Source organism: Streptomyces sp. NPDC050617, from assembly GCF_040654795.1.
In the GTDB taxonomy this organism is placed as follows: domain Bacteria; phylum Actinomycetota; class Actinomycetes; order Streptomycetales; family Streptomycetaceae; genus Streptomyces.
Genome location: NZ_JBFAIS010000016.1, coordinates 55,443 through 170,785 on the forward strand (window position 1 = coordinate 55,443; position 115,343 = coordinate 170,785).

The 115,343-nt window shown below is 72.6% G+C and carries 86 protein-coding genes, 1 other RNA gene and 2 pseudogenes (2 of these 89 cut by a window edge); 33 read left to right on the plus strand and 56 right to left on the minus strand.

Features of this window, described 5'->3' with window-relative positions; genetic code table 11:
- The 10 genes from AB0I49_RS21785 to eccD all read right to left on the minus strand — a co-directional run.
- Nucleotides 1–18,841 carry the 5' portion of a hypothetical protein gene (locus AB0I49_RS21785; protein WP_363228675.1) on the minus strand. It extends 2,747 nt beyond the left edge of the window, so the window shows 18,841 of its 21,588 coding nt (coding positions 1–18,841); the start codon lies at nt 18,839–18,841; its stop codon lies off the left edge, out of view.
- A gap of 47 nt (nt 18,842–18,888) precedes the next feature.
- Nucleotides 18,889–19,224 (minus strand): hypothetical protein, encoded by a 336-nt coding sequence (locus AB0I49_RS21790; RefSeq protein WP_363228676.1) that lies wholly within the window; start codon nt 19,222–19,224, stop codon nt 18,889–18,891.
- Nucleotides 19,217–19,672, minus strand: a complete 456-nt coding sequence (locus AB0I49_RS21795) for a YbaB/EbfC family nucleoid-associated protein (protein ID WP_363228677.1) — start codon at nt 19,670–19,672, stop codon at nt 19,217–19,219. Before AB0I49_RS21795 ends, AB0I49_RS21790 begins: the two co-directional genes overlap by 8 nt.
- On the minus strand, nt 19,672–20,493 hold the full coding sequence (locus AB0I49_RS21800) for a type VII secretion system-associated protein (RefSeq protein WP_363228678.1): 822 nt from the start codon (nt 20,491–20,493) through the stop codon (nt 19,672–19,674). Before AB0I49_RS21800 ends, AB0I49_RS21795 begins: the two co-directional genes overlap by 1 nt.
- Nucleotides 20,490–22,922 (minus strand): hypothetical protein, encoded by a 2,433-nt coding sequence (locus AB0I49_RS21805; protein WP_363228679.1) that lies wholly within the window; start codon nt 22,920–22,922, stop codon nt 20,490–20,492. Before AB0I49_RS21805 ends, AB0I49_RS21800 begins: the two co-directional genes overlap by 4 nt.
- A gap of 113 nt (nt 22,923–23,035) precedes the next feature.
- Nucleotides 23,036–23,503 (minus strand): hypothetical protein, encoded by a 468-nt coding sequence (locus AB0I49_RS21810; protein WP_363228680.1) that lies wholly within the window; start codon nt 23,501–23,503, stop codon nt 23,036–23,038.
- A 31-nt stretch (nt 23,504–23,534) separates the two neighbouring features.
- Nucleotides 23,535–23,834, minus strand: coding sequence for a hypothetical protein (locus tag AB0I49_RS21815; protein ID WP_363228681.1), 300 nt, complete (start codon nt 23,832–23,834; stop codon nt 23,535–23,537).
- A 57-nt stretch (nt 23,835–23,891) separates the two neighbouring features.
- Nucleotides 23,892–24,242, minus strand: coding sequence for a hypothetical protein (locus AB0I49_RS21820; RefSeq protein WP_363228682.1), 351 nt, complete (start codon nt 24,240–24,242; stop codon nt 23,892–23,894).
- A 209-nt stretch (nt 24,243–24,451) separates the two neighbouring features.
- Nucleotides 24,452–25,936, minus strand: a complete 1,485-nt coding sequence (gene eccB, locus AB0I49_RS21825; protein WP_363228683.1) for a type VII secretion protein EccB — start codon at nt 25,934–25,936, stop codon at nt 24,452–24,454.
- Between the two features lie 125 nt (nt 25,937–26,061).
- Complete coding sequence (gene eccD / locus AB0I49_RS21830) at nt 26,062–27,444, minus strand: type VII secretion integral membrane protein EccD (RefSeq protein WP_363228684.1); 1,383 nt, start codon at nt 27,442–27,444, stop codon at nt 26,062–26,064.
- A 249-nt stretch (nt 27,445–27,693) separates the two neighbouring features.
- On the opposite strand from eccD, the gene eccCa reads away from it, so the two are divergent.
- Nucleotides 27,694–31,614 carry a type VII secretion protein EccCa gene (eccCa, locus tag AB0I49_RS21835; RefSeq protein WP_363228773.1) on the plus strand — a complete coding sequence of 1,307 codons (3,921 nt, stop codon included), beginning with the start codon at nt 27,694–27,696 and terminating at the stop codon, nt 31,612–31,614.
- Between the two features lie 145 nt (nt 31,615–31,759).
- Here the strand turns inward: eccCa and AB0I49_RS21840 are convergent, their stop codons facing one another.
- Together AB0I49_RS21840 and AB0I49_RS21845 are read right to left on the minus strand one after the other, a co-directional pair.
- Nucleotides 31,760–33,019 carry a S8 family serine peptidase gene (locus AB0I49_RS21840; RefSeq protein WP_363228685.1) on the minus strand — a complete coding sequence of 420 codons (1,260 nt, stop codon included), beginning with the start codon at nt 33,017–33,019 and terminating at the stop codon, nt 31,760–31,762.
- Between the two features lie 85 nt (nt 33,020–33,104).
- A complete protein-coding gene (locus AB0I49_RS21845; protein WP_363228686.1) occupies nt 33,105–36,476 on the minus strand; it encodes a right-handed parallel beta-helix repeat-containing protein in 3,372 nt (1,123 codons plus the stop codon).
- Between the two features lie 299 nt (nt 36,477–36,775).
- Here AB0I49_RS21845 and AB0I49_RS21850 point away from each other — a divergent pair, with 299 nt between their 5' ends.
- Nucleotides 36,776–38,482: a serine/threonine-protein kinase gene (locus tag AB0I49_RS21850; protein WP_363228774.1), complete on the plus strand. Its 1,707-nt coding sequence runs from the start codon at nt 36,776–36,778 to the stop codon at nt 38,480–38,482.
- Nucleotides 38,483–38,500: 18 nt separating this feature from the next.
- On the opposite strand, the gene AB0I49_RS21855 is transcribed toward AB0I49_RS21850, so the two are convergent.
- Both AB0I49_RS21855 and AB0I49_RS21860 read right to left on the minus strand, forming a co-directional pair.
- On the minus strand, nt 38,501–39,142 hold the full coding sequence (locus AB0I49_RS21855; protein WP_363228687.1) for a hypothetical protein: 642 nt from the start codon (nt 39,140–39,142) through the stop codon (nt 38,501–38,503).
- Nucleotides 39,139–39,849: a hypothetical protein gene (locus AB0I49_RS21860; protein WP_363228688.1), complete on the minus strand. Its 711-nt coding sequence runs from the start codon at nt 39,847–39,849 to the stop codon at nt 39,139–39,141. Before AB0I49_RS21860 ends, AB0I49_RS21855 begins: the two co-directional genes overlap by 4 nt.
- A 187-nt stretch (nt 39,850–40,036) precedes the next feature.
- Here AB0I49_RS21860 and AB0I49_RS21865 point away from each other — a divergent pair.
- A pseudogene (locus tag AB0I49_RS21865) lies at nt 40,037–40,180 on the plus strand (CopG family transcriptional regulator); the annotation flags it as partial.
- A gap of 97 nt (nt 40,181–40,277) precedes the next feature.
- On the plus strand, nt 40,278–40,622 hold the full coding sequence (locus tag AB0I49_RS21870; RefSeq protein ID WP_363228689.1) for a VOC family protein: 345 nt from the start codon (nt 40,278–40,280) through the stop codon (nt 40,620–40,622).
- 101 nt (nt 40,623–40,723) lie between these two features.
- On the opposite strand, the gene AB0I49_RS21875 is transcribed toward AB0I49_RS21870, so the two are convergent.
- Nucleotides 40,724–42,184 carry a hypothetical protein gene (locus AB0I49_RS21875; RefSeq protein WP_363228690.1) on the minus strand — a complete coding sequence of 487 codons (1,461 nt, stop codon included), beginning with the start codon at nt 42,182–42,184 and terminating at the stop codon, nt 40,724–40,726.
- 278 nt (nt 42,185–42,462) lie between these two features.
- On the opposite strand from AB0I49_RS21875, the gene AB0I49_RS21880 reads away from it, so the two are divergent.
- Nucleotides 42,463–43,578 carry an FAD-dependent monooxygenase gene (locus AB0I49_RS21880; protein ID WP_363228691.1) on the plus strand — a complete coding sequence of 372 codons (1,116 nt, stop codon included), beginning with the start codon at nt 42,463–42,465 and terminating at the stop codon, nt 43,576–43,578.
- A 40-nt stretch (nt 43,579–43,618) separates the two neighbouring features.
- Here the strand turns inward: AB0I49_RS21880 and AB0I49_RS21885 are convergent, their stop codons facing one another.
- From AB0I49_RS21885 to lanA, 3 genes are all read right to left on the minus strand, one after another.
- Nucleotides 43,619–44,989 (minus strand): lanthionine synthetase C family protein, encoded by a 1,371-nt coding sequence (locus AB0I49_RS21885; RefSeq protein WP_363228692.1) that lies wholly within the window; start codon nt 44,987–44,989, stop codon nt 43,619–43,621.
- 1 nt (nt 44,990) lies between these two features.
- Nucleotides 44,991–48,167 (minus strand): lantibiotic dehydratase, encoded by a 3,177-nt coding sequence (locus AB0I49_RS21890; RefSeq protein WP_363228693.1) that lies wholly within the window; start codon nt 48,165–48,167, stop codon nt 44,991–44,993.
- 253 nt (nt 48,168–48,420) lie between these two features.
- On the minus strand, nt 48,421–48,588 hold the full coding sequence (gene lanA / locus AB0I49_RS21895) for an SCO0268 family class II lanthipeptide (protein WP_363228694.1): 168 nt from the start codon (nt 48,586–48,588) through the stop codon (nt 48,421–48,423).
- Nucleotides 48,589–49,472: 884 nt separating this feature from the next.
- Between lanA and AB0I49_RS21900 the strand changes: the two genes are divergently transcribed.
- From AB0I49_RS21900 to AB0I49_RS21915, 4 genes are all read left to right on the plus strand, one after another.
- Nucleotides 49,473–50,297 (plus strand): helix-turn-helix transcriptional regulator, encoded by an 825-nt coding sequence (locus AB0I49_RS21900; RefSeq protein ID WP_363228695.1) that lies wholly within the window; start codon nt 49,473–49,475, stop codon nt 50,295–50,297.
- A complete protein-coding gene (locus AB0I49_RS21905) occupies nt 50,294–50,503 on the plus strand; it encodes a DUF397 domain-containing protein (RefSeq protein ID WP_363228696.1) in 210 nt (69 codons plus the stop codon). The genes AB0I49_RS21900 and AB0I49_RS21905 overlap by 4 nt, the downstream gene beginning before the upstream one ends.
- Before the next feature lie 88 nt (nt 50,504–50,591).
- Entirely contained in the window at nt 50,592–50,804 is a 213-nt protein-coding gene (locus AB0I49_RS21910; protein WP_363228697.1) for a DUF397 domain-containing protein, read from the plus strand.
- A 33-nt stretch (nt 50,805–50,837) separates the two neighbouring features.
- Complete coding sequence (locus AB0I49_RS21915) at nt 50,838–51,053, plus strand: DUF397 domain-containing protein (RefSeq protein ID WP_363228698.1); 216 nt, start codon at nt 50,838–50,840, stop codon at nt 51,051–51,053.
- Here AB0I49_RS21915 and AB0I49_RS21920 read toward each other — a convergent pair whose 3' ends face one another.
- Both AB0I49_RS21920 and AB0I49_RS21925 read right to left on the minus strand, forming a co-directional pair.
- Entirely contained in the window at nt 51,054–51,452 is a 399-nt protein-coding gene (locus AB0I49_RS21920) for a zinc-binding dehydrogenase (RefSeq protein ID WP_363228699.1), read from the minus strand. It abuts the gene before it with no gap.
- A 215-nt stretch (nt 51,453–51,667) separates the two neighbouring features.
- Nucleotides 51,668–52,234, minus strand: a complete 567-nt coding sequence (locus AB0I49_RS21925) for a TetR family transcriptional regulator (RefSeq protein WP_363228775.1) — start codon at nt 52,232–52,234, stop codon at nt 51,668–51,670.
- Nucleotides 52,235–52,399: 165 nt separating this feature from the next.
- Between AB0I49_RS21925 and AB0I49_RS21930 the strand changes: the two genes are divergently transcribed.
- The gene (locus tag AB0I49_RS21930) at nt 52,400–53,485 is read left to right on the plus strand and encodes a zinc-binding dehydrogenase (protein WP_363228700.1); all 1,086 of its coding nucleotides are present in this window, start codon (nt 52,400–52,402) and stop codon (nt 53,483–53,485) included.
- Here the strand turns inward: AB0I49_RS21930 and AB0I49_RS21935 are convergent.
- The 3 genes and pseudogenes from AB0I49_RS21935 to AB0I49_RS21945 form a co-directional block, all read right to left on the minus strand.
- Nucleotides 53,474–53,656: pseudogene (locus AB0I49_RS21935) on the minus strand (haloacid dehalogenase type II); the annotation flags it as partial. The gene AB0I49_RS21930 and the pseudogene AB0I49_RS21935 overlap by 12 nt on opposite strands.
- 21 nt (nt 53,657–53,677) lie before the next feature.
- Nucleotides 53,678–54,205 (minus strand): GNAT family protein, encoded by a 528-nt coding sequence (locus tag AB0I49_RS21940; protein WP_363228701.1) that lies wholly within the window; start codon nt 54,203–54,205, stop codon nt 53,678–53,680.
- 84 nt (nt 54,206–54,289) lie between these two features.
- Entirely contained in the window at nt 54,290–55,195 is a 906-nt protein-coding gene (locus tag AB0I49_RS21945) for an AraC family transcriptional regulator (protein WP_363228702.1), read from the minus strand.
- Between the two features lie 227 nt (nt 55,196–55,422).
- Here AB0I49_RS21945 and AB0I49_RS21950 point away from each other — a divergent pair, with 227 nt between their 5' ends.
- Nucleotides 55,423–56,499: an aldo/keto reductase gene (locus AB0I49_RS21950; protein WP_363228703.1), complete on the plus strand. Its 1,077-nt coding sequence runs from the start codon at nt 55,423–55,425 to the stop codon at nt 56,497–56,499.
- Here AB0I49_RS21950 and AB0I49_RS21955 read toward each other — a convergent pair.
- From AB0I49_RS21955 to AB0I49_RS21975, 5 genes are all read right to left on the minus strand, one after another.
- Complete coding sequence (locus tag AB0I49_RS21955) at nt 56,462–57,547, minus strand: proline iminopeptidase-family hydrolase (RefSeq protein WP_363228704.1); 1,086 nt, start codon at nt 57,545–57,547, stop codon at nt 56,462–56,464. The genes AB0I49_RS21950 and AB0I49_RS21955 overlap by 38 nt on opposite strands.
- Entirely contained in the window at nt 57,544–57,906 is a 363-nt protein-coding gene (locus AB0I49_RS21960) for a nuclear transport factor 2 family protein (RefSeq protein WP_363228705.1), read from the minus strand. The genes AB0I49_RS21955 and AB0I49_RS21960 overlap by 4 nt, the downstream gene beginning before the upstream one ends.
- Nucleotides 57,907–58,080: 174 nt before the next feature.
- Nucleotides 58,081–58,716, minus strand: coding sequence for a TetR/AcrR family transcriptional regulator (locus AB0I49_RS21965; protein WP_363228706.1), 636 nt, complete (start codon nt 58,714–58,716; stop codon nt 58,081–58,083).
- Nucleotides 58,716–59,564, minus strand: a complete 849-nt coding sequence (locus AB0I49_RS21970) for an oxidoreductase (protein WP_363228707.1) — start codon at nt 59,562–59,564, stop codon at nt 58,716–58,718. Before AB0I49_RS21970 ends, AB0I49_RS21965 begins: the two co-directional genes overlap by 1 nt.
- A 171-nt stretch (nt 59,565–59,735) precedes the next feature.
- On the minus strand, nt 59,736–60,437 hold the full coding sequence (locus tag AB0I49_RS21975; RefSeq protein ID WP_363228708.1) for a nitroreductase family protein: 702 nt from the start codon (nt 60,435–60,437) through the stop codon (nt 59,736–59,738).
- Nucleotides 60,438–60,552: 115 nt separating this feature from the next.
- On the opposite strand from AB0I49_RS21975, the gene AB0I49_RS21980 reads away from it, so the two are divergent.
- On the plus strand, nt 60,553–61,167 hold the full coding sequence (locus AB0I49_RS21980) for a helix-turn-helix domain-containing protein (protein ID WP_363228709.1): 615 nt from the start codon (nt 60,553–60,555) through the stop codon (nt 61,165–61,167).
- 155 nt (nt 61,168–61,322) lie between these two features.
- Nucleotides 61,323–62,219, plus strand: coding sequence for a LysR family transcriptional regulator (locus tag AB0I49_RS21985; protein ID WP_363228710.1), 897 nt, complete (start codon nt 61,323–61,325; stop codon nt 62,217–62,219).
- Between the two features lie 48 nt (nt 62,220–62,267).
- Here the strand turns inward: AB0I49_RS21985 and AB0I49_RS21990 are convergent, their stop codons facing one another.
- Entirely contained in the window at nt 62,268–63,089 is an 822-nt protein-coding gene (locus tag AB0I49_RS21990) for an SDR family oxidoreductase (protein ID WP_363228711.1), read from the minus strand.
- A 120-nt stretch (nt 63,090–63,209) separates the two neighbouring features.
- Between AB0I49_RS21990 and AB0I49_RS21995 the strand changes: the two genes are divergently transcribed.
- Entirely contained in the window at nt 63,210–63,635 is a 426-nt protein-coding gene (locus AB0I49_RS21995) for a MarR family winged helix-turn-helix transcriptional regulator (protein WP_363228712.1), read from the plus strand.
- A 1,536-nt stretch (nt 63,636–65,171) separates the two neighbouring features.
- On the opposite strand, the gene AB0I49_RS22000 is transcribed toward AB0I49_RS21995, so the two are convergent.
- The 3 genes from AB0I49_RS22000 to rnpB form a co-directional block, all read right to left on the minus strand.
- A complete protein-coding gene (locus AB0I49_RS22000; RefSeq protein ID WP_363228713.1) occupies nt 65,172–65,915 on the minus strand; it encodes an SDR family oxidoreductase in 744 nt (247 codons plus the stop codon).
- A gap of 62 nt (nt 65,916–65,977) precedes the next feature.
- Nucleotides 65,978–66,748, minus strand: coding sequence for an SDR family oxidoreductase (locus tag AB0I49_RS22005; protein ID WP_363228714.1), 771 nt, complete (start codon nt 66,746–66,748; stop codon nt 65,978–65,980).
- 256 nt (nt 66,749–67,004) lie between these two features.
- Nucleotides 67,005–67,418: RNase P RNA component class A (gene rnpB / locus AB0I49_RS22010), an RNA gene on the minus strand.
- 88 nt (nt 67,419–67,506) lie between these two features.
- Between rnpB and AB0I49_RS22015 the strand changes: the two genes are divergently transcribed.
- Complete coding sequence (locus AB0I49_RS22015; protein WP_363228715.1) at nt 67,507–68,325, plus strand: MerR family transcriptional regulator; 819 nt, start codon at nt 67,507–67,509, stop codon at nt 68,323–68,325.
- On the plus strand, nt 68,322–69,053 hold the full coding sequence (locus tag AB0I49_RS22020; protein WP_363228716.1) for a hypothetical protein: 732 nt from the start codon (nt 68,322–68,324) through the stop codon (nt 69,051–69,053). The genes AB0I49_RS22015 and AB0I49_RS22020 overlap by 4 nt, the downstream gene beginning before the upstream one ends.
- On the opposite strand, the gene AB0I49_RS22025 is transcribed toward AB0I49_RS22020, so the two are convergent.
- Nucleotides 68,935–70,386 (minus strand): RNB domain-containing ribonuclease, encoded by a 1,452-nt coding sequence (locus tag AB0I49_RS22025; protein WP_363228717.1) that lies wholly within the window; start codon nt 70,384–70,386, stop codon nt 68,935–68,937. The two genes, AB0I49_RS22020 and AB0I49_RS22025, sit on opposite strands and share 119 nt — an antisense overlap.
- Nucleotides 70,387–70,556: 170 nt before the next feature.
- On the opposite strand from AB0I49_RS22025, the gene yaaA reads away from it, so the two are divergent.
- Complete coding sequence (gene yaaA, locus AB0I49_RS22030) at nt 70,557–71,354, plus strand: peroxide stress protein YaaA (RefSeq protein WP_363228718.1); 798 nt, start codon at nt 70,557–70,559, stop codon at nt 71,352–71,354.
- A 67-nt stretch (nt 71,355–71,421) separates the two neighbouring features.
- Entirely contained in the window at nt 71,422–72,075 is a 654-nt protein-coding gene (locus AB0I49_RS22035; protein ID WP_363228719.1) for a bifunctional 4-hydroxy-2-oxoglutarate aldolase/2-dehydro-3-deoxy-phosphogluconate aldolase, read from the plus strand.
- A gap of 198 nt (nt 72,076–72,273) precedes the next feature.
- Here the strand turns inward: AB0I49_RS22035 and AB0I49_RS22040 are convergent, their stop codons facing one another.
- The 4 genes from AB0I49_RS22040 to AB0I49_RS22055 form a co-directional block, all read right to left on the minus strand.
- On the minus strand, nt 72,274–73,434 hold the full coding sequence (locus tag AB0I49_RS22040; RefSeq protein WP_363228720.1) for a bifunctional RNase H/acid phosphatase: 1,161 nt from the start codon (nt 73,432–73,434) through the stop codon (nt 72,274–72,276).
- Nucleotides 73,435–74,178, minus strand: a complete 744-nt coding sequence (locus AB0I49_RS22045) for a C4-type zinc ribbon domain-containing protein (protein ID WP_363228776.1) — start codon at nt 74,176–74,178, stop codon at nt 73,435–73,437.
- Between the two features lie 13 nt (nt 74,179–74,191).
- Nucleotides 74,192–75,031: a Nif3-like dinuclear metal center hexameric protein gene (locus AB0I49_RS22050; RefSeq protein ID WP_363228721.1), complete on the minus strand. Its 840-nt coding sequence runs from the start codon at nt 75,029–75,031 to the stop codon at nt 74,192–74,194.
- Between the two features lie 172 nt (nt 75,032–75,203).
- Nucleotides 75,204–76,241, minus strand: coding sequence for an iron-siderophore ABC transporter substrate-binding protein (locus AB0I49_RS22055; RefSeq protein WP_363228722.1), 1,038 nt, complete (start codon nt 76,239–76,241; stop codon nt 75,204–75,206).
- 201 nt (nt 76,242–76,442) lie between these two features.
- Between AB0I49_RS22055 and AB0I49_RS22060 the strand changes: the two genes are divergently transcribed.
- Nucleotides 76,443–77,771: a hypothetical protein gene (locus tag AB0I49_RS22060; RefSeq protein ID WP_363228777.1), complete on the plus strand. Its 1,329-nt coding sequence runs from the start codon at nt 76,443–76,445 to the stop codon at nt 77,769–77,771.
- 321 nt (nt 77,772–78,092) lie between these two features.
- Nucleotides 78,093–78,275 carry a hypothetical protein gene (locus AB0I49_RS22065; protein ID WP_363228723.1) on the plus strand — a complete coding sequence of 61 codons (183 nt, stop codon included), beginning with the start codon at nt 78,093–78,095 and terminating at the stop codon, nt 78,273–78,275.
- Between the two features lie 114 nt (nt 78,276–78,389).
- Here the strand turns inward: AB0I49_RS22065 and AB0I49_RS22070 are convergent, their stop codons facing one another.
- From AB0I49_RS22070 to AB0I49_RS22080, 3 genes are all read right to left on the minus strand, one after another.
- Complete coding sequence (locus tag AB0I49_RS22070; protein WP_363228724.1) at nt 78,390–79,328, minus strand: 3-oxoacyl-ACP reductase; 939 nt, start codon at nt 79,326–79,328, stop codon at nt 78,390–78,392.
- A gap of 56 nt (nt 79,329–79,384) precedes the next feature.
- Nucleotides 79,385–80,461, minus strand: a complete 1,077-nt coding sequence (locus AB0I49_RS22075; RefSeq protein WP_363228725.1) for a Zn-dependent alcohol dehydrogenase — start codon at nt 80,459–80,461, stop codon at nt 79,385–79,387.
- Between the two features lie 77 nt (nt 80,462–80,538).
- Nucleotides 80,539–81,393 (minus strand): MaoC/PaaZ C-terminal domain-containing protein, encoded by an 855-nt coding sequence (locus AB0I49_RS22080; RefSeq protein WP_363228726.1) that lies wholly within the window; start codon nt 81,391–81,393, stop codon nt 80,539–80,541.
- 367 nt (nt 81,394–81,760) lie between these two features.
- Between AB0I49_RS22080 and AB0I49_RS22085 the strand changes: the two genes are divergently transcribed.
- The 3 genes from AB0I49_RS22085 (at nt 81,761) to AB0I49_RS22095 (ending at nt 84,183) form a co-directional block, all read left to right on the plus strand.
- Nucleotides 81,761–82,954 carry a sensor histidine kinase gene (locus tag AB0I49_RS22085; protein ID WP_363228727.1) on the plus strand — a complete coding sequence of 398 codons (1,194 nt, stop codon included), beginning with the start codon at nt 81,761–81,763 and terminating at the stop codon, nt 82,952–82,954.
- Entirely contained in the window at nt 82,951–83,574 is a 624-nt protein-coding gene (locus AB0I49_RS22090) for a response regulator transcription factor (protein WP_363228728.1), read from the plus strand. Before AB0I49_RS22085 ends, AB0I49_RS22090 begins: the two co-directional genes overlap by 4 nt.
- Before the next feature lie 258 nt (nt 83,575–83,832).
- Nucleotides 83,833–84,183 carry an SH3 domain-containing protein gene (locus tag AB0I49_RS22095; protein ID WP_363228729.1) on the plus strand — a complete coding sequence of 117 codons (351 nt, stop codon included), beginning with the start codon at nt 83,833–83,835 and terminating at the stop codon, nt 84,181–84,183.
- 140 nt (nt 84,184–84,323) lie between these two features.
- On the opposite strand, the gene AB0I49_RS22100 is transcribed toward AB0I49_RS22095, so the two are convergent.
- The 3 genes from AB0I49_RS22100 to AB0I49_RS22110 all read right to left on the minus strand — a co-directional run bounded on the left by AB0I49_RS22100 (nt 84,324) and on the right by AB0I49_RS22110 (nt 89,561).
- The gene (locus AB0I49_RS22100) at nt 84,324–85,514 is read right to left on the minus strand and encodes a lipid-transfer protein (protein WP_363228730.1); all 1,191 of its coding nucleotides are present in this window, start codon (nt 85,512–85,514) and stop codon (nt 84,324–84,326) included.
- A 193-nt stretch (nt 85,515–85,707) separates the two neighbouring features.
- Nucleotides 85,708–87,891 (minus strand): acyl-CoA dehydrogenase family protein, encoded by a 2,184-nt coding sequence (locus AB0I49_RS22105; RefSeq protein ID WP_363228731.1) that lies wholly within the window; start codon nt 87,889–87,891, stop codon nt 85,708–85,710.
- Between the two features lie 134 nt (nt 87,892–88,025).
- Nucleotides 88,026–89,561, minus strand: a complete 1,536-nt coding sequence (locus AB0I49_RS22110) for a SpoIIE family protein phosphatase (RefSeq protein ID WP_363228732.1) — start codon at nt 89,559–89,561, stop codon at nt 88,026–88,028.
- Nucleotides 89,562–89,895: 334 nt separating this feature from the next.
- Between AB0I49_RS22110 and AB0I49_RS22115 the strand changes: the two genes are divergently transcribed.
- From AB0I49_RS22115 to AB0I49_RS22130, 4 genes are all read left to right on the plus strand, one after another.
- On the plus strand, nt 89,896–90,534 hold the full coding sequence (locus tag AB0I49_RS22115; RefSeq protein WP_363228733.1) for a class I SAM-dependent methyltransferase: 639 nt from the start codon (nt 89,896–89,898) through the stop codon (nt 90,532–90,534).
- A 201-nt stretch (nt 90,535–90,735) separates the two neighbouring features.
- Nucleotides 90,736–91,611, plus strand: a complete 876-nt coding sequence (locus AB0I49_RS22120; protein ID WP_363228734.1) for an N-acetylmuramoyl-L-alanine amidase — start codon at nt 90,736–90,738, stop codon at nt 91,609–91,611.
- 227 nt (nt 91,612–91,838) lie between these two features.
- Nucleotides 91,839–92,723 carry a hypothetical protein gene (locus tag AB0I49_RS22125; protein ID WP_363228736.1) on the plus strand — a complete coding sequence of 295 codons (885 nt, stop codon included), beginning with the start codon at nt 91,839–91,841 and terminating at the stop codon, nt 92,721–92,723.
- A 220-nt stretch (nt 92,724–92,943) separates the two neighbouring features.
- Entirely contained in the window at nt 92,944–93,954 is a 1,011-nt protein-coding gene (locus AB0I49_RS22130) for an LLM class F420-dependent oxidoreductase (protein ID WP_363228737.1), read from the plus strand.
- 6 nt (nt 93,955–93,960) lie between these two features.
- Here the strand turns inward: AB0I49_RS22130 and AB0I49_RS22135 are convergent, their stop codons facing one another.
- Nucleotides 93,961–95,235, minus strand: coding sequence for an MFS transporter (locus tag AB0I49_RS22135; RefSeq protein ID WP_363228738.1), 1,275 nt, complete (start codon nt 95,233–95,235; stop codon nt 93,961–93,963).
- A gap of 101 nt (nt 95,236–95,336) precedes the next feature.
- On the opposite strand from AB0I49_RS22135, the gene AB0I49_RS22140 reads away from it, so the two are divergent.
- On the plus strand, nt 95,337–95,789 hold the full coding sequence (locus AB0I49_RS22140) for a helix-turn-helix domain-containing protein (RefSeq protein ID WP_363228739.1): 453 nt from the start codon (nt 95,337–95,339) through the stop codon (nt 95,787–95,789).
- Between the two features lie 28 nt (nt 95,790–95,817).
- On the opposite strand, the gene AB0I49_RS22145 is transcribed toward AB0I49_RS22140, so the two are convergent.
- From AB0I49_RS22145 to AB0I49_RS22155, 3 genes are all read right to left on the minus strand, one after another.
- A complete protein-coding gene (locus AB0I49_RS22145) occupies nt 95,818–97,272 on the minus strand; it encodes a M1 family metallopeptidase (protein ID WP_363228740.1) in 1,455 nt (484 codons plus the stop codon).
- 75 nt (nt 97,273–97,347) lie between these two features.
- A complete protein-coding gene (locus AB0I49_RS22150) occupies nt 97,348–98,139 on the minus strand; it encodes a maleylpyruvate isomerase N-terminal domain-containing protein (RefSeq protein ID WP_363228741.1) in 792 nt (263 codons plus the stop codon).
- A 39-nt stretch (nt 98,140–98,178) separates the two neighbouring features.
- Nucleotides 98,179–98,727, minus strand: a complete 549-nt coding sequence (locus tag AB0I49_RS22155; RefSeq protein ID WP_363228742.1) for a hypothetical protein — start codon at nt 98,725–98,727, stop codon at nt 98,179–98,181.
- Between the two features lie 527 nt (nt 98,728–99,254).
- Between AB0I49_RS22155 and AB0I49_RS22160 the strand changes: the two genes are divergently transcribed.
- Together AB0I49_RS22160 and AB0I49_RS22165 are read left to right on the plus strand one after the other, a co-directional pair.
- Nucleotides 99,255–100,586, plus strand: a complete 1,332-nt coding sequence (locus tag AB0I49_RS22160; protein ID WP_363228743.1) for a DUF4157 domain-containing protein — start codon at nt 99,255–99,257, stop codon at nt 100,584–100,586.
- An 81-nt stretch (nt 100,587–100,667) separates the two neighbouring features.
- Nucleotides 100,668–100,961 carry a hypothetical protein gene (locus AB0I49_RS22165; RefSeq protein WP_363228744.1) on the plus strand — a complete coding sequence of 98 codons (294 nt, stop codon included), beginning with the start codon at nt 100,668–100,670 and terminating at the stop codon, nt 100,959–100,961.
- A gap of 16 nt (nt 100,962–100,977) precedes the next feature.
- Here AB0I49_RS22165 and AB0I49_RS22170 read toward each other — a convergent pair whose 3' ends face one another.
- The 3 genes from AB0I49_RS22170 to AB0I49_RS22180 form a co-directional block, all read right to left on the minus strand.
- Nucleotides 100,978–102,060 (minus strand): prenyltransferase, encoded by a 1,083-nt coding sequence (locus tag AB0I49_RS22170; RefSeq protein WP_363228745.1) that lies wholly within the window; start codon nt 102,058–102,060, stop codon nt 100,978–100,980.
- Nucleotides 102,057–102,800, minus strand: a complete 744-nt coding sequence (locus AB0I49_RS22175) for a class I SAM-dependent methyltransferase (protein WP_363228746.1) — start codon at nt 102,798–102,800, stop codon at nt 102,057–102,059. Before AB0I49_RS22175 ends, AB0I49_RS22170 begins: the two co-directional genes overlap by 4 nt.
- A gap of 95 nt (nt 102,801–102,895) precedes the next feature.
- A complete protein-coding gene (locus AB0I49_RS22180; RefSeq protein WP_363228747.1) occupies nt 102,896–104,242 on the minus strand; it encodes a glycosyltransferase family 4 protein in 1,347 nt (448 codons plus the stop codon).
- A 229-nt stretch (nt 104,243–104,471) separates the two neighbouring features.
- Here AB0I49_RS22180 and AB0I49_RS22185 point away from each other — a divergent pair, with 229 nt between their 5' ends.
- Together AB0I49_RS22185 and AB0I49_RS22190 are read left to right on the plus strand one after the other, a co-directional pair.
- Nucleotides 104,472–105,104 (plus strand): TetR family transcriptional regulator, encoded by a 633-nt coding sequence (locus AB0I49_RS22185; RefSeq protein WP_363228748.1) that lies wholly within the window; start codon nt 104,472–104,474, stop codon nt 105,102–105,104.
- 199 nt (nt 105,105–105,303) lie between these two features.
- Nucleotides 105,304–105,915: a response regulator transcription factor gene (locus AB0I49_RS22190; protein WP_363228749.1), complete on the plus strand. Its 612-nt coding sequence runs from the start codon at nt 105,304–105,306 to the stop codon at nt 105,913–105,915.
- Nucleotides 105,916–106,046: 131 nt separating this feature from the next.
- Here the strand turns inward: AB0I49_RS22190 and AB0I49_RS22195 are convergent, their stop codons facing one another.
- The 6 genes from AB0I49_RS22195 to AB0I49_RS22220 all read right to left on the minus strand — a co-directional run bounded on the left by AB0I49_RS22195 (nt 106,047) and on the right by AB0I49_RS22220 (nt 114,545).
- On the minus strand, nt 106,047–107,873 hold the full coding sequence (locus AB0I49_RS22195; RefSeq protein WP_363228750.1) for an ABC transporter ATP-binding protein: 1,827 nt from the start codon (nt 107,871–107,873) through the stop codon (nt 106,047–106,049).
- A complete protein-coding gene (locus tag AB0I49_RS22200) occupies nt 107,866–109,695 on the minus strand; it encodes an ABC transporter ATP-binding protein (protein WP_363228751.1) in 1,830 nt (609 codons plus the stop codon). The genes AB0I49_RS22195 and AB0I49_RS22200 overlap by 8 nt, the downstream gene beginning before the upstream one ends.
- 133 nt (nt 109,696–109,828) lie before the next feature.
- Nucleotides 109,829–109,948 (minus strand): SapB/AmfS family lanthipeptide, encoded by a 120-nt coding sequence (locus AB0I49_RS22205; protein WP_363228752.1) that lies wholly within the window; start codon nt 109,946–109,948, stop codon nt 109,829–109,831.
- Between the two features lie 11 nt (nt 109,949–109,959).
- Nucleotides 109,960–112,662, minus strand: a complete 2,703-nt coding sequence (gene lanKC, locus AB0I49_RS22210; protein ID WP_363228753.1) for a class III lanthionine synthetase LanKC — start codon at nt 112,660–112,662, stop codon at nt 109,960–109,962.
- A 189-nt stretch (nt 112,663–112,851) separates the two neighbouring features.
- Nucleotides 112,852–113,085 carry a ferredoxin gene (locus AB0I49_RS22215; RefSeq protein WP_363228754.1) on the minus strand — a complete coding sequence of 78 codons (234 nt, stop codon included), beginning with the start codon at nt 113,083–113,085 and terminating at the stop codon, nt 112,852–112,854.
- Nucleotides 113,085–114,545 carry an aldehyde dehydrogenase gene (locus AB0I49_RS22220; RefSeq protein ID WP_363228756.1) on the minus strand — a complete coding sequence of 487 codons (1,461 nt, stop codon included), beginning with the start codon at nt 114,543–114,545 and terminating at the stop codon, nt 113,085–113,087. Before AB0I49_RS22220 ends, AB0I49_RS22215 begins: the two co-directional genes overlap by 1 nt.
- 156 nt (nt 114,546–114,701) lie before the next feature.
- Here AB0I49_RS22220 and AB0I49_RS22225 point away from each other — a divergent pair, with 156 nt between their 5' ends.
- Nucleotides 114,702–115,343, plus strand: partial view of an MBL fold metallo-hydrolase gene (locus AB0I49_RS22225; RefSeq protein ID WP_363228757.1) — the 5' portion only. The gene runs 402 nt beyond the window's last position; 642 of the gene's 1,044 nt are visible here — the first part of the coding sequence; it begins with the start codon at nt 114,702–114,704; the stop codon falls past the right edge of the window.

Sequence of the window (115,343 nt, forward strand, 5' to 3'; positions counted from 1 at the left end):
CCTTCTCGTGCACCGGGAGTTGACGCAGGGCGACGGCCTTCTCGTGGAGCAGGGCGGCCAGTTGCGGGCGGCCGCTCTCCTGCGCCGGGTCGGCCGGCCAGGGGGAGAGCGCCGAGAACACCCGCACCATCTCGTCGTTGCTCATCGGGGCCATGGCGTACACACGTCCGGCCAGGTCGGACAGCTCGGCCTCGGTGTGCTCGGAGTCGCGGGCGTCCGACAGCAGCGGCCCCGAGGGGAGTTCGAGGTCGTCCAGCTCCTCCTTCAGCCGCTCGTACGTGGCGAGGTGCTCGGCGTGCTCGGCGGGGAAGAGCCGCTCCGGGCCCTTCGCCGCGCTCAGCTCCGCCTCGCTCAGGTCCAGGGAGCGGTAGCGCCCGGGGACGTCGTGGTGCGTGTCGAGGCTGGTCGTGCGGTGCTGGTGGCGCTCCGCGGTGTGGTGGTAGGTCAGCCCGTGGACGTTGCCGCGGTGGAAGTCGAACAGTGCGGCCGTGGACATCGCCTCGTGGTACGTGCTGTGCCCGGCCTGCACCAGCGCGCCGACGACGCCCCGCCGGATCAGCGCCATGTCCACGGGCGCCCCCAGGTCGGCCGCCAGCCGCAGCAGGTCGTACGCGCGCGTGGACAGGCCGACGGGCGCGTACTCCCCCCACTCGCGCAGCGCCTTGGCCGACGGGGACCGGGGGGACAGCCGGTACAGCTTCCGGTCCGGAATCCAGGTCAGCTCGCCCTCGGCCGCGTCCACGCTGTAGCCGCGTTCACGCGCGCTGAGCGGCGGCCGGATGTCGTCCGGGTGCGCGGTCGCCCGTACGGGGCGGGGGGAGGCGGCGTCCCGGGACGTGACGGCCAGCGGGTGTTCCCGGGACCAGCGCGTCCGCTCCGTGATCACGACGTCCGGCATGGCCGGGATCGGCAGCATGCCGTTGGCCACGCCCTGGTGCAGCAGCGCGACGATCTCGCGGACGTTCCCGTGCTCCACGACCTCCTGGACCGCTCGGGGGTCGGAGCCCACGCTCCCGACCTCGTACCCGCGGAGGACGCCGAAGTACGGCCGAGACGCTTCCGGGGTCGCCTGCCACACGTGCTTCATGAGGGTGCGGAACTGCTGGACGACACGCTCGTCTTCGAGCAGCACGGAGGCGAGCCGCTGCTCGAACCGCTCCTCGTAGGGCCGCAGCGGAGAGTTCTCCTCCAGTTGCGGGGCCGGCAGCGGCGGCACCCCGTGTTCCGGGTGCGAGGTCACCCAGCGGCCGAGCCGGCCCGTCATCTCATCCCGGGTCAGGGTGAAGGCGGTCTGCGCCGTGCCGTCGGCGCCCAGGCTGCCGCCGGGCGCGAACCCGGTCACCGCCGTCGGCGCGTGGGTGAGGACGCCGGTCATGGCCGACACGTGCTCGACCACTCCGCCGAATCCGCTCTCCGTGCGCATGCCCGTCTCGCAGGACACCAGCACGATCCGCTTCGGCTTGGCGCCGAACCCCTGGATGTAGTGGTTGACCCGAGTACGGGCGAACCGGCCGAAATCCGCACCGGACACCGGGAAGGCGTCCGGCTCGTGGGCGCCGTAGACCATCACGCTCCACGGGGCGCCGTGCAGCGCGATCCACAGGGACCCGACCGCCAACTCGGCCCCCCCGGCCGCGTCCAGGGACGGCTCGGCCGCCTCCTCGGACGGCTTGGGCCAGGGGACGTCGGCGGTGGGGATGGTGTAGTCGCGCCCGTAGAACACGTCCTGGTCGTGCTCGTGAGTGGGCGCGTCGAGGTCGAATTGAGCCATCAGGCGGTGGAATTCAGGCAGTTCCGACGAGGAGACGCCGGACCAGATGTGCTGGTTGTTCCTCAGGGTGGCGGAAGGCACCAGGCTCACTGTGCTCCACGGCATGAGCCTGCCGTCGCCGGGGTGCCGGAAGTAGCGGCCCGCCCGGATATCCGCGGCCTGGACGGCGTCCGGCGCGCTGCTGCTCCACTTGCCGCCGAACGGGAAACCCTGCCGCGGCTCTTCGACGCGTTCGACCGCGCCGACGGGGCCGTAGACCGTCCGCCCGTAGGTGCGCGCGACCCGCCGCGTGAAGTCGAGGGGGCTGCTGAGGTGCTTCTCCCCTTCCGCGAGCCCCACGTGCTGGGGAGCGGGATCCCCGGCACGGTCCACGACCAGGAGGAGCGGTTCCGTCCTGCCTTCGTGGCACTGCGCGAGGAACTCGCCGAGCTGATCGGCGTTCACCTTCACCGAAGAACCGTCCGCGCGGAACAGCAGCACGCCGTCGCCGTCGCGGGTGGCCTCGAAGTAGAGCGAGTCCGGGCGGCCGGGGGCCGGGGGCCGCTGGGCGTAGAAGTCGCAGATCGACACGCTCATCTCCGGCGGGCACGACATGTGGACGACCCGGCCCTCCGACTCGTACTGGTACACCGCGATTTCCGAGTACGGGACGCGTGCGCCGTCGATGAGGAAGTGCTCGGCCGGGTCCACGGGCAGATCCGGCAGCAGCTCGGGCGGCTGCGGCACCTGCTGCTCTTGCTGCTCCTGCTGCTCCTGCTGCTCCTGCTGCTCCTGCGATTCTTGAGGATTCTGCTCGGTCGCGGCCTCGGCTTCCGGCGACTGCCCGGCGTCCGGCTCTCCCTTCCCCTCCTCCTCCGTGGTGGCGGGGCCGTCCTCCGACGTCTCGGCGTCGTCCTTGGCCGTCACCACGGGGGCGGGCCCGGCCGCCGCGGCATCGGTGTCGGCGGCGTCCGCGCCGGGTTCGGCAAACGACAGGGTCTTCCTGGACGAGTTGCCGCCGACCTTGCCGCCGAGCGTGCCGACGATCAGGTCCGCGAGGGACGGCTGGGGCGCCTGAACGGGCGCGGGCTGCGCGGGGTTGGCCAGGAAGTCGGAGGCCGGCTCGTCCGCCGCCGTCTCGTCCGCGCCCGCCTCGGCCGCTGCCGACTCGTCCGCCACCGGTTCGCCCGTCGCGGCCTGGCCCTCCGCCGGTTCGTCCGTCGCAGCCTTGTCCTCCGCGGCCTTCTCCGTGCTCGCGGGTTCCTTCTGGTCCGTACCGGCCGTGGACTCCGGCGGCGTACCGGGTTTCACGAAGGCCGAGGCCCAGTGCCCGCGCTGCTTCGTGGCGGGGTCGACGAGCAGCGCGAGCACGCCCTCCCGGCCCTCGCCCTCCGCGCGGGGCGCGTTGACGTGCCCGACGACCCCGCTGGGCCCGTACCAACGGCGGCCCGGCGTGGCCTGCGCCGCCCGCTCGATGACGTTCCCGGCGGAGGACGTCCCGGATGCCCCCGCGTGGCAGGCGACGAGCACGACAGGAGCACCGGATTCCGGCGTCAACGAGCTGATGTAGGTGCCAAGTTGAGCACCGTCGAACTCCAGCGGGCTCTCCTCGCCCGCCACGTCGAGGAGTACGCCCTTGTCGGTGCCGTGCGCGTCGAAGAAGTACGGGCGTACCGGCTCGGCGTCCTGCTGCCGCCCGGTGACGTGCCAGGGCGATGTCTCGGTGGCCGACCGCACGTCTCCGTCGGAGGTCGCGCTCTCCTTGGAGCCCTTGTAGTGCCAGTAGGTCGCGCCGTCCCGGCGGAACCCGGCGTAGATCTTCTCCCGTGCGGCCCACTCCCCGCCGCTGTGCGAGGCGTGGCCGATGACACGGCCCTCGGCATCCTTGATCTCGTGCAGCCGGACCTTGTCGACGGGGACGCGGCGGCCGTCGGTGGTGGTGAGGGTCTGCTGCCCGTCGTGGGGCTGGGACTGGGCTTGGAGTTGGGGCTGGGCTTGGAGCTGGGGCTGGGGCTGGGCTTCGGTCTGGGGCTGGGGCTGGGGCTGGTGCGGCTGAGCGGGCCTGCCCGTGGTCGGCTTGCGGAGGCTCGTCGAAGACAGCCCGCTCCCCCACCGGCTGACCTTCGACCGCGCCGCGCCCAGCTTCTCCGCGAGCGACGCCATACTGGCACCGCGATGGGCCCGACCCGGACGCCGGTCCGCCGTGGAGCGCGAGCCGCCCTGCGCCGCCGCGGCCTGGCGGCGTTCGTGCGGCGCCTGCTCGTCCTTCGCGCCCGTCCCGGACGACTCCCCCTGAGGCTTCGCCTCCTCCGCGCCCCCCGGCGCCTCCGGCTTCGCCTCCTCCTCGGACTTCCCCGCCTCCGCCGGCTTCGCCGCCTCCTGCGTCTCCGCCTTCTTCTTCTCGGCGACGGCAGGCGTGTAGGACGTCCCGTCGTGGCGCAGCAGTGGGCCGCTCTCCGGTTCCTCGCCGTACGAGGTGATGCGGCCGTCCTCGCCGACGACGCGCAGGCCGCCGAAGACGCTCGCGGCGAGCTCCCTGGACAGCCGGGTCGCGGCGGGTGACGGGTGGGCGCGGGACAGCAGCCTCGCGGTGAGCTTGCGGCGCTGCTCGTCGGTGAGGGCGTCGCGTTCCTCGGCGGACAGGGCGCGCCGCTCGTCGGCGGCCGGGTTCGTGTCGGCGGTGAGCGGGTCCGTTTCGGCGGCGGCCGGGTTCGTGCGGACGCCCGCCGCCTCCAGTTCGGCCTGCGTGAACTCGTCGGCGGCGGCGGGGTACATCCGCCGCCCGAGGGCCTCGCGCTGCGTCGCGCTGGGGGAGACCGAGTCCGGGAGGCGTCCGGAGCCCTTGCGGTGCTCCGCCTCCTGACCGGGGGCGAGCAGCACTCCGGAGTGCGTCAGGTCGGCCGGGCTGAAGGGGTGCTGGAACAGCAGCTCGTCGCCGAGATCCGGGAATTTCGGCTGTTCCAGCTCGCGCGCCAGGCGCTCGACGACGGCCGCGGCCTCCTGCCGGCCGGTTCCGCGCAGGATTCCGTGCCGGTTCGTCTCCTTCGGGTCCTTCCCCTCCTCCATGTCCTTCATCGAGCGGGCGAGGGATTCGGCGAACAGCGAGCCCTGCCCGGTGACCGGCGTCAGGGTGCGGCGGTCGCCGTCCGGGAGGACGAGGGTGTCGTCGCCCTCGAAGGCAGCGGGCTTGGCGTCGTCGGTCTTGGACGTCGCGTCCTGCGCGTCGCGTGCTGGCACGGCAGGCCGGTACTTGTCGTCCTGTAGGTACAGGACGACAGGCGACGGCTGCGAGGCGCTCCCGGTCCCCTGCGCCGCCCGGTCGTGCGGCGTGAAGTCCTGGTAGCCCAGGTCCTCGCGGACCACCGTCACCGGCAGGCCCAGGGCTCGGGAGGCGAGGAGCGGTACGAGGTCTCCGGCGGCGTGGTTCCAGCCGGTGTCCTTGCGGTCGCCGATGCGGCCGTCCGCGTCGCGCAGCAGGGCTGTACGGGCCAGGGCCACCAGCTGCTCGGGCTTCGGCGTCACGGACTCCGGCAGCCGCTTCCACTGCTCGAACTCCTCGCGCTCCTGCGGCGTGAGGCGGAATCCGGCGGCGTCCAGTTCCTCGGCGGTGAACCGGTCCCAGTCGTCGACGGCGAGGAAGTCCTTCAACTCTGCGCTGTCGGCGGTGAGTTGGTCGGCGATCGCTGTCTTGAGCGCGGCGACGGCGGCTGCCGGGTCGTCGTGGTCGAGTCCCAGGGCGGCCAGCCGTTCCGGGGCCGCCTCCTTGAGGGCGTGGAGCAGCGAGCGGTGGAAGCTCGTCCCGGTGTCGTGGCCGCTCCGGCCGCCCGTACCCGTACCCGTACCCGCGCTGGCGCTCGTACCCACGCCCGCGCCCGTGCCCGTACCCGCGCTCGCGCTCGTACCGCCCGCTTCCCGCTGGGCGCTCGGCGGGTCCACGAGGTCGAGGACCGTCGTGCCGTCCGGCCCGGTCAGGCTCAGCGGCTTGTCGTCGGCGTACTTGGCGAGCACCGTGTACGGCTCCGGCGCCGGCTCGTCCTCGGGTCGGGTGTACGTCTCGGGGTCGGCGTCCGGGTGCCACGGCTTGTGGCCTTCCGTGCCGGCCGTACGGGCGGAGTCCCGCGCCTCGATGAAGCGCGCCCGCGCCCGTACGACCGCTCCGTGGCGCGCCTGGAGTTCCTCACGGGCTTTCGCGTACCGGCCGTCGGCGGTGCGCAGCTCTTCCCTGGCCTGCGGGGTCCCGCTCGCGGCGGCGGCCGGGGCCTTGCCGGCCCGCCGGTCCGCGGCGAGCCATTCCCGCCGCTTGGCGCGGGCGTCGTCCAGGGCGGCCCGATAGCGGGTGTCCTCGGCGCGCCACCGCCGGGCCCAGGCGGTGGCCTTGTCGCGCTCGCGGGCGACGGCCTCGGCGGCGCCGGCCGTGCCGAGCAGCGGGTCGCGCTGCCCGTCGGTCTCCGGCAGCCAGGGGCCGGTCTGTTCGTGGACGGTCTCGACGGTGTCGGGTTCGGCGTCGGCCAGGACCTCGTCGGGGTGCGGGTAGCCGGTCGCGCTCTGCGGGGCCGGGTTCGGCTCGTGGTCGTCCTTGAGGTCGGGGTCCCAGGGGCGCGGCGGCTCGCCCTTGCGCTCGATCTCGGGCAGGCCGTAGTAGCGCATCGTCTCGTGGGCGGCCTGCCAGGCGCGGGCGAGGCGGCGCTCGGCGGTGAGGCGCTTCCGGCCGTGGTCGGCGAGGTCCTGGAGCAGCTCGGCGTGGCGCTCCTCGCGGGATGCCAGCCTCCGCTGCGCCTCCTGGAGTTCCCCCCGGCGCTCGGTGACCAGGGCGTCGGCCTTGTCGCGGAGCGCGGCCGCCTCCCGCTGCCCGGCGCGCAGTTCGGCGGCGCGCGCGGCGGCCGTCCCGCTTTCGGCGGCCAGTTCGCGCCACCGGTCCTCGTCGAGGCGGGGGCCGTGCGCGGTGCCGTCGTCGACGGGCTCGGTGACCACTCCGGTGGCGGCGTCGGCCACGGCCCTGAGCCGCGCCTCCTCCGCCCGCCGTTCGGCGTCGGCCAGCCGCTGCGCCGCGTCCGAAGCCTGGCGTTCGGCTTCGGCGGCCCGGCGTTCGGCCTCGTCGGCCTGACCAACGGCCGTCTTGTGCTCCGTCTCCGCTTCGGTCAGCAGGGCGCGCGCCGTGGCGAAATCGTCGCGCGCCTCAGCGAGTTCGGCGGGGAAGGCACGCAGGCCGTGCGCGGTGGCGTCCCATGCCTCGGCCGCTTCCATGAACGCGTCGGTCTCCGTCTGCACGGCCTTCGAGGCGTCCTCGACCTGCGGCGGCAGCAGGCCGAACTTCTTGGCCAGGTCGTTGGCGACCCAGACGTACACGCCCTCGCCCACCGTGTGCCCCACCGCGGCCTCCGGGAGGCCGGTCTCCTTGCGGATCGCCTCCGGGATCAGGGGGGAGTCGGCCACGCGCCGGGTGACCTTGGCGACGTGCTGCCAGTACACCGGCATCCGCACCAGGACCGCGCCGCCCGCGGGCGGCTTGACCGTGGACAGGGCGGAGGTCCGGCGGTCCGAGGTGATGCCGGAGGTCGCGCTGTCCGTCCAGCCCGAGCCGGACCCGGACACGCCGCCGGGCGGCAGCGGGGCGGGGACCGTCGCCACGTTGGGCCCGCCGGTGAACGCCGGCGTGTGGGTCTCGGTCGTGTCGCCCGTGTGCGCGTGGTTCCGCATCCCGCGGCGGTTGGCGCCCAGGCCCGCGCCCGGGTCGAGCGTCACCACCTGCGCGTGGGCCAGGTCGACGCTCGCGAGCAGCGACAACTTGGCGTCGAGCCCGCCGACCGCGTTGGCGGTGTCGTGCAGCGGGGGCAGGGTGAACCGGTCCCGCACCATCCGCGGGAAGGCGGCGGTCAGCACCTCCTCGCTGACGTTGTCGTAGTGCGCCTGGGAGCTGGCGGACCCGGGCCGGGCCAGCGTGCCCTTCCCCAGGTACGGGCCGCCGTGCTCGCTGGCGGCGGCCGTGCCGGGCCGGGGCCGGAACCAGCTCGGCTTCTCCGCTACGTCCAGGGCCAGCGAGCCCGCTGCCCGCAGCTTCTCGACGTCGCCCACGCTGAGCACGACGAAGGTCTCGGGCGAGGCCGAGAACAGCTCCTTGGCCTTGGCGTACTGCGGCTGCGCCGACAGATGGGAGACATGGTGGCCGCCGCCCGGCAGCAGCTTCGGCCAGTCCGTGGAGTCCTTGTCCGGGGTCAGCGGGCGCAGCGCCGGCCGGAGCGGGCCGCTCCCGGTCTGCGGGAGGGCCAGGCTGACCGGCACATGCTCGTCGATCTCGCCCACGTCGTGCTGGAAGGACAGCGTCCGCTTCCCGTTGAGCTCAAGGTCGATGGAGAGGGTGAAGCGCGTCGTGCCGACCACCGTCGGGCCCGACCAGGCCACGGAGGTGGTGTCCATGTCGTTGACGGTGGTGCCCAGCGTCTTCGAGCGGGACGTGCCGCCGATGTCCTGGAACCCGCCGCTGGCCGACTTGATGCCGTTCTGGCCCTCGACGGTGGGCGTCTCGCTGATCTTGTAGCCGCCGTCGGTGCCGGTCGACACCTTCTCCGACAGCGTCTTGCCGCCGAGCATCACCTTCGTCGTGGTCAGCGCCGCGTCGTGGCGCAGCGTGCCGTCGCCGAACTCCTCGCGGCGCAGCTTGAAGACCAGGCGGCCCTTCTTGGAGGGGCCGATGTTGTTGCGCACCACGCGCAGCGACGTGCCGCCGTGTTCCAGGGTGGCGCGCATGCCGCGCAGTCCCTCCGGGGAGAGCAGCGTGTTCTTGTTCGCGAGGCTGCCGAGCTGGTCGTCGAGGATGCTCTCGGGGTTGATCCAGTCGGCGTGCCGGGGCAGCTTCTCGCGTACGTGCGCGGCAAACGCCTCCAGCGCCGCCGGGATGTCGAGGCGGCCGACGGGGAAGGCGCCCAGCGTCGTCAGCTCGCTCGACGAGAACTTCTCCTTCGTCGGCTGGGAGCCGATCCCGTCGTCGTAGAGCCCGGCCGCCTTGGCGTCCTCCAGCGGCATCCACATCATGACGCCGTCCGGCACGGGCACGATCCGGCCCTTGGGGGCGGGCCGGCCGCCCAGCGCGTTGACCGCCGTGGAGATCTGTCCGGCGTGCCGGAACCGGGCGGCCAGGTGCCAGTCCACGTCGGCGACCACCAGGGCCATCGGGCCCTTGTACTCGGTGGTGTTGGAGGGATTGCCGTACAGGGTGTTGGCGTCGGTCCTGGAGCGGCTGCGCGAGTACGGGGTCCAGCTCAGGCCGTAGCTGCCCGTCGAGCTGTGCGCGTCGGTGTGCTTGGCCCGGAACGCGGCGTTGAGGCCGATGCTGCGGGTCGTGGTCGAGGTGACGGAGTCACCGCCGCCGGTCAGTGCCCCGCCGATGACGGAGGTGGTGAGGTCGCCGGAGTCGACCACCGACAGCACGCGCGCGTTCTTCAGCTTCGGCCAGGCGCTGGCCGTGGCGGTGACGTCGGTGAACGTGGTCTTGCCGTACAGCTCGCCGACGTGCTTGCCCATCTGCGCGGCATCGCTGAAGTCCGCCTCGTTGCGACCGACCCCGAAGGAATCGGCCAGCGCGCGGCCGGCCGGGGTGCCGTCCAGGCCGTAGACCCACGAGCCTCCCGAGACCTCGGCCAGCAGCTCCTTGAGGTGCTGATGGATCAGCTGAGGGGCCGTCACGCTCTGGACCAGGTGCGGGCGGCCGAAGACGGCGTGCGGTATCCAGTCGCCGACGGGACGGCCGGAGGAGAGCTTCTCGGCGAGCGCCGCGTCCATGGGGGTGGGCGACTCGACCGTACGGTCGCGCCCGAGGCCGCCGAGGAGGGGGGTGGGGGCGGGGGCGGGGTGCTGCTCGGCCGTCGCCGTCTGCTGGGCGGCGGGGTGTTCGGTGTCCGGGTCGTGGGCGGCCGCCTGCTGCTGGGCGGCGGAGTGTTCGGTGTCCGTGTCGCGAACGGCCTGCTGCTGGGCGGCGGAGTGTTCGGCGATCGCGTCGTGAGCGGCCGCCTGCTGCTGGGCGGCGGGTTTGAAGGGGGACGCGTAGGCGGACAGGGCGGCGGGCACCGCGATCGTGACGTGGCCGGTGAGCTGTTCCGGGGCGGACCCGGTGAGCGGGATCTCCGGTCCGACCCGCACGAACTTCCGCAGGCTCAGCATCTGACCGGAGACCACGCGCGCGGCCTGGCGGGGCCGCGCGAACGACGTGGCGGTGGCCTCGAACTTCAGGCCGTACGTCCACAGGTGCTGGGGCCCGGAGCTGGTGATGCCGCCGTCCGGGGCGATCATGTGGCCGAAGTTCGCGCCGTACGACTTCGATGTGCCGTAGCGGGCGCTGAACCCGCCGGAGCCGCCGAGGTCCCCGCCGCCGCTGGCCGTCACGTCGATGCCGCCCGATATGCCCTGGGTGCGGGTGGTGGCGGAATCCGCGTGGCGCAGCGAGAGCACGTTGTTGGCCAGGCCCAGGTCGCGGTGGACGCCGTCGAAGCGGCGGCCGGTGGCGGCGGCCCGTACGGTGACGGTGACGTACTCCTTGAACAGAAGCTTCAGCTTGCCGTCGTAGAACTGTCCCAGGCGCCCCAGCTCGAAGGAGACGCCGGTGCTCGTCAGCGCGCCCAGGTTGCTCTCCATCTGCACCTGGGAGAGGACCTGGTAGAGCTTGTGGGTGTTGCGCAGGGCGTTGTTGTAGTCCTGCGCCCGGCCCCCGAAGCGCTTGGGCACCGACTCCCCGGTCTCCGCGTCCGTCCGGTACCGGAACCGCTGGGGCGTGTGCTCGCCCGGCGACAGGATCAGGTCCGGGTACTTCGCGTGCAGCTCGCGCTGTATCTGGTCGCGCACCTTCTCCACCAGGGATTTGGTGTGCTCCCGAGGGGCCTCCGGGCCGGCGGGGGCGGCGTTGTGGGAGGTCGCCTCGTGCGCGGGCCCGGCCGTCGCGCCGCCGCCGGGCGCGGGCTCCGCCGTCTCCTCGCCGGACACGATCCCGGTGGTGATCCCGGTCGTGGTCTCGGACGTGATCCCGGTCGTGGTCTCGGACGTGGTCCCAGTCGTGATCCCGGTCGTCTCCTCCTCGGTCGTCGTCGCCCGGGTCGCGGTCGCGGCGGGCGGCGTCATCGCGCCGCCGCCGGGGCCGGAGTCCAGCTCAACGACGGCGTGCGCGCCGAAGGTGAGCGGGTTGTCCTCGATCAGATAGGCCGGGGCCTTCGGCTCGTCGCGGCCCTCGCCCTTCGCGGGCTTGGTGCCGTCGTCCCAGCCGGCCAGCCGCCGCGCCTCACCGCGCGACAGCAGCAGCGAGGCGGTGAGCTGAGCGGGCTCCTTGCCGGGGTGGGGCGAGGTCCACTCGCCGCCCACCCGGCGTACCCGGACGTCATAGGTGACGTCGTAGAAACCGGCGTGGCCGCGGGAGTTGAGGGTACGGCCGCTCTCCGCGTTGTTGCCGCTGACGGAGGACTCGGCGCGCTGGCTGGAGACCGACAGAACCCCGCCGGCCTGCGCCTTCGGGCCGTCGACGCCCAGCGGGGCGAACGCGGGGCCGAGCGTCGCGCTGACCGATCCGCCCTGAGTGCTGCGCCGGTCCACCGTCGCGGTCGTGCGGTTGGCGTCGGCCTTCTTGACCTCGGTCTTGTCCGAGGGCAGCCGCAGCTTGGCCGCGACCGGCTCCAACTTCAGCTCGATGGCCCCGAGCGCACGGTTGCCGGCGGCGTCGACGAACAGCGGCTGGCTCAGCGCGGTGCCGGTGGTGGCCGGGGCGAGCAGTGTGCGCAGGCTCTCCGTCGAGAGGAAGTCCACGATGTGGCGGCGGGCGACGGTGTTCGGCCCGGCGTCGGGGAACTCCTTGAGGGCCCAGTCCAACAGACCGGCGTCCGTGTACACGTCGAGCGGCGTGAAGAGCCGCGGCCGGACGCCCGGCGCCATCGTGAACTCCGACGGCAGCCGGTCCGGGAGCACGGGGTGGGTGACGCTGTCCGGGGCCCGCCACAGCATGCCGCCCCGCACCGCGTACGTGGCACGGTCCGGGACTCCGGCGCGCCGCGGCGAGTCCTGCGGCAGCTCCCTGCCCTTCTTGTCCCAGCTCTTGGACTCGACGGTGACGTAGAGGTCGTCCACGTGGACGCGGCTGTCGTCCTTGCCGACCGCCGTCATGCTGGTCTGGGCCCGGTTCTCCGTGCCGTAGGAGTAGCTGGGCTCCAGGCGGCGGACGGAGAAGGCGACCGAACCGTACGGGCTGGCCAGGCCGCCGGCGGGCCCCAGGGGGAGGGTCACGCCGAAGGAACGGGTGGCTCCGAGGGTCTTGCTGTCGCCCGCGCCGGGGCGGCTGCGGACCTCGGTCTCGACCTTCGTGTCCTCGGCCTTGGGCTCGTCCTTCTCCTTGCCCTTCTCCTTGTCCTTCTTGTCGTCGTCCTTCTTGTCGTTCTCCTTGTCCCCCTTGTCGCTCTTCTTGTCGTTCTCGTCGCCCGTGTGATGGGACGCGCTGTCGGTGTCGGTCGAGTCCGTCGAGGGCGACGGCTCCGTGTACCGGCTCCAGTTTCCGAAATTGCCGACCCTCACGGTCAGTTGGCGATGCCCGCCGCCGGAGGTCCGGAATTCGAAGAGGCGGCCGTTGAGGAACGTGTGGGGGTTGTCGACCAGTTCGCGGTGCAGCTGGTCGAGCCCGCCGGCTACGGGCTTGAACGTGCCCGCCAGCTCCTCCCCCAGCAGGTCGAGGCCGCGGAAGGTGATCTTGCTGTGCCCGAACCCGCGGAGGGTACGCGGAAGTTCGGCCTCGTCGTCGAACTTGACCAGTTCGTGCGGCTCCCAGTTCGGCGCGTCCGGGTCGCGCTCCAGCGAGACCTTCCGCTCCGCGCCCGGGTCGGAACTCTCGATGACCTTCTCGGGCTCCGCCTTGAGGTGCGCGTACGCCTCGTCGAAGATCTTCTCCTCGGACGCGCCGGGGAAGCTCTGCCGGATCCGGTGCAGCAGGCGCCCGTAGTCGTCGGCCGACAGCTCGTCGAGCGCGCGGTCCCGCTCCTCCGGCGTGGGCGTCTTCGGGCCCTTCTCCCCCGACTCCTCCGGCGTGGGCGCCTTCTGGCTCTTCTCGCCCGACTCCTCCGGACGGCGGGCCGTTTCGTCGTTCCCGGAGGCCGAGTGGGACGAGGTCGAGGGGTGCGCGGGCGGCGGAGGCGCCGTGTCCTGGACCGCGCCCTCCGGCCGCGGCTTCGTCTCGGTCTCCGGGCTGTTCGCCAGGAAGGAACCGGCCTTCGGCTCCATCTCGTCCGGCTCGCTCTGGCGGAACGGGGTGGACGGCTCCTCGCCCTCCCCGGCGTCGGCCTTCTCGGTCGCCGGCCGCTCGGCCTGTAGGGAACCGGCGGACTGCTCGCCGGGCTTGGAGGCCGCCGTGTCCCGCTCCGGGCGCGCGACGTCGTCCTCGGCGCCCCCGCCCCCACTCTCGGATTTCCAACCGCTGTCTTTGGCGTCCGGGGTCTTGATGTCGGGGGTCTTGATGTCGGGGGTCTTGATGTCGGGGGTCTTGATGTCGGGGGCCTTCGGGCCCGTGGTGCCGGGCTTGGCGGAGGGCGGGGGCGGCGGCACGTCGTGCTCGTCCACGCCCCCCTTGACGTCCGCGTCGCCCACGGCCATGCGACGCGCCCGTTCCAGCAGGGTCGCGCTCTCCCGGGCAGCCGCGGCCTTCGCGGAGGACGGCAGTTCGTCAAGGGCCTGGTCGATGCGGCGGTTGAGGGGGCCGAGCGGGTCGGGAGCGCTCAGCGTACGGTCCAGGCGCGCGCGCTCGGCGTCGCGCAGCGCGCTCGACTCCACGCGGTAGTCGTCCAGCAGCTTGTCGGTGGCCTCCCGGTCCCCGGCCGCCTCGTCGAACCGGCGCACCCACTCCTCACGCACGCTCTGGGAGCGGAAGGGCCCGCTCGGGTCGCCCTCGCGGATCTCCTGCACACTCCGCTCGCGGGACAGCTCCAGGATGCGGTCGAGATGCTCACCGTCGATCCGGTCGAGTTCCTCCGCGTCCTGGGCGGCGTCCCGGCGCCGCTCCGCCCACCGGTCCCGTTCCTCCTGCGGCATGCCCAGCGTCTCCTCGCGCTCGGCGTACCACCGGTCCTGGGCGGCCTTCCACTTCTCCTGCCCGGCCTGCTCCTCGGACTGCTCCTCCGACTGCTCCCCGGACTGTTCCTCGGACCGTCGGCCTTCGTCCTCACGGCCGTCGGGTCCGGCGTCCGAGTCGTCGTCCTCGCTCTTCCCGCTCCTCTCCCCCTCCTCGCCTTTCTCCTCCCTCTCGCCCTCCTCGCCCTCCTCGCCCTTCAGGGCATCCACACGGCGCTGGAGGTCGGCCAGCCCGTCATCGTCGTCCCGCAGGTTGCGGGTCCGCCGGTCGTACTGCTCCTTGAGCTCGTCGCTGAGGCCGTCCCGCTCGAACCGCCGCTTCCAGTCGGCCAGTTCGGGCTCGGAGGCGCCGAGGTCCTTGAGTTCATCCAGCCGCTTCGCGGCGTCGAGCGCGCCCAACTCGGCCTCATAGTCGGCGGCGAGCCGGATCTCCTCCTCCGGAGTCGTGGCCGCTTCCCGACGGGCCGCCCACTCCTCGCCGCGCTCCGGCGCCATGCCGAGCGCTTCCTCGCGCTCCTTCCGCGCGTCGGCCAGGAACTTCCGCGCGCGGGCCTCGTCCGCCAGGGGCGAGGAGACCTCGCCGCGCGCCGCCAGGGCGGAGCGCAGGGATTCGAGCCGGTCCTCGAACGCCTGTAGGCGTGCGGTGGTCTCCCGCGGGGTGCCGGTGAGCGCCGAGGACTCGATGTCCATCGCGTGCTTGTACCACTCCGAGCGCCGCATGCCGAGTTCGGACGCCCGGTCGTACCCGCCGTCCACGTGGCGGCGGAAGTGCTCCATGCGCTCGTCGAGCCCGGCCTCGGCGACCGCGTCCCGGAACTTGCGCAGCCCCTCGGCCGCCTGCTTGTGACGCCCGGCCGACGTGTCCTCGACGATCTTCTCGGAGAGCTCGCGCGTCTCGTCGGCGTCCATGCCGTGCCGGCGGGCCTGGCCGCGCAGGTGCCGCAGCACACGCTCGACCCGCCGGTCCGTCTCCGTACGGGCGGACGGCGCGGTGTCGGGGACCTGGTGCATGGTCAGGTCGGGTCCGACCGAGGGCAGCTCTTCGAGGTCCGGGCCCAGATCGGAGCGGTCGGCGTACGGCAACTCGGTCAGCAGTGAGTCGAGTTCCTCCGTACCGGTGTGGTCCTCCGTACCGGTACGGTCCTCCGTCCCCGTGCGGCCCTCCGCGCCGTGTGAGGGGACGGGGGGCAGCGCGTCGAGCTTTTCGTTCAGCTCGACGAGCGCCTCGTCCTCCTCGGTACGGGCCCTGCTCCGCGCCTCGGTGTCGGGCCCGTCGTGCGCGCCGTCGGAGCCGGTACGTTCCGAGGGCCCCCCGAATCCCCATTCCTCCTCTTCGCGGAGCGCCTTGCGGTACTCGTAGCGCAGATCGCGCAGGCGCTCCTCGGACCGGGCCGCGTCCACGCCGGTGTTGTTCTTCAGGTTCTGGAGACGCTGGGCGAGCAGTTCGTCATCCGTAAGGGAGCGCTCGGCGGGGCGCTTCAGCGCATCGAGGCGCTCCTTGAGAGACGCGTCGTCCGACCGGCTGGGCTGCTGATCGTTTGTCCGGTCATGCGCCCGGCCGCCCGGCCCCGGCGCGTGGCCGGGGACGTTCGCCTCGCCGCCGCCCGCCCACTTCAGGTGCTCGTCCAGTCGGCGCTGCTCCTCGGCGAGGTGGTCGCGCACGGGCCGCATCAGGCCGCCGACGCCGGACGTCTCGCCGTTCGCTATCGCGTTCTCGATGGCGTGGGCCGTCTCCGGCGGAAAGTTCCACGGCTCGGGCTCGTTCGGGTCCACCGGTACAGAGCGGCGGGCTTCCTCCAGCTCCGCCCTGGTACCGGCCTCCAGATCCTTCAACTCTTCGAGGTGTTGGAGCGCCTGGGCGGTGTCCCCCTTCGCGAGGGAGGTCTCGATGTCGTCCAGAACCGTGCCGCGGTCCAACTCCCGCTGCGGCTGCGGCGGCTGGGACCCTGCGACGTCGTGCGTCGGGACCTTGGGCCATACGGACTCGTCGGCGAGGTCGACGGACGTGCGGCCGCGGCCCTGCCCCTGGTCCTGGTCCTGGCCCTCGTCATGAGAGATGTGCGGCTCGTCGTGGGGGCCGGTCAGCTCGTCCTTGGGCCCGCCGGACTCGGTCCGCGTACCGCCCGGCCCGCCGTCGGAGAACGCGGCGGAGGCGGTGACGGGCTTCTGCTCCGGCCCGGAGACCGGGTCCGAGCCGTGGCCGGAGAAGGTGTCGGAGGAGCCGCCCGTCGACTCCGTCGCGAAGCGCGGCGGAGCGCTCGGCACCTTCGGCAGGTCGTCGATGCCGAGACCGGCGAACGGGTCGTCGCCCTGCGGATCGAAGGTGTCGGTGCCGCCTTCGGCACGGTTCTCGTCTCCCGTACGGCTCTCGTCTCCGGTACCGCTCTCTTCGCCGCTACGGGCCGGACCCGACTCGCCCCCGGTGCGGACGGCGTCGTCGCCGGCAGCACCGCCGGTCTCCTGCCCGCCCTTGCCGGCCTGTTTCAGGGCCCCGTCGGACTCGGATACGGTCCGCACGCTCGACGGGGACGGCGCGCGGTCGGCGCCCCCGGCCCCCGGTCCGGACCCGGCTCCGGACCCGGCCTTGCCGCCCCCCTGCGTCCCGGCGTTCGAGGCAGGCGCGGAGTTCGAGGCAGGCGCGGAGTTCGAGGCAGGCGCGGCGTTGGAGGGGCCCGGCGACGTGCGTTGCGGGGTCGCGGACGGGCCCTGGCGGGCAGGGGGCGGCGCGGTCTGCGTGCCGTCCTGACCGGCCGGCGCGCGCACGGCCGTCGGCACCGCTTCGGGCCCCTTCTCCTCCGGTGCGTCGCCACCGCGCGTACCGGTGTGCTCCGGTCCCGACTGCCCGCCGGAGTGCGAGTCGCCGTCGTACGCACCACCGTGCGAGGTGGTGGCACCGACGCCGTGCGAGTCGGCGGCCGTGCCGCCCGCGCCTCCGTGTTCCGGGCCCCCGTCCGACGTGCCGACCGACGCGCCGTGCTGCGACGAGGTCGCGATCCGCTGGGGACCGGTCGACGAGCCCAAGTCTCCGCCGTGCGACGAGGAATTGGAGGCGGACGAGGTGCCGGAGGCGGACGACGCATCGGTCCCGGTCGCCCCGTGGGAACCCGACGACGACGTGCCGATGGGGGCCGGAGGCGGCGGCGTGGCGTCCGGCGGCGGCGTGGACGTACCGGCCGTCTGCGAACCGAGATCCGATGACGAGGACGGGGGCGGCGGCGTGCCGTCGCCCTCGCCCCCGCCGCCTCCGGAGGAGTGGAACGCGTCGACGCCGTGTCCGACGCCGCGTCCGATGGCTCCGCCCAGCGCACCCGCCAGCGGGGTCCACCCGGTCACCTTGAACTCGTGGTCGGGGCCGAAGATCAGGTTGTACAGCCCCTCGCTGACGGCCATGTGACCGCCGTCGACGGCGGAGCCGCCGATCAGCTCCCCTATCTTGAAGCCCAGGTCGCCCTTGAGGTTCTTGCTGATGCTCTGGGTGAGCGCGGCGGGCAGTTCGTGGGACAGCGCGTGCGCGCCGTCCGCGCCAAGGTGGCCCGCGTACGGCTTGATCGCGTCGTCCAGGGACTTGGTCAGCGCCTGCCAATCGGCCTTGCCGGCCCAGTTCTTGACGAACGCCTCGCCGTAGTCCTTGCCGAGGGCTCTCGCGGTGTCCTTCCCCAGGGCATCGCCGAGGTGCTTTTCGAAGGAGGCCGACATGTCGCGGACGACGCCCTTGCCGACCGCTTCCGCGCCCGCGCCGCGAGCGCCCTTCGCACCCATCTGTTCGAGCGATTCGGTGGTGTTGCCGAGCGTTTTGCCGAGGTCGTTCCCGAGGCCGCGGGCGGCGGACTCGCTGATGCCGTGGTCCGCGGCGTTCGCCCCGGCCTTACCGCCCGCCTCGGCAGCACCGTCACCAGCGCCCCGGCCACCGCTGCCACCGGCCCCGTCCCCTGCGCCCCTGCCGCCGGCGCCGTCCCCCGCGCCCCGTCCGCCGCCGCGAGAGGCGCCGTCACCAGCGCCCCGGCCCCCTGTCCCGGCCGCACCGTCGCCGACCCCCTTGCTCCCGGCCGTAGCTGCGCCTTCGCCCGCACCCTTGGTCCCGGCGGTGGCCGCACCCTCCCCCGCGCCCCTGCTCGCAGCCGTAGCCGCGCCTTCGCTCGCGCCTTTGCCGCCGCCGCGGGCCGCACCCTCCGCCAGGCCCTCGCTCAGCGACTTGACGCCGCCCGCCGCCGCGCCGTCCGCGCCGTGCGCTGCCGCGCCGCCCATGCTCTTCGCCAGCGCCTCGCCGGCGTCGTGCGCCAGCGCCTTGGACAGCCCCTTGCCGATCGTGTTGCCGAGCAGCTTGCCGACGCCCTCGCCGAGCAGCGAGAACGGGCCGCCGACGACTCCGGCGATCGCGCCGAACTCCGCGGCCATCTTCGTGAAGTCGGTGTTCCACTCGTGCCGGGTGCCGGCCGCCATCTGGAAGCCCTGGACGAGTGCGTCCAGCAGCAGGCCGCCGACGACGCCCATCAGGACCTGCGCGGTGATCTGGCCGATCAGGTACTTGGCCAGCAGGAAGAAGAAGACCTTGAACGCGCCCTCCGCAGCCGCCGCCCAGAGCTCGGAGAGCCCGCCGGTGAACGGCGCGAGGGCTTGGGCGAGGAGCACCTGCGCGACGAGCATGGCCAGCTGCAGGAAGATCATGATCTTCGTGTACTGGACGTCGCTGCCGGTGTTGAAGGCGTTCTTCGCCAGGCCCTCGGCTTCCTTCCGCGCCCTGCCGAGGATACTGTCGTCGCCGCCGCCGATGAGGTAGTTCGCCCACTGCTCGAACGCGTCGGCGGACTGGCCCTCGAAGCCCTCCTTGACCTTCGGGAGTACCTGCCGCAGCAACTCCTCGACCTGTCCGAACTTGTCGGCGGCGTCCTGGTATTGAGCGCTGACGTTCCACAGCCGGTGCTCGTCGGCCTGGGGGTAGTCCATGCCCGTCAGGGCCTTGAGGAATCCCCGCCAGCCGTCGGAGCCGTCAGAAATCGAATCGTCCGCCATCGTCCGCCGCCGTAACCCGTCCGCTCAGGTCTTCTCGTGCCGCCCGCTCAGCGCTGGGTCAGGTGGTTGGCCAGCTGCGTCGCGTCGTCCTCGGCCTGGTTGAGCGAGCCCGCGGCGGCCGTGCCGCCCTTGTGGAGCGCGGAGATGAACTCGGTGAGCGCCTTGACGCCTTGGGTCAGCCCCTCACAGTGCTTGTCGACGTACTCGTGGTACTTCTTCGCCCACTCGTCGTCCTTGCCGCCCGCGGTCCTGCTCTCCTCGGTGAGCTGGGCGGTGAGGTTGGTCAGATTGTCCGTGATGTGGGAGATCTGGCCGATTTCCGTGAAACGCCTGGTGAGGTCCTCGGGTACGGCGAGGGTCTGGTGGTCGGAGCTCTCAGCCATCGAATTCCTCCTCGTCGTCGCGGGTACGGTCCGACTTCGGCGGCGTGCCGAGAATCAGGTCCTCCAGGCCCTCCGGCCGCCTGGCGCGCAGCGGGGCCAGCAGCTCGTCCATGGAATGGCCGCCGAACATCCCCTCGGCGAGCTGGGTCTGCTCTCCCATCAGCGGCCGTACCTGGCTGCTGACCTGGGAGGTCATCTTCGCACGGGCCTCGTTGAGGGTGGTCGTCAGCACCGTCGCGAGCTGGGCGCGGGGCATGGAGCGGTAGTCCTCGGTGTTGAACTTCAGCTCGGCGATCTCGCCTCGCGCGGTGAGCGTGACGGTGACCATCCGGTCCCGTGAGGTGACCGACGTCCTGGTCTCGGCGAGGTTCTTCTGGAGTTCCTGGATGCGCTGGGTGTGGTTGGCGAGGTCGGCCATCGCCGCCTCCAGCTGCTCCTGTATCGACATCAGCGCGTCCCCGTTCCCTGCTCGCCGTCGGCCCGGCCGCCGCCCGTACCCGTTCCCTGCTCGCCGTCGGCCCGGCCGCCCGTACCCGTGCCCGCCGCGTCACCGAGGCCCTCGGCCCCACCCTCCGAGTCGTCGACAGCTCTGTCGGCAGCTCCGTCGGTGAGCGCCTCGACCGCACGCGCCAGGTCGGCCGCGCTCAGCCGCATCGCCACCGGCCCGGTCGGGTTGAGGTAGAGGTCGTGTCCTTCGGGGATCAGCGTGAAGACCTCCCCGGCGGGCAGCAGCCGATGTGCGAGGGCGCCGGCCCGCTCAAGGTGGCCGGGGGCGGTGAAGGCCGGGACGACGGGGCCGCCGTCCGGCGCGCACGCGGTGACGGCCCCGCCGCCCGGTGCGGTGAGCACGGCCAGTTCGGCGGTGGCCGCGGCGACGGCCACGCCCTCGGGCGGTCCGTAACCGGTCGCCGCGAGCTGTACGGCCGCGTCGACGTCGTCGGACGGTTCGGGCCAGCCCAGCATGCCCGGCGACGGCCGGTAGTCGGGGTTGTCCTGCCACTCGACGATCTCGCCGCGGGCGTCCGAGCGCCACTGTCCGATGACGACCCACTCGGGCGGCGCGTCCTCGCCCGTCCAAGCGGGGTCGATCATGCCGAACCAGTGGTCGGGGGCGGTACGGGCCGCCTCCCGGATGTCGTCGGGGGGCGGCGGCATGTCCGGGGCCGTCGCGCCGCCCGCCGCGGGCTCGGCGCCCGGGGCGTAGGCCGTGGCCGGTGCGTGGGGGTCCATGGGGGCGGTGTTCCTGTCGTCGCCGGTCTGCGTGGTCATCGCCCGATCACTCCGGGCGCGATGTCGGGGTCGGTGCCCCACACCTCTTCGTCCTCGGCGAGCCAGACGTTGCGCTGCCGGTCGCCACTCTGGCCGCCACCGCCGCCGGCCCCGCCGCCCATCGGGGGCACCATCGGCGTCGAGGAACCGCTGCCCGCGCGGCCCATGGCCCGGCTCTCCGCCGCGGCGGCCTGCGCCGCCCGCATCTCCTGGGCCTGCTGCGCGCCCTCTTCGCCCATCGCCGCGCGGGCGCGGCGGCTGATGCCGGTGCTGACGCCGGTCTCGCCCACCGTGTTGCCGTTGCTGTCGACCATGCGGCGCAGCCCGCTGCCGACGCCCTTCGGGCTGGTGAGGCCGGACTCCGCCGAGCTGCCGGTCGACAGGCGGCGGGGCGGGTTCCAGGTCTCCTCGCCGTTCGCGGGGTTGCGGGCCTTGAGGCCGCCGCTGCTCTCGGTGATCGACTTGCCGCGCGGGTCGGTGATCGTCCCATCCGAGTTGATCTTCGATCCCGGGGGCACGCTGAGCTTGCTGCCATAAGGGTTGGTCAGCGGCTTGCCGTCGGCCCCGACGAGGTTGCCGTGGGCGTCCACCTTCGCGCCCTTGGGCAGGACGAGGTTGCCGTGTTCGTCGTAGCCGACCGTGTGGTCGCCCGCGCCGAAACCGCCGCCGCCGCTGGTGTTGACCGAGGTCTGGAGCCGGCGGAGCTGCCGCTCGGCCTCTTCGGCCTGATTGGCCGCGTTCTTGGCGTTGTTGGGGCCGTTCGTGCCGCCGCCGCCCTCACCGCCGCCCAGCGGACCGGTCTTGGAGCCCTTGGGCAGCACGAGCGGCTTCTTGTCCGGGCCCATGACGGCTTTGCCGTCGCGGTCGGTGACGGCGCCGGTCTTCGGGTCGACCTTCGCGCCGGGCGGCAGGGTGATCGGGTTGCCGTCCTTGTCGCGGAGCTGCTCGCCCTTGGGGCTGAGGGCGGTGGTGCCACCGCCCGTACCGCCGCTGTTCGGGCCGAGGCCGATACCGGTGCCGGTGCCGGCGCCGGCGCCGGCGCCGCCTTTGTTCTGCTCCGCCAGCTTGTTCTGGAGGCTGTCGCCTCCCTGCCCGTTGTTGAAGTGCATCAGGGCTGCCTGGGCCCCCGCATCGCCCTGCTTGCCGTCTCCGCCTTCGCCGTCGGCCGGGTTCTTGCCGCCGTCGCCGCCGCCGAGCGGGTTCTTGCCGTCGCCGCCCTCGCCGAGGGGGTTCGTGCCGTCGAGGTCCGCGTCGCCGCCGCCCGTGCCCTTGCCGCCCGGCGGAAGGTCGCCCTGCTGGTCGGCGCCCTTGTTCCCATCGTTCCCACCTGTGAACGGATTGACGTCGTCGGGCGACATGGCACCGCCGCCGGGCGGGGGGGTGGAACCGCTGCCGGGCGGGGTGGCGCCGCCGCCCGAGTCCTTGGGCGTCAGGTACGTCTGACTGTCGTCCTTGTTCAGTTGGAGCGTGAAGGCCGTATTGATGGGGCGGAATTGGCCCGCCGTGGTGAAGTAACTGGACGACAGCTGCTGCATCGGCCCGGCGGACGGGGTGTCGAGCTTGTCCCGCACATTGTCGAGCCAGCGCTTCTTCGCCTCGTTCTCGATCTTGTCCCAGAAAGCCGGGTCCTTGGGGCTTCCATAGGTGGGCGACACCAGCTTCTCGCTGAGAAAGTCCGTCGCGTTCTGATCCCACGGAACGGCGGTGCCGGCCAACGGCGGCATCGAGTTCATCGCCTCGAAGAAGACGTCGTGCAGATGGTTGACGGGCATGGAAAGGCGGTCGTTCATAAAGGCCCAGAACGTGTTCTGCAACGAGCTCGTGGTCTGCCTCAGCTGATTGCCGGAATTGCGCAGCGCCTGGGCCACCGCGCCGTTCAGCAGGTAGTCCTGAGTGTCCTTGAGAGACCGCTGGGCGGCTTCCATGGTGGCTCTGAAGAGCCCCGCCGCCTCGCCTTGGAGGTCGCTGTCGCTGCCGCCGATCTCGGTGGCCCACTTGCCGAACTGGCCCTGCCACTGCCCGATCAGGGTCTCCATGGCCGTCAGCATGTCGGCGGCGTCATCCAGCGACTGCGGGCTGGCGACCTGGTTGCCGTTGGGGTTCACCGAATTCAGGATCTTGTCGGAGCCGCCGGTGAAGTCGACCAGCGCTCCGGAATCGTTGCCGAACTTGGACCAGTCGTAGTTGAGACCGAGGGCGAAGGCGCCTCTGGACCCCGAGGTGCTCGAACCGATGGAGACCGCGTAGTTGTAGGACCACCAGACGTCCAGCTGGGGCTTCGCGCCGAGCTCGATCAGCGCCCCCGGCTGGTAGTTGGCGATCCACTTCTCGGACCCCGGCCCCGCCACCTTGTTCCGGTCCAGGGGCTGGGCGTCCCCGTCGGCGAACACGGCCAGCCGCTGATCCCAGTTGGTCGCCTCGTCGGCCACAGCCAGTCCTCTTCTCTTCCTGCACGGCCCGGAGGGCCGCAGCACGGCGCCGGTCCCTGGGCGTCGGCGCCCGGGGACCCGCCGATTCCGCTCGCTTACGCGCCTGTATCGCCTTAACGGCCCAGCGGGTTCGCGCCGCCGCCGGCTCCGCTGCCGCCGCCGAGGACGCTCATCAGGTCCTGGGCCAGGGCACTGGCCGAGATCTCGGCGTCGGTGGTGATCTGGTCCACGTGGTCCAGCTGGGTGGAGAAGTTGCTGAACACCTGGATGGCGCTCTCCAGCCTGGCGTGCAGGTCCGTGAAGTACTTGCCGCTCAGGTTCCCCAGGTTCTTGCTCGCGAGAAAGCGGTCGGGGGCGCCGAGCTTGAGGTGCATGCTCCCGTTCGTCGAACCGTATTCGCCCAGCTTGGCGTAGTCCGGGTTCGAGTGGAGCGCCTGCGCGAACTGCGGAATCTGTCGGTCGGCCCAGTCCCTGAGCACGCCGTCGGTGATCTTGTACGTGCCGCCGCCGTGCGAGCCGCTGTCGCCGTGCGAGCCGCCGCCGTGCGAGTCGCCATCGCCGTGCGAGTCGTCCTTACCCATGCCCGCGCCTCCTGGTCCTCACCGCGTCGCCTCAGCCTTGGCTCTGGACGAGGGCATTGCGGCCGTTGCGGTCGCCCTCCAGCTGAGACTCGTACATCCGCCGGAGCGTGTCCGTCGCCTTGAGGTAGTCGTCGTGCAGCTTGGCCTTGGATTGGGTGAGCTCGTGGTGGAAGCTGTCCCACTGCATGCGGGCCTCACCGTGGAGGGTCTCGCGCAGCGGAACGAAGTTCTTCTCCAGCCACTCCACGGCGTGGACCATATCCGTCTGGGCCTTCTTCATCTGATGGATGCACTGCTCCAAGACCTTCGTCTGTATGGAGACATCGGGCATAACGGGCTCCTGTCGGGTGAAGGGGGACGAGGGAAGTCGTGAGCTATACGGCCGGATTCAGCGTCCGACGCCCATGTTGGGCGACAGGGCCAGCGCGTAGCTGTTGGCCGTGTCTTCCGCGTGGGTCATGGCCTTGTCCGTCATATCCGTGCCCTGGTGGAAGTTCTCCGTGGCCTGCGTGATGCGGCGGTGGATCGCCAGCCAGTCGTCGATGGCGGCGCAGTGCGTCGTGCTGGAGTTCGCCCGGTAGTTGTGGGACACGTCCTCCTTGATCCTCTGGACCATCGCGCCCGCCTGCTGCATGTCGTGGAGATGCTCCTTGAGCCCGGCCAGGGCTTGGTTCATCCCCTCCTGGCCCTTGCCCAGCCTGCCTGCCTGGGGACCGTCGAGCTGAGGCTCACCACTCATGAAACGTTCTCCTCTGAAGGGGGTCAGGGGGACAACCGGAATGACCGCTACCGGTCGCCCGACTGACGATCACATTAGTACTTCCACTGGCTTGATTGGCACCTACAGCGGCACGAGCACGTATGGATTCTGGAAAATCCCCGCTGACCAGGTAAAACACACGGTGAACGGGGGGTGACAAGCTCAGATCCCGCTCAATTGATGCATTATCAACTACCCCTGCTCGTAAGCCCTTTGGGGCCCGAAGGGGCCTGTACCAGACCGCGACTCTTGAGCGCCGCCACATCCAGGGCCGGCCCCGTCTCCAGCATCCCCAGGAGCGCGGCCGGCAGCTGGACGGCGTTCGCGTCGCTGTAACCGAGCTGCTGGAGAGCCTCCTGGCCCGCCACCGGGTACTTCGCGCCCACCTCGGTGACCAGGTAATACGTGCTGCCCGCCCCCGAAGAGGAGAGCGACTTGACGAGAGCGCCGCCACCGGGGCGCACCGCGACCTGGTCGGCGGTACGGGAATCGGCGGACAAACCAGGCTCATTGGACGGCGGACGGCCGCCGATCGTCGACGCCGGGGGCAGCACCACGGCGACCGTCGGCGTTTTCCCGCCAGTGCCCGTCACCGCGCACACGCCCTCGGACTTACCGACCGGCATGGCCTGCGGCGGCTCGGCCGGCACCCCGCCGCCACCGCCGCCGACCAGCGGCGGCCCGGCGGGCGCCCGGTGCCGCTCCAGGTCGTCCGGACCCACCTGACGGATGGCGACCGCGCCGCCCTCGTACGCGGTGTGCTGCGTGCGCGGGTCGCCCTTGATGAGCGCGAACTCCAGCCCGGTCACCGGCGTCAGGCCCTCCTTGCGCAGCAGGAAGCGGCGGCCGTCGGCGGCGGTGAACAGCTGCCCCACCCGGGTCGGGCTGCCCGCCAGTTCGGGCCCCTTGTCGCCGAGGTGCGGCACGTCGGGAGTGGCGATGTCGGGGCCCGCGGGCAGGGCGTTGAGGAAGCCGTCGGGCACGGGGAAGGCGGGCGCGTCGCCGTATCCGAGCGCCTGGACGGCGGAGTGCCCGGTGTTCAGGCGCATCCGGGTGCCGTGCCAGACGAGATACGTGTCGTGATCGGCGCCGCCGCGGATCAGCGTGGCGCGGTCCGCCGTGACCGGCCGGCCCTCCGAGTGCAGGCCCACGCCCAGCGTCAACTGGCTGTCGGAGGAGGCGGTGGGCGCTCCGTCCGCGCTCTTGGGCGGCCGGGTGGCGCAGGCGGACCAGGGGTCGCGGCTGAGCGCCGAGGGGCCGGGGAGGGCGTCCGGGGCGCCGACGATGCCGATGGTGCTGCCGCGCGGCGCCCTTTCGATCGACGCGGGCGACAGGCTCTCCAGCTTCAGCTGCCCGCCGGCGAGGAGCTTGGCCGAGGTCTGGTTGAGCACCGGGTGCAGCACGCCGCCGAGGGAGAGGTAGCGGGCGCCGGACTTGTCGTCCACCACCAGCGTGCCGTCCTTCTTCCAGCTGTCCGAGCCGCCGGGCACGATGACGCCGTAGAGGGTCACGATCAGCGCCGCGAGGGCGCCGAGGATCAGTCCGATGAAGACGCCCTTGGAGGTCCGCCGGTGCGGCGGCTCGGGGGCGTCGGGGTCGTCGCGGAACAGGCCCGCCGACAGTCGGCCCATCACGAACATATGGGCCTGCACCTGGTCCCGCCTGGACTGCATGGCACCGCCTTTCTGTCGGCCTTCGGTTCTGTCGGCCTTCGGTCGCGGCCGGCGGCCGGCCGCCGCGAGGTCAGCCGATTCGGCTGCTTCGGCTGATCCGACCAGCCGCTGTGGAGCCGGCCGGATCAGCCGTTGAGCGCCCGCAGGTAGTGGTAGAGCCCGGCCGCGAGCAGCGCGAGCGGTACGAGGGCGACGGCGAGCAGCGTGTGCAGCAGGTCGACCGCGCGCCCCCAGTAGGGCACCAGGCGGCGGCCGGGGAACGTCCAGCCCGCGATGGCCAGCAGGGCCGCCAGTACGACGATCCCGGCCAGCAGCAACGGCCGTTCGGACGGTGTGAGGCGCACAGCGAGCAGTACGCACAGCAGCACGGCGCCGTACGCGCCGGGCAGCACGACGGACAGCCGCTGCCACGCCCCGCCGAGGGCCCGGGAGTGGACCAGCAGCAGGGCGCTGAAGACGATGGCGAGCGTCAGCGGCGGCCATGAGCGCTGGGTGGCGAGCGCGGTGATGCAGCCCGCGGCCACCACGCCCGTGGCCGCGCAGAGCGCGGTCAGGTAGCCGTCGGCTATCTGGCCGCGGACGCTGACCTCCTCGCCGGGCACGGGGTCGATGCCCTCCTGGAGCTGCTCGGCGTTGGTCGGCAGCAGGGGCAGCCGCAGGCCGGAGAGCCGGAACGCCAGTGCGGGCAGGAACGCTCCGAGGATCACGGTGGCCAGGGCGAGCGGCGCCGCGGTCTCGTCCAGGGGGACGCCGAGGAGTATGACGCCGCCGCCGATCGCCCCGAGCACGGCGGCGACCGCGATGCCCAGGAACAGCGGGGCGCAGGCGCCCACGGCCGCGACGGCCAGCACGGCGCACCCGGCGCCCGCGGCGCATCCGGCCAGCAGCCGGGCGCCCGTCTCCGCGCCGTCGCCGGTGTGCTGGGGCACCAGGGCCCCGGCCAGTACGAGGTAGGGCACGGCGGCGGCGCCGAGCGCGCCGCCCGCCCCGGCGTCGCCCACGGCGCGCGACGCGGAGCCCGCGCCGGCCAGGAGCAGCACGGCGACGCCGGCGGCGCAGACCGACCGCAGCGGGGCCGGGCCGGGCAGGGCCAGCAGCACCAGTCCGGCGCCCAGCGCGCACAGCGTCAGGCCGATCATCAGGTAGCGGGACCACTGGGGCCGCCAGGAGTCGCGGCGCGAGCGCAGGCCGCTGGAGAGCCCCTCGATGAGGTCGTCGAAGTGGATCTGCGGAAGGGATTCGTTGCGGGCCCGCAGGTGGAGGGTCTCCCCGTCGTGGAGCCCGAGCGCGTTGGGGGTTCGCTCGTCGTCCAGCGGGGCTTCGCCCAGGCGTTGCAGTACCCAGCCGCCGGCCTCGGCCCCGCGTTCGTACAGATCTGATCCCGCGTGATCGACGATCGTGGGCAGCAGATCGGCGAGCGCGATGTCCGAGGGGACAGCGAGTTCGACGGTTCTTTCCGGTGCCTGGATAGTCAGACGACACAGAGATGCAGTGGAATTGTCACTCAAGCGTGGCTCATCCCTTCCGGGAGGGGCGGTCGACGCGATCTCGTCGATCACATTATCGTGAGGTCGGTACACGGTGGTCCACGGGCTGCCTTACGGACGTGAGCCGCTTTCACGGGCCGTGCCTTTTACCGGAATTGCCGGACCTCCCGGTCTGGACCAGACCCAACGCCATCGCGTTTCCCTGTAGGAAGGCGAATCCTTTTGAGTGTGGTTCTCTTCAAGCGGCCTCCCCGTCGGCTCGGCCCGGAGATGCCGGAAGGCGAGTTGAGCCTTCAAGAGCCGCCTTCGCTGCCCGAGACGCAGAGCGCCATGGGCAATATGGTCACCTATATGCCGATGGCGCTGAGTTCGCTCGGCATGGTGCTCATCTTCCTCAAGCCCGGGGAGGGCGGCGGCCCGCTGATGTATGTCGCCATCGGGCTGATGGCCGTCTCGGCGGTGGGCATGCTGGTCTCGCAGATCATCCGCAGCTCCGGTGATCGCAAGCGCAAACTGCGCGGCGAACGTCGCGACTACCTCCGGTACTTGTCGGTCAGCCGCCGCCGCATCCGCAAGCTGATAGATCAGCAGCGGCAGGCGCAGGAGTGGCGGCACCCCGAGCCCGCGTCCCTGTGGAGCCTGGTGCGCACCGGGCGGCTGTGGGAGCGCCGCTCCACCCACGAGGACTTCGGCGAGGTCCGCATCGCCGTCGGCGAGCAGCAGCTCGGCATGCGGCTGACGCCGCTGAGCACCAAGCCGGTGGAGGACCTGGAACCGCTGTGCGCGCACGCGCTGCGCCGGTTCATCCGCGCGTACGGCACGGTGCCCGACCAGCCCGTGGCGCTCTACCTGCGGACGTACTCCCGCGTGCTGGCGCACGGCGACGCGGAGGCCGCCCGTGCCATGGTGCGGGCCGTGCTGGGCCAGCTGAGCGTCCTGCACGCCCCGCAGGACCTGCGGATCGCGGTCATCACCGACCACGACCGGCGGGAGGACTGGGAGTGGACGAAGTGGCTGCCGCACGCCCAGCACCCCACGGAGACGGACGGCGCGGGCGCGGTGCGGCTGGTCGCCGACTCGGCGGCGGGGCTGGAGCAGCTGCTCGGCGACGAGTTCGCCGGCCGGCCGCCGTTCGACCCGGACGCCGCGCCGAGCGCCGAGGAGCCGTACTACGTCATCGTGCTGGACCACCCCGGCGTCCCCGGTGACGCGCGGCTGGCCGGCGAGGGCTACCGCAACGTCGTGACGCTGGACATCGGCGGTTCCTTCCCCTGGAAGCCCGGCCGGGGCTCCCTGCGGCTGCGGGTGTCCGCCGAGAAGCTGGAGATGGTGCGCACCGAACGGACCGGCAAGGAGAAGACGACTCTGCTGGGCCGCCCGGACGCGCTGGGCCCGCAGCGCGCCCGCGCGCTGGCCCGGCTGCTGTCCCCGTACCGGATGGGCGTCACCGTCGACACCGGCGAGGCGCTGACCAGCGATGTGCAGCTGACCTCCCTGCTGGGCGTGCCCGACCTGTACACCATGGACGTGGCGCGGGTGCACGCGAGCCGGAGCGCCGCCGCGCGGCTGCGGGTGCCGCTCGGCGTCTCCGGCGACGGCAACCCCGTCGAGCTGGACATCAAGGAGGCCGCGCAGGGCGGCATGGGCCCGCACGGCATGCTGATCGGGGCCACCGGCTCCGGCAAGTCCGAGCTGCTGCGCACCCTGGTGCTGGCGCTCGCCCTTACCCACTCCTCCGAGAAACTCAACCTGATCCTCGTCGACTTCAAGGGCGGCGCGACCTTCCTCGGCCTGGACAGCCTGCCGCACACGTCGGCGGTCATCACCAACCTGGCGGACGAGTCGGCGCTGGTCGACCGCATGAAGGACGCCCTGCACGGCGAGATGATGCGGCGTCAGGAGCTGCTGCGCAGCGCGGGCAACTACACCTCGGCCCTGGAGTACGAGACGGCCCGCGACGGCGGCGCGGACCTCGTGCCGCTGCCCACCCTCTTCGTCGTCGTCGACGAGTTCAGCGAACTGCTCTCCGCGCACCGCGACTTCATGGACCTGTTCGTGATGGTCGGCCGGCTCGGCCGCAGCCTCGGCGTGCATCTGCTGCTCGCCTCGCAGCGGCTGGACGAGGGGCGGATGCACCAGCTGGAGTCGCACCTGTCGTACCGGGTCGCGCTGCGCACGTTCTCCGCGATGGAGAGCCGCGGCGTGCTCGGCGTGCCCGACGCCTACCAGCTGCCGTCGGTCCCCGGCAGCGCCATCCTCAAGAAGGACACCGGCGCGCTGGTGCGCTTCAAGGCGGCCTACGTCTCCGGCACGTACCAGGGCGCGCGCCGGGTCGGCCAGTCCGTCGTCGCCGACCAGGTCGTCCCGTACCGCACCGGCTGGGTCGCGCCCCGTGTCATCGACGTCCCGGACGAGCCCGCGGAGAGCGAGGAGACGAGCGAGAGCCTGCTGACCGTGGCCGTGCAGCGGCTGGCCGGCTCCGGCCCGCCCGCGCACACCGTGTGGCTGCCGCCGCTGGACGTGCCGCCCTCCATGGACGAGATGCTGCCGCAGCTGCACGCCGACCCCGAGCGCGGTCTGACGCCCGCCGACACCTCGACGCACGCCACGCTGAGGGTGCCCGTCGGCATCGTGGACCGGCCCTTCGAGCAGACCCGCGAGCCCCTGATCGCCGACCTGTCCGGCGCGGGCGGCCATATCGGCATCGCGGGCGGCCCGCAGAGCGGCAAGTCCACACTGCTGCGCAGCCTCATCCTCGGGCTCGCGCTCACCCACACCCCGCGGGAAGTCCAGTTCTACTGCCTGGACTTCGGCGGCGGCGCCCTCGGCGGGCTGCGCGACCTGCCGCACGTCGGCGGGGTCACCGGCCGGCTGGATCTGGAGCGGGTGCACCGCACCCTCGCCGAGGTCAACGCGCTGGTCGCCCGGCGCGAGACGCAATTCGCCGACCTGGGCATCGACTCGATGGCCACGCTGCGGGCCCGCCGGGCCGCGGGCGAGCTGCCCGACGAGCCGTACGGGGACGTGTTCCTGGTCATCGACGGCTGGACCACGGTCCGCCAGGACTTCCTGGACATCATGCCCACGTTCGCCACCCTGGCGTCCCGCGGGCTGAACTACGGGGTGCACCTGGTCGTGGCCTCCACTCGGTGGGCGGAGATCAGCACCGCGCTCCGCGACCAGCTCGGCACCCGCTTCGAGCTGCGGCTCGGCGACACCATGGACTCCATGATCAACATGCGGGCGGCGGCGACCGTGCCGAAGAACCCCGGCCGCGGCCTCACCGACTCCCAGCACCACTTCCTGACGGCCCTGCCGCGGCTGGACGGCAGCGGCGAGTCCGCGGACCTCGGTGCGGGCGTCGCGGACGCCGTCGAGCGCGTCTCCCGCAACTGGCACGGCCCCTGCGCGCCCCAGGTACGCACCCTGCCCGCGGTCCTGGACGCCGCCGCACTGCCCGCGAGCGAGCGCGCCGAGGGGAACCTGCGGGTGCCGCTCGGGCTGGACGGCCGGGACCTGGACGTCCTCTGGCACGACTTCGGCCAGAACCCGCACCTGGTGGTGGTGGGCGACTCCGAGACCGGCAAGACCAACCTGCTGCGCTCCGTGTGCCGGGCGGTCGCCGAACGCTACGCGCCGGACGAGGCGAAGGTGATGCTGGTCGACTACCGGCGCGATCTGCTGGAGTGCGTCCCCGAGGAGCACCGGCTGGGCTACGCGGTCTCGGTGGACGTGCTCAAGCAGGTCGTGGACGGCGTCTCCCGCGCCATGCGCGAGCGGCTGCCCGGCCAGGACATCACCCCGGCCCAGCTCAAGCGCCGCGACTGGTGGGAGGGCCCGGAGCTGTTCATGGTCATCGACGACTACGACATGGTGTCCGGCGGCTCGATGTCCAACCACTTCGGCCCGATGCTCGACTATCTCGCGCAGGGTGTGGAGCTGGGCCTGCACCTGATCGTCGCGCGCAGCGCCAACGGCGCCTCGCGGGCCATGAGCGACGCGCTGCTGCGCCGCCTGCTGGAGGTCAACACCCCGGCCCTGCTGATGTCCTGCCCGCCGTCCGAGGGCTATCTCTTCGGCGACATCAAGCCGATGCAGCTGCCGGTCGGCCGGGCCCTGCACATCACCCGCCGCGGCATCGTGCAGGTGCAGACGGCCCTGGGCGAGGAGAGCCCGGCAGAGGTCTCGTAGCGTCTGCCCCGTACGACGCCCGTGGTCCGGACCGTGCGCACGGTCCGGACCACGGACGTTGTACGGGCGTCAGCCGACCCGGCGGGCATCAGCCGACCGTACGGGCGTCAGCCCACCCTACGGATTTCTGCCGACCGTACGGGCGTCAGCCGGCCGTGCCCGTCGGGCCGCCGGGGCGCCAGCCGCGGCGGCGGGCGCGGGGCAGGACCGCCGCCGCGAAGGCGACGAGGAGCACCGCGCCGGCCGCGATGGCGGCGATCACGAGGGACTGGTTCCGGGCGCCGTCCGAGGGCGCGGGCGGCATGGCGGCCGCCCGCTGGTCGGCGGGGCCGTGCCGGGGGGAGTCGCCGCCGGTCAGCGCGGCGGAGATCGCCTGCACGGGGTCGACGGCGCCCCAGCCGAGAGCCGGGTCGGGGGCGGCGGCGCCCGTGCCGTTCGCCGTCGCGTCCAGCCGGTGGGCGATCTCCTTGCCCGTCAGGTTCGGGTGGTAGGAGGCCACCAGGGCCGCCGTGCCCGCGACGAACGCGCTGGCCACGCCGTCCCCGCTGCCCGTGAACTGGCCCGGACCGCCGGGCCCCGGGCCCACCGCCGAGACGCCGGGAGCGCTCAGCTCCGGCTGGGTCGCGCTCGCGCCCGAGCCGTTCTGGGCCGCGCCGTTCTTCTGCGGAGGCACGCCGCCGGGCCCCACGGCGGCGACCGCCACGACGCCCGGCAGTTCGGCCGGGTAGGAGGGGCCGCGGCCCTGGCCCGTCGGGTCGGCGGCGGCCACCACCAGCGCGCCCTTGCCCTGCGCGTCGCGGACCGCCGACTTCAGGTCGTCCGGCGCGGAGTCGACGCCCAGCGGCACGTCGATGACGCGGGCGCCGCCGTCCGCCGCGGCCCGGATGCCCTTGGCCAGCGCGGCCGGGGTCGTCACGCCCTGCTTGTCGGTGGCGCGCACCGCCAGCACCCGGGCCTGGGGGGCGACTCCGGCCATCGCGGCGTCCTTCTGCTGCCGCCCGGCGATGATCCCGGCCAGGAACGTGCCCTGCCCGACGCAGTCGTCGGCGGCGGAGCCCGAGGACATGACGTCCGGGCCCGCCTCGACCTGCCCCGCCAGCGACGGCACGTGCGCGGTGTCCGCCCCGGTGCCCACGACGGCGACGGTCACCCCCGCCCCCCGGTTGAGCTGCCAGGCCCGGTCGAGGTTCAGGAAGCTCTGGGCCCAGGGGAGTTTGGACGAACTCTTCTTGGACGCGGGGGTGCACTGCTGTCCGTCCTCCAGGGTCGAGGGGATCTGCGGCAGCGAGCCGCTGTCCCCCTTCGAGTCCGCGTCGGCCGGAACGGCGAGCGCCGGTATCAGGAGCACGGCGGCCAGGGCGGCCCCGGCGAGCCCGCGCGGGGCGGGGCGGCGGGAAGATCGCATACGACGATCGTAGCGGCGCGTGCGCGGCCGCCGACCGGTGCGCCCCATGGCGGCGGTACCGCCGCGGGGCGCGGCCACCGGCCGGTCAGCGCAGGGTCGTCGCGCCGTCCAGGTCCTCCGTCCGCAGCAGCCGCAGGTCGTCGATCCCGGCGGTGGGCGTCCGGCTCAACCGGCCCGCCTGGCGGGTCACCATGGCCTCCAGGACGCGCCGGGCCGTGCGCGCGTTGCCGAAGTTGGGGCCGCGCTCCAAGTCGGCGAAGTAGCGGTGCAGCGCCTCCACCGTGTCCGGCGCGCACTCGTAGCCGTCCGCGACCGCCTGGGCCCGCACGATGGAGACGAGCTCCTCGTCGCTGTAGTCCTCGAAGGTCACCCGCCGCGAGAACCGGCTGCCCAGGCCCGGGTTGGACGCCAGGAACCCCTCCATCTCGCGGGTGTAGCCGGCGGCGACGACCACGACCTCGTCGCGATGGTCCTCCATCAGCTTGACCAGCGTGTCCACGGCCTCCTGCCCGAAGTCCCCGCCCTGCGCGCCCTGCGGGGTCAGCGTGTACGCCTCGTCGATGAACAGCACGCCGCCGCGGGCCTTCTCGAAGACCTCCTTGGTGAGCTGCGCGGTGTGTCCGACGTACCGGCCCACCAGGTCGGCCCGCGCCACCTCCACGAGCTGGCCGCGGGCGACCACGCCGAGCGCGGCGAGGAGTTCGCCGTACAGCCGGGCCACGGTGGTCTTGCCGGTGCCGGGCGAACCGGCGAACACCAGGTGGTTGCCGATGGGCGGCGCGGGCAGCCCCGCCTCCTGCCGCCGGCGGGCGAGGGCCAGCAGGTTGACGAGGTCTTCGACCTCCGTCTTCACGGCCGCGAGCCCCACCATCCCGTGCAGCCGCTCCAGCAGTTCCGTGACCCGGCCCTCGTCGCGTTTGCCCGCGCCCGCCCCGGCCCCGGCGGACACCTCCTCGCCGACGTCCTGCGGGGTGAGCCGGGTCAGCTCCGGCTCGGCCACCTCGGCGACCGAGGCGAGCCGGAACGCCTGGCGGTCGATCATCTCCTCGAAGACCTTGCGCGCGGCGCGGCCGTTGCCGAAGCTGTCGTCCCGCCGCATGCCCTCGAAGTGGCGCTCCAGCGCGAGCACGGCCGGCTCGGTGAGCTCGTAGCGGTGCGCCTCGCACATGGTCCGCACGATGGTGACGAGTTCGCGGACCGAGTAGTTCTCGAACTCGACGGTCCGGCTGAAGCGCGAGGAGAGGCCGGGGTTGGAGTTCAGGAAGTTGCGCATCTGCGGCGCGTACCCGGCGGCCACCACCACGACGTCCTCGCGGTGGTCCTCCATCAGCTTCACCAGCGTGTCCACGGCCTCCTGCCCGAAGTCGGGGCCGGACCCGCCGCCGTCCTGGGTGAGGGTGTACGCCTCGTCCACGAACAGCACGCCGCCGAGCGCCTTCTCGAACGTCTCGGTGGTCCGGATCGCCGTGCCGCCCACCACCTGCGCCACGAGATCGGCGCGGGACACCTCGACGAGATGCCCGGTGCGCAGCACGCCCAGCTCGGCCAGGATCGCGCCGTACAGGCGGGCGACGGTGGTCTTGCCGGTGCCGGGCGGGCCCGCGAAGACCAGGTGCCGGGCGGTGGAGGGCACCGGCAGCCCGGCGGCGCGGCGGCGGCGGGAGAGCCTGTTGAGGTTGACCAGGGTCATCACCTGCTGCTTGACCGCGTCCAGGCCGACCAGGCCCTGGAGTTCGGCCAGCGGGCCCTCGGGGTCGGCGCGCTCCGGCGCGGGCTCGCCGGCTCCGGCGGGCCGGGGCGTGCCGTCGGCGGCCGGCTCCGCGCCCGTGCCGGCGCCCGCCTCCGGCTCCGGCTCCGGCGCGCCGTCCCAGGTGTCGGCGGAGCCGTTGCCGCGGCTGGTCAGGCCCTCCACGGACAGCCGCGTGGACTTGGCCGGGCCGCGCAGCCCCGCCCCCCGGTTGTCCAGCACCGAACAGGCGGTGGCGCCCACCGCTTCGAGGCTGTCCACGCGCAGTCCGTCGCCGCCGTTGGCCGCCAGCTCGCAGCCGTTGAGCATGGCACGGCCGCCCGCCGCCACCAGCACGCCGTGCTTGGCGCTCGCCCGCACCTTGGTACGGGCCAGGGCCAGCTCGCCGCCCTCCTCGACGGCGATGCCCTCCTTCCCCGCCGCGTCGACCTCGCAGTCGCGCAGGGTGCAGCGGCCCTGCGCGCCCACCGAGACGCCCGCGGCGGCCGTCTGCCGGAAGGTGATCTGGCCCGCGTACGGGTCGCCGCCGTCGCTCACCCGCAGTCCGGCGCGCTTGGTCTCGGAGATCTCGCCGCTCTCCAGGCGCCCGCGGCCCTCCTCGGCCACCTCGACGCCGTGCCCGCCGACCTCGGCTATCTCCACCCGGCGCAGCAGCGGGTTGGCGCCGCCGCGCACCACGACGCCGCTGCCCTTGGTGTCGCGCACCGAGAGCCGGTCGAACTCGGCGACGCACTCCTCGGCCAGCTCGACGCCCGCGCCCTCGCCGCCGCGCACCGCGAGCCGGGTGAACGCCGGTCCGGCGCAGTCCCCCGCCCACACGCCCGCGGCGTGCGCGTCGGAGACCGTGCACTCCTCGAAGACGCCGCGCGCCCGGGCCGTGACATGGATGCCGTTGCCGCCGGTACGGGCGGTGGCGCAGCGCACCAGTTTCGGGTCGGTGCCGGAGTCGAGGACGAGGCCGTGCCCGGAGGCGTCCCGCACCTCGCAGTCCTCCAGCGTGGTCCGCGCGGAGGACGACACGTACACGCCCACCACGACGTCGCGGACCGTGGTGCGCAGCACGCGGGTGCTGCTCTCCCCCTCCAGGGCGATGGCGGGCTTGTCGGTGGTGGAGATGGTGCAGTCCTCGACGGTGCCGCGGGCCCGGCCGTTGGCGAGGACGCCGTTGCCGCGGGCGTCGCGGATCACGCAGCGGCGCACCACCGGGTCGCCGCTCTCGCTGATCACCACGCCGGAGCTGCCGAGGTGCTCGATGACGCAGTCCTCGATCACGCTGCGCGCAGTGGAGGTCTCGACGATCCCCGCGCCCGCCGGATTGACGACCCGACAGTCGCGCATCGCCACCGAGCCGTTGTCGCGGGTGAGCAGGGCGGTCCAGCACGCCCCGCTGACCTCGCAGTTCTCCAGGGCTATCTGACCGCGCGGCACGTCCACGGCGGGCAGGTCGTCGTCCTGGCCGCGCAGCACGAGCCCGGAGATCTTGGCGGCCTCGGCCGTCACCTGGAGGACCGTGCCGCGCCGTGGCACCACCTCGACGGTGCCGCGTCCGCCCTCGGCGGTGACGGTGACCATGCGGGAGACGACGAGGTTCTCTGCGTACCGGCCTGGTCGTACGGTGATCACCGCACCGTCGCCCGCACTTTTGAGGGCCTCGGCAATCGTCGGGTAATCGTCGCCCTGCTCCCGGCCGACCGTCAGATGGCGCCTCACGCGGACGTTCCCTCCTCGACGGGCCCATGGGCCCCTATACGCACTTCGGTAGCACTCATCATGCCTGGTGCATACACCCGTTGTCCCTGCGCCCACCCCTCGGGCCGGGCGGGGGGGGAGGGAGGCCCGTACAGCCGGGGGGAGGTCCGTACGGCCGCCGGGGGGGAGGTCCGTACGGCCGGGGGGGAGGTCCGTACGGCCGGGGGGCGGCCCGTACGGTGAGGGCGGTCACGGACGCGCGGCGGCCCGGCACGTACGCTCCATGTCATGAGCGCGAGCGGTGATGTCCGGTGAGCCGGGTGATCGACGGCCGGTTCGAGCTGGCGGACCGGCTCGGCAGCGGCGGCATGGGCATGGTGTGGCGCGCCCGCGACCTCGCCCTCCACCGTGACGTGGCGCTGAAGGAAGTACGGCCGCCCGACCCCTCCCTCGCCGAGAACGACCCCGCCGCGGCCCGCGCCCTGCGCGGCCGGGTGCTGCGCGAGGCCCGCGCCCTGGCCCGGCTCGACCACCCCAACGTGGTCACCATCCACCACATCGTGGACGAGGGCGAGGGCTCCTATCCCTGGATCGTCATGGAGCTGGTCCCCGGCTCCAGCCTCCAGGACCGACTGGCCCCCGGCCCGTTGCCGCCCGCCGAGGCCGCCCGGATCGGCCGCGGGGTGCTCGCCGCGCTGCGTGCCGCCCACGCGGCGGGCATCCACCACCGCGACGTCAAGCCCGCCAACGTCCTGCTGCGCACCGACGGCCGGCCCGTGCTCACCGACTTCGGCATCGCCGCGATCCGCGACGCCACCAGCCTGACGGCCACCGGCGCGCTCATCGGCTCCCCCGACTACATCGCCCCCGAACGCCTCCGCGGCCACGAGGGCGACCCCGCCTCCGACCTGTGGTCGCTCGGGATGCTGCTGTACGTCGCCGTGGAGGGCCGGCATCCGCTGCGCAAGGCCAGCACGCTCGCGACGCTGGCCGCCATCCTGGACGAGCCGGTCCCGGAGCCGGAGCGAGCGGGCGCGCTGACGCCCGTACTCAAGGCGCTGCTGACGCGGGACACGGCGGCGCGGCCGGACGCGGCGGCGCTGGACCGGATGCTGGCGGCGGCGGAGGCGGGGGCGGGGGACGGCAAGAGCGGGAAGCGCACGGCCCCCAAGGCTCCGAAGCCGCCGGAGACTTCGGAGGATGCCGCGCCCCCGGCCCGTACGGCGGTCATACCGCCGGACCGCACCCGGGCCATGCCGCCGCCGACGGCCGGCCCGCGGACCTTCTCCTTCACCTCGACCACCTCGACGTCCTCTCACACCTCGTACTCCTCGTCCTCCTCCTCTTCGTCGTCCCGCTCCTCCGCCTCGGTGCCCTCCGCCGCGCTCGGCGAGCGAGAAGCCCGCCGTCGGCTCCGCCGGGCCCGCGTCGTACCGCTCGTGACCTCCCTCGTCGGAACGGCCGTGACCGCCGCGCTGGTCTGGGCGCTGCTGCCGGTCCCGGAGGGAAAGGCGGCCGAGGAACTCCCCGGCGCCGCGAGCGCGGCGGGGACGGCGGCGGATGAGCGGGGCGACACCGACCTGTTGACGCCGGACGGCGTCCGGTCCGTGATCGGCAAGCTGAAGCCGGTGATGGGCGGCACCCGTGTCACCGACTTCACGATGCACAGGACGCGGGCCAGCGCCGAAGCGCCCACGAAGGGCGACAAGAACCTGTACGACCACTTCGCGTACGAGAAGGGCAGGGCCGCCAGGGAGCGTCCGGGCGGCACGCTCATGCCCGGCACCGCCATGGTGGACCTGGAGAAGTTCCGCTGGGACGCCCTCCCGGCGCTGCTGCGCACGGCGGACAGGGACCTCGGGGTGGCGAAGCCGACCAGCCGCTTCATCGACGTGGACCCGGCCTATCCGTTCCTGGACAAGCAGCCGGTGCTCAAGGTGTATGTGACGGACGCGTACGGCTCGGCGTACCTGGTGGCGGGGCTGGACGGCAAGGTGCTGGAGAAGAACCCCCGCGGCCACAGCTGAGACGAGATACGCGCTCTCTCAGCCCGCCAACGTCCCCAGCAGCCACAGGAACACCCCGGCCGCCACCGCTCCCAGCACCAGGATCTGGGACCCGGCCGGCAGGCCGCGCAACGGACCGCCGGTCGCCCGCACCGTCTCCGGGTCCAGCCGCTGGGCGCGCGCAAGCCACTCCCGCGGCGGGTCGTTGGGTACGACGACCCGCCACGGCTGCCGCGGGTCGTACTCCACCACCGCCCACTCGCGGTGCAGCAGGTCCTGGAGGTCCAGCGGGTGGCAGACCTCGACGCGGTACGCGGGCAGGCCCGGTTCCTCCGGCACCACCGTCAGATCGAAGGCGAACACGCTCTTCGGGTCGCGGGGGTCGATGACGGACTGGCCGGTCTCCTTGTGCACCGCCCGCACGGAGTTGACCAGCGCGGGAGCGTAGGCCCGCGGCCCGCCGGGGCGCAGGGCGAGGGCCCGGCCGCCCTGTCCGCTCTCGGCGACGCCGCCGAGGAAGAACAGCGCCAGCGCGGAGACGGTGAGGCCGGTCAGCAGCAGCCAGAACGGGCCCTCGGCCGCGCCCCGCACGAGCGCGGCGAAGGCCGCGCCCACCGGAACGGCCGTCAGCAGCGCGACCGGTGAGAAGAACTGGCGCACGAGGCGCGTCGCACGGGTCATGAGAAGCGGAGCAGCTTTCTGCGGGACACGGCGACCCTGGTGCACGCGGGGTCGTCGGGGCGGGCCTCGTCGTACACGGCGCGGACGGTGCGTTCCAGGGCGACGCGCTCCACGATGGCCGGCACCTCGTGCCGGTCGCCCCGCAGGTCGTGGAAGACCACGGTGACCTCGCCGTGCTTGCCGCCGACGGTTCGCCAGCCGTGGAGTTCGGCGTCGGCGGTGGTGTACCGGCGGGAGAGGCGGCGCAGCAGGGCGGTGCGGCGCACGCTGACGGCGGCGCCCCACCAGGCGGCGAGGCAGCCGGCCCCGGCGACGGCCCACAGGAAGGTGAGCCAGCCGGAGACGGGGAAGCGGCCGATGGGAACGACGATGAAGTAGTCGGTGACGGTGGAGTACGCGACCCGGCCGGCGTCCACGGCGTCGTACCAGCCGGCGATGGCGCCGAGCGCGGCGAGCGATACGGCCGCGCCCACTACGGCGCGTTGGAGGAACCGCGCGGCGAGGAAGCCGAAGAGCACCGTGGAGCCGATCCCGACGAAGGGGGCCATGGACGCGAACTGGTCGCTGGCGCAGCTGCCGGTCCCGTCGCAGGTCCACTCCACCGTCGAGGCGTCATAACTGGACACCCACCACACCAGCCACACCTGCCAGCCCATCAGGACACAGGCCACCGCGCGCAGCACCTGCCCATAGGCTCTCGCGCCCACTGTCCGCCCTCGTCTTCCGCGCCTCCGGTAGACGGGCGCTTTACCCGGACCATATACGTGCATTGCCCAACCTGTCCGTGACCCCGACCACCCGCTCACGGACCGTGACGCGGCACGGTTCGCCCGGTCCACGCAAGGTGATCTAGCTTGCTAGCATGCCAGCGGGCTAGGATGCTAGCATCGGCTCGTGGGCGATGAAGAAGTCAAACAGTTCAACGTGTATCTGCCGATCGGGCTGATCAAGCAGGTCAAGTACCGCGCCATCGAATCGGGCTCGTCGCTGTCGGCGCTCGTCGCCGACGCGCTCCGCACCTATCTCGACGACGCCTATCTCGACGACACCGGTCCCGACGACACCGGCCTCGCAGGCGCCGGTCCCGACGACGCCCGGAAGCCCGAACCGCGATCGACCGAAAAGGAGACCTGACATGGCGACCGAAGGAATCGAGGCCGTGTTCCTGACGACCCACAACTGGGGGAAGGCGGCGAAGTTCTTCCAATCCCTGGGTTACGAGCTGGAGTTCGCGACGGACCACAACTCCGGCCAGCTCCGCAACGGCGACAGCCCCTACGTGTTCATCGCCGAGGTCCCCGAGGACCAGGAGCCCCAGACGCGGTTCGTGCTGAAGGTGCCCGACGCGGACGCGTTCCGCCCCGATCCGGCCGTCGAGGTCGTCACGCCGTTCGAGGACACCCACTACGGGACCAAGGAGATGACGGTCCGCGACCCCGACGGCCGCGTATGGAGCCTCCAGGCCCCCAAGAAGGGCTGAGCACCCCCGCGACAAACCGACGACGCGAACGCGACCGCGGTCCTGGCAGCGCCACCGCCTGGGCGAACTCGGCTACGGCATCCCGACATGGCCGCACCGGCTCACGGTCGGTCCGCGCCCGCCGCCTTCACCCCGGTCACCGGCCCCTTCACGTACTGCACGGCCCCGCCGGCCGTGAGCCGCACCGTGCCCCCGCTGGGCGCGTACGTCCTGGCGTGCCCCCACTGGTCGGTGACCGTGAGCGGCCGGGACGTGGTGAGCGTGACCGTGCGGGGCGCGGAGCCGGCGGTCCAGAGGGTGCGGACGGTGTTCGCGCCCGTGCCGAAGCGGTAGGAGTGGACGTCCGCCGGGCCCGCGCCGTCGCGTCCGGCGAAGGCGCGGCCGGCGAGCTGACGGACGAGGACGCCCTCGGTCACCACGGCGGGCTTGGGCTGCCATGCCTTCACCGCGGCGGTGGGGCGCTTGAAGGCCCCGAAGTTGTGCTCCTTGTTCTTGGGGTCCGTGCCGTCGTCGGTGACGTCGTACCAGTAGTAGCGGGCGACGCCCGAGGCGAAGGAGAAGAGCTGGGCGCGCGGGAGGTAGCGGGCCTGCGCGTCGGGGGTGACGCCGCCGGGGAAGGTGGGGTAGCCGTTCTCCGTCATCCATAGGGGCTTGTGCCGCCCGCCCGCCGCGTCGAGGTCCTTTCGCAACTGCGGCAGGGCGGCGAGCGCCTGCTCCGGCGGCTTGGGGAAGCCGTACTGGTGGACGCTGACGGCGTCCAGGTACTTGAGCCCGCCGAGCGCGTACAGCCGCTTCAGCCAGTCTCCGCGCAGCCCCGCGAGCGCGCCGCCGACGACCTGGGCGTCGGGGACCGCGGCGTGCACCCTGCCGTACGCGGCCCGGAGCATGTCCAGGTAGCAGTCGGCTGTGATGCCGCAGGCGCCCTTGTTGAAGCCGATGGAGTTGAACTCGTTGTAGACCTCCACCTCCTTGGTCTGCCGCTGGTACTTCCGCACCAGCGCGGCCTGGTACTTCCCGAAGGCGGCCAGCCCGGCGGGCGACGAAGGGGTCTTGTTCCGGTCGTAGTGGGGGTTGCGGTAGCCCGCTACGGGGAGGGTGGTCAGCCCCTGCGAGGCGGCGTACGGGATGTACTTGTCGATGGGGTAGCCGCTCCAGGTGTACGCGCCCGGGGTCTTCTCGATCGCCGCCCAGTTGGCGTCGGTGCGTACGCCGCCCATCCCGATGAGCGCCATGGACCGCAGGAGCTTCGCGTCGTCGCCGCCGCTCCAGCCGAAGTGCAGATTGGCGTTGAAGCGGCGGTCCTTGTGCTCGTCGCCGGTGAGGGCGGTCAGGACGCCGAAGCCCGCGGTCCGGGTCGTGCCGCCCGCGCTCGCGGTGAGCGTGTAGTAGCCGGGGCCCAGCCCGCCCAGCCCGATGGCGGCGCCGCCGCCGGTGACCGGCGCCGTGCCGGAGGCGGCGGTACGGCCCTGCGCGTCGGCGGCCCGCCAGGCGACGGCGGACTGGTCGGAGGAGACGGTGATCTTCGTCTGGCCCTGGGCGAAGAGGAGACCGGGCGAGGTCACGGTGAGCTCCGCCGCCGTCGCGGCGTCTGCCGCCCGGACCGATCCCGCCGTCGATGCTCCGGTAAGCAAACAGCAAAGAAATGCCACGCCGAGACGGCTACGGCCCTTGGCACCTCTGCGACCTCTGCCGCGAGCGTCTCCAGCACCTCTGTTGGCTCGAACTGCCCTGGACGTAATGTGCTGTTGCATCGAGGTGTCCTCTCGATCGGGTCGGTCCCCTGTACGCCGTACGCCCTCCGTACACCGTACGCAGGAGATCGAATGACTGAGGAGATCGCATGAAGACTGTTCTCATCTCCGGCGCGAGCATCGCCGGCCCCGCCCTCGCCTACTGGCTCCGCCGCCGCGGCTTCGCACCGACCGTCGTCGAACGCAACCCCGCCCCGCGCCCCGGCGGCCAGGCCATCGACATCCGCGGCTCCGCCCTCGACGTCATCGACCGCATGGGCCTCGGCGACGAGGTGCGCGCGGCCCGCACCCGTATGCACGGCATGACCGTCTACGACCGCGACGGCAACGAGCTGGAGCGCACCACCGAGCGGACGTTCACCGGCGGCCGGTTCGACAGCACCGACGTCGAGGTGATGCGCGAGGACCTCTCACGGATCGTGGTCGACGCGACCCGTGACGACGTCGAGTACGTATACGGCGACTCCATCGCCGCCCTCGACGAGGAGGAATACGGCGTGCAGGTCACGTTCGAGCGGGGCGCGCCCCGCACCTTCGACTACGTGGTCGGGGCCGACGGCCTGCACTCCACCGTGCGGGCCCTGGCGTTCGGCCCGGAAGAGCCCTTCCTCCACCAACTCGGCCACCAGATAGCCATCTTCAGCGCCGACAACTACCTCGACCTGAACAACTGGCAGATCTGCGTCAACGACGGCGAGACGGCCTTCGCCCTCATCGCCTACCCGGTGCCCGACAACTCGGAGCTGAGGATCACCATCGGCTTCAAGGGCGACCTGCCCGGCTACGACTACCGCGACACCGAGGCCCACAAGGCGCTGACCGCCGCGCGCGTCGCCGATCTGCGCTGGGAGAGCCGCCGGATACTCAAGTCCCTCGCCGAAGCCGATGACTTCTACTTCGACACGATGGCTCAGGTCCGCATGGACCACTGGTCCAAGGGCCGCGTGACCTTGGTGGGCGACGCCGGTTACTGCCCCTCCCCCATCACCGGCCAGGGCACCAGCCTCGCGCTGGTCGGCGCGTACGTACTGGCCGACTCCCTCGCCGCCGCGGACGGGGACCACCGCACCGCGTACGCCCGCACCGAGGCCCGTATGCGCCCCTTCATCCGGCTCAACCAGGCCCTGGCGGGCCGCAACCCGGTCGATCCGAGCACGGAGGCCGCCCGCGACCATGCCAAGAGCGCAATCGCGCTGGACGGCTGAACCGGGGCACGGGCAGGCGGGGCGGGCGGGGCGGGCGGCCTCACGTCACCAGCAGGGCCATGTCCCACCCCGCCACGGCCCCGCCCTCGGCGTACGCGTCCAGCGCGAGCGCCGTGCCCGCCGCCCCTTCGAGGAAGGCCGGTACGTCCGCGCCCTGCGGCACGTGGGTGAAGGTGGCCCGGAAGCCGAACCGGTGCTCCTCCCGGAACTGCGCCACCGTGACGGCGGCCAGCTCGTCGCGGACGCGCGCGACCCGCTCGTCCCCGAGGTGCTCGTTCAGCAGGCCGAGCAGGTGGAGGAGCCCGCCCCAGCCGTGGCACAGGCCGGGGTCGTCGGTCACCCAGGCGCCCGGCGGCTCGGCGATCAGCGCCCGTACGGACCGGTCGACGAGGGCGTGCCAGTCGGGGCGGTCGAGGGCGAGCGCGGCCAGTTGGACGGCGCGGGAGACGCCGGGGGCCCCGTAGCACCAGGAGGGCCGCTGCGGGGCCGGCCCCGACCCCGACTCTGGCCCTACGTTCCACTGGTCGAAGGTGACGTAGCCGGGCCAGCTGACGCCGCCGTCGTCGCCCTCCGGCCTCGCCCACCGCGTGAGAAGGGCGATGAGCGCCTCGATCGCCTCCCGCTGCCCGTCCACGACGACCCCCTCCCGCCAGGCCAGGGACAGCAGGGCGAGCGGCCCGCTGACGCCGTGCGAGAGCCCGAGGTTGAGGTGCCCGTCCGGCAGCTCCGCCTCCTGCCCCGCCTTGGGCGCGGCGAGCGTCCACCAGCGCGGCACCTTCCGCCCCCGGTGCGTGACCTCGCCCTCGGCCATGGCGGTCAAGTACCTCAGGATCAGCTCCAGTTCGGCGTGGCAGGTCTCGCCGCGCGCGAGGAGGTAGCGGCCGATGCCGCTCACGCCCCGTACGGTCTCGTACTGCCCGTTGGTGGCGGCGGGCCCGTCGGTGACGGCGGGCAGCGCGGTACGGACGAGGCGCCGCTGGAACTCGTCGAGGCGCGCGAGCGCGGTGCGGTAGCCGCCGGTCGCCCGGTGGGCGACGAGGGTGGCGAAGGCCACCGCGCCGGGGCCGGAGTAGATGCCGTCGGTCGGGTGCCGTTCCGTGGTGAGGGCGGTCATCGCGCGCGCGAGGTAGCCGTGCGCCCGCGCGGAGTGTCCCTCCTCGCGGGGCGTCGAGCCGCTGAACGCCAGGGAGACGCCGGGGTATCCGCTCGACAGGGACAGGTCCGACCACAGCGGCTCGTCCTCGCCGACCCATGACGCCTCGGCGGGAATCCGGGTGTCGGCGGCGGTCGCGGCGGGGTCGGCCAGCCGGTCCAGCACGCGCGCGCAGATCTCGCGGGCCGCGTCGGCGTGCGGTACGGCGGCATCGGAAGTGGTGCGAGTGGTGCAAGTGGTGCGAGCGGTGCCCGTCATGTCAGCTGTCCCCTCGTTCCCGTCCTTCGCGGCTGCGGGCGTCGTGGGCCCGGCGGCCCAAGATGTCGCGGGCGACGCCGCGCAGGATCGCGTACCCCTTGTCCTCCCGCGCCCGGTCGATGCCCAGGAGCCGGTTGTGCTGCATGTGCAGCAGCGCCAGGACGGATTCGTCCTGCGCGGGACCGGCCGGGGCCCGGTCCGGCCCGTCCCCCGCCAGTACGAGATCCCCGTACGCACGCGGTTCAGGAGCCGTACGCCACAACTCGCCGACGGCGACGGCGGCGGGAGCGGCAGTGGCGGCGGCTTGAGGGGCGCCCCCGAGTGCGTCGGCGAACCGCGCCGCCGTCCCGTACGGCCGGATCAGATCGCGCGCCAGGGCGCGGTGCCGCTGGTAGGCGGCGTGCCCCGCCCCCTTGGGGAAGATGCGGCAGGCCCAGGCGCACCAGTCCCAGTCGCCCAGCGACTCCAGGAGCATCGCGTGGTTGACGGCGGACAGCACCTCGGGCGGCAGGCCGAGCGCCCCGCGCGCCCGCGCGCCGAGCTGCGCCACCGCCGACTGGCTGTCCACGCAGAACACCCGCTCGGCGTGCGGCAGCGCCTCGGGCCCGCCGTACCGTTCGGTCTCGGGCTCGTACGAGTCGAGGACCATGCCCCGGATCGCCCCGGCGTCGCGCATCGCGCGGGTGTGCCGGGCCAGCAGGGGCAGTACGCGCGTCCGCAGCGCCTCGGGGTCGCCGTGCAGCCGAAGCCGCAGATGCGGGTCGGGGTCCTGGTAGCGGAGGTAGAACCAGCGGTCGAGGTGGGGCGAGAGGTCGCGGAGCAGCGCGGGCAGGCGGCCGGAGAGCAGCTCGTCGTGCGCCTTGGGCACCGCGTACAGCTTCGCGAAGAGCCAGTCCTCGCCGGGGAGGGAGTACGGGGCGGGGAGGGAGTACGGGTACGGGGCGAGGCCGGCGGCCGGTTGCGGGGCGGACCGTACGCCTCGCGGCCGCTGATCAGGGGCCTTCACCAGGTCCTGGCGGAGCAGCGGCACGACCACCTCGGTGCTGTACCCGTCGGCCCAGCCGAGCCCCCGCCCGTCGGCGGTCGGGTCCTCGAAGAGCGCGAGTTTCCCCTTGGCGACCTCGTGGCGGAGGAGCGTACGGTGCCAGGGGTCGGTGAGGTCGATGCCGTACGTGCGGTCCCACTGGACGATCTGTACGCGGTCGGGGATTCCGTAGCGCTCGCGCCACTGCTGTACCGCGTGGTCCCACTGCTTCGGGTCCGACCCCCCGGCCTCTCCTGCGGCGTTTCCGGCGGCATCCCCGGCGGCGTCGCGCATCCGCCGGTCCGGGAGCCAGCGCCGGGGCAGGACGGTGACCTTGCCGAAGGTGACGCGCGGCAGTTCCGGCAGGGCCTCCAGGCCGTGCCAGTCCCAGCCGGTCCAGGTCCGGGCGCGGCCGTAGACGATGTCGACGAGGAGCCGTACGACGCCGGGGGCCTCGCGGTCGAGGGCGACCATGTGCGGGACGACGGGCAGCACCCGCTGCCCGGTTCCGGGCAGGGTCAGCCGCATGCCCCACTCGTCCACGCCCACCCGCAGCGTGCGCCAGTCGATACGGCCCGGATCGTCCTCTTCCGGTTCCGGGTAGAGGCCCACGGGGATCTCGTGGGGCAGCAGCCGCGGCACCTGGCTGGTGTTGAGGGCGCGGGGGTGCAGGGGCTGGAAGGCGACCTGGGCGGGGAGGGTGTCCGAGTCGCCGCAGGCTGCGAGGAGGCGGCCCAACTCTTCTTCATTCCCGACAAGTTCGGAGAACCGGCCGGCTGTCGCGCCCGCCAGCCAGGACCCGGTGTGCAGGGAGGTGCCGAGCCGGAAGTCGCCCCGGTCCAGCGCCGCGGTGCTGTCGGCCAGCAGTTGGAAGCACAGCTCCAGCGAGCGGGGCGGCGGCGGGACCGCTTCGGCTCTGCCGCCCGAAGCCCCGCCCGAGGCACCGCTTGAAGCCTCGCCCGAAGCGGCTGCCAGCCGGTCGATCAGCTCAGGCGTGAGGCGCAGTTCACGGTCGTCGCGCAGGAGGGCTTCCTGCGTCAGCTCCGCGACGAGGGCGCGCCGCTCGCGGGCGGCCTTGCCCGGAGTGCCGGGGGCCGGGCCCGGGGAGGGGCCGTCCGCCGCCCGGTCCCGGTACTCCTCCGGGAACCCGAGCCCGCGGTGCGGATCGACGAGTTCGCCCAGCGGAACCGTCACGGTCGCCCCGTACCGCTCCAGGAACCGGAGCCGGTACTCCCGCATATGGGCGTGGGTGGCCCACTCCTCGGATATCGCCCACATCGCGGAGGCGTACCGCCGCGCCTCCTCCGCGACGGAAGGCGGAATCCGCAGGTCGGCATCCATCTTCACGTCGACCTGTACGGGCGGGAATTCGTCGACGGCGTCCGGCCGGGTGAGCTCCATCAGCCGCCGCCAGGGCTCGATGCCCTCGCCTGCCGGGGCCTTCCGGTAGAGGTCGAGGGCCGTACGTACGTCCGCGAGGTGCCGTGCGGCGGCGGGTTCCGGTTCGAGGGCGTCGGCGATGCGGTCGAGGAGCCGGGCGTCGATGCGGTGCGGGGTGATGGAGGTCAGGAGGAACCCGTGCCGGATGAGCTGCGCCAGCGCGGCGTCGATCTGCGGGCCGGTGGCGCGGGGAAGGGCGTCGGCGGCCTGCCGCGCCAACCGCGCACAAGAGACGGGCCGCCCGGAGGCGTGCTCGCGAATCCACTCCACGAGGGCGTTGCGGCGGACGGTTATCTCCTGCTCGGCGCCGGGGAGGACGAGCCGCCCGTCGCGGGTGAGGCAGAGGTCGTTGAAGACGACGCGGACGCGGCGGCGCACGTCGGGCGACGCGAGCCAGTCGCGTACGCGCCCGTGCAGCCACCCGCCGTCGAGCCGTACGGCCTTGTCGCCGGGCCCGCGGATGACGGTACGGGCGTCCGTACCCGTACCCGTACCCGTACCGGTGCCCGTACCCGTACCGGTGCTGGTGTGCGCGGTGCCGACGCCGGCGAACAGCCCGAACGGAGTGGGCCTCCCTCCCAGGCGAAGTGCGTAGCGGGTGACGGAGAGGGCGGCTTTGGTACGGCGCTTGGGGCCGGGGTCCTTGCCGGCGTCGAGCGCGGCGAGGGCGTCGGCGAGACTGCCGCTGGCGACTTCGATGGCTTCACGAAGCAACGGATCACTGATGTGCGGGACATCCGGCCCACCCCCGCCGCCAAGGCCGCCACGGCGGGGCACACTGGCCACCCGCACGAACAACGGCCCGGCCGCCTCGAACAGTTCCCCGTCCCCATTCACCACACCAGCCCCCTGACGTAGTTAGTCCACCGGTCGCACGACACACAGAACAAGCCGGGGCAGACGCATGCCCGCCCCGGCTCGTCCCTTACATCTCGGTGCTCCTCAATTCACGTGCGTGACAAGAAGGTCAGCAGCAGGAGGGGCAGCGGGACATGATTCCGTACGTGCTCGGCGAGGTGGTGGTGCGCGCCGCGAAGCCGAGCCCGTCGGCGTCGATCTGGTCGTCGGAAATCTGGACGTCGAGGTCCAGGTCAGCAGAGTCGGTCGCGTTCTCCAGAAGCATGGAACTGGTCATAAGACAACCTCCACGATCGGTCGCCGCGCAGGGATATGCACGGCGAATGGCGAAGATCTGTTTGATCCCGTTCCCGGACCGTATGCCGCATGATCAGCCAAAGGAAGGGTGGTTATCGGCCGAGAGCAGGGCTGAAAAGCGTCTTGCGTGATGGGTAGGGATACCCCCGAATCACCACATTCCGGCAGCCCTGGCGCAGGCACAAGGAACACGTTTCAGCCGTCCGAAACCGACTCCGGATGAACCGCCGCGAACGCCGCACAGCACGCCACGAGCCAATGACACAGGCCGAGTACGAACTCGTACGTCAGACCTCTTCCTCCCTTCCGCTTACGCCTCCGTTTCACTCTGACCCCTCCTGGCGGTGAGGCGAACGGAGGTGTCGGGCTTGCCGCGCCCGGCACGGTGTTCGGCACAGTCGCACGGCGGAAAGGCGATGGAACCAGTCGGGGGGCGACGATCGGGCCGGACGGCGGCCGACTCATCGAACTTCAGCACCAGGAGCACGCCGTCAGCCCCCAATTCCTCCATCAGCCGCGAAAGCGCTTCCCGCGCCGCACTCCTCATACGCCCAACCGCCTCAGTCCGTTTCGCACCCGCTCGGTCAACTCCCGCGTCGGCTCCGCGTATTCACGTGGCACCCAATCCGGCACTAAGCGCCAGAACCCACCGGCCGCGATCACGCACTCCAGCTCCGCGAGGGAGTCACCTTTTACGTCCGGGCTTCCCGGGCCCCGCCAAGGCCCAGGGTGACGGCCCGGAGAAACGTTCGAGGGCATTTCGGCTCCTCTCTGTAGTGAACCCACTACCAAGGGGAATCAGCCTGCCCTACAGTCGAGGCCCGTTCAACGTGTCAGTCGAGCACGGAAGGTCTTCACGAGCCCTTGAACATCAAAGAGTTGAACCCCGACAGCAGCCCTCAAGCGGCGTTCGGGGCGCGCGTACGCAAGGAACGCGAAGACCGCGGATGGAAGCAGGAGGACCTCGCCGAACACACGGGGTATTCCAGTACGCACATTTCCGCCGTGGAAACTGGTCGCAAGGTGCCAACTCTCCGCTTTGCGCGGATGGCTGACATCGCCGACAACGCCGACACGTTCGAGCGCCAATGGCGGGAGCTCAAACACGGAAGCCTGCTGGAAGGCTTCCCGGAGTTCGTCGGGTACGAGGGCCGGGCAGTCGAGATCCGGCTGTACGAGGTGGGGGTGATCCCCGGCCTGCTTCAGACGCCGGAGTACGCGCGGGTGCTCGCGCAGAGCGCCGTAAAACGAGGCGCGATCACCGGAGAACAGGCGGACGAGCGGGTCACGCTCCTCGCGGAGCGGCAGGCCGCATTGGTCCGCTCGTCTCCGCCGCTGGTCTTCGTGACACTGGACGAAAGCTGTATCCGACGTCCTATGGGTGAACCCGCGATTATGGACGCTCAGTTGGCACGCCTGGTCGAGTTTGCAGAGCTGCCGAACACCATGCTCCAGGTCGCGCCGTTCGAGATGGGAGAGCGCCGCCCCTTCAACCTGCCCATAACCGTACTGACGATGGCCGATCGCTCGCTCACGTCGTACGCCGAGTCCGCACAGCGTGGCCATTTCGAGCGTGAAAGTACCTGCGTAGTGCCGCTGCTGACGGCCTACCATCAGCTGCAGGCAGAAGCGCCTTCCCAGGCGGCGTCTGTGGCCATGATCAACCAGGTACGGAAGGGCACCCTGTGACGACCGAATCCCCCCGTTGGTTCAAGTCCTCGTACAGCGACAACGGCGGCCAGTGCATCGAGATCGCCGCCAACCTGGCCGCCTCGCACGGCACCGTCCCGGTCCGCGACAGCAAGCACACGGACGGCCCCAGCCTTTCGTTCACCCCGACCGCGTGGACGACCTTCGTAGCGGGAGTGAAGGGCAACGCCTTCACAGCCGCCTAAGGGCTACGCCCCGTACAGCGCATGGCCCCTGATCCACCGCTCCAGCAGATCAGGGGCCATGCGCAACCAGGCACGAAAGGACACCCCCATGACCACCGAATCCCCCCGTTGGTCCAAGTCCACCTACAGCCAGAGCAACGGCGGCGAATGCGTCGAGTGGGCACCAACTGTCGTACGGGCTCACGGCACCGTGCCGATCCGCGACAGCAAGGACCCGGGCGGGCCCACCCTGACCTTTCCCAAGGGCGCGTGGACACAGTTCGTAGCAGAAGTAAAAGGCGGCGGCTTCACAACCGCCTAGCGGATGTACCGACTCAGCACGGAAGGACACCCCGTGACAGCCGAATCCCCCCAGTGGTTCACGTCCTCGCACAGTGGCGGTGGCGGCCAGTGCCTGGAGGCCGCCACCAACCTGGCCGCCGGTCGGCCAGTCGGCATCGTGCCGATCCGCGACAGCAAGAACCGTGGCGGGCCCACCCTGAACTTCCCCGCGGACGCGTGGACACAGTTCGTAACACAGCTGAAAGGCGGCGGCTTCACAACCGCCTAGTCAGTGGGTGAGGACGACCTTCCCCCTGGCATGGCCGGTTTCGCTCAAGCGGTGCGCTTCGGCGGCGTTCTCCAGGGGGAAGGCACCCGCGATCGGCACGGTGAAGCGGCCCTGTTCGGCGAGGTCGCCGATGCCGAAGACCGCGTCGCCCGGCCGGACGTCGGTGACGCCCGTACCGACCTCGTCGACCACGCCCGCGGCGTCCACGCCGAGCACGTGGGGCAGGCTCACCGGCATCATGTCGCGGAACTTCCCGGCGCGCAGGCCGCAGTCGGAGGGAGTGACGCCGGACGCGCGTACGGCCACCCGGATCTGCCCCGGCCCCGCGTGCGGTTCCGGCATGTCGGCGACCTCAAGGACGCTGGGGGGACCGTACGTGGCGAACGTCAGTGCTCTCATGGAACCGGATGCTACTGAGGGCGCCGCCCCGTTCGGCATCGCGCTCTGCGTTCCACTGCCCAGGGCAGGTCCCTTCGGCGTCGGGCCCACGAGCGGCGTACGGCTGATGGCCGGCTGACCGGCACTGACGAGCTGATGCTGTACGCCTCCGCGTACGACGCCGACGCGCGGATCCGCTGCTATGAGCTGGCGGCGAAGGCCGTCGCATGCGGCTTTCAGGCGCCCTGCCGGCAGGGCGAGTCGGCCGCTCGGACCAGGGCGCGGGCCAGGGCGATGGTCTCCGCGAGGGTGTCGAGCGGGAGGGGCTGGGTGGCGACGGCGCCCTCGTGGAGGACGAGGAGTTGGGTGGCGAGGGCGGCCGGGTTCGCGCAGCCCGCGGTGGCGGCGAGGTCCTGGAACAGGTTCAGCAGCCAGAGCTTCTGGTCGGCGGCGATGCGGTGGGCGGGGTGGGAGGGGTCCGGGAGTTCGGCGAGTGCGTTGATGAAGGCGCAGCCGCGGGTGTTGGTCGCACTCCAGGTCCGCAGCGCCTCGAAGGGGGCGGTGACGGCCTCGGCCGGGGTGCCGCAGGCGTCGACGGCGGTACGGACGAGTGACCGCCAGCGCTGGTCGCGGCCCGCGAGATAGACCGCGACGAGCTGGTCCTTGGAGCCGAACTGGTTGTACAGGGTCCGCTTGGTCACCCCTGAGTGCTCGGCAATCAGGTCCACGCCGACCGCCGTGATGCCTCGGCCGTAGAACAGCTCCTCCGCCGCCGCCACGATGCGGCGGCCGGCCGGCGTCATGGGCCGGTCTTCCTGCGCTGCGAGCACTGCGAGCTCCTTCACTGATCGATACCTTCCCCGCTCGTCACGTTCACGGATCGATATCTTCACTGATCGACACCTTCACCGATCGGTGTACGGTGGAAGATGTTCACAGATCAGTATACCCGCGAGGAGGTTCAAGCGATGAGCACGCCCCAGGTCATGCGAGCGGTGCGGATCACCCGGCACGGAGGACCCGAGGTCCTCGAACCGGCCGAGGTCGCCGTCCCCGCCCCGCAGGCGGGAGAGGTACTGGTCCGGGTCAGTGCGGCAGCCCTGAACAACACCGACCTCTGGACCCGTGAGGGGGCCTACGGCCGCCCCGGAGACCCGAAGGCGGTGTCGGGCTGGCGCGGGCCGATCGACTTCCCGCGGATTCAGGGCGCGGACGTGGCCGGACACGTCGCGGCCGTCGGGCCCGGAGTGGAGGGGAACCTCCTCGGACGCCGGGTGGTCGTCGACCCCGCGATCTACGACGCCGAAGGACCGGACGCCAACCCCGTGGGCCTGATGGGGAGCGAACGGGACGGCGGATACGCCGAGTACGTGACGGCTCCGGCCGCGCGCGTACACGACGTGACGGATTCGCCGCTCACGGACGACCAGCTCGCCGCGTTGCCGACCGCCTACGGCACGGCGCTGGGCATGATCGAGCGAGGCCGGTTGCGTACGGGGGAAACCGCCCTGGTCTCGGGCGCGTCCGGCGGCGTCGGCATCGCGCTCGTACAGATCGCCCGTGCGCGCGGCGCGAGGGTGCTCGCCATCAGCAGCGGCCCCAAGATCGACGCGGTGCGCGAAGCAGGCGCGCACGCGGTCGTCGACCGCGCGGGAGACGTCGCCGAACAGATCCGCGCCGCCGCCCCCGACGGCATCGACGTCGCACTCGACGTCGTGGCCGGCGAGTTGGTGGGCGAGGGGCTGCCGCTGCTGCGCGAAGGGGGCCGGTGGGTCATCGCCGGCGCGCTCGGCGGATACGGCGTGACCTTCGACGTACGCCGCCTCTACCTGCACAACGCGCAGGTCATCGGCTCCGCGATGCACACCCCCGCACACTTCGGCCTCCTCATGGACCTGGCCCGCAGGGCCGACGTCCGCCCCGTCATCGCCGCGGCCTTCCCCCTGGACCAGGCGGCTCGGGCGCAGGAGGAACTCTCCCGCAGGGGGCACGTGGGGAAGATCGTCCTGCACCCTCGCGCCGCGAGCGCGGTTGACGAACCGTCAGGGGCGTAGCGCACGCGCCAACTCGGAGAGCTCGCCGAGGTGCAGGTCGAATCGGTCCTCGGCGGTGGGCGGGTCGCCGCCCGGCCGTTCGAGGTAGGCGGTGCGCCGGCCGCAAGCGTGCGCGGCGACCATCAGCATCCGGTCCGCGGGCCTGCCCGCGCAGTCGACGGCCAGTCGGTACGCGACCGGGACACGGCGGAGCTAATCGCCGAGAATCCGCTCCCAGAGCAGCCCGTCCCGCCAGCGCCCGTCGAGAAGGATCGAGGAGTGCGCGACGCCGTACGGACTGAACCCGTTGCGCTGCAGTACCCGCTGCGACGGCAGATTCTCCAGGTTGGTGGACGCCTCGGCACGGTGCAGCCCGAGTTCGTCCGTCATCACCTGGAGTACGAGCCCGACGGCGTGCCCGGCGTGGCCTTGATTCTGGGCGACGCTGGCGATCCAGTATCCGACGGAGCCGCGGCGCAGGTGCGGCTGCGGCAGGATGCCTCCGACGGTGACCTGCCCGACCACCTGGTCGTCGGCGAGCACGACGCCCGGCCAGACCGTGCCGGCCCGGTATCCGGCCAGCAGCCTGTCGATCCGCCCCGCCTGGCCTTCCGGGGTGAAGAAGTCGGCCGGCTGGTCCGGTTCCCACGGCCGGAAAGCCTCGACGTCCCGCGCCCTATGTGCGGCTATCGGGGCGGCGTCACGGGGTTCGATCAGGCGGATCCTGGTGCTGCTACGCATGGGCTGATCCTCGTCGCAGTGCGTGGGATGAGGCGGCCGGGCTGAGAGCCGCGCAGTCGGCCAGTCAATCAGTGAGGCGACCAGTCAGTCGCCGCCGCCCTCGGCGCCCCATCGCCGGTATCTCAACGGCGTTGTGCCGAAGGTGCGTTTGAAGGCGGTGCTGAACGAGCTCTCCGACGCGTAGCCGATGCTCAGCCCGACCTGGCCCACCGGTACGTCCCGGTGGACCAGTGCGTGCGCGGCGAGCCGCATGCGCCAGTCGTGCAGGTAGGTCAGGGGCGGGACGCCGGACACGGAGCGGAAGCGGGCGGCGAAGCTCGTACGGGCCATGGTGGCGATCCGAGCCAGTTCGTGGAGTTGCCAGGGGCGGGCCGGGGCCTCGTGCATGGCGCGTACGGCCGGGGCGAGGCGCGGGTCGGCGACGAGGCGCAGCCAGCCCGCCGGGAGCGCCTCGGGCCGCGCCAGGTAGGAGCGCAGCACCTGTACGAGCAGGAGCTGGGCGATCTGGTCGCGCGCGAAGCCGCCGCCGGCCCGGTGGCCGCCCAGTTCGGCGTCCAGTTCCTCCAGCAGCCAGCGCACCGCCGCCGACTGCGGGCTCGTACTCGTGATGTGCAGGAACGGGGGCAGGGCCCAGGCGAGCAGCGCCTCGCCGCCGCGCTGTACGTCCAGTTCCCCGCCGACCCCGGAGAAGTCCTCGCCCGCCCCGATGCGGTGAAACGGCACCGTCATCGCGGAGGCGTCGACCGGCGCCGCCGAGGGGTCGGTGTGCAGCGTGAACGGGTCGGCGCCGCTCACCGCGATCGCCTCCCCCGCTCGCACCTCGACGTCGTCGCCCGGGAGCCGGGGCGAGGAGAACGTACAGGCCCCCCGGAGCACCGTGATGATCTTGAGGCGGCCGGGGGCGGGGAAGCGGATCGCCCAGCCGCCGCTCGCCGCCAGTCGGCCGGTCAGGGTGCACCGGGCGCCGGCGAGCGCGAGGACGTGGGACAACGGGTCGGATGGGCTTTCGTCGGACGGGGTTTCGTCGGTCGTCGCTCCCGTGCCTGCGCCGGTTGCCCCCGCGCCTTCGCCGGTTGCTCCCGCGCCTTCGTCAGTCGCCCCCGTGCCTGCGCCGGTCGTCGCTGCTGCTCGCTCGTCCGTCATTTATGTACTTCCGCGAAAGAATTCCGAACGGTACGGCATTCACCGTACGCCTCAGCCGCGCGAGGCTGGTGACCATGAGTTCCACGCACCTCGACTCCTACCGCACCCTGGGCCGCACCGGCCTCCGTATCAGCCCGCTGATGCTCGGCACCCTGACCTTCGACGACCCCGTTCTCGGTGCCGACCGGGAGACGTCGCTGCGGCTGCTGCACCGCTATACCGACGCCGGGGGCAACGCCGTCGACACCGCCAACGGCTACGCCGGCGGCCGTTCCGAGGAGACCGTCGCGCGGTTCCTGCGCGAGCGCCCCGGCGCGCGGGACGGCCTGGTGATCGCCACGAAGTTCGCCGGCAACATGCACCCCGGCGACCCCAACGGCGGCGGCACCGGGCGCAAGGCGATCCTGCGCCAGCTCGACGCCTCGCTGACCCGCCTGGGCACCGACCACATCGATCTCTACTGGCAGCACTACTTCGATCAGCACACGCCTCTCGAAGAGACTCTCAGCACCCTCCAAGACCTCGTGACAGCGGGGAAGATCCGCTATTACGGCCTGTCCGACACCCCGGCGTGGGCTGTCGCACGCGCGGCCACCATCGCCGAGCTGCGCGGCTGGGCGCCGGTCGCCGCGGTCCAGGCCGAGTACTCGCTGCTGGAACGGACCGCCGAAGGCGAGCTGTTCGGGGCCGTACGGGAACTGAGCATCGGCGTGGTGCCCTGGAGCCCGCTCGCGGGCGGCGTCCTGTCGGGCAAGTACACCCGGGCGGAGCGCAGTCCCGCGGGGTCCGGCCGCGCCGCCCTGCCGACCACCCAGGCCCTGCTCACCGACCGCACCTTCGACCTGTTGGACCTGCTGCGGCAGATCGCCCGCGAACAGCACGTCGCGGTGTCCGCCGTCGCGCTCGCCTGGCTCGGCCACCGGCCGGAGGTGACCGCGCCGGTCATCGGCGCGCGCACCCCCGAGCAGTTGGAGGCCAGCCTCGCGTCGCTGACCGTCAGCCTGTCCGAGACGCAGCTGGCGGAGCTGGACGCACTGACGGCCCCGGCACTCCCCTTCCCCATCGGGTTCCTGCGGACCAGCGGCGTCGACCTGGCCCAGGGCGGGGCGACGGTCAACGGGGTCCCGTCACGGGCGTGGCACCCGGGGTGACCTGAGTCGCCGGGACCGGCCGGCTCAGGCGCGCGCGGGCTTCGACGCGGGCCATGTAGTCCTGGATGAGGGAGACGTACGCGCCGCGAAGCGGCTCCTCCTCCAGATATCCCATATGGGCCGCGCCGGGCTGCGTCACATGCTCGGAATCCGGAATTCGCGCGGCGATATCGGCGAGATGCGCGGGAACGCATTCGTCGAACTCGCCGCCGAGAACGAGCGTCGGGACCTGGATCCGCTCCAGCTCGTCGAAAATGTCCCAGTCCTTGAGCGTGCCGGACACGTGGTAGTCCGCATGCCCGATCATCGTCCGGAACGTCGTCAGACTCATGAGTTCCGGATCGAGGCTCACGGAAGAGGTGCGCAGCACGCACGCGCGCATGTACTCCGCCTGGGCCGCCCAGTAATCGGGGTCGTCCGTCTCACCCCTCAGCTCCCGGCCGTAGGTGCGGTCGAGTACGTCACCCGGCAGTTCCGCCATGAGGCCGCGGACCTCCCACTCGAACCGTGGCACGCTCGCCAGCCCGTTGGCGCAGATCAGGCTGGTCCACTCCGGCGCCCGTTCCGCGGCGTACTGAAGACCGAGCATCGCTCCCCAGGAGTGGCCGTAGACGTGCGGGCGCTCCAGGCCGAGCGTCTCGCAGACCGCGCCCAGTTCGTCGAGGAAGCGGTCCACCGTCAGCAGCGAGACATCGTCGACCGGGTCCGAACGCCCTACGCCGAGCTGGTCGTACCAGATCACCTCGCGCTCCTCGGCGAGCGGCGCGAAGGCGTCGAACAGCAGGTCGCTCGGGTACCCCGGACCGCCGTGGACGAGCAGCAACGGCGCACCGCCGCTGCTGCCCTCACCGCCGATATCGCCGCTGCTCGCGCCGCTGCTGCCCTCACCGCCACTCTCGCCGCTGCTCCCACCGCTGCCCTCACCGCCACTCTCGCCGCTGCTCCCACCGCTGCTCGCGCCGTTGCTCTCGCCGCCGCTCTCGCCGCCGCCCGTCCTGCGGTACCAGACCTCGCCCCCCGGTACGGAAATCCTGCCTTCCTCCGTCACGCCGGCCCCATCTCGTAGGCGTACTCCTCCATGCGGTCGATGAGGTCTCCGTCGAACCGGAAGTACATCGCGGCGTGGAACTCGCTCCGCGACCCGTCCGGCATGGTCAGCCGGAGGACCTGCTGCTGAAGCACCTCGTTCGCGCCGTGGAATTGGCGCGTGATGTCGAACCGCAGCGAATCGACCGTTTCGGCGAGGGGCTTCAGCTGTTCCATTTTTTCGGCGACCGTCTGCTCTCCCTTTCCGTCGTTGTGCCACACGGTGGCCGATTCCGTGCACATGGCCAGCACTTCGTCGAATTCATAGGACTCCAGGTGCCGCAGGCACCGAGTCGCCGTCTCGGCGATGTTCTTCCTCATGTCGCATTCCTCTGAGGGGACTGGTTCGCTGACCTCGAACATAAGGAAGAAGGCCCGTATATATAAGTCTTGACTTGGTTCTACGCGTCAGGCAGTTCTCTCGGCGGAAGCTAAGAAACCGCAGGTCAGAGCGGGTATGGGGTGCCTGCCCGGCGGGGCCACCGGCCTGGAATTCTAGGAATTCCGGCCGGTGGACCCGGTCAGGCCCGCGCTGATGAGCCAGATGTGTTCGCAGGTCGACGACGCCTCCTGCAACTTTTCGCGGGATTCCTGCGAGGCGTGGTAGAAGGTCCGCTCAATCATCCAGCACAGGGCGCGCGCCATCGCGGCGGCCTGGTCCGGTTCGCCGCCGGGCCGGACGCCGGCCCGTTCCAGGACGGCGGTGATGGCCGCGATGAACAAGTCGGCCGTACGGTCCCAGAGTTCACCGATCTCCGGCACGGTCAGCGACAGGTCGATCGCGGTGCGCATGACCAGGCCGTGGTCGTTCCACAGTTCGACAGTTCGCCGCATGGCCGCCGCGACGGCCTGGCGCGGCTCCTCGGTCCGCGCGGTGACGCGGGACCGTTCCCACAGGTGCTCGACCGTCCGGGCGACGAGCGCGGCGACCACTTCCTGCTTCGAGCCGAAGTAGAAGTACAGGGCGCCGCGGGTGATGCCCCCGCCCTGGGCGATGTCGCCGACGGTCATGGCCTCGTAGCCCTTGTCCGCCAGCAGGGCCTCGCAGGTGTCCAGGATCGCCCGCTCGCGGACGTCGCCCTTGCGTTCGGTGGCGGCGCGCCGGCTCCGCGCGGGCTGGTGGCCGGGCATCAGAGCTGAGCGCCGTCGGCGAAGTCGGTCGTGCGGGAGAGCTCCTCCCATCCGCGGATGTCCTCGTCCACGGCCGTACGGGCGGCCGTGACCAGCCGCAACGCGTCGGAGCCCAGGACGAGATGGGCCGGCGGCTGCTCGACCGACGCAATGTGCACGACGGCCTCCCCCGCCTTGACCGGGTTGCCGAGCTGGTTGCCGCTGGCCTTCTGCCGCCCTTCACGGATCGGGGTGAACAGCTCGTCGTAGTCGTCGATGGAGCGTGCGGCACGGGTCATGGAGCGCCCGGCCCAGTCGGTACGGAAGGAGCCGGGCTCGATCGCCGTCACATGGATGCCGAACTGCGCGACCTCCTTGCCCAGCGCTTCGAGGATGCCCTCCAGGGCGAACTTGCTGCCGCAGTAGGCGGACATGCCGGGTACGGCCATGAGCCCGCCCATGGAGGTGACGGCCATCAGGTGTCCGCGGCGGCGCTCCCGCATGCGGGGCAGCGCGGCCCGCAGCGTGGCGACCGCCCCGAAGACGTTGACCTCGAACTGCCGCCGGACTTCGGCCAGCGGCGTCTCCTCGAAGGTGCCCTCCAGCCCGTACCCGGCGTTGGCGATGACGACGTCGAGCGGGCCGACGTTCTCCTCCACCTCCGTGATCACGCTCGTCACGGCGTCGTCGTCCGTCACGTCCAGGATGCGGCCGTGGGCGCGCCCGGACGCCTCCTCCTCGAAGGCCCGCAGGTCGTCTTCCGTACGGACCGTGCCGACGACGGTGTGCCCGGCCGCCAGGGCGGCCTGGGCGAAGGCGCGCCCGAGGCCGGTGCTGACGCCGGTGATGAGCCAGTTCTGCTGCTGCACTGCGTGCTCCTCCAGGTAGGGATTTCCTGAGTTTCCTGAGTTTTCTGGGCTTCCTGAGCGGCTCGCCGCTCCCTCACCCAGAAAGTCTACACAGTGTCGATTTTCGTCGTCACAGTGTTGGTTTTGACCTGGCGGAGCAGGGCAGGGGAGGGCAGGGCAGCTTGACCGTGACTACCGATGGAAGGTCGCGACCGCTTCGAGCGCGACCCGTTCGGCGGTGACGCGGTTGACCGGGGCAGCCTCGTCGGCGTACCCGAAGGAGATGCCGACGAGCAACTTCCCTTCTGGGACCGCCAGTTCATCGCGGACCGTGTCGGCGTAGAAGCTCAGCAGCCCCTGCGGGCAGCTCGCCACGCCGTACGCGGCCATCGCCAGGAGCAGCGTCTGCATATAGGCCCCGACGTCGGCGGCCAGCCGGGCCCCGCCGGGAGCTCCGCCGTTTCCGGCGACGAACAGGAAGGCGGCGTGCGGCGCCCCGTAGAAACGCAGACTCTCCGCGTCGTAGGCCGCCCGCGCCTCGTGATCGCCGGGGCCGATGCCCAGCGCTCCGTACAACTGGGCGCCGAACGCCGCCCGGCGCACCTGGTGCACCGGCGCGTACATGTCGTCGGAGTACGGAAAGTCGACCGAGGTGCGGCGCTCGGCGTGGGCCGTCTCCAAGGCATCCGCCAGCCGCTCGCGCGCGGCACCGCTCACCACCTCCACCCGCCACGGCTGCGCGTTGGAGTTCGACGGCGCGGCACCGGCCAGCGAGAAGATCGCGCGCATCGTCTCCTCGGGCACCGCGTCCGGACGGAACGCGCGGGTCGCGCGACGGCCGCGTATCAGCTTCTCCGCGGAGCCGCTCATCTCAGTGGGCATGTCAGTAGGCATGAACACTCCTCGTCAGGGGTTGATGTAAACGGAAACGTTTACTTAGTGCGACCCTAACAGCCGCTCGCCATCGAAGTAAACGCGGCCGTGCACTTCCTGGCCGTACACTTCCTGCATGAGTGCGACGGCGGCGGAAGCAGAAGATCAGGGCCGGCGGCGGGGGCGGGGCCGGGGCGCGCGGGAGCGCATCCTGACCGCGGCCGCCCGGCTCTTCGCGACCCAGGGGATCAACGCGACCGGCATGGAGCAGGTCGCGGAGGCGGCACCGGTGTCCAAGCGCACGCTGTACGCGCATTTCCGGACCAAGAACGACCTGGTGATCGCCCACCTCCGGGGCCTCGCCGCGTCGGGGGCCACGCTGGAAGCCGTACTGACCCGCGAGGACATCCCTCCGATGGAGCGGCTGCTGGGACTGTTCGACCAGCCCGCGCCGGAGGCGGAGCCGGTGCGCGGGTGCCCGTTCATCGACGCCGCGGCGGAGTTCCCCGACCCGGAGAGCGCGGTCCATTCGTACGCGCGTGAGCAGAAGCTGCGGATGGCGCAGCTGGTCACCGCGCTCGTGACGGAGCTGGGCTGCCGCGAACCCGCCACGCTCGCGGAACAGCTGGTCACCCTCGCGGACGGGGCGGCCAGCCGCGCCATGGTGCTCGACGAGGCGGACTACGGCCGGCACGCCCGTAAAGCGGCTCAGACCCTCCTGGCGCACGCGCTGCCGACAGGCACGGCCTGACGATGAGCACGGTCTTACGACGAGCACGGCCTGACCACGAGCACGACCTTACGACGGGCACGGCCTGACGACGAGGGCTCCAAAACCGGGCCATTTACCATGACGAGCAGGGCAGCGCGCGGAACGCGGGCAGCGCGAGGAAGGGACGGCGGCCGATGAGCCTTCGCCAGTACGAGTACGCCCTGGCGGTAGCCCAGGAGGGCTCGGTGACCGCGGCGGCGGAGCTGCTGCACGTGGCCCAGCCGTCGATGTCCCAGCAGATCCGGGGCCTGGAGCGGGAACTCGGGGTGCAGCTCTTCACCCGTACGCCGACGGGGCTCGTACCCACCGTGGTCGGCCGCGCGTTCCTGCGGGAGGCCGAGGTCGCCGTGAACGCGTCGCGGCGGGCGCGGGCGACGGCGCGGGCCGGGGCCGACGACCTGGTGGGCGAGCTGGTCGTCGCGGTGCAGATGGGCTTCGGCACGCGGCAGCTGCCGGGTGCGCTCAGCGCACTGCGCAGCCGCTTCCCACGGCTGGAAATCAGCGTCTTCGAGGAGCCGAGCTCCGCCGAGCTGGAACAGCTCTGCCGCCGGGGCGTACTGGATCTCGCCCTGATGGCGGCCTGCGAGCGCAGCCCTTCCGACACCCATCACCTGGGCGACGAGGAGTTCGCCGTGGTGCTGGGGGCCGATCACCCGCAGCTCGCCGTCGACAGGGTCGAGCTGCGCGCGCTGGAGGGCGAGCCGTGGGTGCGGTTCGACCGCGACAGCGCGCTCGACGCCGTACTCCTGAACGTCCTGCGGGACAACGGGCTGACCCCGACCACTGCCGCCCGCGTCTCCCAGACGGCGACGGCCGTGCGCTGGGCCGCCCAGGGGCTGGGGGCGACGCTCGTACCGGCCTCGGCGGTGCCGCAGGCGCACGAGCACCTCGCGCGCCCGGTGACCTCGGCCGTGTCCCACCCCGTCATCGCGGTGCTCCGGCAGAACGCGGGCCCGGCGGAGACGGCGTTGCTGGAACTCCTGCGGGAGGAGAGCTGGCACAAGGCGGAGGGGTTCGCGCAGGTGGGGTGAGGGTGGGCGGGGCCGGTGCCTGTGCGGTTGGTTGGGTGAGGCCGGTGTCTACGAGGCCGGCAGTGTCTCGATGTCGGTCGCGCGGTGGAGCCCGAGGGACCGGTTCAACCGCTTGGTCACACGCGTCGCCGTGGTACGGGGCAGCAGCCGCGGAGCCCAAGTGGTGGCGCGCATGATCGCGCGGCCCGGGTAGGCGTTGACGGCGCCCTTGGCGTAGGCGTCGAGAGTCTTGGCGGCGACGCGCTCCGGCGGGTCGGTGTAGGCGGGGTTCATCGCGGCGGTGGTGTGGTCGAAGAACCCTGTGGCGGTGGCCCCGGGGTGGGCGGCCATGACCCGCACCCCGCTGCCGCGGAGCTCTTCGGCGAGCGCTTCGGTGAACGACAGCACGAACGCCTTCGTCGCCGCGTAGGTCGCCTGGTACGGCATGGCCTGGAACGCCGCCGTGGACCCGACGTTGATGATGCCGCCGCTCCCCCTCGCGGCCATGCGGCGGCCGAGCGCGTGGGTCAGGTTCATGAGGGCGACGATGTTCAGCTCGACGGAGGCGACGTTGCGCGCGGGCGCGGAGTCGAGGAAGGGTCCGACGGCACCGGCGCCGGCGTTGTTGACGAGGAGGTCGACGGTGCGGGCCCGTCGGTCCAGCTCCGCGATCAGCCGGTCCACGCCGTCGGCGGCGAGATCGACCGCTTCGGTCTGGACCTCGACCCCGTGCTCCTTCCGGATCGCGTCGGCGACCCGCTCCAGCCCGTCGCGGGACCGGGCGACGAGCACCAAGTTCGCGCCGCGTAGGGCGAGTTCACGGGCGTATGCCTCGCCGAGCCCTTTGGAGGCCCCGGTGACGAGGGCGGTGATGCCGGAGTAGCCGTTCATGCGCACTCTCTTTCAGTGGAGCTCGATGGACCTCGGCGTACCAAATACACTTCGAGCCTCGAAGTAGATGCGAAGACCGTAACAGCTTCGAGCCTCGAAGCACAGTGCTAGCCTTCGGCCATGGAGAACCAGTCGCTGGAATCGGTCGTACGCGCCAACCACGAACTCTTCATGCGCACCTCCGACCGCCTGGCCCAGCCCCTCGACGAACTGGGCCTCACCCACGCGACAGCCCAAGCCCTCTGGGCCATCGACCCCGCCGAACCCGCCCCCTCCATGAAGGCCCTGGCCGGCCGTCTCTTCTGCAACGCCCCCAACCTCAACTTCGTCGTCAACCAACTCATCGACCGCGGCCTGGTCGAACGCGGCACCGACCCCGCCGACCGCCGCGTCCGAGTAGCCGTACTGACCCCGAAGGGCCGCGAGATCCGCGAGCGCGTCGTAGAACTGACCCTCACCCAAACCCCCTTCGCCGCCTGCCCCCCGGAAGACTTGGCCCGCCTGGCCGAGATCTTGCAGCGAACGCTCGATGACGGGGGACGGTGAGGCCATATCTGGAGGGGGCTGGGGTTAGGGAGCGCTGGCCGCTGCCGCGAAGTGGTTGGGGCGAGCTCTTCGGGTGCGGGTGCGGGTGCGGGGGTGGCTCGGGTCTGTGATTCATGGGATCGGCGGGGTGGAGGTGGGGGTTAGTTCGCTATCTGCTGCCCGGTGGGGGCTGCCGTGTGGGGCGGCATTGTGCGTGGTCGGGTGCGGGTTTCGTCTCGGACCCTGCGGGTCCAAAGCGCCAGCAGCTGCCGCGAAGTGGTTGCGATGAGGGCTTCGGGTACTGGCGTGGGAGTGGCTCGGACCTGTGATTCAAGGGATCAGCGGGGGTGGGGGGGCGCGCTGCGCTACGCCTTGGGTGGGGTTGGCGTCCGGGGGCAGTTTCCGCCTGCTGGACGGGGCTTGAGGGTGGGGAAACTCCCCTCTGACGATTGGCGTGCCCGTTATGCCCGGCCTGTGAAGTTGATTGGGCAACAGGGGTGGACTGCCGCCCACTTTCGTGTCCGGTAAGGCGCTTTTGTCGGGCGGTAACTCCACCCTACTTACGAGTAGGCCCCTGGCGACTGCCCGGCCCTGCGGAGCGGAGCGGAACTTCTTGCGACCCCCGTCGCGAACTCACCCGCAGGCAGCGAACCCGCCCCAGGTCCCCCCGCTGTTGGATCATCAGGCCGCAACCCACGCCGAGCCCGCGCTCGAAGAGCTCGCCCCAACCACTTCGCGGCAGCGGCCAGCGCTATGCGCAGCGAGCCTCTCTAACCCCAGCCTCGAACCCACCCGACAGGCAGTGAACCGGCATCAGGCCGCCCCCTCCCCTGCCGCTGCTGGCGCTTTGGACCCGAAGGGTCCGAGGCGAGAGGCGCGCTTGACCGGCGGCAATGCCGCCCCACGCGGCAGCCGCCTGCGCCCCGGCCCCCACCGGACAGCAGATAGCGAACCGACCCCGCCCCCACCCCCGCCGATCCCATGAATCACAGGCCCGAGCCACCCCCGCACCCGCGTCCGAAGAGCTCGCCCCAACCACTTCGCGGCAGCGGGCAGCGCTATGCGCAGCGAGCCTCCCTGACCTCAGCCCCAGACCACGGCGACAGCCAGCGATCCGGCACCAGCCCTCCCCCTCCCCTGCCGCTGCTGGCGCCTTGGACCCGAAGGGTCCGAGACGAAAGCCGCACCCAACCACGCACAATGCCGCCCCACGCGGCAGCCGCCTGCGCCCCGGCCCCCACCGGACAGCAGATAGCGAACCACCCCCCACCCCCACCCCGCCGATCCCATGAATCACAGGCCCGAGCCACCCCCACACCCGCGCCCGAAGAGCTCGCCCCAACCACTTCGCGGCAGCGGCCAGCGCTATGCGCAGCGAGCCTCACTGACCTCAGCCCCCGACACGGCGGCAGGCAGCGAACCGGCACCAGCCTGCCCCCCTCCCTGCCGCTGCCGGCGCTTTGGACCCGCAGGGTCCGAGACGAAACCCGCACCCGACCTCCGGCCATGCCGCCCCACGTAGCAGCCCCCGCACCTCGACGCGCACCCCCGGAAGCCCTAAAAGACAGCTCCTCCGGCGTCCACGTGCATTGTTGTGCCGGTGATGTAGCCGGCCCGGCGAGAGGCGAGGAAGCAGATGGCCTCTGCGATCTCGTCCGGCTTCGCCGTTCGCTGGAGCCCCAGGCTCTTGGCCACGCCCTCGTTGCCCTCCTCGCCCCATTCGGCCAGCACGCCCTCGGTACGGGTCGGGCCGGGAGAGACGCTGTTGACCCATACTCCGCCCTCGGCGAACTCCGCCGCCCACGTACGGGTCAGCGAGGACAACGCCGCCTTGGACGCGCTGTAGACCGAGGCGCTGGGGAAGCCCTTGAAGGCCGCGAGCGAGGTGACGTTGACGATGCTGCCCTCGCCCTTTTCGAGCATGTGCGGTACGAGCGCGGCGACCAGGAAGTAGGGACCGCGCACATTGGTGCTGAAGACCCGTTCGTAGCCCTCCGCGCCCTGCTCGACCGTGAGCGAGGTGGGGAAAGTGCCCGCATTGTTGACGAGGATGTCCACCGACCCGCTCTGGCGGACCAGTTCGGCGACCGAGTCCAAGTCCGCCACGTCGGCCTGTACGAACCGGACCTCGCCGTCCTCCCGGGCGGCGCGCACGGCCTTCTTGCCGCGTTCGGCGTCGCGGCCGCTGATGACGACTTCGGCCCCCGCACGGGCCAGCATTCGAGCGGTTGCCAGGCCGATTCCGGAAGTACCTCCGGTGACCAGCGCCACCTTGCCCTGAAATTCCATCTCGTTTGGCATTTTCTGTGTTCTTTCTTTCCGCTTACGGTTTTACGGGATCTGCGCTCCGGGCCCCCTCAACGTCAGCCCCTGGGGAATTCGCCACCGTCCACCACGACGTTGCTCCCGGTCAGCCATCCCGCCCGGTCGCTCGTGAGGAACAGCACCGCGTTGGCGATGTCGTCCGGCAGGCCGTCGCGCCCCAGCGGCGGCGCGGTCGTGTCCTGGCCCGGGCCCTCGGTCAGCCGCGCCCACTGCTCGCGCGTCGCCTCGCCGCCAGGCGTGGCGGTCCGGCCGGGCGACACGGTGTTGACCCGGATTCCGGCCGGCGCCAGCTCCGCCGCCAGGCCCCGGCTGTAGTTCTCCAGCGCGGCCTTGGCCGTGGTGTAGTGCAGGAACGGCGGCGCGACCATGGGGACCGCGGCCGAGGAGACGTGGACGATCGCCCCCGAACCTCGCTCCCGCATCCCCGGCGCCAGCAGCGCGTCCAGCCGCACCGCGGCCAGGAAGTTCAGGTCCAGCGCGTCCTGCCACGCCTCCTCGGGGATGGCCAGGGCCCCCTTGTACGGCCCCGCGCCGCCCGCGTTGTGGACGAGGACGTCCACCCCGCCTAGGCGTTCCCGCGCCGCCGTCGCCAGCGCCTCCGCTCCATCCCGGGTCTGCACATCTGCCGTCACGAAGGCGGCGCCCTCCGGCACCGTGTTCGTCGCCGACCTCGCCGTCGTGAGCACCTTGGCACCCGCGTCCAGAAGCTGGCGCACAATGGCCGCCCCGATTCCACGGGAACCCCCCGTCACCAGGGCCCGCTTCCCCGCCAATTCCAGCTTTTCCGATCCATTCTCGGTATTGGTCACGCCACCGGCCCCTCTCGGCAATTAATTCATCCGGACGGAAAGTAAATCTGCTGCGTTTCACGCTACGGCCGGGAAACCACGAGAGGCAAAGACGGAAAATCAGCAGCCGCTATAGGGGTTTCCTATGGCAGATGGCAGAGGGCAGATGGCAGGCGGAAGGCGGAAGACAGCAAAGCCCCCGACCCGCCGCCCGGACCGGGGCGGCGCATCAGGGGCTACACGGGACCGCTCAAGGGCCGCGCGAAAAGAGGGCCGGCGGACGAGTCGGCTTATACGCCGGGTTCTGTCTCCCGAGCGCCTCGCGGCCCTCGGGGAGGCGGCCATCCATCTAGGTCTGCCGTTGCCGACAGACTCGTGCGGTCTACCCGCGGACTCGGGCCGGCTGCCCTCGAACGTCCGCGCAGGGCTGCCGTCTCCGAAGAGATGACGGCCCCTCTTGACCTTGCTCCGGGTGGGGTTTACCTAGCCCTCCGAGTCGCCTCGGAGGCTGGTGGTCTCTTACACCACCGTTTCACCCTTACCGGAAGCCTCGCGGCCCCCGGCGGTCTGTTTTCTGTGGCACTGTCCCGCGGGTCACCCCGGGTGGCCGTTAGCCACCACCCTGCCTTGTGGAGCCCGGACGTTCCTCGGGAGGATCCGAAGATCCCCACGCGGCCGCCCGGCCGGCTCGTCCGCCGTGTCGCCCATGCTACCTGGCCTGCCACGGAAGGCCCGACAAGGCTTGACCTTGCCGCGACGTCAACGTTTCTACTGGACCCATGAGAATCGGAGAGCTCGCCGCGCTGGCGGCCGTCAGCCCCCGGACCGTACGCCATTACCACCACCTCGGGCTGCTCCCCGAGCCGCCGCGGCTGGCCAACGGTTACCGCGCGTACGGGCTCCGGGACGCCGTGGCGCTGACGCGCGTACGCCGCCTGACCGATCTGGGGCTGAGCCTGGACGAGGTGCGGGACGTGCTCGCCGACGACTCCGGGCGCGAGCTCCGCGAGGTGCTGGGCGAGCTGGACGCGGATCTGGCCCGCCAGGAGGCGGCGGTCCGCGAGCGGCGGGCGCGGGTGGCGGTGCTGCTACGCCAGGCCGAGGAGGGCACCCTGACCGCCGAGGGGCCGGTCTCCGCCGAACTCGCCGCGCTATACGGGGAGATGGCCCGCGTCGGCGCGGCGCGCCCCGGCCCGGAGCCCGCCGCCGCCGCCAAGGAGCGGGAGATGCTGGCCCTGCTGGAGACCGCCGCCGCGCCCGAGGACCGCGAACGGCTGGTGGCGCTGCTGCGTTCGACGGCGGCCGAGCCGGGGGCGATGGAGCGCGCGTACGAGGTGTACGCGCTCCTCGACGCGCTCGCGGACGCCGACCCCGCCGACCCCCGCGTGGCCGAGGCGGCCCGGCTGCTCGCCGACTGCCTGCCGCCCGGCGTGACGGCGGAGCTCGCCGCCGAGGCCGAAGCGGGAGCGGGAGAGAACGCGCAGGACGGCTTCGTCGACGTGCTGTTCTCCGACTTCGCCCCCGCCCAGGCCGCCGCCGTACGCGGCGCGATGCGGCTGCTGACGACCCGCGCCCAGGCTGGAGGCGACCCCCGATGAACGCCCTGCGCAAGGCCCGCCTCGTAGCGGCGCACGAAGGACGCACAGCCGTCAGCCTCGGGCTGTGGGCCGTGCGGCGGCGGGACGGCGTGGGCGGCGGCACCGAAGGGTTCGGGTACGCCCGCGCCCAAGCCTCCATGCTCTACTCCCTCGTCTTCGTCGCCGTCATCGAGACGGCCGGGCTGGCCGTACTGCTCTCCGGCTTTCCCGTCGCGCACCTCATCACGCTGGTCATCGACCTGTACGGCGTGCTGTTCGTGCTCGGCCTGCACGCCGCCGCCGTCACCCGCCCGCACACCGTCGGCCCCGCCGGGCTGCGCGTCCGCGCCGCCGCCCGGCTGGACCTGCTGATCGCGCCCGAACTCATCGCCTCCGTACGCCGCGACGTACGCTTCCCCGCCGCCAAGGCCCCCGACGACGTGCTGGAGCTCCCCATCGCCGGGCAGACCTCCGTCACCGTGGAACTGACCGAGCCGGTCGGCTACCGCACGCTCCTCGGCGCGCCGCGCCACACCCGTACGATCCGCTGCCACGCCGACGACCCGGCCGCGCTGATCGCGTCCGTACGGGCGCGCTGCTACCGGCGCCGGAACCAGCCTGAGCGGCCCCTCACACCGGCGCGAACCGCACCTTCCGCCGCCCCGGTTCCGCCTCCGTCAGCCGGACCCGCAGCCGGCGCCCGAGCGGGAGCGGCGGCGCGTCCGGGGCGCCGTCGACGCGGCCGATGACGGCCGGTTCGTAGAGGTGGACCGTGCCGGAGGACGGCCGCTTCGGCTGTACGTCCACCACATACGCGTCGAAGATCTCGCCGACCCGGCCCCGCAGCGAAGCGGCCTCCACCAGGTCCACGCTCTCCCGTTCGGCCTGGTTCGCCCGTCGCGAGCCGCCCTCCATCTCGCCCGGCAGCGCGTCGAGCGCCTCGCGCGCCCACTCGGGCGGCTCGACGCCTGCCGCCCCCGCCAGGCACAGCTCGCCCGCGTAGCGGTCGACGAGACGGCGCAGCGGGGCGGTGCAGTGGGTGTACGGGGCGGCGACGGCGGCGTGCACGGCCTCGGCGGGCTGCGGGGCCTCGCCGTCGAAGACGTGGTAGCCGGCGCCGCGCAGCAGGGCGGTGCACTCCTGGAGGAAGGCGGCGTGGTTGCTGCGGCGCGCGTCGAGGGAGCGGATGACCTGCGCGTACGGCATGCCCTCGGGCCAGTCGACGCCGAGCGCGCGGGCGACGTGGCGCAGCCGGGCGGCGGCGTTCTCGGGGGCGGCCGGGAGGGTGCGCAGGATGCCGGTGCCGGTGCGCAGCATGAGGTCGGCGGCGGCCATGCCGGTCATCAGGGAGATCTGCGCGTTCCAGCCGTCGGCGGGCAGCGGGGCGCGGTATTCGAGGGCGTAGCGCTCGCCGCGCTCGACGATCTCCTGTTCGGGTACGTGCAGGGAGATGCCGCCGCGGTCGCGTTCGAGCTCCTCGCGGAGCAGGCCGATCTCGCGGAGGAGGGAGAGCGGCTCCTCGGCGGTGCGGGAGTCGACGGCGCGCTGCACGCCCGCGTAGTCGAGCTTGGCGCGGCTGCGGACGAGGGCGCGGCGTACGTCGGTCCGTACGACCTGGCCGGACGGGTCGAGGTCGAGCTGCCACAGGAGCGCGGGCCGGTCCTGGTCGGGCAGCAGGCTGGCGGCGGCCTCGCCGAGGACGGCGGGGTGCAGGGGTACGCGCTCGTCGGGGAAGTAGAGGGTCATGACGCGGCGGTGGGCCTCGGCGTCGAGGGCGCGGCCGGGGGCGACGAAGGCGGCGACGTCGGCGATGGCGTAGTGCACGCGGTAGCCGCCGCCGTCCCGGCGGGCGAGGAACATGGCCTGGTCGAGGTCCATCGAGTCGGGCGGGTCGATGGTGAAGAGCGGCAGGTCGGTGGCGTCGTGGTCGGGCAGCCGGGGGCTCTTGGCGGCCTGTTCGGCCTCGTCGAGCACGTCCGGTCCGAACGCCTCGGGAAGCTCCATCTTCGCGCGCAGCTCGCGCAGCGCGGCCCGCAGGGGGGCGCCGTCCGTGTCGGTCACATGCATATGGCGGCGGGGCATGGCACCGAGCGTAGGACGGGGTGCGGCGCGGGGCACGGTGACTGTCGCGTACGGGCGTGGGGGCTCTCCGCGTACGGGTGCGGGCGGGCGCCTGGGGCGGGTGCGGGCGGGCAGGATTTAAGCTGCCTCGGGGTCGCCCCGTCCCGTACCACCGCCTGAAGGAGATCGTCGTGCTCGTGCTGCTGCCGCCGTCGGAGGGGAAGGCCGCCGGTGGTTCCGGGGCCCCGCTGGACCTGGCGGCGCTGTCGCTCCCGGAGCTGACGGCGGCGCGCGGGACGGTGCTCGACGAGTTGGTGGAGCTGTGCGCGGGCGACGAGGAGAAGGCCGCGCAGACGCTGGGGCTGAGCGCCGGGCTGCGCGGCGAGATCGCGAAGAACGCGGCGCTGCGGGAGGCCGGGACGCGGCCGGCCGGTGAGGTCTATACGGGCGTGCTGTACGACGCGCTGGGCCTGGCGACCCTGGACGCGGCGGCCCGGCGGCGGGCTGAGCGGTCGCTGCTGGTCTTCTCCGGGCTGTGGGGCGCGGTGCGGATCGGCGACCGCATCCCCTCCTACCGCTGCTCGATGGGGGTGAAGCTGCCGGGCACGGGGGCGCTCGGCGCGTACTGGCGCGGGCCGATGGCCGACGTGCTGCCGGCGGCGGCCGGGGACGGTCTGGTGCTGGATCTGCGCTCGGCGGCGTACGCGACGGCGTGGAAGCCGAAGGGCGAGGTGGCGGAGCGCACGGCGACGGTGCGGGTGCTTCAGTCGAAGATCGTGGACGGGGTGGAGAAGCGCTCCGTGGTCAGCCACTTCAACAAGGCGACGAAGGGGCGGCTGGTGCGCGATCTGCTGGTGAGCGGCACGGTGCCGGGCGGTCCGGAGGAGCTGGTGGGGGCGGTGCGCGAGCTGGGGTACACGGTGGAGGCGGAGGCGCCGACGCGCGCGGGCCGCCCGTGGGCGCTGGACGTCATCGTGACGGAGCTCTAGCCTCCCTCCCCGCATGGCATTGCAACATCCGCAACGCTCATTGCGAGGGATGCCGTGCGGCGGCAGGATGGCAACCGTGACCAATACCCCCGCCGCCGCCCAGCTCCCCGCCTCCGTACTCGACCTGGCCCCCGTCATCCCCGTCGTCGTCCTGGACGACGCGGCCGACGCCGTGCCGCTCGCCCGCGCCCTCGTCGCGGGCGGCCTGCCCGCGATCGAGGTGACCCTGCGCACCGAGGCCGCGCTCGACGCGATACGCGCGATGACGGCCGAGGTGCCGGAGGCGGTGGTGGGCGCGGGTACGGTCCTGAACCCCGCCCACGTGGACGCCGCCGTGGAGGCGGGCTCCCGCTTCCTGGTGAGTCCGGGGTGGACTCCGCGCCTGCTGGAGTCGATGCGGGCGTCCGGCGTCCCCTTCCTCCCGGGGGTCTCGACCACCTCGGAAGTGGTGACGCTGCTGGAGCAGGGCGTCACCGAGATGAAGTTCTTCCCGGCCGAGGCCGCGGGCGGCACCGCCTACCTCAAGTCCCTCGCCTCACCGCTCCCCCAGGCCCGCTTCTGCCCGACAGGCGGCATCGGCCGCACCACCGCCCCCGCCTACCTCGCCCTCCCCAACGTCGGCTGCGTAGGCGGCACCTGGATGCTCCCGGCCGACGCGCTCCGCGCGAAGGACTGGACCCGCGTCGAAAACCTGGCCCGCGAGGCCGCGACGCTGCGCTGAGCGAGCACCGAACGACTACGGGGCCGGAGCCGCCGAACGACTACAGGAGGGGGCGGGCCGCGACGGGGGCGTCTCCGGGCGTAAAGCGAAGCAGCCCGGAGATCCCCCGTCGCGGCCCGCCCCCGGCACCACGACGCACGCGTCACCGCAGGTGGGCGACCGCACACGTCAGGCGCGCCCCAGCACACAACACCAAGCTCACCGCAGGTGACCGGTGTCGTTCAGGAGGCGCACCGAAGCATTCCCGTCCCCGTAATACGCCACCGCCGACAGCGAAGCCGCCGACAGCTCCATGCGGAACAGCGACTCCGGGGGCGCGCCCAGCGCCAGCCGTACGAGCGTCTTGATCGGGGTCACGTGGGTGACCAGCAGGACCGTACGCCCCGCGTACCGGGCGATGAGTTTGTCGCGCGACAGGGCGACGCGACGGGCGACCGCGGCGAAGCTCTCGCCGCCCCCCGTGGGAGCGGCCTTGGCGGAGCCGAGCCACGCGTCGAGGTCGTCCGGGTGGCGCTCGCGCACCTCGGCGAAGGTCAGGCCCTCCCACGCGCCGAAATCGGTCTCGCGCAGGCCGTCGTCGATACGGACGTCGAGGCCGAGCCGCGCGGCGACCGTCTCGGCGGTCTGCCGGCAGCGGCGCAGGGGCGAGCTGACGACGGCCTCGACGGTGCCGCGCGCGGCGAGCGCGGTGGCAGCGGCGTCCGCCTGACGGCGGCCCGCGGCGGAGAGTTCGGGGTCGTCGCCGCCGCTTCCGGAGAAGCGCTTCTGCGGCGTGAGGGCCGTCTCGCCGTGCCGGAGGAGTACGAAGGTGGCGGGCGGCCCGAGGTCGGCTGGGGCGGCCCAGCCGACGGGGACGGACTTGGCCTCGGCTTCATCCGGAGAACCCGCCGTACGGGCCGCCGGAGCCTCCAGCGCCGCCGAGGAAGCCTCCGCGCTCCACTGCTTCCCGGCCTTGCCCGCGTCCATCGCCTCGTTCGCGAGCCGGTCCGCGTGCTTGTTCTTCTCGCGCGGGATCCACTCGTACGTCACCCGCGACGGCGGGAAGACCGCGCTCGCCTCGGCCGCCAGCGGCCGCATATCAGGGTGCTTGATCTTCCAGCGGCCCGACATCTGCTCGACGACGAGCTTGGAGTCCATGCGGACGGCGACCGTGGCCTCCGGGTCGAGCTCCTTGGCCGCGCGCAGCCCGGCGATCAGCCCCTTGTACTCCGCGACATTGTTCGTGGCCGTGCCGATGTACTCGGCGGCCTCCGCGAGCGCCTCGCCCGTCGCCGGGTCGAGGACGACCGCGCCATAGCCCGCGGGTCCCGGGTTGCCCCGGGACCCGCCGTCGGCCTCGACGATGAAGCGATTCGCCACTTACAGCCCCGAGTCGGCGGTGCGGACCAGGATGCGGCGGCAGTTCTCGCACCGCAGGACCTCGTCGGGGGCGGCGGCCCGCACCTCGTTCACCTCGGTGATGTTGAGCTCCAGGCGGCAGCCCTCGCAGCGGCGCTGGAAGAGCTTGGCCGCGCCCACGCCGCCCTGCTGCGCGCGCAGCTTGTCGTAGAGCTTCAGCAGGTCGGCGGGGACGGACCCGGCGACGACCTCGCGCTCCTTGGTGACCGTCGCCGCCTCGCCGTCGATCTCCTCGAAGGCGGCGTCCCGGCGGGCGGTGGCGTCGTCGACCTTGGCCTGTACGGACTCCACGCGCGCGGTCAGCTCGCCGACCCGCTCCTGCGCGGACTCGCGGCGCTCCATGACCTCCAGGACCACGTCCTCCAGGTCGCCCTGGCGCTTGGCGAGGGAGACGATCTCGCGCTGGAGGTTCTCCAGGTCCTTCGGCGAGGTGATGGCGCCGGAGTCGAGGCGCTGCTGGTCGCGGGCGGCGCGCTGGCGCACCTGGTCCACGTCCTGCTCGGCCTTGGTCTGCTCGCGGTCGGTGTCGCTCTCCTCGGTCTGCGCGGCGACGAGAAGGTCCCGGTGCTGGGCGAGGTCGGCCTCAAGGGTCTGGATCTCGGCGTGCTCGGGCAGCGACTTGCGCTTGTGCGCGAGCTGCGCGAGGCGGAGGTCGAGGGCCTGGACGTCGAGGAGGCGGATCTGGTCGGCGGGCGCGGCGTTCAGTGGAAGCTCCTGGTTATTCGTTGGGGGACGAGGACGCCGCGTGGGCGGTCCAAGGGTCGGTGACCGTGCGGGAGACATGGGTGCGCAGGTCCCAGCCGTGGCGGTCGGAGATCTCGTCGAGCTGGGCCGCGGCCTGCTCGGTCCAGGGCCATTCGGTGGCCCAGTGGGCGGCGTCGACCAGGGCCAGCGGGCTGTGCTGCTGGGCCTCGGAGGCCGGGTGGTGGCGCAGGTCCGCGGTGAGGTAGGCGTCGACGCCGGCGGCCCGTACCTCGTCGAAGAGGGAGTCGCCGGAGCCGCCGCAGACGGCGACGGTGCGGACGGGGCGCTCCGGGTCGCCCGCGACGCGGATGCCCTGGGCGGTGCCGGGGAGCCGGGCGGCGGCGCGGGCGGCGAACTCGCCCACCGTCTCGGGCCGGTCGAGCGCGCAGATCCGGCCGAGCCCGCGGCGGCCCGCCGGGTCGCTCGCGTCGGGCACGAGCGGGCCGGTGACCCGCAGGTCGAGGGCGCCGGCGAGGGCGTCGGAGACGCCGGGGTCGGCGCGGTCGGCGTTGGTGTGGGCCACGTGCAGGGCGATGTCGTGCTTGATGAGCGTGTGTACGACGCGCCCCTTGAACGTGTCCGCCGCCACCGTCGTCGTGCCGCGCAGATAGAGCGGGTGGTGGGTCACCAGCAGATCGGCGCCGAGCTTCACGGCCTCGTCGACGACGTCCTGTACGGGGTCGACGGCGAAGAGCACGCGGCTCACGGCGGCATCGGGGTCGCCGCAGACCGTGCCGACGGCGTCCCACTGCTCGGCCCGCTCCGGGGGCCACAGGGCGGCGAGGGCGGCGAGGACTTCAGACAGTGCGGGCACGGGTGGAAGGTTACCTCCCACCCGCGCCCGTATGCCCGGCCGTGCGGGGCGGTCCTGCGCGACGGGGAACGGGCGGCCGTACCCGATCGGTACGAGCGCCCGTACGCGCCGTGGGCGAGCAGCCGTGGACGAGCGGGCGTACACGCGCCGTACGCGGCGGGGCCGGGCCGTCCTACTTGACCAGGTAGCCGCGGAGGTCGTCGAGGACGGAGTCGGCCGCCGTGACGCCGAGGCCCAGGAACCAGGTCTCGTCCTTCACGTTCTTCGCGTGCCCGTCCTTGACCGCCTTGAGGTTCTTCCACAGGGGGTTGCCCTGGGCGGCGTCCTGCTTGGTGGCCTTGGGGTCGCCGTAGACGCCGGTGAAGATCCAGTCGGCGTCGGCCTTGTTGATGTTCTCCGGGCTGATCTGCACGGCGAGGTCGTCGGCCTGCTGGTTCGCGGGCCGCGGCAGGCCCGCGTCCTTGAGGATCGTGCCGATGAACGACTGCTGCGCGTACAGCCGCGTGAACTGCGGCATGTAGCGGAGCATGCTGATCGTCGGCTTCTTCCCGCCCTTCGCGGCGATGTCGTCACCGAGCTTCTTCGCCTTGGCCTCGTACGCGGCGAGGTTCTTCTTCGCGTCGGCGGTCTTGTCCAGGGCCGCGGCGTTGAGGAGGTAGTTCTCCTTCCACGTGAAGCCGGGGCGGATGGAGAAGACGGTGGGGGCGATCTTCGCGAGGTCCTTGTAGTTCTTCTCCGCGCGCAGCTTGCTGCCGAGGATCAGATCCGGGTGGAGCGCGTTGATCGCTTCGAGGTTGAGGTTGTTGATGGTGCCGATGTTCTTGGGGTGGCCGGCGTTCTTGAGGTAGCCGGGGATGCCCTGGCTGCCCTCGGTGGGCGCGTAGCCGACCGGCTTGACGCCGAGCGAGACCACGTTGTCGAGCTCGCCGACGTCGAGGACGACGACCCGCTTGGGCGCGGCCTTCAGCTCCGTGGAGCCGAGCGCGTGCTTGATGGTCCGCGGGAACTGGCCGGGCTTCGCGTCCGTGCCCAGCTTCGCCGTCTCCTCGGCGGCCTTCCCGAAGTCCTTGCCGCCCTGGGCGACGGCCTTCGAGCCGTTGCCGCCGTCCTTGCCGCCCTTGCCGTCGTCGGAGGACCCGCAGGCCGCGAGCGAGAGCGCGGCGACCGCGGAGAGGGCGACGGCGGCGGCGCCGCGACGGCGTATGGGCATGACGTGCTCCTGTACGGATCTGGATCTATGGCACCCACTTAGGCACGCCTTACCTTAAACACGGCCCCCAAGGGCAGCACAGCCACCCCCCACCTCTCAGGCAAATCGGTCGAGAGACACCCTTATGTGTGAATCGGTTCAACTCACGTCCTTCGCCAGGAAGTGCGAAAACTACCTTCGGTGACGGAGGTGACTCAATTGATGACGGCCTGTGCACCAGAGACCGCCACAACCAGCAGCACACCGGGCCGCCCGGGGCTGACGATCGCCGCGGACGGCTCGTACGCGGCCCGCCTCGCGCTCGGCGGCCCGGCGGGCACGACCGGCGGCTGGTTCCCGGAGCGGTGGACGCTCACGGGACCCGAGCCGTACGCCGTGCCGCTGCCCGGCAGCCAGCCCGAGGAGCCCGACAGCGAGGTCCTGCCGCTCACCGACGGGCGGGTGCTGATCCGCCGCCGCGTCGCCGAACGGCACACCCTCACGCTGCTCTACCCGACCGGGCCCGGCACCGGCGAGGTGCCGCTCGGCGCCGTCGAGTGCGAGCGGCTGGCCCTGCTGCCGCCCGCGCCCGACGGCTCGTCCGTGTACGCGCTCGCCCCCGGCCGGCACGGCACCGACCTGTGGCTGGTGCACGGCGGCTCCTTCGGCCCCGAGCACGTCGCCGAGGTCCCCGGCCGCTGTACGGGCGGCAGCTGGCTGGACCGTACGGGGCGGCTGCTGGCCCTCGACCGGGAGCTGGACGGCCGGACGAAGGCGGTCGTCGTCGACCTGGAGCGGGGCGGCGAGACGAGCCCGCTGCTACAGATCACGCGGGAGAGCGACGACCGGCTGCTGTTCGCCGACCCGGACAGCGGCCTGCTGCTCGTACGGTCCGACGCGCCCGGCGAGCCGCGGCTGGGCTGGGGCGTCCTGGGGTCCCTGCTCCCGGTGCGGTTCCCGGAGTGCCTGCGGGTGCCGGGCGGGACGGCGACGCCCTTCGCGGTGCAGCCCGGCCAGTCGCTGACGCCGGAGGCGTGCGCGGTGGCGTTCCGCATCGACGGCACGGGCGCGCCGGGCGGCGGGGCGGCCGGCCCGTGGGTCGGCGTCTGGCGTCCGCTGGGACGGCAGTTGCAGCAGTTCCCGGCGCCGGTGGGGTGGCTGACGGGCGCGGGCCTGTGGACGCCGGGCGGCCGGCTGCTGCTCCCGTACGCGACACCGCAGGTGCCGTGCGGGCTGGCGCGGCTGCTGCTGCCGCCGCCGGGTCCGGGGGCGGAGCCGCAGCCGCGCCGCGGGACTCCTCCGGAGGCCGGGCCGCCGGCGCGGGCGGCGGAGCAGGGGGCCGGGGCGCGGACGCTCCCCGAGGAGCGGGCCGACGGGCACGAGGCCGGGGCGCAACCGTCGTCCGAGGCGCAGGACGCGGGGCAGGCGGCCCAGCAGGCGGGCGGGGCGGGCGAGCCGCTGCCGCCGGAGGCTCCCCGGCCGGTGCCGCTGCAACAGGCGCCGCTGCACCAGACGTCGCCGCAGCAGACGCCACTGGGGCAGTCGCACTGACGCCCCGCCGACGCCGGGCGGCAAGGGCCGTTCCCGCCCGGCGTCCGCGGGGCGGCGCCTCTTCGCTGCTGTGCCACTGCAACAGTCGCGGACGGCGGCCCCGCCCAGCTCGCGCGGCGTGAGGGGCCCCGGTCCGCAGATCACTTGGCGGGGGTCAGTAGACTGGCGCGGGGGCCACGCGGCATTGCCGGGCGGGACCGTTTAAGGTTTCCGAACGGCCGTGCGTGGAAGGCGTGTTGACGTCTGATTTGCGCCGTACGCGACTGCGACGGCCCCCGACGCGCACAGCACGCAGCGAGATTCAACGGAGTGACGTCCCACATGCCCGAAGCCCGTATCGACACGACCGAGGCGCGCCCCGAGGCGTCCGCCCAGGCCGCAGCCGCCGGCTCCGGCGCCGGCAAGCACCGCGGTCCCGCGCTGCCGGAGGAGACCCCGGCCCCTGTCCATGGAAAGCACCGCCGTACGGAAGACGACGCCGTGGCCGCCGCCCAGCGGTCCTGAACCGCGACGGCGGCGGACGCGTCCGCACCGGCCAGTGGCCGCCCCGGGGTCGTTCCGGGGCGGCCACTGCCGCGTACGCGGTCAAGCGCGTCCATACGGCGACAAAGGCCCGTATCAGCCGCCGTGCTTGAGGCCCAGCACCTCCACGGCCGCGAACGTCTCGTTCGGCGGGCGCCCCTCGTAGTAAGGGGTCAGCAGCTCGTCCAGCTCGGCCGCGCTGAAGCGGTCCTTGCCGGTGTCGAACTTGGCCGCCACCTTGGGACGTTCGAGGACCGCGACCATCCCGCCGTGCACGACGAAGCACTGCCCGTTGACGTGCCCGGCCGACGGCGAGGCGAGGTAGCCGACGAGCGGCGAGACGTGCTCGGGGGCGAGCGCGTCGAGGTCGCCGTCCTCCGGCACCTCGAACCCGGCGAAGACGTCCTCCGTCATCCGGGTGCGGGCGCGCGGGCAGATCACGTTGGCGGTGACGCCGTACTTGCCGAGGGCGGCGGCGCTCGACGTGGTGAGGCCGACGATGCCGCCCTTGGCCGCCGCGTAGTTGGGCTGCCCGGCCGAGCCCGCGAGGAACGCCTCGGAGGAGGTGTTGACGATCCGCCCGTAGACCGGCCCGCCCGTCGCCTTGGACCGCTCGCGCCAGTGGACGGAGGCGAAGTGCACGGTGTTGAAGTGGCCCTTGAGGTGGACGCGGATGACGGAGTCCCACTCCTCCTCGCTCATCGAGAAGACCATCCGGTCCCGCAGGATGCCCGCGTTGTTGACGAGGATGTCGAGCTGTCCGTAGGTGTCGACAGCCAGCTGTACGAGCGCCCGCGCGTCCTCGAAGTCGGACACGTCGCCGAGGTGGGCCGTGGCCTGGCCGCCCGCGGCGCGGATCTCCTCGACGACCTCCTCGGCGGGTGCGGCCGACGCCTCGCCGGAGCCGTCGCGGCCGGGCCGCCCGAGGTCGTTGACGACGACGTTGGCGCCGAGCCGCGCCAGTTCGAGCGCTTCGGCGCGGCCGAGGCCGCGGCCGGCGCCGGTGACGATGGCCGTCCTGCCCTGGAGTGACATGTGCGTCTCCTAGCGTTCGGAGTGGGCTCGGTGAGCTACGTGTGCTCGGTGCGGGTTCACAGTTCGATGCAGGTGCGCAGCGCCTCGCCCGTACGCATCTGGTCGAGCGCGTCGTTGATCTCGGTGAGCCGCACCCGGTGGGTGATCAGCCCTTCGAGGTCGATGCGGCCCGCGCGCCACAGCGCGATGGACCGCTCGTAGGACCGCAGCACGTCGCCCCCGCCGTACAGGGAGGGCAGGATCCTCTTCTCGTCGAAGAACAGCTCGAACATGTTGACCTGGAAGGTGTCGTCCATCGCGCCCGCGCCGACGACGCACAGGGTGCCGCCGCGCCGGGTGTTCTCGTACGCGGTGCGGGCGGTGGCGGACTTGCCGACGACCTCGAAGACGTAGTCGAAGCCCTCGCCGCCGGTGATCCGGGCCTTGGCGTCGGCCAGCCCGTCCGGCGCCACCGCCTCCGTCGCCCCGAACCGCAGCGCGGCCTCGCGCCGGGAGGCGACCGGGTCGACGGCGACGATCTGCGCCGCGCCGCCGGCCCGCGCGCCCTGGACGACGGAGAGGCCGACGCCTCCGCAGCCGATCACGGCGACGGACGAGGCGGCCTCGACCTTCGCGGTGTTGAAGACGGCCCCGAGGCCGGTGGTCACGCCGCAGCCGATGAGCGCCGCTATCTCGTACGGCACGTCGTCGGGGATCGGCACGGCGCAGCCGGCCCCGACGACGACCTCCTCGGTGAAGGTGCCGGTGCCGGCGAAGCCGAAGACGTCGCCGCCGGGGCGCTTGAAGTTGGGGGTGCCGGCGTTCATGAAGCCGGTCAGGCAGAGCTGGCTCTGGCCGCGCTTGCAGGACGGGCACGTGCCGCAGGCGGGCAGCCAGCAGACCAGTACGCGGTCCCCCTGGGCGAGCCCGCTCACCCCGTCGCCGACGTCGAGGACCTCGCCCGCGCCCTCGTGGCCGGGGACGAAGGGGGCGGGCTGCGGCAGCACGCCGCTCATCGCGGAGACGTCGGAGTGGCAGAGCCCGGTGGCCTTGATGCGGATCTTGACCTTGCCGGGGCCGAACCCCACCGTCTCGACGTCGTCGAAGACCTCCAGTTTGTCCTGTCCGATCTCCTGCTGCACGGCTGCGCGCATGGTGCGGCTCCTTACACAAGGTGCGTACGGGTGCGGGCGGTTGCTGGGCGTTCTCCGTGAAGGCGGCCCGTTCGGCGTTACGCGTACTCGACGACGGTGTCCGCGAGGACCGGCGAGTCGTCCCGCTCGGCGGCGGTGACCGACACCTGGACCCGGCCGTCCTCGCGCCACATGCGCAGGCGCAGGGTCTCGCCGGGGAAGACGACGCCCGTGAAGCGCGCGGAGTACGCGCGCACGCGCGTGACGTCGCCGCCGAGTGCGGTGTCCACGACGGCCTTGAGGGCGACGCCGTAGGTGCAGAGCCCGTGCAGGATCGGCCGGTCGAACCCGGCGAGCTTGGCGAACTCGGGGTCGGCGTGCAGCGGGTTCCAGTCGCCGGAGAGGCGGTAGAGGAGGGCCTGGTCCTCGCGGACGGCGCGCTCGACGGTGTGGTCGGGGGCGCGGTCGGGGAGTTCGAGGCGGCTGGAGGGGCCGCGTTCGCCGCCGAAGCCGCCCTCTCCGCGTACGAAGATCTGGGTGTCGGAGGTCCAGAGCGGCCCGTCGGCGTCGGCGACCTCGGAGCGCAGCACGATGACGGCGGCCTTCCCCTTGTCGTAGACGGCGGGGACGGTGGAGGTCTGGGTGGCCGCGCCCTTGACGGGGATGGGGCGGTGCAGCTCGATCCGCTGGCTGCCGTGCAGGACGGCGGCGAGGTCGACGTCGATGCCGGGGGCGTTGAGGCCTCCGATGACGGCCATGCCGGCGCCCGCGACGGTCGCGAAGCTGGGGAGCACGTGGAGCTTGCTCTCCAGGGTGTAGCGGAGTTCGTCGGGGTCGGTGGCGGGGCGGCCCGCGCCGATGCCCAGGTGGTAGAGCTGGATGTCCTTGTGGTCCCAGGTGAGATCGGTACTGCGGGGCGCGGCCGAGGTGGCCTTCGCGGCATCGATGGGCATGGGGTGCTGCTCCTTCGCCACGGGGCGGCGGTTCGTGGACGGCGGTGGTGCGGGGTGGTTCGTAGGCGATGGCGGTCGGTGGTGTGGGGCAGGCGGTGCGCGGCAGGCGACTGGCAGCTCCGGCGCGGCCGTCCGCACCGTCGATCGCGCCGGAGCCGTTGCGGCCGGCCGCCCGCGCCGTTCTAGAACGCGTTCTAGCCGGTGGCCCATGTATAGCCGATCCCCCGGCGACTGTGAAGAGCACTACTGACGACCCATCAGGTAACGGGCTCGACCGACCCCTCCCCGGCCACCGGTACAAATGTCACAGTCGCCCCCGGACATCCGTATCTGCCCAGCTCACAGTCGCCTGCGTAAGGTCGTGGGCATGAGCGACACCCTGGCCAACGTCCCGAACAAGGCGCCGAACAGGTGGGCCCTCCTGCCGTGGCTCTTCATCATCAGCGGGAACGCCATCGACGTCGCCAAGGGCGAGCCGCCGCTGCCCTGGCTCGCCGCCGCGGGGCTGTTCGTCTTCGCGGTCTGCTACTCCGGCACCATCGCCCTGGGCTTCGACGAGCGCCGCCACTCCCGCCTGGCCCGAGCCCTGCTCATCACCGAGGCCGTGGTCACCTACCCTCTCGCCATCGGCTACGGATCCGAGTGGACCCACTGTTTCCTCCTGCTGGCGATCAGCGCGGGCGTCACGCTGCGCGGCACGGAGCGCGCCCTGGGCGTCACGATGATCATCTTCGCCGGCTCGGCCGGGGCCATCACCGGGATATTCGGCGACGGGGGCGACGCGGCGCTCATGGGGTACGGCACCCTGCTCTCCGGCGTGGTCGTCGCCATGATCATTTCCCTCTTCGAGGCCGTGCGCCAGCTCCGCGACACCCGCGAGGAACTGGCGCGCGGCGCCGTCGAACGGGAGCGGCTCCGCTTCTCCCGCGACCTGCACGACCTGCTCGGCCACACCTTGTCCGTGGTCGTCGTCAAGGCCGAGGCCGTACGCCGCCTCGCGCCCCGCGACCTGGACGCCGCGCTCGGCCAGGCCGCCGACATCGAGGCCGTCGGCCGGCAGGCGCTCACCGAGATCCGCGAGGCCGTCTCCGGCTACCGCGAGGGCAGCCTGACCACGGAACTCGACCGCGCCCGCTCCCTCCTGGACGCCTCCGGCATCGACACCCGGATCACCCAGTCCGGCCCGCCGCTGCCGCCGCAGACCGAGGCGCTGCTGGGCTGGGTGGTGCGCGAGGGCGTCACCAACGTCGTGCGGCACAGCGGCGCGGCCACCTGCTCGGTGGAGGTACGCGGCAAGCCCGACGGCGTCCACCTGGAGATCACCGACGACGGCCGCGGCCCGGCCGCCTCGCCCGACACCGCTCGCGGTACGGGCCTCAAGGGGCTCGCCGAACGCCTGGCCGCCGCAGGGGGCTCCCTGACCAGCGGGTCCGCCGGGCGTCGCGGTTATCGTCTGGTGGCGGAACTGCCGGTGGACGCGGAAGAAGACGCGGCCGACGACCGTTCGGCATCGACGAGGAGCAGGACCGAGAACAGGACCCAGGAGGCCCGGACCGCATGACCGAGGTGGCCAAGGTGACCAAGGTGCTGCTCGCCGAGGATCAAGGGATGATGCGGGGCGCGCTCGCGCTGCTGCTCGGCCTTGAGGACGACATCGAGGTCGTCGCCCAGGTCTCGAACGGGGACGAGATCCTGCCGACGGCGAAGGACGTACGGCCGGACATCGCGCTCCTCGACATCGAGCTGCCGGGGCGCAGCGGGCTGGACGCCGCCGCCGAGCTGCGCGAGGCGCTGCCGGAGTGCCGGGTGCTGATCCTGACCACGTTCGGCCGTCCGGGGTATCTGCGCCGGGCGATGGAGGCCGGGGCCTGCGGCTTCCTGGTGAAGGACGGGCCGGTGGAGGAGCTGGCGGCGGCGATCCGGCGGGTGCTGGCGGGCGAGCGGGTCATCGATCCGGCACTGGCCGCGGCGGCGCTGAGCGCGGGCCCCAATCCGCTGACCCAGCGCGAGCGGGACGTGCTGGCGGCGGCGGTGGACGGCGCGACCGTCGCCGATATCGCGGGCCGGGTGCACCTGTCCCCCGCGACCGTGCGCAATTACCTCTCCGCGGCGATCGGGAAGACCGGGACCCGCAACCGGATGGAGGCAGTGCGCACCGCCCGCCAGAACGGCTGGCTCTAGGTGGGCGCAAAGGGCTGCGGGGCCCTGGGGGGCCATCGGGCAGGCAACCGCACACAGTGACGAGTTGCGGACAGAGAGCCACATACTTAGCGTGAAGCGCGTGAGGCACGCAGACATCTCATCCGGGATGGACCGTACTCACAGCCGGAGAAGGGCCACCACGCCGCGGCAGCGCGGCGCGGCCCCGGCCACGCGTCCCGGAACGCCCCGGCTCCCCCGTCCCATCCCTCTGGGATGTCCCTTCGCAGGAGGAAGCAGATGTTTCCGCAGTCGAAGCTCAGCAAACTCGCCCTCGTGACCGCCACCGGCGCCCTCGCCGCCGCCACCGCGATCGGCCCCGCCGTCGCCGCGGCCCCGGCGGGCGACGGCCACGCCCCGTACAAGGGCCGCGTCATCGCCAAGACCGGCCTGCTGGTCCGTACGGGCCCGAGCACCCACTACAAGGTGATCGGCAAGCACGGGTACGGCAAGGTCGTGCACATCGTGTGCAAGGTCAACGGCCAGAACATCCGCGGCAACCCGCGCTGGTACCTGCTCAGCGACGGTACGTACGGGTGGTCCTCCGCCCGCTACATCCGCAATATCGGACGGGCGCCGGCCTGGTGCTGACCCGCGGCGCGGGCTGAGGCCGCTTGCGGCACGTACGCCGCGCGCCCCGCGATCCCCGTGCGCCCCGGCCTCCGGATTCCGAGTGGGCCGGGGCGTACGGCATGCCGGGCGGCAGGCCGGCCGTGCACGCGGCGGGGCCGCTACGGCTTGCGCAGCAGGGTGACGACGGCCGCGCCGCCCAGCCCGATGTTGTGCGCGAGCCCGGTGCGGGCGCCCTCGACCTGGCGGGGGCCTGCCTCGCCGCGCAGCTGCCAGACCAGTTCGGCGGCCTGCGCGAGGCCCGTCGCGCCGAGCGGGTGGCCCTTGGAGATCAGTCCGCCGGACGGGTTGACGACCCAACGGCCGCCGTATGTCGTCGCGCCGTCGGCGACGAGCTTGCCGGACTCGCCGTCCGCGCACATCCCCAGCGCCTCGTAGGTGATGAGTTCGTTGACGGAGAAGCAGTCGTGCAGCTCGATCACGTCGACGTCCTCGATGCCGAGCCCGGAGCGCTCGTAGACCTGCCGGGCCGCCGCCCGCGACATGGGCTTGCCGACGACGTCGACGCAGGAGCCGGAGGCGAAGCTCTCCTCGGTGTCCGTGGTCATGGCCTGGGCGGTGATCTCCACCGCCCGTCCCCTCAGGCCGTGCTGGTCGGCGAAGCGCTCGGAGACGACGACGGCGGCGGCCGAGCCGTCCGAGGTCGGTGAGCACTGGAGCTTGGTCAGGGGCCGGTGGATGGTCTTGGCGGCCAGTACCTCTTCGACCGAGTAGGCGTCCTGGAACTGGGCGTTGGGGTTTCCCGTCGAGTGCCGGTGGTTCTTCGCGCCGACGGCGGCGAGCTGTTCGGCGGTGGTCCCGTACCGCTCCATGTGCTCGCGTGCGGCGTTGCCGAAGATCTGGGCGGTGGGCGGGGTCTGCTCGAAGCCGTGCCGGGCGGCCATGACGCCGTAGTGCCGGGCGACGGGCGAGGTCTTGAAGTCGCCGCCGTCCGCGCCGCCGCCGAGCGCGCCCTTCTTCATCTTCTCGAAGCCGAGCGCGAGCACGCAGTCGTTGGCGCCGGACTCCACGAACTGGCGGGCCATCATCAGCGCCGTGGAGCCGGTCGCGCAGTTGTTGTTGACGTTGTAGACGGGGACGCCGGTCAGGCCGAGCCCGTAGGCCGCGCGCTGTCCGGCCGTCGAGCCCTGGTAGCAGTAGCCGACGGGGACCTGCTCGACGAGTTCGTACGGGATCCCGGCGTCGGCGAGCGCCTTGGAGCCCGCCTCCTCGGCCATGTCCCAGTACTGCCAGTCGCGGCTCTCGGGCTTCTCGAACTTCGTCATCCCGACGCCGACGATGTACGCCTTCATACGACAAGCTCCTCAGATCAGGGGGCGGGGCCAGTGCCGTGACCGGCGATGCCTGCCCGGAAGGAGCGTCGTCCGGTGCGTACGGGCGCGAGGCGGCCGGGAGCCCCTGTGGCGGAGCCGCCAGGGCTTGTGGCCGACGCCGCGAGCGTGCGGGCCGGACGGCGCGACGGGGCGTGGCTTGCCGGGAGGGGCACTAGATCAGGGGGCGGGGCTCCGGGTCGCGGGGCAGGCCGAGCAGCCGTTCGGCGACGACGTTGAGCTGTACTTGCGTCGTGCCGCCCGCGATGGTCAGGCAGCGGGACATCAGGAAGCCGTGCAGGGCCCGCTCCCCCGGTCCCTCGCGCACCGCGCCCTGCGGGCCGAGGAGTTCGAGGGCGAGTTCGGCGACCTTCTGCTGGTGCGGGGTCTGGACGAGTTTGCGGATGCTGGCGCCCGCGCCGGGTTCCAGGCCCATGGTCTGCTGGAGGGTCGTGCGGAGCCCGATGCAGGCGAGGGCGTGGGCCTCGGCGGCGAGCGCGCCGACCCGCTCGCGCACCGATCCGTCGGCGTCCCCGGTCCGCGCGATCAGCGTCTCCAGGCCGGTGCCGAAGGTCAGCTGGTCGGCCATGTGGACGCGTTCGTTGCCCAGGGTGTGGCGGGCGACCCGCCAGCCGTCGCCCACCTCGCCGACCACGGCGTCGGGCGGCAGCAGCGCGTCGTCGAAATAGACCTCGTTGAAGAGGGAGTCCCCGGTGATCTCCTTCAGCGGCCGGATGTCGATGCCCTCGGTCCGCTTCATGTCGACGACGAAGTAGGTCAGGCCCTTGTGCTTGGGGGCGTCGGGGTCGGTACGGGCCAGCAGGATGCCGTGGTCCGCCCACTGCGCGGCCGACGTCCACACCTTCTGGCCGCTGATCCGCCAGCCCTCGGGCGTGCGGACGGCCTTGGTGCGCAGCGAGGCGAGGTCGGAGCCGGCGCCCGGTTCGGAGAACAGCTGGCACCACAGCAGGTCGCCGCGCAGCGTCGGCGGCAGATAGCGGTCGCGCTGCTCCTCGGAGCCGTGGGCGATGAGGGAGGGCACCACCCAGGTGGCGATGCCGAGGTCGCTGACCTTGACCTGGGCCGCCGCCAGCTCCTGCTGTACGGCGAGCTGTTGTACGGGCCCGGCGCCGAGTCCGTACGGGGGCGGCAGGTGCGGGGCGGCGTAGCCGGCGGGGGCGAGGACGCGGCGGGCGGCGGCGGGGTCGAGGCCGCGGGCGGGCTCGATGGCGGCCCGTGCCCGGGCCCGGTGGGCGTCGGCCTCCGGGGGCAGTCGCAGGCGCAGTTCGCGGCGGGCCCCGTCGGCGGCGAGGCGGGCGGCGCGCAGCCGGTGGGCGGCGCCGGGGCCGAGCAGCTGGCGGGCGACGGTGGCGCGGCGCAGATAGAGGTGGGCGTCGTGTTCCCAGGTGAAGCCGATGCCGCCGAGGATCTGGATGCAGTCCTTGGCGCAGCTGTACGCGGCGTCGAGCGCGGCGGCCGCGGCGAGGGCCGCCGTCAGGGCGCGCGCGCCGGGCTCCGCGTCCACCGCGCGGGCGGCGTCCCAGGTCAGGGCGCGGGCCTGTTCGGTCCGTACGAGCATGTCGGCGCAGAGGTGTTTGACGGCCTGGAACTGGCCGATGGGGCGGCCGAACTGCTCGCGGACCTTGGCGTACTCGGCGGCGGTGGAGAGCGCCCAGTCCGCGGTGCCGCACGCCTCGGCGGCGAACAGGACGGCGGCGAGGTCGCGGACGCGCCCGCCGTCCACGGCCACGGTCCGCGCGGCGGGCACGGCGGTCCCCTCGGCCGTGATCTCGGCGGTGGGCCGGGTGGCGTCGGCGCTGTCGTGGGCCCGTACGGTCAGCGTCCGGGCGTCGACGGCGAGCCACAGCGGGCCGTCGGCGGCCTCGGCGGTCAGCAGGATCAGGTCGGCGTCCGCGCCGCCGAGCACGGGTGGCGCGGCGCCGTCGAGTACGTACCCGTCGCCGGTCGCGACGGCCGTCAGCGAACCGGCGCCGAGGGCGACGGCCGCGGCGCGCTTCCCGTCGACGAGGGTGCGGGCGAGGTCGGGGCGGTCCCCGGCGGCCAGCAGGGCGGAGGCGAGCACGGTGGGCAGATAGGGGCCGGGGAGCGCGGCCCGGCCGGTCTCCTCCAGGACCACCGCCAGGTCCAGCAGGTCGCCGCCGTCGCCCCCGCACTCGTGCGGCAGATGCGGACCGAGCAGCCCGAGCTCGGCGAGCCCCGCCCACCACGCGGGCCGCCCGGCGCCGCCGCCGGGGGCGTCGAGCAGTTTGCGCACCTCTTCGGGCGGCACGGCGCGGGCGATCCAGCCGCGGACGGCCTGTGCCAATTCGCGTTGCTCTTGCGTGATTCCGATGCCCATGCGCGCAGACTAGAACACGTTTCATTCTGACGGAAGGTCAGATACCGAGCGCGCTGGGCGCGGGCGTACGGGCCGGGGGGCGGCCTTCCGCCGTCCGGGCGGGGCGGGCGGGGCCCGCCGGCACCGCCACCGGATCAGCAGGACACCGCGCACTCCGCCGCGTCCGGAGCCGTTCGCAGGGTGAACCAGACCGCCTTGCCGGTGGCTTCGGGCCGGGTGCCCCAGGCATCGGCGAGGGCCTCGACCAGCAGCAGGCCGCGCCCGCACTCCTCCTCCGCCGCCGCGATCCGCGCCCGCGGGCGGGGCGAACCGCCGTCGGCGACCTCCACGCCCAGCTCGCGGGCGCTGCGCCACAGCCGCAGGCCGATCGGACCGCCCACGTGGCAGACCGCGTTGGTCAGCAGCTCCGAGACCAGCAGCGGAGCGACGTCCTCCAGCGCCTTGAGCCCCCACTCCCGCAGCACCCGCACCAGGAACCGGCGCCCGGCCGGCACCGAGGCCGTCTCGCCCGCCAGCTCCACCGAGGCCGTCGCGAGCGGGGCCGCGGGGAAGCCGACCAGCAGCAGGGTCACATCGTCGGCGTACGCGGTGGTGCCCGGCAGCAGCGCCTCCAGCACCCGGTCCGCGGCCTCCTCCAGGCTCACGGCCGTGGCGAAGACGTCCTGGAGCGTCGCGGTCAGCAGCGTCAGCTGGGCGTCGATGTCGCTGCGCGGGGTCTCCACCAGCCCGTCGGTGTACAGGGCCAGGGTCACGCCGGGCCCGATCGGGACGCTCACCTGCTGGTGCGGCAGCCCGCCCACCCCCAGCGGAGTGCCGATCGGCACCGGCAGCGCGCCGACCGTCGCGTCCGGCCCGACGAGCAGCACCGGCAGATGCCCGGCCGAACACGCCGTCAGCGTGCCGCGGGCGGGGTCGGCCTCCAGATAGACGCAGGTGACGAACTGCTCCGGCATCCCGCAGGTGAACGCGTCCAGCGCCTGGATCAGCTCGCACGGCGAGACCCCCGCCAGCGCCAGCGCCCTGGCCGCGGAGCGCAGCTGCCCCATGACGACGGCCGCGTCCAGGCCGCGCCCCATCACATCCCCGATGACCACCCCGACCCGCCCGGCGCCCAGGTCGATCAGGTCGAGCCAGTCCCCGCCGACGCCCTGCCCCCGCGTCGAGGGCAGATAGCGGCTGGCCGCCAACGTGCCGGGGATCACCTCGGAGACGCCCATCAGGCGCAGCGCCAGCGAGACGTGCCGCTGCTGCTGGTAGAGCGCGGCCAGTTCCCGTTCGGCGCGCTTGCGGTCGGTGATGTCCCGCGTGAGCGAGCAGGCGGCGGTGACGGCGCCGCCCCGCGTCCGTACGGGCCACAGCGTCACCTCGACGTCCAGCACCCGGCCGCCGCAGGTGACCCGCCGCGTCTCGTAGTGCTCGATCCGCTCGCCCCGGCCGATCCGCTCCAGCAGCCCGGCCTCCTCGTCCTTGAGTTCCGGCGGCACCAGCATGCCGACGTGCCGGCCGACCGCCTCGGCGGCGCTGTACCCGTACAGGCGCTGCGCGGCGGCGTTCCAGAAGGCGATCTCCCCGTCCAGGGATTTGATGAGGATCGCGTCGTCGGAGGACTCCACCACCCCTCGGAGCAGCTCGTGCCCACCCGCGCTGCATAGCAGCGTCTCCTGTGACATCACCGGTGCCCCACCTCGCATGACATGCCCGTGTCCGATCGGCGAGAGCCACGGCTCACCGCGCCCCGGAGCGCGCCCCTGTCGGGGCCCCCTTCGAGGTGCGGCTATTGGAGCACCTCCGGACCGCCCCTCCACCGACATGTCCGATTATGACCGTCACTTGCGCAACTACCGTTCCATTACGCTCACTTAGCGACTCGGCACCGCACATCGGAACACCGGGCGCGCCGCACGGTCCGCGCGCCCCGGGGCCGCGGGGCCCCGTGGCCCGCGGCCGGGCGCGATCCGGCACGATGGGGCCGCCCAGCCCCAGCCCCAGTCCCAGGAGGACACCATGGCGCCCAAGCCCGAGATTCTCGCCGCCTTCGAGGCGGCGAAGGGCTTCATGCCCCTCGACGAGGGCCTCGCCCTCCACGCCGCCGCCGAGGAGGCCGCCCGGCTCGGCCTGCCGCTGGTCGAGGTCGGTACGTACTGCGGGCGCTCGACCATCCTGCTCGCCGACGCCGCGCGGGGCGCCGGGGTGAGCGCCGTGACGGTCGATCACCACCGCGGGAGCGAGGAGCAGCAGCCGGGCTGGGAGTACCACGACCCCGACGTCGTCGACCCCGAGGTCGGCCGGATGGACACGCTCCCCGCCTTCCGCCGCACCCTGCACGCCGCCGGGCTCGAAGAGCACGTCGTCGCCGTCGTCGGCCGCTCCCCGCAGGTCGCCGCCCTGTGGGCCGCGCCCGTCGGCCTCGTCTTCATCGACGGCGGCCACACCGACGAGCACGCCGCCGGCGACTACGAGGGCTGGGCCCCGCACGTCGCGCCCGGCGGCGCGCTCGTCATCCACGACGTCTTCGCCGACCCGGCCGACGGCGGCCAGGCCCCGTACCGGATCTACCGCCGCGCCCTGGAGTCGGGCGCGTTCACCGAGGTGTCGGCGACGCGCTCGCTGCACGTACTGCGCCGTACGGGCCGGGGCATCTGAGGAGCGGTACGGGACCGGCCGCCGCGCCGCCGCGCTGCGGGGCCTGCACGCACGTACCGCGCCGCGGGGGCCGCGCTGCGCCGTACGGACCAGGGCCCGTGAGCCGTACGGGCCAGGGGGCGTGGGCCGTACGGCCGCTGATCACGTGCCGGAGGACGACGCGCGGCGGATGCCGCCGGGCGAGGCGTTAGCATCGCCCGCGTGTCGAACGGCAGACCTACCCCCGCGCCCCGCCGCCCCCGAGTCGGCCCCCTCGTCGCAGGACTGGCCGTGCTCATACCGCTCGGTTACGCCGGCTGGCTGGCGTGGGACGCGACGGGCGACGGCGGCGCTTCCGAGGACGACGCGAAGCGCCCGGCGGCGAGCGCGGCGGCCACCCACCCGGCGGCGCGCGCCGGGGCGCGCCCCCTCGCGGGGAAGGTCGTCGTCATCGACCCCGGCCACAACCCCCGCAACCGCGACCACACCGCCGAAATAGCTCGCGCCGTTCAAGCGGGCAAGGGCCGCAAGGCGTGCGACACCACCGGCACCGCCACCGACGCCGGCTACGCCGAGGCCGCCTTCACGCTCGACGTCGCGCACCGCATGCGGGCGCTCCTCGAAGAGCGCGGCGCCAAGGTCACGCTCACCCATGACGCCGACCGGCCGTTCGGGCCGTGCGTGGACGAGCGGGCGAGAATCGGGAACGCGGCGCGCGCCGACGCGGCGGTTTCCGTGCACGCAGACGGCTCCACCGCCGGAAACCGCGGATTCCACGTCATTCTGCCCGCGGCCGTCAAGCAGGACGGCGCCGACACTTCGCCCATCGTCGGTCCGTCCCGAGTACTGGGCGAGGGTATTGCCGGTGAGTTCGGCCGCGCCACGGGCAGTCGCCCGGCCAACTACATCGCCGCCGGCAGCGGCTTGAATGTCCGCGATGACCTGGGCGGTCTCAACCTCTCCACCGTGCCGAAGGTGTTCATTGAATGCGGCAATATGCGCGATCCGAAGGACGCCGCCGAACTCATCGACGCGAAGTGGCGGCAAAAAGCGGCACGCGGTATCGCGGACGGCATTACGGACTTCTTGGCGAGGTGAGAACCCGCGCAAGGCCGCGCAAAGCCGGTGCGAGGCCCCTGAGAGTCGGCGTCAGGCGCTAAGGAGCGGCAGGCCACGCCCGTGTCACAGGGGTGAAACGATGAGGACGCCCCGACCGTCCAGGCGATATGTTCACCCGTACGATGGGGGGCCACCCCCGCGCCCTCGCACCTCGCGTTCCGGCGACAGCGACAAAGAAGACCGACGAGACCGACAAAGGATTTCAGGTGAACATCCGCTCCCTCACTAGAGGCGACGGCGTGGTGATCGGAGCAGCGGTGTTGCTGTTCATCGCCTCGTTCCTCGACTACTACTCCGTCGACAACTGCGGTAGATTCTGCGGCGAGCTCGATCTCCCCAACGCGTGGTCGACGGACGAGCTTCGCCTGGTGCTTCCGTCGGTGATCCTGACCGGCCTGATCGGCGCGATCCTTATCATCGGCGCGCGTTTTCAGCCCGCCGGCCGCAAGCTCGCGGGGCTCTCCCTCGACCAGTGGGGCGCGGCCCTCACGGTGGCCTCGGCCTGGTCCGCGATCTGGTCCCTGCTGGTCATTCCCGAGAAGGCGTCGGCGGGTATCGGCTCCATCCTCACCCTGATCGCGACCCTGGCGCTGGCCGCCGCGGCCGTGCTCACGCCGCGCCTCCCGGCGCTGAAGGCGGGCCTCCTCCCGGCGGCCGGCCCTAAGCCGTCCCCGTACGGCGTGGGCCCGAACCCCGGCTACGGCTACCCCGGTCCGGGCGCCGGCCAGCCCGGCGGCCCCTCTCCGTACGGGGCGCAGCCCGGCGGCCAGCAGCCGTACGGGGCCCAGCCCGGCCCGCAGCAGCACAGCCAGGGCGGCCAGCCGATGGCCGGCCACCAGCAGCCGGGTCCGGCCGCGCAGCAGCAGCCCGCCGCCGCGCAGCAGACCGGCCCGGAGTTCGCGCCGTTCTGGTTCGCGGTGCCGGTCGCCCGTCCGCTGTACGCGGAGGACGGCGCTCCGACGCCGATCGCCGAGCTCGCGCCCGGCACGTGGTACCTCGCGGTGGACCAGCGCGGCCAGGCGCTCATCGCCCAGACGCAGGACGGCCGCCGCGGCGTCCTTCAGGACACGACGGGCATTCAGCGCGGCTGACGCGACACCGCGCGCCTCGCGCGTCGCATCGACGGCCCCTCACCGGCACTTCGCGGGTGAGGGGCCGTCGCGTTGCCCGGACGGCGGACGGGGGCGGGGGCGCCGGGCGGCGGAGGCGTTGCCGAGTCCGTACCCCGGCCCGTACAGTCACGACGCATAAAACTGACACGGCGTCAGGTGCGACCGGCGCCGGACGCGACGACCGTGGAGGGTGTGCACCATGCGGCTCGGCCTCGCACTCGGCTACTGGGGGCGCGGCCCCGACCCCCGCCACCTCGAACTCGCCCGGCTGGCGGAGGACTTGGGATACCACTCCCTCTGGACGTCCGAATCCTGGGGCTCGGACGCCTTCACCGCGCTGACCTGGCTCGCCGCGCACACCACACGGATCAGGCTCGGCACGGCGGTCGCGCAGATGGCCGCCCGGACGCCCACGGCCACCGCCATGCACGCGCTGACGCTCGACCACCTCAGCGGGGGCCGGGTCCTGCTCGGCCTCGGGCTGTCGGGCCCGCAGGTCGTGGAGGGCTGGTACGGACGTCCGTTCCCGAAGAGCCCGCTGACCGCGACGCGCGAGTACGTGGACGTGATCCGGCAGGTCCTGCGGCGCGCGGCCCCGGTGGAGCTGGCCGGCCGCTTCCACTCGCACCCCTACGGGGGCCCCGACGCCACCGGACTGGGCAAACCCCTCAAGTCGATCACCCACCCGCTCCGCGCGGACCTGCCCGTACTCCTCGGCGCGGAGGGCCCCAAGAACATCGCCCAGACGGCGCGCATCGCGGACGGCTGGCTGCCGCTGTACTGGTCCCCGGCCCGCGCCGACGTGTACGCGCCGGCCCTGGCCGAGGCGCCGCCCGGCTTCCTGGTCGCGCCCATGGCCCAGGCCAGGCTCTGCGACGACGTCGCCGAAGGGCTGCTGCCGGTCAAGGCGATGCTGGGCTTCTACATCGGCGGCATGGGCCACGCCACCCGCAACTTCCACGCCGACCTGATGGCCCGCATGGGCTACGAGGAAGCGGCCCGGCGGGTGCAGGAGCTGTTCGGCGAGGGCCGCCGCGACGAGGCGATAGCCGCCGTGCCCGACGCGTTCGCCGACGAGATCTCCCTGGTCGGGCCGCGCGCCCGGATCGCGGAGCGGCTGGAGCTGTGGCGCGCGGGCCCGGTCACGGATCTGCTCGTCACCTCCCCGGACCCGGCGACGCTGCGCGTGCTCGCGGAGCTCAACAGCTGAGCGCGCTCAGGGAGTTCGGGGTGCGGCGACGCTGTTCCGGGTGGCCGCCCACAGCGCGAACCCGGCGCAGCTGAACCCGGCGCCCAGCGCGCAGACCGCGCCCCAGCCGGCCGCCGCGTAGAGGGAGGTCGCGGCGATGGCGCCGGTGGCGCTGCCGACCGAGTAGAAGACCATGTACCCGCCGATCAGCCGGCTGCCCGCGGCCGGGTGCAGCGCGTAGATCAGGGTCTGGTTGGTGACGTGGACCGCCTGCACGGCGAGGTCGAGGAGGACCACTCCGGCGACCAGGGCCCAGAGCGAGCTGCGGGTGAAGGCCAAGGGGAGCCAGGAGGCGACGAGGAGCGCCAGGGCAATGCCGGTGGTGCGCCGGGAGAAACCACGGTCGCCCAGGCGGCCCGCGGCGGTCGCGGCCAGCGCTCCGGCGACGCCGATCAGCCCCAGAGCCCCGATCGCGCTGTGCGACAGGGAGTACGGGGGCTCGCTGAGCGGCAGCGCGACGCTGCTCCACAGGGTGCTGAAGGCGGCGAAGACCAGCAGCCCGAACAGGGCGCGGAGCCGCAGCAGCGGTTCCCTGGCGAACAGGGTGACGGTGGAGCGCAGGAGCTGCCCGTAGCGGAGGGCGGTCGTCGGCGAGGTCCCGCCGTGCCGCGGCAGTACGCGGTGCAGGATCAGGGCGAGCAGCGCGGTGAGCGACGCCGAGGCGAGGTAGACGGAGCGCCAGCCCGCGAGGTCGGCCAGGAGGCCGGAGACGGTGCGGGCGAGCAGGATTCCGCTGACCACGCCGCTGGTGACCAGGCCGACGACCCGGCCGCGCCCGGCGGGAGGGGCCAGTGAGGCCGCGAAGGCCACCAGCGTCTGCGTGACGACCGCGAGCAGCCCCGTGACGGCGATGCCCGCGAGCAGCATCGCCGCCGTGCGGGCTGCGGCCACCACCGCCAATGCCGCGACGAGGAGCAGCAGTTGGGTGACGATGAGCCGCCTGCGGTCGGTCACGTCGCCCAGCGGTACGAGGAAGAAGAGCCCCAGCCCGTATCCGACGTGCGTGAGGGTGACGACGCTGCCGACGAGCGCCGGGCTCATGGCGAGGTCGTGGCCCATGGTCACGAGGAGCGGCTGGGAGAAGTAGACGTTGGCCACGGCGGCGCCGCAGGCGACGGCGAAGAGCGCGACGAGGCCGCGGGAGAGGGCGGGCGCGGAGACTTCCCCTGCCTTGGCTCCGTCCCGCCGTGGCCCCCGCCGCGTCCCCCGCCGTGTCGCGGCCTCACCAGCGTTGCCGGGCATCGGCGCCCCTCCCTCACTTCTGGTTTCATCTTGCTACCAGAAAGGAACGTAACCGCCTTGGTAGCATGTTGCAACCACCCAGACGAGAGTGAGGGAACGCCATGGTGACCAGGACGCGCTTCGACGACAGCGACTGCCCCGTCGCCCGGTCGGTGGACGCGATCGGCGACTGGTGGTCCCTGCTGATCGTGCGGGACGCCTTCGACGGGAGCCGACGCTTCGGGGAGTTCCAGCGCGGCCTGGGCGTGGCCAAGAACATCCTCACCGCGCGGCTGCGCACCCTGGTCGCGGGCGGCGTCCTCGAAACCGTCCCCGCCTCGGACGGCAGCGCCTACCGCGAGTACGTGCTGACCCCGAAGGGCAAGGCGCTCTTCCCCGTCATCGTGGCGCTGCGGCAGTGGGGCGAACAGAACTTCTTCGCCCCCGGCGAACCGCACTCGGAACTGGTCGACCGCAGGCGGGAACGGCCCCTCCGCGCGCTGGAGGTGCTGTCAGCGGACGGGCGGCTGCTGGACCCCGACGACACCGAGGTCCGCAAGGTCTCCGCCGAATAGTTCGAGACGACGGGGGTCAGGTGAGGGTTCAGGCGTCCATCGACGGCGGCTTGCCCTCGCCCCGGAGCCAGGTGTCGAAGACGCGGCCGAGGTCCTTGCCGGACGCTTCCTCGAAGTGCCGGATGAACTGCGCGGTGTCGGCGTTGCCGTGCCGGTGGTCGTGGGCCCAGGAGCGCACGGTCGCGAAGAAGACCTTGTCGCCGACGGCCTTGCGCAGCTTGTGCAGGACCATGGCGCCGCGGCCGTAGACCGGAGAGTCGGAGACCTCCGCCCCCGAGGGCGGGTCGGCGGGCGGGAAGGCCCAGATGCCGTCGCTCTCGTCGTCGCTGTTGTCGTAGAAGTCCGCGAAGATCTGGTCCGTGGAGCGCCCGCCCGACTTCTCCTCCCACATCCACTCGGCGTACGTCGCGAAGCTCTCGTTCAGCCACATGTCGCGCCAGGTGCGCGGGGTGACGGAGTTGCCGAACCACTGGTGGGCCAGCTCGTGCACCACGAGCGCCTCGTCGGGCGCCGCCTCGAAGTACGGCTTGGTCTGGGTCTCCAGGGCGTAGTCGAGACCGGGTAGGTGGTCGACGATCGCGCCCGCGCTGCTGAAGGGGTACGGGCCGAAGAGGCCGCGCTCCCAGTCGAGGACCTCCTCGACGGTGCCGGGCACGTCGATGCTGTCGTCGGACTCGGTCTCGGCCTCCTCGGGGTCGGTCGCGACGTAGAGGGGGACGTCCCCGGACTTCGAGGTGGCGACGTCGAAGTCTCCGATGGCGACGGTGGCGAGATAGCTGGCCATGGGTTCGCCGTTGTGCCAGGAGAAGGTGGTGCGGTCGCCCTTGGTCTCCTTGCGCTTCAGCTCGCCGTTGGAGACGGCGGTGAGGTCCTTGGGAACGGTGACGGTGATGTCGTAGGCGGCCTTGTCCGAGGGGTGGTGGTTGCCCGGGAACCAGGTCATCGACCCGGTGGGCTCGCCCAGCCCGACCGCGCCGTCCGGCGTCTCGATCCACCCTTCCTTCGAGCCGTCCTCCCCCACGACCGTCTTCGGTACGCCGTCGTATTCGACGGTCGTCGTGAACTGGCGGCCCTTGCCGACGGCGGACTCGGGCGTCACCGTCAGCTCGGTGCCCTCCCGTGCCGTACGCGCCGCCTTCCCGTCGACGGTCGCGCTCCGCACCTTCAGCCCCTTGAGGTCCAGGTTGAACGCGCTGAGCGGCTGGGTGGAACGGGCCGTGATCACGGCCTTGCCCTTGAGGCGGTTGCCCTCGGGGTCGTAGTCGAGCGTCAGGCCGTAGTGGCTGACGTGGTAACCGCCGTTGCCGAGCCCCGCGAAGAGCGGGTCCCCGACCCCGGCGGCCCCGGCGGTCGCCGCCTTCTCCTGATGGCCGGCGCTCGTACAGGACGCGGTGAGCGCGAGGACGAGCGGCAGGGCGCAGGCCAGGAGGCGACGGCGGCGCGGGGCCGGGCGCCGGGCGGCGGGCGTGCTCGGTGTGGTCATTCTCGGGAGTTCCCCCCAGTCAGCGATCACCCGAGCATAGAAGACGGGCTCCGGAAGACGGCGCGCCCGCGCTCCCTACCCGAACGTGACCCGCTCCAGCCAGAAGTCCAGCAGCTCGGCGTCGCCGAGGACCTCGACGCGCCCCGCGGAGACCGGCTGCCGCCGGAAGACGACCTGGAGTACGTCGGCAATGGGACCCCGGAGGGCGACGGCCGCCTTCTCGTGGGCGCGCCGGACGACTATGGCGTCGCCGGTGAGGTCGATCAGCCACTCGGCTTCGGCGCCGGGCCCGGCATCGGTGCCGTGGAAGTGCAGGGTGCGCCCGGGGCCGAGCAGCTCCCGCAGCTCGGGCCGCGCCTCCACGAGCTGCGGCAGGGCGCCGATCTGGAGCCATTCGTCGATGGTGTCGGCCCCGACCTCCTGGTCGACGGCGAACTCCGCGCCCAGGGTCAGGTCCACGTCCGCGCGGTGCACGACGGTCTCGTGCGCCATGCGCCGGGCCCAGAAGGAAACGGACCCCGTGCCGAAGAACACCCACACCTCGACGTCGGGCCCGGTGGCGCGCAACGTCCGCACCAGCTCGGCGGCGCCTTCCCGCAGCCAGGCGACGATGGTGCCCACGTCCTGGCCCTCGGGCCCGCCGATGCCGCTGACCTGCTCGTCCGGGACGAACGCGGTCGCCCGCGTCCGCACGGTCGCCTCGACCCGGCGGTGCGCCCCGCCGAGGTGCCGCAGCAGCTGCTCCAGCGTCCACTCGGGACAGGACGGCACCATGGTCTTCAGGTCGGCGCCGGCCAGGCCGGACACCAACTGCTCCGTCTGCGCGACGATTTCGTCGCAGTAGCGGTCAAAGCTGAGAAGAGTCATGACGGCAGACTAAACGCCCCCACTGACAACGCCCCCGTACTACCCCTTCTTCACGTCCGAGAACGACGGCACCTTGTCGTCGACCTCGGCCCCCGCCCCCTTGCCCGCGTCCTTGACCCCGGAGATGACGTTCTGGAAGGAGCTGACGTCGCCGTCCACGCTCTCCCCCCGGCGCAGCTTGCTCCCGAGCCCCTTGAGCGAGGCGATCCCCGCGCCGAGCGGGGCGACGGCCTTGGCCAGCGCCGGATCCCCCTTGGCATTGGCGCTCGCCGCCTTCAGCCGGTTATAGGTGAAGGCCCCCGCCAGCCCCGCCTTCACCATCGCGGCGACCCGCCCGTCCGCCCCCTTCTTGAACTTGCCGTTCCGGTACGGCTTCACAATCCACTGATACGTAGCCCCCGCCGCCAGTCCCGCATTCGCGACGAACCGCGTCTTCGCGAACTTCTGCCGCTCCGCGGACGTACTGGCCGACGGCGTCGCCCCACTCCCACCGTCCTTGCCCTTGCTCCCACACCCCGTCCCCGCCAGGAGCAGGCCGCTGAGCAGCAGGGCAATGACGGCATGGCGCAACGTGACGCGTACGAACACCGCGGACCTCCGGAGGGCTGGGCACTATCAGGACACACTCCCTGCCAGGCTCACCCACCGGTCCCGCTCCCGCGACCCCGGGGCGTCCGTACGCGTCGCATTCGGGCCACGGGCCCTTCCCCTGAGATCCTGCGCCGCCGGCTCACGCATCTCATCGATGCGGCCCGGCTTCCGAACATCACCATCCAGATCGGGCGCTGCTCGGCTGGGCGAAAGGGCCGGCGGCGACGGCCTGGCGGTAGAGAGAGGGCGGTCGCCCGGAGGGATTGGGGCAGGGCACCTCTCGAACGCACGCGCGCCCGGTGCCCGTCCTGACGGCGGCCCGAAAACACGCGAGGGCCCGTTGAAACGTCCTCAAGTGCCGGAAGAGAGGCAGTTCTTCTGGCCTCCGAGGCCCCCTTACGTCTCCCTTACGGCCATAAGGCCCGCCCCTCTGCCCTCAGTTGTGCCCTCGTGGTCCTGCCTGATAGGGGCACGCCGGAGGACAGTGGCGTCCTGATGTGCATCCACCAGCGAGGGGAGCGCTCGTGCGCGCGCAGGACAACGGCAAAGAGAAGGACCGCGGGAGCGGGCCGGCGGGGAACCGGTCCCGGTCGGCGCGGGCGCCCGGGTGGCCGGACGGTGTCCTCTCGCTCCAGCGGCTGGCCGGGAACGCGGCCGTCTCGCGCGCGGTCGGCGAGGCCCGGCACCAGCACGGCCCCGGGTGCGGACACGGTCAGGGGATGACGCGGGGAGAAACCGCCGGCCTCGTCCAGCGGGCCGCCGCGACGCGCGCCGAACACGTCCAGCGGGCGCCGGGCAACACCTCCGCCCCGGCGCAGCCGCAAGTCGGGCTGCCACCGGACCTCAATGCCGCGCTCGGCAAGGAGATCCCGGACTACTGGCACGAACTCCAGTGGACCGACAGCGGGCGGGGCTTCCACACGGCCTCCCTGCCCCGCGGCCACCGCGTGTGGGACGCCATCGAGAACTACGCCCGGCTCTCCCAGGAACGCGCACCCGTCACCGCGCCGAAGGGCGAGGCGACCCGGATGGCTGAGTCCGAGAAGCGGCTCGCCGATCCGGCGATCACCGACGAGCAGCGCACGTCCCACACCCGTCGGCTCCAGGAGGGGAAGCCCGGCGGCCCGCCGCCGCCCAGCAGCGCCCCCATGGACATCGTGGAGATCGTCGTCTGCGCCAACCCCACGCTGTGGCAGAAATACACGACCAACCGGCAGCTCTACCACCAGTCGATGCTCTCGCACGGCAAACAGGGGCTGAAGGCATCGGGGAAGGACCGCAGCGAGCGGATCCCCTGGTCCACCGGAAGCCGGCCCGACCTCGACGGCACGGCGTCGACCTCGGTCCAGCCCGGCTACCAGCGCCCCGCCCAGTTGCCGCCCGGCGTGCCCCAGAGCGCCGGGGAGGGCTTCTTCTGGCACGGCACCGGTACCAACATCATGGACCTGATCGACGAGAACGGACCGGCGCCCCATCTCGGCCGGAACAAGGGCACCGACGACAAGCCCAAGTACGGCGTGCTCGGCCAGGGCACCTACGTCGCCGACAACGCCTCCAAGGCGCAGACGTACTTCGCCTGCCCCCAGTGCGAGGACCCCGAGTGCAAGGACACGTCGCACCCGGCCCGGCAGTTGATGCTGATGCGCGGCCTCCTGGGCTCACCCGACTTCGCGCACCTCGGGCACAACAGGCGGGCCGAGGACCACAAGACGCTGAAGGAGGGCCGTACCTCCGTGATGAGCCCCGGCCTCAAGAAGAATCTGCCCCGGCTGGGCGCCACGGGCACCAACGAATTCCTCATCAAGGACAAGGCGTTGCTCTACCCGGAGATCCGCGTCCACTACCGGCGGACCTGACGGTACCGACCGCCCCCGCCGCACCCAACTCCCCTGATCCCAGGCGAGTTTGAGACGTTCCTCACGGGTCACTCGGGCCCTATGTCCAAACGCCTTCGGCAGGGGAGCAATGGTGCGGCGACAGCCGTGATCGTCGTCGCGGACGTCACCGCGCTGATCCTCGGGCTGTGGATCCTCTTCTACGTGCTCGACGCGAACCGGGCGAACGACCTCGTCGGGTTCGTGCACGATGCCGCCCGCTGGCTCGCGGGGTGGTCGTACAACCTCTTCACCATGCGCACCGACTGGCTGCGCACACTGCTCAACTACGGGCTGCCCGCCGTGATCTACCTGCTCGTCGGGCACGCGGTCGCGGCCCGTATCCGTCGCGTCTAGGCCGCTGCCGCCGGAGTCAGCAGCAGTCCGGCGCCAGCCCCGTCGGCAGGCCCTCGCCGCCGAAGACCGCCGTCGTGGGCTCGTCGCCGCCGAGGGCGGCCACGGCCAGCAGCAGTGAGGCGGCCGTCCATGTGGTCCGTTCCTCGGGCCAGACGGCGGCGTCGTCGTAGACGTAGCCGGTCCAGTAGAGGCCGTCCGGGGCGCGGAGGTGGGGCTGGATCCACTGGAGGATCTGCACGGCGCGGTCGGATTCGCCGATCGCCCAGAGGGCCAGGGCCAGTTCGCAGCTTTCGCCGCCCGTCACCCAGGGGTTGGGGAGGATGCAGCGGACGCCCAGGCCGGGTACGACGAAGTGGTCCCAGCGGGACTCGACGCGGTCCTTGGCGGCGGGGCCGGTGAGGGCGCCGCCGAGGACCGGGTAGTACCAGTCCATGGAGTACTGGCTCTTGTCGAGGAAGCGTTCCGGGTGGCGGCGGATCGCGTGGCCGAGCAGGCCGACGGCCAACTCCCAGTCGGGCTGGGGCTCTTCGCGGTGTTCGGCGATGGCCAGGGCGCAGCGCAGCGCCTGGTGGATGGAGGAGGAGCCGGTGAGCAGGGCGTCCGTCGCCGGGGTGCCGTCGTCCTCGCGTTTCCAGCCGATCTGGCCGCCGGGCCGCTGGAGCGCCAGCACGAACTCGATCGCCGCGAAGACCACCGGCCACATCCGGTCGAGGAAAGTGTCGTCGCCGGTGGCGAGGTAGTGGTGCCACACCCCGACCGCCACGTACGCGACGAAGTTCGTCTCCCGACCCCGGTCCGCGGGCTCCTCGGTGTTCACGCCGCCCGGCTCGTCGGTGTAGGCCGCGTACCAGGAGCCGTCGAGGTTCTGATGGTCCGCGAGCCACCGGTACGCGGCCTCGGCGCGCTCGTGTTCGCCGGCCGCGTCGAGCGCCATCGCGGCCTCGACGTGGTCCCACGGGTCCAGGTGATGGCCGCGGAACCACGGAATGGCCCCGTCCGCGCGCTGGGCCGCGGCGATGCCCGCCACCGTACTGGCGGCCTGTTCGGCGGTGAGGACCCCGGCGAGCTCCAGGCGTTCGGTACGTTCCGGCGACGTCATTCGGCGGCCGCCGCGGCCGGCGCGGGCAGGTGCGGCTTCGTCGCGTACGCCACGAAGCTCTTCCCGATGAGCGGGTTGAGCGCCTGTTCCGCGAGGCGGGTGGCCAGCGGTTTCTTCATGATGTCCCAGACCAGCAGCTGGTGGTACGCCCGTACCGGCAGCGCCTTGTCGTTGTCGACGCCGAACGCGCACTTCAGCCACCAGTACGGGCTGTGCAGACCGTGCGCGTGGTGGGTCCCGTACGGCTTCAGGCCGGCCTCGCGCATCTTGCCGAGCAGTTCCTCGCCGCGGTAGATGCGGATGTGGCCGCCCTCCACCTCGTGGTACGCGTCGCTCAGCGCCCAGCAGACCTTCTCGGGTCCGTACCGGGGCACGGTGACGGCGATCCGGCCGCCGGGCCGCAGGACCCGGACCATCTCCGCGAGCACCCCCTTGTCGTCCGGGATGTGCTCCATGACCTCGGAGATGATCACGACGTCGAAGCTGTCGTCGGGGAAGGGCAGCGCGAGCGCGTCGCCCTCCATCGCGGTCGCGGTCGCGCCGGCCGGGGCCTCGCCCGCCTCCTTCATCGCGGCGAACCACTTGGCGACCTCGCGGATCTCCTCGCCGTTGCGGTCGAGGGCCACGACCTGTGCGCCGCGCCGGTAGCACTCGAAGGCGTGCCGTCCCGCGCCGCAGCCCAGATCGAGGACGCGATCGCCTGCGGCGAGCGGGAAGCGGGAGAAATCGACGGTCAGCACGGGGTCTGTCTGCCTTCTGTCTCGGTGGATTCGAAGGGCTCTATGGATTCGAAGGGCTCGGTGGATTCGAGGCTTTACGGGTTGCGGAGCCCCGGTCAGCCCCTGCCGCGTCTGGGCGGCGGGGCCGCCGCCTGGCGGCGGCTCTCCGCCATCGCGGCGCGGTAGCGCTCGACCGTGCCGAGGGCGGCCTGTTTCCACGTGAAGCGGGCCAGTACGCGCTCCCGCCCGGCGGCTCCGAGCCGGCGCCGCAGCTCGGCGTCGCCCAGCAGCCGGCCGAGTCCGGCGGCGAGCGCCTGCGCGTCGCCGGGCGGCACGGCCAGGCAGGTCTCGCCGTCGGGGCCGGCGACCTCGGGGATGGCGCCGCCCGTGGTGGCGACCAGCGGCGTGCCGGTGGCCATGGCCTCGGCGGCGGGCAGCGAGAAGCCCTCGTAGAGGGAGGGCACGCAGGCGATCTGGGCGGAGCGCATGAGGTCCACGAGCTCGGAGTCGCTGATGCCCTTCACGAATTCCACGGCGTCCCCCAGCCCGTACCGCTCGATCGCGGTGGCCACCGGGCCGTCCTCCGCGCGCTTGCCGACGACGACCAGGTGCGCCTCGGGGTGCTCGGTACGGGCCTTCGCCAGCGCCTCCACGAGGTGGACGAGGCCCTTGAGGGGGACGTCCGCGCTGGAGGTGGTGACGATGCGGCCGGGGACCTCGGGGACGGCCGGGTCCGGGGAGAAGAGGCCGGTGTCGGCGCCGATGTGGACGACGTGCACCCGGTCGTCGCGGACGCCGAGGTCGTCGACGATCTCCTGGCGGGAGGAGCCGGAGACGGTGAGCACGGTCGGCAGCCGCCGGGCCACGCGCTTCTGCATGCGGGTGAAGCCGTACCAGCGGCGGACGGAGGCGCGGCGGCGCCAGTCGGGCGCGGCGTCGAGGTCGAGCCGGCGGTCGACGGTGATGGGGTGGTGGATGGTGGTGACCAGGGGGAACCCGGCGCGTTCCATGCCGAGCAGCCCGTAGCCGAGGGTCTGGTTGTCGTGCACGACGTCGAATTCGCCGCGCCGGGCGGCCAGGTGGCGGCGGGCGCGGAGCGAGAAGGTGAGCGGTTCCGGGAAGCCGCCGGTCCACATGGTGGCGACCTCCAGGGCGTCGATCCAGTCGCGGTACTCGCCGCGGGCCGGCGTGCGGAAGGGGTCGGGCTGGCGGTAGAGGTCGAGGCTGGGGAGCTCGGTGAGGGTGACGCCCTCGCCGGGGTCGAGGACCGGGTAGGGCTGGGCCCCGATGACTTCGACGCGGTGGCCGAGGCGGGCGAGTTCGCGGGAGAGGTGGCGTACGTACACGCCCTGGCCGCCGCAGTACGGGTTGCCCTTGTAGGTGAGCAGCGCGATGCGCAGCGGCCCGTCCTCGTCCCCGCCCAGGAGGCGAGGCGCAGCTGCCTCCGTGGCCTCAGCGGTCACTCTCGGCCCCCTTCTCACGCAGTTCAGCCGGAGCGTAACCGGTAGCGCTAATCTAGAACAAGTTTCAGACTTGATCGTTCAAGAGGCTCCGAATCTACCGGCCCGGCACGGCCCGCAAAGGGCCGGATCGGGTGATTCGCGCCACGGCCCGGGGCCCTGCCATGCTGTGGGCCCGTCCGGGCCGCGGCAAGACCGCCCGACGGGTACCAGGGACCAGGGAATGGGACATATGACGACAGAGACCAAGTCGGCCATCGCCTCCACCCCGCCCCTGACCGAGCGTCAGGAGGCCCGCCGGCGCCGCATCCTGCACGCCAGTGCGGAGCTGGCCGGCCGCGGCGGCTTCGACGCCGTGCAGATGCGGGAGGTCGCCGAGGCGGCCGGGGTCGCGCTCGGCACCCTCTACCGCTACTTCCCGTCCAAGATCCATCTGCTGGTCGCGACCATGCAGGACCAGCTCCAGCACATGCACGAGACGCTGCGCAAGCGCCCCCCGACGGACGAGGCCCCGGCCGCGCGGGTCGCACAGACGCTGATGCGGGCGTTCCGCGCCATGCAGCGCGAACCGCATCTCGCCGACGCGATGGTGCGCGCCCTCACCTTCGCCGACCGGTCGGTGAGCCCCGAGGTGGACACGGTGTCGCGACTGACCACCGCGATCATCCTGGACGCGATGGGGCTGACGGGGCCGCCCACCCCCGAGCAGCTCTCGGCGGTCCGCGTCATCGAGCACACCTGGCACTCGGCGCTGATCACCTGGCTGTCGGGGCGGGCCTCGATCGCCCAGGTGAAGATCGACATCGAGATGGTCTGCCGCCTCATCGACCTCACGGGGTCCCAGCAGGACGCTCCGGCCACTTAGTACTCATGTCGGTCCCCGAGGGCCGCAACGAACGTATTTGGTAGCGAGCGGGGCGCACACGGCTTGTTCAATGCGCCCCCGCGCCCCCTCTTGGCCAATTCTGCGTATCCGGGACACCGGGGGATACCGGTAGGAATATGAAGCCACGCGTCCAACCGATGCGACCTGCGCAGAGGGGCAGAGGGTCTGGGGGGAGAACGTGATCCGGGTACTTCTCGTGCACGACACCTATCTGCTGCGCACCGCGCTGGCGGCGCTGGTAGGCAGGGAGACGGACATCGAAGTGTCCTCGACGGCCTGGAACGGCGCCGCCGGCAAGGCCCGTGCCGTACGACCGCATGTGTGCGTAGTCGACATGGACAGCGCGGAGGCCGGGGGCCCGCGCGGGGTGCGGTCGCTGAGCGAGGACTGCTGCGAAGAGGAAGGAGGCCCCTCGCTGCTCGCCCTCGCGACGGCGGGCAGACCGGGGCCGCTGCGCCGCGCGTTCGAGGCGCGGGCTCTGGGGTACGTGAGCAAAAACGCTTCCCCCGGGCGGCTGATCGAGTCGATCCGGCGGGTGGCCAAAGGCGAACGATGTATAGACGAGTCACTCGGCTTCGGCTTCCTCCAGGCGGCGGAGATCCCGCTCACGCCGCGCGAGTTGGGCGTCCTGACCCTGGCCGCCGAGGGCGCCTCCATCAGCGAGATCGCGTGCAGTCTGCACCTCTCGCAGGGGACCGTGCGCAACTACATGGCCGCCATCACCCGCAAGACCGGGGCCCGCAACCGGGTCGACGCGATACGCATCTCGCGGGGGGCGGGATGGCTGTGACGGAGCCCCCGAGGAACGGGCCGGCCGGGCCCCTGGGAGATCGGCCGAGATGAATCCCCTCGAAGCTCGGACGAACCCCCTCGAAGCCGAGATGAATCCCCTCGCAGCTGAGATGAGCCCCTCGAAACCGGCTACCGCCGCGGCGGCGCGGGGGCCGAGGTGGTGACAGCCGGGGGCGGCGGCGCGTGGGCGGCGCCCGGCCGCGGGCGCTCCGGGGCGGAGGCGGCGCCGTTCCCTCCCGTGGACCAGTTGCCCGTCAGCGCCCGGTAGAGGTCCGAGCGGCTCAGCAGCTCCTCGTGGGTGCCGCAGAGGGTCTGGGGGCCGTCCATGATCAGGATGCGGTCCGCGCGGTGGGCGGAGCTGACGCGGTGGGCGATCACGATCAGCGTGCCGCCGGGGCGGCGGGCGAAGGCCCGTTCGGCGCGGGCCTCCGCCGCCGGGTCGAGGTGGCACGTCGCCTCGTCCAGCACCGCGACCGGAGCGGGGCTCAGATACGCCCGCGCCAACGCGATCAGCTGGCGCTGCCCGGCGGAGAGCCCCGCCGGGTCGACGACGGCCGCCAACCCCCCGATCCGGTCGGCGAGTTCGCCCAGGCCGACCGCGTCCACGGCCGCCGCCAGCTCCGTGTCCGGCACCGGATCGGCGCGCAGATAGCTCAAGTTGGCCCGGAGCGTGCCCGTGAAGACGTACGCCTCCTGCGGGATCAGCACCCGCCGCCCCGGGTCGCCGCCGGCCCGTACCGGCTCGCCCCCGACCCGCACCTCCCCGGCGCGCGGCTCCAGCAGCCCGGCGATCAGCCCCGCCAGGGTCGACTTGCCGATGCCGCTGGGGCCGACGACCGCCAGATGCCCGCCGGCGGGCACGGTCAGGTCCAGGTCCCGGACCACCGGCCGCGCGTGCTCCCCGTACGCGAAGGTCACCGCGCGCAGTTCGACGGCCGGCCCTTCCCACCGCCGCGACGCCTCGCCGCCGTCGGCCCTCCCCCGGCCGCCGCTGAGCCTCACCGGCCCCCCAGCCGTCAGCCGCCGCACCACCACCACCAGCCGCGACCCGCTCGTCCCCAGCCCGTGCATCAGGTTCTGCAACGCCGGGAGCAGCGACGTCGTGAGGTACGAGAGCGCGCCGACGAGCGCGCCCGGCGTGACGCCGCGGTCGAGCAGCCAGGGCGCGGTGACGATGAGCAGGACGATGGGGAAGCGGCCGGCCAGGGCCACGGCCAGGACCCGCAGCACCCCCCAGCGGGCCAGCGTGCGGGCGGCGCGGAACTCGGCCTCGATGCGGATGTCCGCCTCCGCCGCCACGAGGGACTCCGCTCCGGCGGCGGTGATGTCGCGGAGGCCGTCGGCCACGGTCCCGAACTCCTCGGCGATGGCCTCGTCCGCCGCGAGGAACGTCTCCTGGCGGCGGGCCATCGGGCGGAGGGTGGCCGCGAAGAGGGCGAGGCCGAGGACGAGCGGGGGCACGACGATCAGGAGCAGTACGGGGGCGAGGGAGGAGAGGCCGATCAGCGCGCCGGCGGCGGTGAAGACGAAGGAGCGGGCCACCATGACCAGGCCCGCGAAGGTGTCGCGGGCGATCTCGACCTGGTGGGTGAGGCGGGAGACCGCCGCGCTGTCGGCGTCGTCGAGCGCCCGCGTCACCACGCGGCGTACGAGCGCGTCGCGCAACGGCTCCACCAGCGCGGCGACGGCCCGGTACACCCGGCCCGTGCCGTACGCGCCGACGGTCACGGCGAGCGCCGCCAGCCCCAGCCAGCCCAGCCCGACGCCGGAGCGGCCGGCCAGGAAGCCCTCGTCCAGCGCGCGGGCCAGCGCGAACCCCATCACGAACGTCTGGCCGGTCTCCAGCGCCGACCACGCCGCCAGCCGCGCCACCACCCGGGCGCGGCGGCGCAGGAACCGCAGCCCCTGCCCGTACGTGCCGGGGCTCGCCGCCCGCCCGCCCCTGGCTTCACTCATGCGGCACCCGGTCCCGCTCGCCGTCGTCCGCGCGGTCGGGCCGGCCGGCGTCGAACACCGCCCGGTACCCCTCCAGCCGCCACAGTTCCTCGTGGCGCCCCACCGCCCGTACGCGCCCGTCCTCCAGCCACGCCACCCGGTCCGCGCGAGCCGCCGTCGTGGCGCGGTGCGCGACGATCAGGCGGGTCCGCGGGCCGATCGAGCCCAGGAGGGCATCGGCGACGCGCAGTTCGGTGACGGTGTCGAGGCTGGACGTCGCGTCGTCCAGGACCAGCAGACGCCCCTGATGCGTGAACGCCCGTGCCAGGCCCAGGCGTTGGGCCTCGCCGCCTGAGAGCGGGGCGTCCGTCAGTCGTGTGTCGTAGCCGTCCGGGAGCAGTCGTACGAAGTCGTCGGCGCAGGCCGCCCGCGCCGCCTCGCGCACCCGCTCCGCGCCGGGGTCGCGGGCGCCGAAGCCGATCGTGCCGCCGATGGTGCCGCCGAGCGGCGCGGGGCGTTCGAAGGCGTAGCCGACGGCGCCGCGCAGCGCGTCGCGGTCGAGGCCGGTGAGCGGTTCGCCGTCGAGGGTGACCGTGCCGGCGTCCGCCTCCGTGAGCCGGCCGGCCACGGCGGCGAGTACGGACTTTCCCGTGCCGGAGCGTCCGACCAGGGCCATCGACGTGCCGCCCGGTACCACGAGGTCCACGTCGCGCAGCACCTCGCGGCCGCCGCGGAGCGCCGTCACGCCGGCCAGTTCCAGGGTGCCGGGGCCGGGCGGGAGGCGTCGCCGCCCGTACTCCGTCGCGGGTTCGGTGAGGACTTCGGCGAGGCGGCGGGCGGCGGTACGGGCGTGGACCAGGGCGTTGAGGCGGCCGACGATCACGCCGATGCCCGAGGCGAGGACGGCGTACCGGGAGACCGCCAGCAACTCCCCGACGCTCAACTGCCCTGCCGCCAGCCGCAGTCCGGCGACGGCGAGGACGGCGATCTGGAGGAGGGGGACGACCATGACGGCCCGCGCGCTGGACCGGCCCTGGACCCGCCACATCCGGTGGCCCTGGCGCCCCAGCTCCGGCAGCGGTTCGAGGATGCGGGCGCGCTCCCGCCCGGCGGTCCGCGCGGCGGCGATCGTGGCGGCGCCGCCGATGGCCTCCATCAGCCGGCCGGCGATCTCGCCCTGGCCGCGCTGGTACTGCGCGATGCTGTCGGTGGTGTCGCGGATGAAGACCCGCAGCAGCGCCGCGAGCAGCGGCATCCCGAGGAGGAAGGCCGCGGCGGCCCAGACGTCGATGAGGACGAGCGCCACGATGCCGCCGACGGGCGGGACGACGGCGGCGAGGGCGGCGGCGATGTTGGCGGGGGCGGTGCCCGCGTAGGCGGCGTTGCCGACCAGCCGCGAGACCAGGTCGCCGGGGCCGAACCGGTCGGCCGCGCGCGGCCCCGTGTGCAGGACGTGCCGCAGCAGACGGCCGCGGGCCCAGGCCGTGCCGCGGGCGTTGGCGGTGCCGGTGAGCAGTTCTTCGACGGCGTCGAGCAGTACGGACAGGCCGATGAGCGCCGCGCACGCGACGATCCAGTGGGTGGTCCGGGGTCCGTGGCCGCCGGCCAGGACGGCGTCGAGGGCGCGGCCGAGGACGAGGGGCAGCGCGAGGGAGGAGCCGGCGGCGGCAGTGGTGAGCAGGCCGATCGCGGCGGTTCGGCCGGGGCTGTGCCGGACCGCTTCCAGCAGCAGCCGGTCGGCGGCCCGGTTCGTCGCCGTGCGTGCGGGCTGATCGGCGGCGGGCTTCGGCTCGTCGCCGCCCGTGGGCGTCGGCCGGTCGTCGTCCCCGATGGGCATCGGCATGCTCGGAGCGGTCCTCCCTTCGGAGCGCGGCCCCGGGCCGTGGTGCTGCCCGGGGCCGCTCTATGACCGATGCAGCGTCACAGGTGACGTGTCATCAGAGGTTTCGGAGACTCGTTGTCAGAGACTCGGATACTCAGAGACAGAGAACGATGCTCGCTTCGCTCCAGCAGAGCAGCAGGCTGGCTTCGCTGCCACCGCCGCCGCCGTGACCGCCGAACTCGGTGTCCATCGTCTGCAGGTCGAGAAGGGCCATGGTGGTTCCTTTCACAGTGGGGACTGAACTTCTTGCCACGGCCCCGTCTCCGGGGCCGGCTCTTGGTCCCGCCGCGGCGGGAGGAAGGGGAGCCCTACGGGCTCGGTGTGCAGCGCCGCGCCCACCGCGAGCAGGCAGCCCGCGGTGCCGGTGGCGAGGTCCATCGACAGGCGCATCATCTGGTCGCCGGGGAAGGCGAGATGCCCCTGGTAGGGGACCGCGTACCAGGCGAGGGCGGCGAGTTGGGATGCGAGGTCGCCTGGGGCGACGCCGCGCGCGGTGGTGCGGCTGAGGTGGAGGACCGAGCCGCCGCGGCCCCGGAAGAGGCCGGGCTGCGCGTAGAAGCGCGACTTCGCGGCGGGCAGGATGGCGGACCTCGCGGTCTCGAACTCCTCCACGGCCCGGTGCGCCGCGAAGTCGTCGAGGACCGCTCCGATGCCGATGCTGCCCTCGCCCAGATAGGGCAGGGTGCGCCAGCCCTCATCGACGACCAGGGTGCCGCGGTCGTTGCGCACGCACGCCGCGAGGTCCTGCCGCAGGGCGTCGGCCGCGTGGTCCAGGAGGGCGGTGTCGCCCGTGCGCTCGTACAGCCGCAGGAAGAGCAGGGCCGGTCCGCTCGCGCCGTGCAGCAGTCCGGCGCGGGTGCGCTGCCCGGCGTCCCGGATCCGGGCCAGTCGCGCGGCGGCCAGTTCGGCGATCTCCAGGGCACGGGTGCGCAGGGCGTTCTCGCCGGTGGTCGCCGCCAGGTGGTCGAGCGTGAGGCCGAGGCCGGCGAGCCCGCTGTTCAGGTCGGGGGACAGCCGCTGCCACTTCTCGGTGAGCACCCGTTCGACCAGGTCCAGGGCGTGCTCGGGGTGGCCGAGGCGGTCGAGTACGTAGCCGGCGCCGAGCAGGCCGTCGTAGAGGCCGAGGGGCGCGCCGCGCGGCGGGTCGGCGGCCTGGCGCAGCAGCCACTCCTCGCCCTCGGCGTAGCGGGCCGCGCCCACCTCGCCGAGGGCGTACAGCACTCCGGCCGCGCCGTGCGCGAGGCCGAGTCCGCCGCCGGTCTCGAACTGGGAGATGTCGCCGGGAAAGAGCCGGTCCTCGCGTTCGGGGGTGGCCGAGGCGAGGATGGCGCGGACCATGGAGTCGCGGCTGAGCGGCCAGTCCGCGGGCGCGACGGGCAGGTAGCGCTCGGCGGAGGCCGCGGAAGGGACGGCGGGCGTGGCAGCCGTGGCGGTCCGGTCGGCCGTCACCGGCTCGGCGGCCGTTTCCTCGCCCGCGACCCGCCCGATCTCCCGTACCGCCTCGTCCCAGAACTCCCGCGGTACGTCGGGGAATTCGGCGGCGGCGACGTCGGCGAGGTGCGCCGCCTTGTCCCGGTCCATCACCAGCAGCGTGGTCATCGGCAGGAACAGCGCGAGGCCCAGACACGCGAGGGCGTAGCGGTCGACGTCGAAGCCGCGGCGGTCGGCGGGGGCGATGAAGCCGGGGTGGGCGACGGCCTGCCGGTGGTTCTCGTCCACGTGCGCGGCCGTCTCGAAGTCGAGGAGCATCACGGACTCCTCGTCGGGCGCGACCATGATGTTGAACATGTGCAGGTCGTTGAAGACCACGTCACGGCTGTGCACGGCGGCGACGGCCGCCCGTACCGCGCCGTGGACGCGCAGCGCCCACCGCGTGTAGCCGGCGACGGCCTCGGGGTCCGGGGCGGCGCCGATCAGGGGGTGGCGGCGCGCGTAGAACGAGTTGAGGGTGGTGCCTTCGAGGTGGTCCATGACCAGGAAGCGGTGGTCGCCGAGGGTGAACCAGTCCCGCACCTCGGGGGCCACGCCGAGGCCGGTCAGCCGTTCCAGGGCGGCCTTCTCGCGTTCCAGGCGGGTGACGGCGTCGGCCCGGTCGGCGGCGAGCCCGGCGTGCGGCCGGGCCTCCTTGAGGACGACCTTCGCGCCGGTGCGGGTGTCCACCCCGGCGTAGACGCCGCCGCCGTTGGAGAAGTGCAGCGCCTTCTCGATGCGGTACGGCAGGTCGGTGGTGGTCGTGGCGTTGCGGGCGGCGAGCTGCGGTTCGAGGAAGGCGGGGAGTGTCACCCAGTCCGGCACGTGGAAGGCCGGGTCCCGGCGGTCCGGGACGAGCTGTCCGTCCGCGTTCTCGATGGCCGAGACGAGAGAGCCGGTGGCGTCGAGACAGTAGCGGGGCGCGAAACCGCCGTATCTGACGTACAGCGGGCCGTCGTTCCAGCGCAGGTCGGAGAGGATGTACGGGCCGGTTTCGCCGGCCAGCAGCGCGCCCAATTCCTCAAGAATGACGTGGAATTGCCGGTCGTCGGCCGGGTAGATGGTGACGAATTTCCCGCTGGAGCCGCGCGGCGCGTACTTGGAGTTCCGCAAATGGAGCGGGCGTGGGCCGGGTACGAACTTGAAGGGAATGGCGCGGGGCACGCAGTAGTCCCATACCTTCGCGGCGGTCTTCTCGGCGTTTTCCAGACACGCGGAGACATGGACCTTCCAGCCCTGCGACGGCCTTCCGGGAAGGGATTTCCCCTCCGGGGTCACGGGGCTGACGTGGAGCCAGTCCCCGGAGAGGAAGGACCGCCACCCTTCGGGGACCACGCGTTGGGCGGCCTCGTAGAGCGGGCCGGATCCACCGGTTCCGGGGGCCGCGGCGGAGAGTCGGTCCGGGGTCTCGTAGAAGTACTTGTCGGCAAGGCAGAAGACCTCGTACCGCTTGTCCACCGGACCCCCCTCGACGACGTTGCATCGAGATTTCCACGCCGTCGGGGGAACTGACAGTCACGGTTGTCATGAAGCGGCCGTGCGGAACTCACAAGTAACCGCTAGTACGCGCTAGTAGGTGCGGGAAAGCACGAGTCGGCACGTACGGGCAAGCACGGGCCGGTGAGTACGGACAGGCGCGGACGGGCGCTATTCCTCGGGCGGGAATACCGCCTCCCCGCTGGCGAGATCCGTGATGGCGATGGCCTCGACGGGACAGCTCTCGGCCGCGGCGAGCACGGATTCCGAGGCGTCCCGTTCGGCGTCCACCGGGTGCGACTGGCGCGCCGCGTCGAGCCGGAACGCCTCGGGCGCGGCGCCCGCGCACATGCCGGAGCCGATGCACACGCCCCGGTCGACCTCGACGTGCCAGCGGTCGCTCATCAGCTGTCCCCGTAGCCCGCGGGCAGGTGGATCATCTTGTGCTCCAGGTACTCCGAGAACCCCTCGGGCCCGAACTCCCGGCCCAGGCCGGAGTTCTTGTAGCCGCCGAACGGGCCGAGCATGTCGAGGCTGAAGGTGTTCACGCAGTACGTGCCGGTGCGCACCCGGCGCGCGACGTCGATGCCGCGCTCGACGTCGGCGGTCCAGACGCTGCCGGACAGCCCGTAGTCGGAGTCGTTGGCGATCCGCACCGCCTCCTCCTCCCCCTCGTACGGCAGCAGGCAGACGACCGGCCCGAAGATCTCCTCGCGGGCGATCCGCATGGAGTTGGCGACGTCGCCGAAGAGCGTCGGCTCCACGTACCAGCCCGTCTCCTGGTCTGCCGGCCGCCCGCCCCCGGTGAGGAGCTTGGCGCCCTCCTGCTGCCCGATGGCGATGTAGTCCAGCGACCGCTGCCGCTGCCGGCGCGCGACGAGCGGGCCGACCTCGGTGGCGGCGTCCATCGGGTCGCCCACCACGAGCGCGCCCGCGGCGGCGGCGAGCCGCTCCGCGATCTCGTCGTAGCGGGCGCGGGGCGCGAGCACGCGGGTCTGGGCCACGCACGCCTGCCCGTTGTTCATCCAGGCGCTCGGCACGATCCCGGCGACGGCCGCGTCCAGATCGGCGTCGGGCAGGATGACGGCGGCCGACTTGCCGCCGAGTTCGAGGGTGACGCGGGTCAGGTTGCGGGCGGCCACCTCCATGACGCGCCGCCCGGCCTCGACGGACCCGGTGAAGGAGACCTTGTCGACGCCGGGGTGGCCGACCAGGTACTCGCTGACCTCCCGGCCGGCAGGCAGGACCGACAGCACCCCGCGCGGCAGCCCCGCCTCGGCGGCGATCTCGGCCAGCACGTACGCGTCCAGCGGCGTCTCCGGCGACGGCTTGAGCACCACCGAGCAGCCGGCGAGCAGCGCGGGCGCGAGCTTCGCGGCGGCCACGAACTGCGGCACGTTCCACGGCACCACGGCCGCCACCACGCCGACCGGCTCGCGCCGCACCAGCAGCGGCCCGAGCACTCCGGCCCGCCGCTCCTCGTACGGGAAGTCGCGCGCGACGGTGATCGCGCAGTCCCAGACCATCATCGCGCCGAGCGCCTGCGCGAGGACGCTCCAGGAGGACGGGGAGCCGTTCTGGGCCGAGATGAGCCGGGCGATCTCCTCGTGGCGCGCGGCGACGGCGTCCTTGATGCGGGTGACGACCTCGATGCGCTCGTCCAGGGTGCGGTTCGCCCAGACCCCGGAGTCGAAGGAGGCGCGGGCGGCGGCGACCGCCTTGTCGACGTCCGCGCGCGTGGCGTGCGGCACCCTGCCGATGACCTGCTCCGTGTGCGGCGAGACGACCTCGATGACGTCCCGGCCTGCCGGATCGGTCAACTCGCCGCCGATGAAGAGCTGTCCGTGCTCGATGAGGTCGCTCATGTGTGAGCCTCCCGCGGGTTGGCTTGGCCCCTGCCCGTACGGCCGCCGGTGCCGGCAACCGTTCTGACGCTGCATCAGAACTGATACCAGTTCTAGTTATAGTGGGCAATGGATCCGACGCGGGACGCGGCGGACCACGGTGAGAGGGGACCCGGCATGGCACGCGTCACGGACCACGGCGGCGGGGTCTGGTCCATCCCCGTCCCCATACCGGACAACCCCCTCGGGCACACCCTCATATACCTCCTCGACACCGACGACGGCCCCGTCCTCATCGACACCGGATGGGACGACCCCGACTCCTGGGACGCGCTCGCCACCGGGCTCGCGGAGTGCGGCACGGCCGCCTCCGAACTGCGCGGCGTGCTCATCACCCACCACCACCCCGACCACCACGGCCTCTCCGGGCGGGTCCGCGAGGAGTCGGGGGCGTGGATCGCCATGCACGCCGCCGACGCGGACGTGGTGCGGCGCACGCGCGAGGCGGAGCCCGCGCGCTGGCTCGGCTACCTCGTCGACAAGCTCGCCGCCGCGGGCGCGCCCGACGACCACCTCGCCCCGCTGACGGCCGCGCTCGCCGAAGGGCGCGCCCGCCCCCTCCCCGGGCAGCGGGCCGCGCTGCCCGACCGGGCCATCGAGCCGGGCGAACTCCTCGACCTCCCCGGCCGCCGGCTCCGCGCCGTCTGGACCCCCGGCCACACGCCCGGCCACGTCTGCCTCCACCTCGAAGAGGCCCACCCCGCCGGGCGGCCCGGCCACGGCCGGCTCTTCTCCGGCGACCACCTGCTGCCGGGCATC

Excerpts from the sequence above, each read along its gene's own strand:
- AB0I49_RS22130 (WP_363228737.1), top strand. The coding sequence starts at position 92,944 with ATGCGGCTCGGCCTCGCACTCGGCTACTGGGGGCGCGGCCCCGACCCC.
- AB0I49_RS22085 (WP_363228727.1), top strand. The coding sequence starts at position 81,761 with ATGAGCGACACCCTGGCCAACGTCCCGAACAAGGCGCCGAACAGGTGG.
- AB0I49_RS21990 (WP_363228711.1), bottom strand. The coding sequence starts at position 63,089 with ATGAACGGCTACTCCGGCATCACCGCCCTCGTCACCGGGGCCTCCAAA.
- AB0I49_RS21800 (WP_363228678.1), bottom strand. The coding sequence starts at position 20,493 with ATGACCACGCAGACCGGCGACGACAGGAACACCGCCCCCATGGACCCC.
- AB0I49_RS21985 (WP_363228710.1), top strand. The coding sequence starts at position 61,323 with ATGAGCCTTCGCCAGTACGAGTACGCCCTGGCGGTAGCCCAGGAGGGC.
- AB0I49_RS22070 (WP_363228724.1), bottom strand. The coding sequence starts at position 79,328 with ATGTCACTCCAGGGCAGGACGGCCATCGTCACCGGCGCCGGCCGCGGC.
- AB0I49_RS21950 (WP_363228703.1), top strand. The coding sequence starts at position 55,423 with ATGAGTTCCACGCACCTCGACTCCTACCGCACCCTGGGCCGCACCGGC.
- AB0I49_RS22220 (WP_363228756.1), bottom strand. The coding sequence starts at position 114,545 with ATGAGCGACCTCATCGAGCACGGACAGCTCTTCATCGGCGGCGAGTTG.
- AB0I49_RS21925 (WP_363228775.1), bottom strand. The coding sequence starts at position 52,234 with ATGACGCCGGCCGGCCGCCGCATCGTGGCGGCGGCGGAGGAGCTGTTC.
- AB0I49_RS22100 (WP_363228730.1), bottom strand. The coding sequence starts at position 85,514 with ATGAAGGCGTACATCGTCGGCGTCGGGATGACGAAGTTCGAGAAGCCC.
- AB0I49_RS21960 (WP_363228705.1), bottom strand. The coding sequence starts at position 57,906 with ATGAGGAAGAACATCGCCGAGACGGCGACTCGGTGCCTGCGGCACCTG.
- AB0I49_RS21940 (WP_363228701.1), bottom strand. The coding sequence starts at position 54,205 with ATGCGTAGCAGCACCAGGATCCGCCTGATCGAACCCCGTGACGCCGCC.
- AB0I49_RS22080 (WP_363228726.1), bottom strand. The coding sequence starts at position 81,393 with ATGCCCATCGATGCCGCGAAGGCCACCTCGGCCGCGCCCCGCAGTACC.
- AB0I49_RS22140 (WP_363228739.1), top strand. The coding sequence starts at position 95,337 with ATGGTGACCAGGACGCGCTTCGACGACAGCGACTGCCCCGTCGCCCGG.
- AB0I49_RS22135 (WP_363228738.1), bottom strand. The coding sequence starts at position 95,235 with ATGCCCGGCAACGCTGGTGAGGCCGCGACACGGCGGGGGACGCGGCGG.
- AB0I49_RS22075 (WP_363228725.1), bottom strand. The coding sequence starts at position 80,461 with ATGCGCGCAGCCGTGCAGCAGGAGATCGGACAGGACAAACTGGAGGTC.
- eccCa (WP_363228773.1), top strand. The coding sequence starts at position 27,694 with ATGCCGGAAGGCGAGTTGAGCCTTCAAGAGCCGCCTTCGCTGCCCGAG.
- lanA (WP_363228694.1), bottom strand. The coding sequence starts at position 48,588 with ATGACCAGTTCCATGCTTCTGGAGAACGCGACCGACTCTGCTGACCTG.
- AB0I49_RS22105 (WP_363228731.1), bottom strand. The coding sequence starts at position 87,891 with ATGGGCATCGGAATCACGCAAGAGCAACGCGAATTGGCACAGGCCGTC.
- AB0I49_RS21790 (WP_363228676.1), bottom strand. The coding sequence starts at position 19,224 with ATGGCTGAGAGCTCCGACCACCAGACCCTCGCCGTACCCGAGGACCTC.
- AB0I49_RS22165 (WP_363228744.1), top strand. The coding sequence starts at position 100,668 with ATGTCCAAACGCCTTCGGCAGGGGAGCAATGGTGCGGCGACAGCCGTG.
- AB0I49_RS21910 (WP_363228697.1), top strand. The coding sequence starts at position 50,592 with ATGACCACCGAATCCCCCCGTTGGTCCAAGTCCACCTACAGCCAGAGC.
- AB0I49_RS22195 (WP_363228750.1), bottom strand. The coding sequence starts at position 107,873 with ATGAGTGAAGCCAGGGGCGGGCGGGCGGCGAGCCCCGGCACGTACGGG.
- AB0I49_RS21995 (WP_363228712.1), top strand. The coding sequence starts at position 63,210 with ATGGAGAACCAGTCGCTGGAATCGGTCGTACGCGCCAACCACGAACTC.
- AB0I49_RS21810 (WP_363228680.1), bottom strand. The coding sequence starts at position 23,503 with ATGGGTAAGGACGACTCGCACGGCGATGGCGACTCGCACGGCGGCGGC.
- AB0I49_RS21920 (WP_363228699.1), bottom strand. The coding sequence starts at position 51,452 with ATGAGAGCACTGACGTTCGCCACGTACGGTCCCCCCAGCGTCCTTGAG.
- AB0I49_RS22020 (WP_363228716.1), top strand. The coding sequence starts at position 68,322 with ATGAACGCCCTGCGCAAGGCCCGCCTCGTAGCGGCGCACGAAGGACGC.
- eccB (WP_363228683.1), bottom strand. The coding sequence starts at position 25,936 with ATGCAGTCCAGGCGGGACCAGGTGCAGGCCCATATGTTCGTGATGGGC.
- AB0I49_RS22185 (WP_363228748.1), top strand. The coding sequence starts at position 104,472 with ATGACGACAGAGACCAAGTCGGCCATCGCCTCCACCCCGCCCCTGACC.
- AB0I49_RS22170 (WP_363228745.1), bottom strand. The coding sequence starts at position 102,060 with ATGACGTCGCCGGAACGTACCGAACGCCTGGAGCTCGCCGGGGTCCTC.
- AB0I49_RS22215 (WP_363228754.1), bottom strand. The coding sequence starts at position 113,085 with ATGAGCGACCGCTGGCACGTCGAGGTCGACCGGGGCGTGTGCATCGGC.
- AB0I49_RS21820 (WP_363228682.1), bottom strand. The coding sequence starts at position 24,242 with ATGAGTGGTGAGCCTCAGCTCGACGGTCCCCAGGCAGGCAGGCTGGGC.
- AB0I49_RS21965 (WP_363228706.1), bottom strand. The coding sequence starts at position 58,716 with ATGCCCGGCCACCAGCCCGCGCGGAGCCGGCGCGCCGCCACCGAACGC.
- AB0I49_RS22055 (WP_363228722.1), bottom strand. The coding sequence starts at position 76,241 with ATGCCCATACGCCGTCGCGGCGCCGCCGCCGTCGCCCTCTCCGCGGTC.
- AB0I49_RS22015 (WP_363228715.1), top strand. The coding sequence starts at position 67,507 with ATGAGAATCGGAGAGCTCGCCGCGCTGGCGGCCGTCAGCCCCCGGACC.
- AB0I49_RS21880 (WP_363228691.1), top strand. The coding sequence starts at position 42,463 with ATGAAGACTGTTCTCATCTCCGGCGCGAGCATCGCCGGCCCCGCCCTC.
- AB0I49_RS22110 (WP_363228732.1), bottom strand. The coding sequence starts at position 89,561 with ATGTCACAGGAGACGCTGCTATGCAGCGCGGGTGGGCACGAGCTGCTC.
- AB0I49_RS22205 (WP_363228752.1), bottom strand. The coding sequence starts at position 109,948 with ATGGCCCTTCTCGACCTGCAGACGATGGACACCGAGTTCGGCGGTCAC.
- AB0I49_RS21930 (WP_363228700.1), top strand. The coding sequence starts at position 52,400 with ATGAGCACGCCCCAGGTCATGCGAGCGGTGCGGATCACCCGGCACGGA.
- AB0I49_RS22145 (WP_363228740.1), bottom strand. The coding sequence starts at position 97,272 with ATGACCACACCGAGCACGCCCGCCGCCCGGCGCCCGGCCCCGCGCCGC.
- AB0I49_RS22115 (WP_363228733.1), top strand. The coding sequence starts at position 89,896 with ATGGCGCCCAAGCCCGAGATTCTCGCCGCCTTCGAGGCGGCGAAGGGC.
- AB0I49_RS21795 (WP_363228677.1), bottom strand. The coding sequence starts at position 19,672 with ATGTCGATACAGGAGCAGCTGGAGGCGGCGATGGCCGACCTCGCCAAC.
- AB0I49_RS21870 (WP_363228689.1), top strand. The coding sequence starts at position 40,278 with ATGGCGACCGAAGGAATCGAGGCCGTGTTCCTGACGACCCACAACTGG.
- AB0I49_RS21885 (WP_363228692.1), bottom strand. The coding sequence starts at position 44,989 with ATGACGGGCACCGCTCGCACCACTTGCACCACTCGCACCACTTCCGAT.
- AB0I49_RS22000 (WP_363228713.1), bottom strand. The coding sequence starts at position 65,915 with ATGCCAAACGAGATGGAATTTCAGGGCAAGGTGGCGCTGGTCACCGGA.
- AB0I49_RS22090 (WP_363228728.1), top strand. The coding sequence starts at position 82,951 with ATGACCGAGGTGGCCAAGGTGACCAAGGTGCTGCTCGCCGAGGATCAA.
- AB0I49_RS22065 (WP_363228723.1), top strand. The coding sequence starts at position 78,093 with ATGCCCGAAGCCCGTATCGACACGACCGAGGCGCGCCCCGAGGCGTCC.
- AB0I49_RS21855 (WP_363228687.1), bottom strand. The coding sequence starts at position 39,142 with ATGACCCGTGCGACGCGCCTCGTGCGCCAGTTCTTCTCACCGGTCGCG.
- AB0I49_RS22025 (WP_363228717.1), bottom strand. The coding sequence starts at position 70,386 with ATGCCCCGCCGCCATATGCATGTGACCGACACGGACGGCGCCCCCCTG.
- AB0I49_RS21980 (WP_363228709.1), top strand. The coding sequence starts at position 60,553 with ATGAGTGCGACGGCGGCGGAAGCAGAAGATCAGGGCCGGCGGCGGGGG.
- AB0I49_RS22150 (WP_363228741.1), bottom strand. The coding sequence starts at position 98,139 with ATGACTCTTCTCAGCTTTGACCGCTACTGCGACGAAATCGTCGCGCAG.
- AB0I49_RS22095 (WP_363228729.1), top strand. The coding sequence starts at position 83,833 with ATGTTTCCGCAGTCGAAGCTCAGCAAACTCGCCCTCGTGACCGCCACC.
- AB0I49_RS22060 (WP_363228777.1), top strand. The coding sequence starts at position 76,443 with ATGACGGCCTGTGCACCAGAGACCGCCACAACCAGCAGCACACCGGGC.
- AB0I49_RS21815 (WP_363228681.1), bottom strand. The coding sequence starts at position 23,834 with ATGCCCGATGTCTCCATACAGACGAAGGTCTTGGAGCAGTGCATCCAT.
- AB0I49_RS21840 (WP_363228685.1), bottom strand. The coding sequence starts at position 33,019 with ATGCGATCTTCCCGCCGCCCCGCCCCGCGCGGGCTCGCCGGGGCCGCC.
- AB0I49_RS22200 (WP_363228751.1), bottom strand. The coding sequence starts at position 109,695 with ATGCCGATGCCCATCGGGGACGACGACCGGCCGACGCCCACGGGCGGC.
- AB0I49_RS21975 (WP_363228708.1), bottom strand. The coding sequence starts at position 60,437 with ATGCCTACTGACATGCCCACTGAGATGAGCGGCTCCGCGGAGAAGCTG.
- AB0I49_RS22035 (WP_363228719.1), top strand. The coding sequence starts at position 71,422 with ATGGCAACCGTGACCAATACCCCCGCCGCCGCCCAGCTCCCCGCCTCC.